Here is a 115,343-nt window from a genome sequence, read left to right as displayed (position 1 = left end):
ACATCCCGCGTCCACTGGATCCGAACAGCTGCACCGACGAGGAGTGGGGCGACTACATGTTCTTCCGCGATAACCCTCGCGGCCTGCACCATGAACTGTGGATTCACGCCGCCGGTTGCCGTCAGTACTTCAACGCCACCCGCGACACCGTGACCTACGAGATTCTCGAAACCTACAAGATCGGCACCAAGCCACAATTCACCGACAAGACCGATAGCCCGAAAGCGGCCAGCACGGCTCTGGGAGAGAAGGTATGAGCCAGACCAATCGCCTGTCCAGCGGCGGACGGATCGACCGCAACAAAGTCCTGACGTTCACCTTCAACGGCCAGAGCTACAAAGGCTACGAAGGCGACTCCCTGGCCGCTGCACTGCTGGCCAACGGCGTCGACATCATCGGTCGCAGCTTCAAATATTCTCGTCCGCGCGGCATCTTCGCCGCCGGTGCCGAAGAGCCGAACGCGGTGCTGCAGATCGGCGCCACCGAAGCCACGCAGATCCCGAACGTACGCGCCACCCAACAAGCGCTGTATCAGGGCCTGGTCGCCACCAGCACCAACGGCTGGCCAAGCGTGAACAACGACATGATGGGGATTCTCGGCAAGGTCGGCGGCAAGCTGATGCCACCGGGTTTCTACTACAAAACCTTCATGTACCCGCAATCGTTCTGGATGACTTACGAGAAGTACATTCGTAAGGCCGCCGGTCTTGGCCGCTCGCCGACCGAGAACGATCCGGACACCTACGACTATATGAACCAGCACTGCGACGTGCTGATCGTCGGCGCCGGCCCTGCGGGTCTGGCCGCTGCACTGGCGGCTGCACGCAGTGGCGCCCGGGTAATCCTCGCCGACGAGCAGGAAGAGTTCGGCGGCAGCCTGCTCGACTCCCGCGAAAGCCTCGACGGCAAGCCTGCCGTGGAATGGGTCGCCAGCGTCATCGCCGAGCTGAAGGACACCCCGGACGTGCTGCTGTTGCCACGCGCCACGGTCAACGGCTACCACGACCACAACTTCCTGACCATTCACGAGCGCCTCACCGATCACCTCGGCGACCGCGCCCCGATTGGCCAGGTGCGTCAGCGCATCCACCGCATTCGCGCCAAGCGTGTCGTGCTGGCCACCGGCGCTCACGAGCGTCCGCTGGTTTACGGCAACAACGACGTGCCGGGCAACATGTTGGCCGGTGCTGTCTCGACTTATGTGCGCCGTTACGGCGTGGCGCCGGGCAAAAAACTGGTGCTGTCGACCAACAACGACCACGCCTACCGCGTGGCCCTGGATTGGCTCGACGCCGGCCTGCAAGTCGTGGCCGTCGCCGATGCCCGCAGCAACCCGCGTGGGGCGCTGGTGGAAGAAGCACGCGCCAAAGGCATACGCATCCTCACCGGCAGCGCCGTGATCGAGGCCCGTGGCAGCAAGCACGTGACCGCTGCCCGCGTGGCCGCGATCGATGTCAAAGGACACAAGGTCACCAGCCCTGGCGAATGGCTCGAGTGCGACCTGGTCGCCAGTTCCGGCGGCTACAGCCCGGTGGTTCACCTGGCTTCGCACCTGGGCGGCAAGCCGATCTGGCGTGAAGACATCCTCGGTTTCGTGCCGGGTGAAGCACCGCAGAAACGCGTGTGCGTCGGTGGTATCAACGGCGTCTATTGCCTGGGTGATTCCCTGGCCGATGGTTTTGAAGGCGGCGTGCGCGCGGCCAGCGAAGCCGGTTTCGGTCCGGTCGAAGCGACGCTGCCCAAAGCCCTGACACGTCTGGAAGAGCCGACCCTGGCGCTGTTCCAGGTGCCCCATGAAAAGAACACCGCACGGGCGCCGAAGCAATTCGTCGACCTGCAAAACGACGTCACTGCGGCCGCCATCGAACTGGCGACCCGCGAAGGCTTCGAGTCGGTCGAGCACGTCAAGCGCTACACCGCGCTGGGCTTCGGCACCGATCAGGGCAAACTCGGTAACGTCAACGGCCTGGCGATTGCCGCCCGTTCGCTGAACGTGACCATCCCGCAGATGGGCACCACCATGTTCCGCCCGAACTACACGCCGGTGACCTTCGGCGCCGTGGCCGGTCGTCACTGTGGGCACATCTTCGAGCCGGTACGTTTCACCGCACTGCATCACTGGCACCTGAAAAATGGCGCCGAGTTCGAAGACGTTGGTCAGTGGAAGCGTCCTTGGTACTTCCCGAAATCCGGTGAAGACATGCACGCCGCGGTCAAGCGTGAATGCAAAGCCGTGCGCGACAGCGTCGGCCTGCTGGACGCTTCGACCCTCGGCAAGATCGACATCCAGGGCCCGGACGCGCGTGAGTTCCTCAACCGCATCTACACCAACGCCTGGACCAAGCTCGATGTGGGCAAGGCGCGCTATGGCCTGATGTGCAAAGAAGACGGCATGGTGTTCGACGACGGCGTGACTGCCTGCCTGGCCGACAACCATTTCGTCATGACCACCACCACGGGCGGCGCCGCTCGCGTGCTGCAGTGGCTGGAGATCTACCAACAGACCGAATGGCCAGACCTGAAGGTGTACTTCACGTCCGTGACCGACCACTGGGCGACCATGACCCTGTCCGGGCCGAACAGCCGCAAGCTGCTCAGCGAAGTCACCGACATCGACCTGAGCAACGAAGCCTTCCCGTTCATGACCTGGAAAGAAGGTCTGGTCGGCGGCGTGCCAGCGCGGGTGTTCCGGATTTCGTTTACCGGTGAGCTGTCGTACGAAGTCAACGTGCAGGCCGACTATGCGATGGGTGTGCTGGAAAAGATTGTCGATGCCGGCAAGAAGTACAACCTGACCCCGTACGGCACTGAAACCATGCACGTGCTGCGGGCCGAGAAGGGCTTCATCATCGTCGGTCAGGACACTGACGGCTCGATGACTCCGGACGACCTGAACATGGGCTGGTGCGTGGGTCGCACCAAACCGTTCTCGTGGATCGGCTGGCGTGGCATGAACCGCGAAGACTGCGTGCGTGATCAACGCAAGCAACTGGTCGGCCTCAAACCGATCGATCCGACCAAATGGCTGCCGGAAGGCGCGCAACTGGTGTTCAACACCAAGCAGGCGATCCCGATGACCATGGTCGGTCACGTGACCTCCAGCTACGCGCACAACTCCCTGGGCTATTCGTTTGCCATGGGCGTGGTCAAGGGCGGCCTGAACCGCATGGGTGAGCGTGTGTTCGCGCCACTGGCGGACGGTAGCGTGATCGAAGCGGAAATCGTTTCTTCGGTGTTCTTCGATCCGAAAGGCGAGCGCCAGAACGTTTAACGGCCTCGGGCCTTGTGGTGAGTGTGCCGCCGCTATCGCGAGCAGGCTAGCTCCCACAGGGGAACGCGGCCGAATGTGGGAACTAGCCCTGCTGGCGATGACGGCAGTGCAGCCACCACAAGAACCAACAGAATTCAGGAAAGGTGCTTTATGACCGCAGCCAATGTTTACCAACAACGCCCAACCTCCGGGGCCAAGGCCGAGTCGTCGCTGCATCACGCCGACCTCGCCAGCCTGGTGGGCAAGGGTCGCAAGAACGCCGGTGTGACCGTGCGCGAGAAAAAACTTCTGGGCCACCTGACCATCCGTGGCGATGGCCATGACGCAGCGTTCGCCGCCGGCGTGCACAAGGCCCTGGGCATCGAATTGCCGGCCGCGCTGACCGTCATCGTCAAAGGTGAAACCAGCCTGCAATGGATGGGGCCGGATGAATGGCTGCTGATCGTGCCGACCGGTGAAGAATTCGCCGCCGAGAAAAAACTGCGTGAAGCACTGGGCGACCTGCACATCCAGATCGTCAACGTCAGCGGCGGGCAGCAGATCCTCGAACTGAGCGGCCCGAACGTGCGCCAGGTGCTGATGAAATCCACCAGCTACGACGTGCACCCCAACAACTTCCCGGTGGGCAAGGCGGTTGGCACGGTGTTCGCCAAGTCGCAACTGGTGATCCGTCACACCGCTGAAGACACCTGGGAACTGCTGATTCGTCGCAGCTTCTCGGATTACTGGTGGTTGTGGTTGCAGGATGCGTCTGCCGAATACGGCCTCAGCGTCCAGGCCTGATCAGCACCTGACCCTGTAGGAGCGAGCCTGCTCGCGATGGACTTGAGAGCGACGCGATAAATCAGGAAATACGCGTCATCGTTGACGTCCATCGCGAGCAGGCTCGCTCCTACAGGTAGGGTGATTTGTTTGCCGATTTCTCAGGAGTCACCGCACTATGAGCCGCGCCCCAGACACATGGATTCTGACCGCCGACTGCCCCAGCGTCCTCGGCACGGTGGACGCGGTGACGCGCTTTCTGTTCGAGCAGGGCTGCTATGTCACCGAACACCATTCCTTCGATGACCGGCTTTCGGGCCGTTTCTTCATTCGCGTGGAATTCCGTCAGCCCGACGGTTTCGACGAACAGTCGTTTCGCGCGGGTTTGCAGGCGCGCGGTGAAGCCTTCGGCATGGCCTTCGAGCTGACCCCGCCGCACTACCGGCCGAAAGTGGTGATCATGGTGTCCAAGGCCGATCACTGCCTCAACGACTTGCTCTACCGCCAGCGCATCGGCCAGTTGTCGATGGACGTGGTTGCCGTGGTCTCGAACCACCCGGACCTCAAACCGTTGGCGGACTGGCACCAGATTCCGTACTACCACTTCCCGCTGGACCCGAACGACAAGCCGTCCCAGGAGCGTCAGGTCTGGCAGGTGATCGAAGAATCCGGCGCCGAACTGGTGATCCTTGCCCGCTACATGCAAGTACTGTCACCGGAGCTGTGCCGCAAACTCGACGGCAAGGCGATCAACATTCATCACTCGCTGCTGCCGGGTTTCAAGGGCGCCAAGCCGTACCACCAGGCCTACAACAAGGGCGTGAAACTGGTTGGCGCCACGGCGCACTACATCAACAACGACCTCGACGAAGGGCCGATCATCGCCCAGGGCGTCGAGGTGGTGGATCACAGTCATTACCCCGAAGACTTGATCGCCAAGGGACGGGATATCGAAGGCCTGACCCTGGCGCGGGCCGTGGGTTATCACATTGAGCGACGGGTGTTTTTGAACGCCAATCGCACCGTCGTTCTTTAGATTGCTATCGCTGGCAAGCCAGCTCCCACAGGGTTTTATGTCGTTCGCAGATTTGTGTACACCCCGTCCACTGTGGGAGCTGGCTTGCCAGCGATGAGGCCCTTACAAGCAACACAAGAAACAGCATCTGTACCCGAGCACTTAACGCGCTGCCTGCCTGGGCAACGCGGTTCCATAAAAACAACAGCGAGGTGAAAGCATGTCTGGCAATCGTGGTGTGGTGTATCTCGGCGCTGGCAAGGTCGAAGTACAGAAAATCGACTATCCGAAAATGCAGGACCCGCGCGGCAGGAAGATTAATCACGCCGTCATCCTGCGTGTGGTTTCCACCAACATTTGTGGTTCCGACCAGCACATGGTGCGCGGTCGCACCACGGCACAAACCGGCCTGGTGCTGGGCCACGAGATCACCGGTGAAGTGATCGAGAAGGGCAGCGACGTCGAGAACCTGCAAATCGGCGACTTGGTGTCCGTGCCGTTCAACGTGGCTTGCGGGCGCTGCCGTTCCTGTAAGGAAATGCACACCGGCGTGTGCCTGAGCGTCAATCCGGCGCGTCCGGGCGGTGCTTATGGCTACGTCGACATGGGCGACTGGACCGGTGGCCAGGCCGAGTACGCGATGGTGCCGTACGCCGACTTCAACCTGCTGAAACTGCCGGACCGCGACCGGGCCATGGAGAAAATCCGTGACCTGACCTGCCTCTCCGACATCCTGCCAACCGGTTACCACGGCGCCGTGACGGCGGGCGTTGGCCCGGGCAGCACGGTGTACATCGCCGGTGCCGGTCCGGTCGGGCTGGCGGCTGCCGCTTCGGCTCGCCTGCTGGGTGCGGCGGTGGTGATCATCGGTGACGTCAACACCGTGCGCCTGGCCCACGCCAAGGCCCAGGGTTTCGAAATCGCCGACCTGTCCCTGGACACCCCGCTGCACGAACAGATCGCCGCGCTGCTGGGCGAGCCGGAAGTGGATTGCGCCATCGACGCCGTCGGCTTCGAAGCCCGTGGCCACGGCCATGACGGCGTGAAACACGAAGCCCCGGCCACCGTACTCAACTCGCTGATGGGCGTGGTGCGTGTGGCTGGCAAGATCGGTATCCCTGGCCTTTACGTCACCGAAGATCCGGGTGCCGTCGACGCCGCCGCGAAAATGGGCAGCCTGAGCATTCGCTTCGGTCTGGGCTGGGCCAAATCCCACAGCTTCCACACTGGTCAGACCCCGGTGATGAAGTACAACCGCCAGCTGATGCAGGCGATCATGTGGGACCGCATCAACATCGCCGAAGTGGTGGGCGTGCAAGTGATCAGCCTGGATCAGGCGCCGCAGGGTTATGGCGAGTTCGACGCAGGCGTGCCGAAGAAGTTTGTGATTGATCCGCACAAGATGTTTAGTGCGGCGTAAAACCTCTGGAAAAAAACGGCGACCTTCGGGTCGCCTTTTTTGTTTGTTATGTGGAATCTCGTCTTATGTGACTTTGTCGTTTAGAGAAATTATCCAGCCACGTATTGTTGGCTAACGCCTGCTGATAAGAAGGTAGCTCGCTTCCCCCGTAGTTCGGAGGAGGTAAGGGGGCAGAGTAGGAAGGGGAAGGATCGAACGTGGATCCACTGCTGCTAATCGAGTTAATAGATTGATTGCTGCCATAGAGTGGTACTAATTCGCCAGATTGTCCCACTTCAAAGATATTTCCCATGCGCCGTGTACGGATCGGTGTTGGGGATACGTTAGGGGTGTCACCTGGAAATGTAGTTAAGGACTCTTGTGACACAGCAGAGCGGGGCGCACCCGGGTGGCGCGCTTCTGTACCTGCAAAAGCCAATCTGTCTTGGGTCGTCCACGCAGGGGTCTTCGTGTCCGAATAGGGATTGAGCGCATTTGCCAAGGGATTTCGAAAATGCCGTGACGTATTGGATGCAACGCTGGGGGAAGTGAGGCTGGTGCCTGCATTCTGGATACCCTGCATATTGCTTTTTATTAACCCACGAGATCGCAGAACGGCTTTAACAAAGTTCCAGGCATGCCCCATCGGATCCATGCGATTCACCGGATCCCCCACACAATACCCATACGCATTCAACCCACCCTCCCCAAACGGACTCCAACTGTCCGGACTGTTAAACCGCATCAACACCGGGTTAAACGCCCGATAACCATTGCCCAACAAATAAGACCCCGTCACCGGATCCCGCCGTTCGCCATTGAACCCGAGCAGGCTGAGCAAGCCGTTCTGCCGATGGCCGTAAGGCGTGTAGGCGAGTGGATGCCGCACACTGGCGTCGAGCAGGTTCAACACCGAGCGCTGTTGATCCGTGGCCAGGAGGTGGGTTTGCACGGCGGTGGTTTGGCGTTCTCGCTGCGCCAGCAGTTGATCTTCGTGCTGCATGATCGAACGCTGCACGGCGCCCTGGATCTCGGTGCTCAGGCGGTCTTTCAGATAGAAGCGCTGAACGCTTGCCTGCGCCGAGGGCGCGCTGGCGGTCAGTCGATTCAGTGCATCGTAGTGGTAGCTGCAGAGCACGGTAGCGCGATTGGACGGCATGGTCAGGGCCCCCTGAAATATCCGGTCATTCAGGATTTCACTGTGGCGCAATCGAACTGAACTGCCTACTAACAGAACTGATAGTGGCGCCGTATTTGCGCAGTGTTCACAGCCCCCTCGCCACAAGGGCAATTACAACGCCGCCAATGCCCCTTGATACAACGCCGGCCCGGTCGGTTGCCCGGTCGGCGAACCGCCCTTCGGTTCCAGGGTGACCGCCAGCGCAATCGGCTTGCCGATCAGTGCTTTCTGCGCGTCGCTCAGTACTACCTTGCCTTTGCCGCCCGCCGGGATTACCCCGAGGGAAACCGGTTTGCCGTCGGCCGGTATCGCCCACAGTTCCAGGCTTTGCTGCGGTGTGATCGCCGCCAATGCCAGCGGTTCGACTTGCAGGTAATCGGCGTGCGCCTGGACTCGCAATGCCGGCTGCGCATCGGCGCTGGCCAGTGTTGCGCTGTAGCGCACATCGTCGCGGGTGTAGATCACTCCGAGGGTCACGGCAATCAACAGGGAGGCAATCGCCGCCGTTGCCCGCAGCCAGTTCCAGAACGGACGCTTCTCAGGCACATGCAGCACTTGCGGCTCGATGCGCGCGGTAATGCCCTGCCACACGCGATCCGGCACGGGCTGTTCGGGCAGTGCCGCGGTCAGGCTGGCGAGGCTTTCTTGCCATTGCGCCAATTCCAAGCGCAATGCCGGGTCTTCCAGCAATAACTGTTCGAAACGTCGGCGCGCGGCGGCAGGCATCAGGCCAATGGCGTAGTCGGCGGCGAGGGCGCGGCGCAGGGACGGCGTTTGATAGTTCATGATTCAAGGCACCTGCGCAGGCGTTCCATGCCGCGGCGGATCCAGGATTTCACCGATCCCAGCGGCGCCGCCAGGTGTTCGGCCAGCTCGGCGCCGGACATTCCCTGAAAGTAAGCGATGGTGATCGATTGGCGCTGCATGCCCTCGAGGCTGTCCAGGCAGCGGTTCAGGGCGCTGGCCTCGCGGGCACTGTTCAGCTGTTCGTGGGCGGATGGGGTTTCGTCCACCAGTGATTGTTCTTCGAGATCGCTCAACGGCCGGTCGCGGTGTTTGCGCAACTGGTCGATCGCCTGGTTGCGGGTGATGTTGATCATCCAGGTCAGCGGTGCCGACAGATGCGGTTCGTAGCGCGAGGCGTTGTTCCAGATCCGCACGAAGCTTTCCTGCAGCACTTCTTCCGCCAGGTCGGGGCGCCCCATGAACCGCAGGGCCACACCATGCAAGCGCGGGCCGACGCTGCGGTAAAGCGTCTCGAACGCACGGCGGTCACCCAGTGAGCACTGGGCCAGCAAGTGCCTGAGCTGATCGGCGTCGGCGATGGAAATAGCGGTGCTCCAAATAGACGAGGTGCGCAGCGTAGGGTGTCGATTGCAGGCAGAGGTTAGTTCACGGCGCGCGGTTGTTCCATTCACGGGTGGACACCTCGGAAAAACCGCCAGCCCCACTGCGCAGGGCCGGCGACTGTGCTCAGCTTTTCGGCATCAGCACTTTGTCGATGACCTGAATCACGCCATTGGACTGGTACACGTCATAGGTGGTGATGTCGGCGACGTCGCCTTTTTCATCCTTGATCGTGATGTTGTGCGGGCCGTTCATCATTGCCCATAGCTTGCCGCCGGCGACTGTGGTGAGTTCGGTCTTGCCGCCGCCGGCCTTGATTTTCTCGGCCAGGGTCATCATGTCGAGTTTGCCGGCGACCACGTGGTAAGTGAGGATCTTGGTCAGGGTGGCTTTGTTTTCCGGTTTCAGCAGGGTGTCGACGGTGCCGGCGGGCAGGGCGGTAAACGCCGAATTGACCGGGGCGAAAACGGTGAACGGGCCTTTGCCCTTGAGGGTGTCGACCAGGCCTGCGGCCTTCACGGCGGCGACCAGGGTGGTGTGGTCGGAGGAGTTGACTGCGTTATCGACGATGTCTTTGCTCGGCAGCATGCTTTGGCCGCCGACCGTCACGCTGTCGTGGCTCATGGTAGCGGCTTGCACGGTGGTGTTCAGGGCGACGCCGCCGCCAAGGGCCAGGGTCAGCAGGCTGGCAATCAAGGGTGTTTTGATCGAGGTGCGTATCATGGTGATGATCCTTTTGGGGAGAATCGGCCAGGAATGTCTGTCCGTGCCTTGATATACGGGCGTGGGGCGGGACTGGATGCAGCACCGGGAAAATATTGTGATGAACCTGATCCCTGTAGGAGCGAGCCTGCTCGCGATGGACGCCAACGATAACGCGTGCTATCTGAATGACCGCGTTGTCCCTGCGTTTTTCGCGAGCAGGCTCGCTCCTACAGGGGCGGGAACAATGTCGGGGGAAACCAGTCCAACGCGCAGCGGTTCACCGCCCACTGTCGGGCGGTTTTTCATAGAGGATGTCTGGATGAAGATTTCACGCGGTATTGCACTGGCTTCGCTGATGACCCTGGCGGCCAGCCCGGTCTTCGCCCAGTTCAGCCTGGGCGATGCGGCCAACGCCATTTCGGGGATGCAGGGCGGTAACGCGGCCACCAATGCCGCCCCAACCCCGCAGACGGCAGATCTGCTGGGCGCACTCAGCCAATTGAACGTAACGCCGCAACAGGCCGTCGGTGGTGCCGGGGCAATGCTGGGGCTGGCGAAGAATCAATTGAGTTCGGCCGACTATTCGGAGCTGGCCAAAAACGTACCGGGCATCGACATACTTTCGGGTGGCGGCGAATTGGGCGCGCTCGCCGGTTTGCTCGGCTCATCCGGCAAAGCCGCAGGGCTGGACAACGCCCTGGGCAACGTCAAGGACACCAATGACCTGAACAACGCCTTCAGCGCCCTGGGCATGGACAGCGGCATGGTTGGCATGTTTGCCCCGGTGATCCTGCAATACCTCGGTCAACAGGGCGTTGCCGGTTCGCTGTTGCAAAGCCTGGGCGGCATCTGGGGCACCGGTATCGGCACCGGCAGTTGATCAGCCGCTTTCGCCGCGCAACGCGTCGATGCGCCGGTCCTTCTCGATCCAGAGCTGGTTGACCCAGTTCTGGATTTTCTCGCGAAACAGCGGATCGTTTTCGTAATCACCCTGCCACAGCGCCGGGTCGAGTTCCCGGGTCTTGATGTCGATGATGACCCTTGGCACGTTGCCGCTGATTAGATCCCAGAACCCCGGAATCCCCTGCTGCGGATACACCACCGTCACGTCGAGAATCGCATCCAGCTGTTCGCCCATTGCCGCCAGCACAAACGCCACGCCACCGGCCTTGGGTTTGAGCAGGTGAGTGAACGGAGATTGTTGCTGGGCGCTTTTGGCTGCGGTGTAGCGAGTGCCTTCCAGATAATTGACCACCGTCACCGGCTGGCGCTTGAACAATTCGCAGGCCTGCCGGGTGATCTCCAGATCCTTGCCGGCCAGTTCCGGGTGCCTGGCCAGAAACGCCTTGGAGTAGCGCTTCATGAACGGGTAATCCAGCGCCCACCACGCCAGGCCCAGGAACGGCACCCAGATCAGCTCTCTCTTGAGGAAGAATTTGAAGAACGGTGTGCGTCGGTTCAGCGTCTGGATCAACGCCGGGATATCGACCCAGGATTGGTGGTTACTGATGACCAGGTAGGAGGTGTCACGACGCAGGTCATCACCGCCGCGTATATCCCATTGGGTGGGGATGCACAGACGGAAGATCAGCTTGTCGATTTCCGACCAGGTCTCGGCGATCCACATCACCGACCAGGAGGCGTAATCGCGAAAGCGACCGGGCAGGACCAGTTTGAGCAGGGCAAACACCATCAAGGGCCCGATCAGGGTCAAGGTGTTGAGCAACAGCAGCAGGGTGACGAAACAGCCGGTGAGCAGGCGGCGCATAAGTAACTCTTGAAAGCCTTTGGGCGCGCCATGATAAGCAGCTTCGGTCGGCAGGCCAAATCGGCTGATGACGAATGTTTCACCATTGGATGGGTAGGCTGGGCAGGAAAATCAGGTCACATCATGATGTTGATTGCACCGGCCCCTTCGCGGGCGAGCCCGCTCCCACAGTGGATTGCGGTGTTTTTGAGTCAGACAAATCCCGGTGGGAGCGCGGCATGCCCGCGAAGGGATTTCAAGAACGAACGAATTGCCCGCTGACGGTCTAAAATTTCGCTGCCCATTTATCCAGGACGCCCATCACGTGAAATCCCTTCTCGCACTGCTGACCCTGTTAGCCCTGCCGGTGCTGGCCGCCGAGCCCACCCTGTACGGGCGTTACGAATACATCGCGCTGCCGGAAATCGGCGGTGAAGTGCTCAAGGCGAAAATGGACACCGGCGCCCTGACGGCATCGCTGTCGGCCAAGGACATCGAAACCTTTACCCGTGATGGCGAGAACTGGGTGCGTTTCCGCCTCGCCACCAAGGGGGCGAGCGACAAAGTCTACGAACACAAGGTCGCGCGGATCAGCAAGATCAAGACCCGCTCCGAAGAGGACGATGACGAAGAAACCGCCGCGCCTTCCAAGCGCCCGGTGGTCGATCTGGAATTGTGCCTGGGCAACGTCAAGCGCACGGTCGAGGTCAACCTGACCGACCGCAGCAGCTTTAACTATCCGCTGCTGATTGGCGCCAAGGCCTTGCGCGAGTTTGGCGCGGCGGTGAATCCGGCTCGACGGTTTACGGCGGACAAGCCGGATTGTTGAGTGGGTTCCAATCGTTGGGGCGCACGCCTGAGGTAACGAAAGTGCGTCCTATGATTGGCGAATTTTAATCTGTCCATAATAGGGGGGCGGGAGTGACTCTGTGGCAGGGATCGGATAACTCGGGGGCGGAGGGGGGAACATCGAGTATTTTGGTAGTACGCGTTGTTCTGTGATCTGTTGAACTTGATATTGGGCCTTGATATGCAGAGCGTTTATCGTCTCAAGGGTTTGTGGTGTCAGGAATTGTTTTCCTCCGTTGCCCAGGTCTTTGAGGGTGTCATTGAGCATACTGATGTTGAGTTTGATATTATCCAGATTTTGAGAGCGATAGGGTGGCGGCGAAGTGGCTTTTAAAATTGACTGGCTTGAAGAGAACTGATGGTTTAGTGATTTTTCAAGTTTTTGAAAGGCGTGTTCCAAGAGAATTTCTTCCGCTCTTAGTCCAGATTCCTTGACCAGTTTTCCGATACCGCTTTTTCCTCCAAGCTCTCTTTTTGAGGTCTTCAACAGGTTTTTGGTGAGCTTGCTAAGCGAGTTGGTCGGGGGGCTTGGCAAAGCCTTCAACTGAGTTGTCATTTGCTTGATGAGCGGTTTGATGAATGCATGCCCATTCGGATCCACCCTGTTGATCGGCTCGCCCCCACAATACCCATACGCATTCAACCCTCCCTCCCCAAACGGACTCCAACTGTCCGGACTGTTAAACCGCATCAACACTGGATTAAACGCCCGATAACCATTGCCCAACAAATAAGACCCCGTTAGCGCATCCAGTCGTTCGCCATTGAAACCGAGAAGGCTGAGCAAGCCGTTCTGCCGATGGCCGTAAGGCGTGTAGGCGAGTGGATGCCGCACACTGGCGTCGAGCAGGTTCAACACCGAGCGCTGTTGATCCGTGGCCAGGAGGTGGGTTTGCACGGCGGTGGTTTGGCGTTCTCGCTGCGCCAGAAGGTGGCCCTCATGCTGCATGATCGATCGCTGCGCTGCGCCCTGGATCTCGGTGGTCAGGCGGTCTTTCAGATAGAAGCGCTGAGTGATTGCCTGAGTCGAGGGTGCGCTGGCGACCAGTCGATTCAGCGCGTCGTAGTGGTAGTGGCACATTACGGTGGATTGATTGGATGGCATGGTGAGGGCTCCCGAAATACCCGGCAATTCAGGGTTTCACTGTCGCTCAATGCGCCAGGGCTGCCTACTAACGGAACTGATAGGATCACAAACGTTGCCAACGGCCCTAAAAATTGCCGCCCGTCGGCAGTCGGTGGCGAATTGGCGTTCTGTTGAAGCGTTGATCGCCAGCGCTATCGGGCTGCCAATCAGCGACTTCCGCGCCGGATCATTCGTATGTCGCCATTAGGGAGTTTCTCGCGGATCCATCCTTTATCCGGAGCTGGAGTTTTTGACTCTTTTCCCAAGGAAATAGAATGACGGTAAGTTACTGGTGTTCTCTCATGACGCGTAAAATAAATACCTTGACCTGTCACGGAGCTGGTTGAGTCATAAGAATAATCTGAAGCGGTATGTGTGTCGTATAGGTTTTTCGCCATTTTTACGCTGATTTGGTTGGTTGCTTCGGAGCTGCTGATGCCCTGAACTCTGCCCAAGCCAACTTCGATTATTTTGTCCAGGTTCGTCGCGGGCTTATTGGGATTAAAGATATGAGGTGAGTTGTTGTTTGAGTACGCTTTAAAGTTGTGTTTGGATACTGGGTCGAACATGGTTTTTGTTTTTTTTGAAGCAAGTCGCAAGTTGTTCATGTCCGAACTTGATAGATATTTTGATATTTTATGTGCGATGTCTTCGTTTAAATTTGTGAATTTTATAGGGGGGTTAGGGTTAGGTGTAAATAGATTTTTTATAGTGGCAAGTAGGGATGAAAACATGTGTCCAGTCGGATCCACTCGATTTATCGGATCCCCCTCACAATACCCATACGCATTCAACCCTCCCTCCCCAAACGGACTCCAGCTGTCCGGACTGTTAAACCGCATCAACACCGGGTTGAACTGCCGATACCCATTGCCCAAATGATAGTGCCCGGTCAACGGGTCAGGCTGTTCGCCATTGAAGCCGCGCAGGCTCAGCAGTCTATCGACCGCCGGATGATGGCCATAAGGGGAATAAGCGAGGGGATGAGGTCCCGTGGCGTCGAGGGTGTTGAGCACCGAACGTTGCTGATCGGTTGCCAGTAACGTGGCGGTCACGCTTGCTTCGAGATGATTTCGTTGCGCAAGCAACTGGTCGCCGTACTGGAGGATGCTCCAGCGCGTACCGCCCTGGATCTCAGTGGTCAATCGGCCGTCACAATGAAAACGCTGGATGGCCGGTTGTTGAGGTAGCGTGCAGCCACTTTGACGGTCCAGCGGATCGTAGTGGTAGCGGCACAGCAGGGTTTCATGGGGTTCATGGGTTTCATGGGGTGAATTGGGCATGGCTTGAGCTCCGTGCAAGGTCCGGTTGGCCGGACCTTTAGCATCGGAGTTTTTACAGCGGTTGCCTACTAGCAGATCTGATAGAGGGGGCGTCGCTCATCCAGTGGGAAGATGTGAGCTTCGAAGAAACCCAACGCGTTGTCACCGACCTGCTGAGCTGCGCCTCGGTCGGTTGCTGCCACCCTGCCTGATTACCTCGTCATGGGTTGGGAGAGTAGCCGCTTCATAAGAGGGTGGAGGTTGTTTGGCCAAGTCGTAGAGTGGTGATAGAGCTGCTCTCTCTCTTGCCATATCTTCCAGTCGCCTGAACAAGTTCGCGCTGTCGTGGCGATTAAGCGTGGGCAGTCCATAAAGTATATCGGCACTGACTCTTTCGTGAGTGGTTAGAAGCTCAAATCTGATTATTACGTTTTGTGCGTGCTCCGTGTCAACTATAAAGTTGATAGTCATGTCGATGTCTGAAGGGGGGAGGGGTTTAACTTCAGGCGTATTGTTGATTAGGTAGTGTTTCGGCTTTTTGTAGTTTTGGTATGCAATTTTTTTAAATTCTTTTTGTCCACCCAATAGTTCAATTGAATGTAAAAACGAATCGGTGGTCTCTTTTGAGATTTTTTTCGTCGGGTGGAGTGGGCTGCTGCTGATGTTTTTACTCAGTTTCTTGATGAAGCTCTTATACCAGTGCCCATTTGGATCAACTCTATTTGCCGGGTCTCCCCCGCAGTATGCATAAGCATTAATTCCTCCCTTGCCAAACGGACTCCAACTGTCCGGACTGTTAAACCGCATCAATACCGGATTGAACTGCCGATACCCATTGCCCAAATGATAGTGCCCGGTCAGCGGGTCCGGTTGTTCGCCATTGAAGCCGCGCAGGCTTGGCAGCCTGTTCAGTGCTGGGTGGTGGCCATACGGGGAATAAGCGAGGGGATGAGGTCCGGAGGCGTCGAGGGCGTTGAGCACCGAACGTTGCTGATCGGTTGCGAGTAACGTGGCGGTCACGCTTGCTTCGAGATGATTTCGTTGCGCCAGCAACTGGTCGCCGTGCTGAAGGATGCTCCAGCGCGTACCGCCCTGGATTTCAGTGGTCAATCGGCCGTCACAATGAAAACGCTGGATGACCGGTTGTTGAGGTACCGTGCAGCCACTCTGGCGGTCCAGCGGATCGTAGTGGTAGCGGCACAGCAGGGTTTCATGGGGTGAATCGGGCATGGGTTGAGCTCCGTGCAAGGTCCGGTTGGCCGGACCTTGAGCATCGGAGCTTTTTCAGGTTTTGCCCACTATCAGAACTGATAGGTTTTTTGGTAGGCATTTTTTAGGGGTGAATCAATTTGTGGTCCCCGTTGTTTGATCTGAAATTGGGTGGGTTCAGAAAAGTTGGCGGAATTTTTGACTATCAAAGTATCTCGCCATTTTATCCCCTTCGATGACGCTTCGGATTTCGTTAAGCTTGCGTTCAATGTCTTTATTGGGGAGACGACCAATTTCTCTGTTTACTTTAACAGTGTTCATATAATAGAAATGATTATTACGGTGGGCGTCATCAATCCTGACTTGGGTGATACGGCGCTTGCCATAGGTGAGCTCAGTGGTGTTTCTATTAAGGTATACACGTTGTGTTGTTTTCATATTAAACGGACTTTCACTTATGGTTCTTTCGAGGTGTATTTTTCTTCCGTCCATCCGGGCCTGCTGACTAGTCACCGTGAATTTACGTTCTATCCTTTGCACCTCGTCGTGGTACCAGGCAAATTTTTGCGAAGTGATCGTTCTTTCCTCTGGTAGTTGGGCACTGTTGAGACGGGCAACAGCTTTTGATTTTCGGCTTGACTTTATAGATCCGGGTTTTTTAACGAACTTAAATATAAATTTTAAAAATGCATGCCCATCTGGATCTACACGGTTCGTTGGATCCCCCTCACAATACCCATACGCATTCAACCCCCCCTCCCCAAACGGACTCCAACTGTCCGGGCTGTTAAACCGCATCAACACCGGGTTGAACTGCCGATACCCATTGCCCAAATGATAGTGCCCGGTCAAAGGGTCAGGCTGTTCGCCATTGAAGCCGCGCACGCTTAGCAACCTATGGATCGCAGGGTGGTGGCCATAGGGGGAATAAGCGAGGGGATGAGTTCCGGAGGCGTCGAGGGCGTTGAGCACCGAACGTTGCTGATCGGTTGCCAGTAACGTGGCGGTCACGCTTGCTTCGAGATGATTTCGTTGCGCCAGCAACTGGTCGCCGTGCTGAAGGATGCTCCAGCGCGTACCGCCCTGGACCTCAGTGGTCAATCGGCCGTCACAATGAAAACGCTGGATGACCGGTTGTTGAGGCACCGTGCAGCCACTCTGGCGGTCCAGCGGATCGTAGTGGTAGCGGCACAGCAGGGTTTCATGGGGTGAATCGGGCATGGGTTGAGCTCCGTGCAAGGTCCGGTTGGCCGAACCTTGAGCATCGGAGCTTTTGCAGTTTTTGCCCACTATCAGAACTGCTAGTGCGTTGGCGTCGCCAGGTCAGACCTTCGGCATGGTCGCAATCATCGAAGGCCGCTGGCTTACCTCGAAATACCAGGCCGCCAACTGCGGGTTCGAATCACGCCAGGCCAGGTCCGGATGGCGCAAGTCCAGGTAACCCAGCGCACAGGCCACGCTGATCGCCGCCACATCGAAATGGCTGGTCAGTTCGGCTATCGCATCCTTTTCCAGCAGCGCCAGGGCGCGGCGGATCTTGTCGCGCTGACCGTCGAGCCACTCATCCCAGTGTTTTTCCGGGGCACGCAGGGCCACTTCGTAACGGATCAGCACGGCGGCGTCCATGATGCCGTCCGCCATGGAGGCCAGGGTCAGGCGCCGCCAGCGTGCGGAGCCGTCGCGGGGAATCAGCGGGTTGCCGACGTGCTGGTGGTCGAGGTAGTCGAGGATCACCCGGCTGTCGTGGATGACGTTGCCGTCGGGCAGGCGCAAGGCGGGGATTTTGCTCAGTGGGTTGTCGTCGATCAGGACCTGGTCCGGGGCGACGGGTGTGAGCACGCAGTTTTGCAGGGCCACGCGGTCCTGTTGACCGGTTTCGTGCAGCAGCACCATGACTTTGCGGACGAAGGGCGAAAGAGGGTTGTGGTACAGGGTCATGCTCGGGGCGGACATGGCAGTGACTCGGTCGGTGGCGGTGTCACGCAGCATAACGTGTGGATGCGATAGCTCAAGATCACCGTCACCTGTAGGAGCGAGCCTGCTCGCGAAAAACCTGAGAGCGCCGCGCGGTGTCAGGTGCGCAGCGTCATCGTTAACGACCCTCGCGACGGTGCGACGATTCGACAGGCTCGCTCCTACAGGGTTTGCGTGTTAGCTGGCGGGTTGCAGCGTCTGCCCGGCTTCAGGGCCTGAAGCTGCCTGAGGCTTGAGTTCACGAGCAACGGTCCAGACGATGAACGCTGCCACGATGTCGAAAATCGCCAGCACCACGAACAGCGGGCTGTAGCCGATTTTGGTCACCATCACACCAAACACCAAGGTGAAGGCGGCCGCACCCAGGTAGCCGAACATGCCGCCCATGCCCGTGGCGGTGGCCACTTCGTTTTTGCCGAACGAGTCGGAGGTAATCGCATACAGCGCGCCGGACAAGGTCTGGTGGGCAAAGCCACCGATGCACAGCAACGCAATGGCGGTGTAGGGGCTGGCGACCAGGCCGATGCACGCCGGGCCGATCATGCAGGAAGCACCGAACAGCAGGACCATTTTGCGCGAAGTGAACAGCGACACGTTGCAGTACTTGTGGAAGAACGGGCTCAGGTAACCACCGAGCACGCAGCCCAGGTCCGCGGCGAGGAACGGCAGCCAGGCGAACATCGCGATTTCCTTGATGTTCATGTGTCGCTCGGTCATCAGGTACAGCGGGATCCACGCGTTGAAGGTCTGCCAGGCCGGCTCGGAGAGCATCCGGGCACTGGCGATGGCGTAGAAGTTGCGGCTGCCGATGATCTTTTTCCAACTGCCCTTTTTGTGGGTTGTGTCTTTGAAGTGATCTTCCTGACCGCTGAGGATGTAATCGCGTTCTTCATCGCTCAGGCGTTTTTGATCGCGCGGATGCTTGTAGAGAATCATCCACAGGAACGTCCAGGCGACGCCCAGGCCACCGACGATCAGGAACGCCAGCTCCCAACCGCTGTGCAGGATTGCCCAGACCACCAGAGGCGGCGCCAGCACGGCACCGATCGACGAGCCGATGTTGAACCAGCCGATGGCCACCGAGCGCTCTTTGGCCGGGAACCATTCGGTGGAGGTCTTGACCGCCGCCGGCAAACCGGCCGCTTCGGTCAGGCCGAGCAGGCCGCGGACAAACGCCAGCCCCTGCCAACCCGTCGCCAGTGCCGCCAGCGCACAGGCGATCGACCAGGCGAAAGCAAAAATGGCGAAGCCCATTTTGGTACCGATGGCATCGATGATGTAGCCGGCAACCGGTTGCATCAGCGCATAGCACACCTGCCAGGCGACAACGATGTGCGAGTACTGCTCGGTGGAGATGTTCATTTCGCTCATCAGGGTCGGAGCGGCCACTGAGAGGGTATTGCGAGCCAGGTAGTTGACCATCAGGCCGGCAGTCACCAGACCGACCATCCACCAACGGATGCCTTTGACTTTCATTACTTCACCATTCTTTATTTTTGGATTTTTTGGTGTTGCAGTTGTTGTAGGTTGTCGTACAACATGCGCCTTTATAGAAGCACACAGGTTAAAGTGTCAACAAATATGTCAGGGGATTTGCGGAAGAAGGCGACGGGCGGGGAAGGGTGGTTGTCGTATGACCTGTAGGAGCGAGCCTGTCGAATCGTGCACCGTCGCGATGGTCGTCAACGATGACGAGGGGAGCCTGATGCCCCGCGGCGGTCTCAGGTACATCGCGAGCAAGCTCGCTCCTACAGGGGCGGGAGGTAAGCCTGGACATTAGCGCCGTTGCAGCAGACCGCGCAGGGCGAAACCGGTAGGCGCGAGCCTGTCGAATCGTCGCACCGTCGCGATGGTCGTCAACGATGACGCGGTACGCCTGATGCCCCGCGGCGTATTCGAATGCATCGCGAGCAGGGCTCGCTCCTGCAGGGGATGTCGCGTCAATTGCGTTGCATCAATCCTCGCAGGCCAAGCACCGCGGGAATCCCCAAGCCCAGCCAGCTCAAGGCATCCCAAATGCCATCGCCCAGGAGTGCGGCAAACAACCCGGCGGCACTGAACAGGGCGATGACGGTGGGGGTGGCGAAGACCTTCCAGAAGTTCGACTGGCGGGGCCTCATGCCACGCTCTCCGCTTTTTCCAGCAGCGGTTTCGCGGTTTTTCGCCGTACCAGCCAAAGGTAAACCCCGCTGCCGAGCACGATGATCGTCAGCGCATCCAGGGTCGCCCAGAGGATTTTCATCGGCATGCCGCCGTAGTCACCGAAGTGCAGTGGCTGCGACATGCCCATGGCGTCCATGTACCACGGGCGTTCGGCCACGGCGGTGACCTGCAGGGTGCTGGCGTCGATCAGCACTGGCGTCAGCAGGTGCGAGGTCAGGTGCGTGCTGCCTTTCATGAACACCGCGTAATGGTGCTCGCTGGAGAAGCGGGTGCCGGGGAAGGCAATGAAGTCTGGCTGCATGTCCGGCGCGACTTCGTTGGCGATGTCCAGCAACCGGGTCGCGGGCGCCCGTTGTGTCAGCGGCGGGGCGTCGCGGTACGGCGCGATCATCGCGCTGAGGCTGTCGTTGCGCCAGGCGGCGATCAGCAAATCGGCGCAGGCACTGATGACCCCGGTCACGCCCACCACCAGGGCCCAGGTCAGGGTCACGACACCGATCAGGTTGTGTAGGTCGAGCCAGCGCAGGCGGGTGGATTTGTCCTGGCGCACGGTGGCGAATTTCAAGCGCCGCATGAACGGTAGATACAGCACGGTGCCGGAAATGATCGCCACCACGAACAGGATGCCCATGGATGCCAGCAGCAACTTGCCCGGCAGCCCGGCGAACAGGTCCACATGCAGGCGCAGCATGACCATCATCAAACCGCCATTGGCCGACGGCATCTCCAGCGCTTCGCCGGTGCGCGCGTCGAGCATGAAGGTGTGAGACGAGTTCGGTTCGGTTCCGGCGGTGGGTGCCATGATCGCGACCACGGCGTTGGGCTCATCGTCCTCGAAACCGAAATACTGCATGACGTCGCCGGGGCGATGCTGCTCGGCGGCCAGCACCAGCTGCTGCAAATTCAGGTGCGGGGTGTCCGCAGGCATTGGCTTCAGTTCGGCGGCATCGCCCAGCCAGTGGTCGATCTCGTGATGGAAAATCAGCGGCAGGCCGGTCAGGGCCAGCATCAGCAGGAACACCGTGCAGATCAGGCTGGACCAGGTGTGCACGGCGGACCAGCGGCGAATTGTTTTGCTTTTCATTTCTTGGCCTTCAGGAATACCCAGGCCGTCCATGGAGGACAGCCTGGTTGTGGGGCATGTCAGGTCACGCCCTTACCACTTGTAGTTAATGCTGGCCATGACGTTGCGACGGTCGCCGTAGTAGCAATAGAAACCGTCACAGGTAGAGATGTATTCCTTGTCGAATACGTTGTTTGCATTGACGGCCACACTGACGCCCTTGAGCGTATTGTTCAGACGGCCCAGGTCGTAATGAACAGCGGCGTCATAGACGGTGTATGAATCGGTATGGCCGTCTGATTTATCGCGCACGAAGTCCATGCTGCCGATGGCAATGTTGTCGGTCTCGCCGATGTAGCGCACGCCGAATCCAAGTCCAAAACCATCCAGCACACCCGTATGCCAGGTGTAGTCAGCCCAGGCAGAGACCTGGTTTTCCGGCGTCAGTGGCAGTGGGCGATTTTGGTCCAGGGGGCTGGTGACTTTGGTCATCTTGGTGTTGGCGTAGGTATAGGCTGCGGTCAATTTGAGGTTTTCGTTGACGTCACCGGTTGCTTCCAGCTCGAAGCCGCGCACCTTGGCTTCGCCCAGTGGGCGCGATACGCCAAGGGTGTCACTGAGCACGATGTCTTTTCGCGTCAGGTCATAGGCGGCTGCGGTGAACAGCATGTCGCTGCCTGGCGGTTGGTACTTGAGCCCCACTTCGTATTGCTTGCCGGTCCCCGGGCGAAACGCCTGGCCGTTGGCCCCGCCCGCTTCGGCCTGAAAGGATTCGGCGTAGGAGACGTAAGGTGTGAAGCCGGAATCGAACACATAGCTGAGGGCGGCATTGCCGGTAAAGGCGGTGTCGTTACGGGTGTCCCTGGCGTCGTTCAGGTTGTAGAAGGTCGAGTCGGTGTGCAGCCAGTCCTGCCGACCGCCCAGAGTCAGGCGCCAGTTATCGAGGGCCATCTGGTCCTGAACATAGACGCCTGTGTCATGGGTCTTCTGGTTGTAATCATTGAACGCGGTGTAGCTGACGTTGCTGAAGTCCTGGCCGTAAATCGGGTTGATGATGTTGCTGGTCGGTGCGCTGCCATACAGCCATTGGTAGTTGGTGTTGACACGCTGATGGTCAAGTCCCAGCAACACGGTGTGCTTGAGCGGGCCCGTTTCAAAATCGGCCTGGAAGTTGTTATCCATGGCGAACTGGCTGATGTCTTCATTGACGATGTTGGCGCCCCGGGCCACGGTGCCGTCGTCACTGACCGAACCATAAAACCCGCCTGCGGTGATGCCCTGGAAGGACAGGTCGCTCTTGGTATAGCGCAGGTTCTGACGGAACTGCCAAACGTCGTCCATCCGGTGCTCAAAGGCATAACCCAGAGCGTAGTAAGTCTTGTCGTAGAACTCCCATTGCGGATCGCCGAGGTTCTTGTGGAATTTCACCTCGCCGGCAGGCGATGAAAGCTTGGTGCCTTGCAACGGCAGGAACTGACTGGTGTTGCCGGTATCGTCACGGTTGAACTGGCTGAGGAGGGTCAGTCGGGTATCGGGATCAATGTTCCAGGTAAGGCTGGGAGCGATGTTGTAGCGTTTATCGTCGTCGTGCTCGATGGTGGTGTTGCTGTCCCGTACCACGCCGCTGACGCGGTAAAGCAAACGCCCTTCATCGTCGACGGGGCCGGTGCTGTCGAAGCTGATCTGCTTGCGCTGATAGCTGCCGATCTGCAGTTGCACTTCGTGACTGGCAAAGGCGTCGGGGCGGCGGCTGACCATATCGATCAACCCGCCGGGCGGCGTTTGGCCGTACACCGAGGAAGCCGGGCCGCGCAGCAGGGCCACGCGTTCAAGATCCCAGGTTTCCATTTTCGGCATGGTGTAGGCCCCCTTGGGGAGCGGCAAGCCATCGAGAAACTGGGTCGGTTCAAATCCGCGCACCTTCAGCCACTCGGCGCGGCTGTCGCTGCCGTAGCTGCTCGCGACGACGCCCGGCATGTAACGCACGGCGTCATCCAGATTCTGCACGGCGCGATCTTGCATCTGCTCGCGAGTGGCAACCGAAATCGAGCGCGGCACTTCGGCCAGAGCGGTGTCGGTCTTGGTCCCGGCGGCCGTGCGCTTGGCCAGGTAGCCTTGCACCGGTCCCCAGGCGCTTTCAGTGTCTTGTGTGCCGATCACGCTGGTCGCCGGCAGAGCCAAGGCGCCCTCGGGCACGGCCGCCAGGCTGTAGGTGCCGCTGCCGCTCTGCTCCAGTTGCAGGCCGCTGCCGCGCAAGGCTTCACGCAGGGCGCCAGCGGCGTCGAACGGGCCTTTGACCGGTGCCGAGGTCTTGCCCGCCGCCAGTGACGGATTGAGCGACAACGCCAGACCGGCCTGGCTGGCGATCTGGTTCAACGTGCTGGCCAGGGGGGCGGCCGGCAGGTTGTAGGCGCGAACGCTGGAGGCTTGTTCAGCGGCAATCAGTTGGCTACTGGCCAGGGGGGCGCAAAGCGCAATGGCAACCGCCAGCAAACGGGGGCGCAACAAGGTGTCTGGTGAACGGGACATACGGCGGCTCCTGAAAGGGAATACTTCTCAATTGCCTAGGTGCCGAGCGAAAAGTAAAAAGTGATAGGGCGGGATGAAAATAATTTCGATTCAGTTATTTCGAGGTCATCGCGGACCAGCAGGAGCCGGTTTGCCCAGCTATGCCCTTTAAGGCCCCGCGTTTATCCAATGAGCATGGCGTTATCGTTAACGACCATCGCTGGCAGGCCAGCTCCTACAGGGGATTGCGCTTGGCCTCAGTCTTCGCCGCCACCGTCACCCACCATGAGGTGTGCTGCTCAATCTGCACCGGCAGGGTCGGCAGCAGGGCGTCCAGCGCCAGATTGGTGTCCTTGAGCGGGAAGCTGCCGGTGATCCGCAGGTCGGCCACTGCCGGTGACACGCCCAAATGTCCGGGGCGATAACGGCCAAGCTCACGGACAAGGTCTTCCAGGCGAGCGTTGTCCACCACCAGCATGCCGCGCGTCCAGGCATCGGCGCCGAGGCCGAGCGCAGTCACCGGGCCCAGGCTGTCGTTGCGTATCAGCACTTGCTGGCCTTCGCGCAGGATCTGCTCTTGCGGGCTCGATTCAGGGTGTGCGGCCACTGCCGACTGCAGCACGCTCAGGCGCGTGCCTTGTGCTTCGCGCTTGACCAGAAAACGCGTGCCCAGGGCGCGCATGCTGCCTTCGCGGGTTTCGACGATAAACGGTCGGGCATCGCCATGGGCCGTTTCGATCAGGATCTCGCCTTCCTGAAGAATGACCCGGCGCTGCTCCTCGTCGAAGCGAACGTCGACGGCGCTGTGGGTGTTGAGGTTGATCAGCGTGCCGTCGGCCAGGCGCAGGGTGCGTTGTTCGCCAGTGGCGGTGCGCTGGTCCGCCAGCCAATAGTCGAGCGGCAGGTAACGATCTGCGGTGAACAGCGCCAGGCCCATCACGGCGACGACGCTGGCCATGCCGCTGCCAAGCTTGCGCATGCGTCGGCGAAGGCTTTCGCGCGATTGCAGCAGGGCGGTGCGGGCCGGGCCGCTGGCGACACTGAAACGCTGGTCGAGCATGCCCAACTGGCGCCAGGCGCGAGCGTGTTCTTCGTGGGCGGCATGCCATTTGGAGAACGCTTCGCGCTCTACCGGGTTGCCGGAGTCCAGCGACAGCTGCCAGGCAATCGCCGCGTCCAGCACCTGTGCCGACACCGGCCTGGAACTGATCGGGTTCATGTCGGCTCACCGTACAGCGCGATGTAGCACTGCCGAATGCCTTGGGCCAGGTACTGACGCACCCGTGGTACCGATACGCCCAGGCGTTCGGCGATTTGCGCGTGATTGAGGCCGTCGAGACGGTTGTAGAGAAACGCCGCCCGCGCCTTGCTCGACAGTTTGCCGAGCAGGCGATCGATGTTTTTCAGGTCTTCAAGGATCATTTGCTGTTCTTCCACCGACGGTTGCTCGGCTTCGGGTATCAGCATCAGATCGGTCAGGTAAGCCTGTTCCAGTGCGGCTCTACGGAAGTGGTCAAACAGCAGGCCTTTGGCAATTGCCACCAGAAAGGCCCGAGGCTCGCGCGGTTCCTTCAATTGCTCACGGCCGAGCAAACGCACGAACGTGTCCTGACTCAGGTCTTCGGCCCGTTGCGGGCAGGCAACGTTGCGCCGAAGCCAGGCCAACAGCCAACCGCGATGGTCGCGATATAACGCACCGACGAGCTCATTCTGGGGGCTTGGGACTGACGTCACGTTGCATTACCGATTGGGAAACGTTAACTAACGAGAATAGTTCGCGATTGTGTCAGAGGCGGGGGAGGTAAAGCAATTGGCGTTGGTCGGGAGACCGCGTCATCGTTTATCGCGGGCACGCCACAAGGTTATGCACAATTCCTGTGGGAGCGTGGCTTGCCCGCGATGAGGCCGGAACAGAGGTTGAAGATCAGAAGGACGGTGTGCGCTGCCGTCGCTTCCACTGATTCAAGCGCTGCTGCAAATTCAACGGGCTATGAATCTGCTGCTGCCGTGCCCGGCTGAACAGGATCAGCGCCAATTCGGCGGTCGCCAGGGCATCGGCGCTGGCGTTGTGGCGCTCGAAGACTTCGAGCTTGAACCAGTCGATCCACTCGTCCAGCCCGGCTTCGCGGATGTTGGCTTGCGGGCACAGCAGCGGGGCGATGTCCGCCACATCCAGAAAGGGATGCTGCAACTTGTAGCCCAGATGATCTTTCAAGGCGCGGCCGAGCATGTGTTGATCGAAAGGCGCATGGAAGGCCAGGATCGGGCTGTCACCGACGTACTCCATGAATTCGACCAATGCCAGCGCCGGGTCACTGCCGGCGGCAATCGCGCTGGGTCCGATGCCGTGGATCAAGACGCTGGGTCCGAGTTTGACTTCGGTGCACTGCAGGGTGCGTTCGAACTGTTGGCTGAAATCGATCGCGCCGTCCTCGATCACCACCGCGCCGATGGACAGCACGCGGTCCTTGTTCAGGTTCAGCCCGGTGGTCTCCAGGTCCAGTACGACCCAGCGCTGTTCGCGCAGGCTGCATTCACTCAGCCCAGTCGGTGTTGGCAAGCGTTGCAGGCGAAGTTGCAGCTCCCCGGACAGGATCGGGCCGGCCGGGCGCAGCCATGAAAACAGGCTCATAGCTGATACCGCAGGGTCAGGCTGCTTTGCAGGCGTTGGGCCTGGCGCAGCGATTCACGCAGGATGCGTCGGTCCAGATGATTGAGGCTGTCCGGGTCCACGCGGTTGGAGTAGGGCAGGTTTTCCCGGGTCTGGCGTTGATGTTGCTGCATGCGGGTTTGCTGAATGAAGTGATACGCCTCTTCATACGCTGCACCGTCCAGGGCGTCGATGACCTCCTTGTCGACCAACTGGCGAAACCGCTCCAGCGTATTGTTCGCTTCGACGCCGTTGGCCAGGGCCAGTAAACGTGCAGCATCGACGAACGGGGCCAGGCCCTGGACCTTCAGGTCGAGGGTCGCCTTCTCGCCATTTTTCCGGGCCAGCACAAACTCACGGAAACGGCCCACGGGTGGACGATTGCGCAAGGCGTTCTCGGCCATCATGCGCTGGAACAAGCGGTTGTCGCCGACTTGATCGAGAATTGCGCGGCGCAACTGTTCGCAGCCTTGCTCGCTGCCCCAGACCACGCGCAAATCGAAATAGATACTCGAACCGAGCAGGTTCTCCGGCGTTGCCTCGCGGATAAATGCTGCAAAACGCCGAGCCCATTCGGTTCGGGACAAACACAGCTCGGGGTTGCCGGCCATGATGTTGCCCTTGCACAGGGTGAAGCCGCACAGGGCCAGGCTCTGGTTGATCTGCTGGGCGATGGGCAGCAACTTGCCGCGAATTTCAGCGGCGTGGGCGGCGTCCCGCGCTTCAAAGATGATGCCGTTGTCCTGATCCGTGTGCAGGGTTTGCTCGCGGCGGCCTTCGCTGCCGAAACACAGCCAACTGAACGGCACGCCGGGGTCGCCTTTCTCGGCCAGGGTCAACTCGATCACCCGGCACACGGTATGGTCGTTGAGCAGCGTGATGATGTGGGTGATCTGGGTCGAAGACGCGCCGTGGGCCAGCATGCGTTCCACCAGTTGACCGATCTCGCCGCGCAGGGTGACCAGGTTTTCCACACGCTGGGCGCTGCGAATGGTGCGCGCCAGGTGCACCAGGTCGACCCGTTGCAGGGAAAACAGGTCACGTTCCGAGACCACACCGCACAGGCGCTGGTTCTTGACCAGGCAGACGTGGGCGATGTGGCGCTCGGTCATGGCAATGGCGGCGTCAAAGGCACTGTGATCCGGCGACAGGAAAAACGGCGCATGGGTCATGTGCCGTTCGATGGTTTCGTTGAAGTCATTCGTGCCGTTGGCCACGACCTGACGCAAGTCACGCAGGGTGAAAATCCCCAGCGGCGCCTTTTGCGCATCGACCACCACAATGCTGCCCACCTGCTGTTCATGCATCAGGGTCACGGCTTCGCGCAGCGGTGTCTCCGGGCTGCAGGTCACCGGATGGCGCATGGCCAATTCGCCGAGGCGGGTGTTGAGCGAGTATTGGGTGCCGAGGGTTTCCACGGCCTTTTGCTGGACCTGCTGGTTGACCTGATCCAACAGACTACTGACGCCGCGTAGGGCAAAGTCGCGGAAGGTGCTGGAAATGGCGAACAGTTTGATGAACGCGAGCTTGTTCAGCTGTAGGCAAAAAGTGTCTTCGGCGGCGAGATGCTCGGTGCGGGTCGCCCGCTCGCCCAGCAACGCGGCGAGGGGAAAACACTCGCCGGTGGTGATTTCGAAGGTCGTTTCAGTGCCGCCCTTGGCCGTGTGCGGACGTTCGCCCACGACCCGGCCCTGCTTGACGATGTAAAAGTGTTCAACCGGGCCATCGGCAGGCTTGATGATGCTTTCGCCGGGCGCATAAAAACGCAGCTGACACTGCTCAACCAGGTACGCCAGGTGCGCGTGTTCCATTTGATTGAAGGGCGGGAAGCGCTGAAGGAATTGCAAGGTGCCCTGGATGTTCTGCAACACCGCGGTTTTCCCTGCCTGTGTGAAGGCGTCCGCTTTACTCATAACCATAACCGCAGTCTTGTTGGATTTTTTGTCGTCGGATGACTCGGCCATGGTCGGCCCCTGCGGTCCGGGTGCCCATTGGACGTAAGTCTAGGTAGGTGATGTGTGTGAGGGAATGTCGGAAAAGCCTTACGCAATTGTGCGAAAAACCTCGCAGCCTCCCTATTGGAAAAATATCCGACGAAGTGCACATTGAAGGTCTGCTTAGCGATGTCTGACCACTGTGCTAGGGAATTGAACTGAACATGTAGAGAAAGCCATGTCCGACCACGATATTTTGAGTGACGCCGAGCGCGAGGCGCTCAGTGCCGTCATGCTGGAACCTGACTTGCCGCCGCAGCGCGTGCTGATCGTCGATGACGATAAAGACGCCCGGGAATTGTTGTCAGAGATTCTGGCGCTGGACGGGATTCGCTGCCTGACCGCCGCCAGTGGCGAGACCGCACTCAAAATGCTGGCAGAGAAACCGGCGATTGGCCTGGTGATCACCGATCTGCGAATGGGCCACATAGACGGCCTGGATCTGATCCGCCGGGTGCGTGAGTCGGAGCGGGCGGCGATGCCGATCATCATCGTCTCGGGGGATGCCGACGTGAAAGACGCCATTGCAGCGATGCATTTGAGTGTGGTGGATTTCCTGCTCAAGCCGATTGATAGCGGTCAGTTGCTGGCGCTGGTGAAGCATGAGTTGGGGATGGAGTCTTAGGCCAGACCTGTCAGCGCCGCTCGCTCCCACAGGGAATCGCATTTGCAAAAGAAAAAGCCCTGATCGTTCGATCAGGGCTTTTTCATGTCCGGCGCAAACGCTCAGTTACAGGCCATTGGCAGCCTTGAACTCGCGACGACGACGGTGCAGGACCGGCTCGGTGTAGCCGTTTGGCTGCTGGGTACCTTCGATCACCAGTTCGACGGCTGCCTGGAAGGCGATGTTGCTGTCGAAGTTCGGTGCCAGCGGACGATACAGCGCATCCCCGGCATTCTGACGGTCCACCACTGGCGCCATGCGCTTGAGGCTTTCCATCACTTGCTCTTGAGTGACGATACCGTGACGCAGCCAGTTGGCGATGTGCTGGCTGGAAATACGCAGCGTCGCACGGTCTTCCATCAGGCCGATGTCGTTGATGTCCGGCACTTTCGAACAGCCGACGCCCTGGTCGATCCAGCGCACCACGTAACCGAGAATGCCCTGGGCGTTGTTGTCCAGTTCGTTCTTGATCTGCTCGGCGGTCCACTGCGGATTGACCGCCAGCGGGATGGTCAGGATGTCGTCCACCGAGGCGTGAGCACGTTTGGCCAGTTCGGCCTGACGCGCGAACACGTCAACCTTGTGGTAGTGCAGCGCGTGCAAGGCAGCGGCGGTCGGCGAAGGGACCCAGGCGGTGTTGGCGCCGGCCAGTGGATGAGCGATTTTCTGTTCGAGCATCGCGGCCATCAGGTCCGGCATGGCCCACATGCCTTTACCGATTTGTGCGCGACCTTGCAGGCCGGTGCTCAAGCCGATATCGACGTTGGAGTTCTCGTAGGCGCCAATCCATTTTTCCGCCTTCATGTCGGCCTTGCGCACCATCGGGCCGGCTTCCATGGAGGTGTGGATTTCGTCGCCGGTACGGTCGAGGAAGCCGGTGTTGATGAACACCACGCGCTCGCTGGCAGCCTTGATGCAGGCCTTGAGGTTGATCGTGGTACGACGCTCCTCGTCCATGATCCCGACTTTGAGGGTGTTGCGTGGCAGGGCCAGCACGTCTTCGATGCGACCGAACAGCTCGTTGGTGAACGCCGCTTCTTCCGGGCCGTGCATTTTCGGTTTGACGATGTAGATCGAACCGGTGCGGGTGTTTTTGCGCGACGTGTTGCCGTTCAGGTTGTGCAGTGCGGCCAGGCAAGTGACCAGGCCATCGAGGATACCTTCCGGCACTTCGTTGCCGTCTTTATCGAGGATCGCGTCGATGGTCATCAGGTGACCGACGTTGCGCACGAACAGCAACGAACGGCCATGCAGGCTCAGTTCACTGCCATCGACGGCGGTGTAGGTGCGGTCGGCGTTCATGGTGCGGGTAAACGTCTGACCACCCTTGGCGACTTCTTCCGATAGATCGCCCTTCATCAGGCCGAGCCAGTTGCGGTAGATCACCACTTTGTCATCGGCATCGACTGCAGCGACCGAGTCTTCGCAATCCATGATGGTGGTCAGCGCCGCTTCCATCAGGATGTCTTTGACACCGGCGGCATCGGTCTGGCCGACCGGGGTGCTGGCATCGACCTGGATTTCGAAATGCAGGCCGTTGTTTTTCAGCAGGATCGCGGTGGGTGCCGAGGCAGCGCCCTGGAAGCCGATCAGTTGGGCATCGTTGCGCAGGCCGGTGTTGCTGCCGCCTTTGAGGGCGACCACCAGTTTGCCGTCAACAATGGTGTAGCGGGTAGAGTCGACGTGGGAGCCGGCCGCCAATGGCGCCGCTTCGTCGAGGAAGGCGCGGGCGAAGGCGATGACCTTGTCGCCGCGAACCTTGTTGTAGCCTTTGCCTTTTTCCGCGCCGTCAGCTTCGCTGATCGCGTCGGTGCCGTAGAGCGCGTCATACAGCGAACCCCAGCGGGCGTTCGAAGCATTGAGTGCGAAACGGGCGTTCATGACCGGCACCACGAGTTGCGGGCCGGCCATACGGGCGATTTCATCATCGACGTTTTGCGTCGTTGCCTGGAAATCGGCCGCTTCTGGCAGCAGATAACCGATGTCTTGCAGGAAGGCTTTATAGGCCACGGCATCGTGTGGTTGACCGGCACGGGATTGGTGCCAGCCATCGATACGAGCCTGGAAATCATCGCGTTTGGCGAGTAGGGCTTTGTTCTTCGGCGCCAGGTCATGAATGACCTTGTCGGCACCGGCCCAGAACGTGTCGGCGGTGAGGCCGGAACCGGGAATGGCTTCGTTGTTCACGAAGTCGAACAGGACTTTGGCGACCTGCAGGCCACCGACTTGAACGTGTTCAGTCATTGCTTGCCTCACTCTGCTCAGCTATTTCGCTTTTCAGCTCTTCAAATTAACAATGAAGCCTTTGGCATTTAAACCACAAACCCTGGGACCAGTACATGCCATTTCTGACGGCTGGGTGGGGGACCCATCAACGGCGTGGAGGCCTTGTCGACGGGACTTTCAGGGATGCGACTGCGCCTGAGGCAGACATCGATCCAACGTTATGTAGTGCGCGCTGCGGCATACTACATGATGAATTGCGGTTGTGAAAATTAGACTAATTACGTCGTTCTGCGACCCCATGACGCATTGCAGTCACGTCGAGGATCGGGATGTTCTCAAAAAAGCATGAGATTGTTCCAGTTAAATATAAAAAGTTGTACACATAATCTTTGCTGGCCCCGCGATGGGGCTTTGTTTTTTGTGGCGAGGGAGCAAGCTCTCTCGCCACAGAACAGCAGTGCCAAGCCGATTCCGGCGCCTTGCCTATACTTGGTTTTCTATAATAAAAGTCATGACCAGAGGGCTGCGCCATGGACCACCTCGTACTCACTGTTTTCGCTCCAGACAAGCCTGGGCAGGTCGAGCGCATCGCCCAATGCATTGCCGAGCACGGCGGCAACTGGCTGGAAAGCCGTATGTCGCGCATGGCCGGGCAATTTGCCGGGATCCTTCGGGTCGGCGTACCGGCAGAGGCCTACGATGAACTGGTCGATGCCCTGCAAGGTTTGTCCACCCAAGGCATTCGCGTCTTGATCGCCGAAAGCGGCATTGAGCAATCGTGCACCTGGAAACCCATCGCCATGGAGTTGGTCGGCAATGACCGGCCGGGAATCGTGCGTGATATCACTCGACTGTTGAGTGAGCAGGGCGTGAACCTGGAACGGCTGGTGACTGAAGTGCGGCCGGCGCCGATGAGCAGTGAGCCGCTGTTCCACGCCGAAGCGATTCTCGCGGTCCCCTTGACCTTGTCCCTGGATGTACTGCAATCGCGCCTGGAAACCCTGGCCGACGATCTGATGGTGGAATTGGTGCTGCGCAGCGAGTCTTGATCCGGTTATCCAAGTTAAACGTGCACCTGCCTGTGGATAACCTGTAGAGACAGCCCGCCAGACCATGCTGGCCGGGGCTCTTCAGGAATTGATCAAAAAACCAGCAGTTTCAGCGACTTGCGCACATTCGCCGGGGATCAGGTTGTGGATAACCTTGGGAAGAAACGATGCAGGCCACGGTAGACGTGGTCTGCAGAGATTTGTGCGTTTTTTGATCAGCTTCGGCGGCGCAGGCTGACCCAGGCATCGACGCTGTAAACGGCCAGGCCGGCCCAGATAAAGATGAATGCCAGTAAGGTGCTCGACGACAGGTGTTCGCCAAACAGCAGCACGGCTTGCAACAACACCAATGTCGGCGCCAGGTACTGGAGGAATCCCAACGTGGTGTAGGGCAAATGCCTTGCAGCGGCGTTGAAGCAGACCAGCGGCACCAGCGTCACCGGGCCGGCAGCGACCAGCCACCAGGCTTCGGACGTCGTCCAGAACTCAGGTTGAGCACTCACAGCCGTCGGATTGAACAGCAACCAGGCGACGGCAATCGGCACCAGCATCCAGGTTTCCACCACCAGCCCCGGCAAGGCCTTGACCGGTGCCTGTTTGCGGATCAACCCGTAGCAACCGAAGGTCAGGGCCAGCACCAGCGACACCCACGGCAGGCTCCCGACCTGCCACACCTGCTGCGCCACGCCGACCGCCGCCAGACCCACGGCGATCCACTGCATGCGCCGCAATCGTTCGCCGAGGATCAGCATGCCCAGCAGCACGTTCACCAGTGGGTTGATGTAGTAACCCAGGCTGGCTTCAAGCATGCGTCCGTTGTTCACCGACCAGACGTAGGTCAGCCAGTTGGCGGCGATCAGCGTGCCGCTCAGGGCCAGGATCGCCAGTCGTTTCGGGTTCTCCCGCAGCTCGCGCCACCAGCCCGGATGTTTCCAGACCATCAGCAGCAAAGTGCCGAACAGCGCCGACCACAACACGCGGTGGATGATGATCTCCGCGGCTGGCACGTTGGCGATGGCTTTGAAATAGAGCGGGAAAATTCCCCAAATGATGTAGGCGCTCAGGCCCAGGATGTACCCCCGACGGAGGTTGGCAGCTTGCATGCAGAGTCCTTGCTTAGGCAGCTAACAAAAAGGGGATTGTAAGGAGATTTTTCCTGATGTGCTGATCCTTGTAGGCGCGAGCCTGCTCGCGATGAACTCAAAGGCGCCGCGGGGTATCAGGTTCCCCGCGTTATCGTTCACGACCATCGCGAGCAGGCTCGCTCCTGCAGGAGGCGCTGCTGTTTAGAAGAGTTTCAGCGGCTCTTCGTTGAGGGCCGCCAATTGTTCACGCAACGCCAACACCTGATCGCCCCAATACCTTTCCGTCCCGAACCACGGAAAGCTGCGCGGGAAGGCCGGGTCGTCCCAGCGGCGGGCGAGCCAGGCGCTGTAGTGCATCAGGCGCAAGGCGCGCAGCGGTTCGATCAAGGCCAGTTCGCGCGGGTTGAAATCGTGGAACTCGTTGTAACCGTCCATCAATTCCGACAACTGCCCCAGGCAATCCTGGCGATCACCCGCCAGCATCATCCAGATGTCCTGCACCGCAGGGCCCATGCGGCAGTCATCGAGGTCGACGATGTGGAACATCTCGTCGCGGCACATCATGTTGCCGGGGTGGCAGTCGCCGTGCATACGGATGTTCTGGTGCGGGGTGGCGTCGTAGACCTCTTCCACGCGCTTGAGCAGATCGCGGGCCACTGACTCGTAAGCGGGCAACAGGCTGCGGGGGACGAAGTTGCCTTCGAGCAAGGTTGTCAGCGAGTCGTAACCGAAGTTCTTCACACCCAGGGCTTCACGGTGCTGGAACGGTTTGGTCGCGCCCACCGCGTGCAGGCGCCCGAGCAATTGCCCCAGGCGATACAACTGATCGAGGTTGCCCGGCTCCGGCGCACGGCCACCCCGGCGGGGGAACAGGGTGAAACGAAAGCCTTTGTGTTCGTGCAGGGTTTCACCGTTGTGGATCAACGGCGCGACGACCGGCACCTCGACGTCAGCGAGTTCGAAAGTGAACTGGTGTTCTTCGAGAATCGCTTCGTTGGTCCAGCGCTGCGGACGGTAGAACTTGGCGATCAGCGGCTCGGAGTCTTCGATGCCGACTTGATAGACGCGGTTCTCATAGCTGTTGAGCGCCAGAATGCGCGCGTCGCTGAGAAAGCCGATGCTTTCGACGGCATCGAGCACGAGGTCTGGGGTGAGGGTTTCAAACGGATGGGCCATGCTGACTCCTGCGCGCAGCAGGCTGCCGCGTCCGGCCAAGCATGGTAGCGCAGACGGGGCATCTTTAGTGACTGGGCTTGAGATGTGTGTGGTTTGGGCTGACGTCACCGCGAGCAAGTTCTCTCCCAGAGGTTCGGTGTTGACCATGTGGGAGCGAGCCTGCTCGCGATGACGCCGGATCAGGCGCCGACGATTCCGCCATCCTCGCGGGTAATCGCCATCACCGAAGAGCGCGGCTTGCCGTTCGGCAAATGCTCGGGGAAGGTCGATCCACCGTTTTCGCCAGGATGCTGAATCCCGACGAACAGCGTCTTCTGATCCGGCGAGAAGCTGATCCCTGTTACCTCGCACCCAATCGGTCCGACCATGAAGCGGCGAATCTCACCCGTCTTCGGGTCGGCGCAAAGCATCTGGTTGTTGCCCATGCCGGCAAAGTCGCCGGCATTGCTCATGTCGCCGTCGGTCAGAATCCACAAGCGCCCGGCCTTGTCGAAACCCAATCCGTCCGGGCTGTTGAACATGTTCTGGGCGGTGATGTTCGACGATCCGCCTTTTGGCGTCCCGGCGTGCACCTGCGGGTTGCCCGCGACCACGAACAAGTCCCAGGCGAACGTGTTCGCGCCATGGTCGTCGTGGTCGGTGCGCCAGCGCAGGATTTGCCCGTAGACGTTCTTCTCCCGCGGGTTCGGACCGCCGACCGGCTGGCCGTCTTCACCGCGTTTGGCGTTGTTGGTCAACGTGCAGTAAACCTGGCCGTCCATGGGGCTGACGACGATCCATTCCGGGCGATCCATGCGCGTGGCTTTGACCACGCTGGCGGCCAGGCGCGCATGAATCAACACCTCAGCCTGATCGGCAAAACCGCTGCTGGCGTCGATGCCGTTCTTGCCGTGGGTCAGTTCGATCCATTCACCCTGGCCCTTGGGGTGATCAGCATGACTGTCGCCGGCGTCGAAACGCGCCACGTACAAGGTGCCGTGGTCCAGCAGATCGCGGTTGGCCTTGGGGTTCTTGTGGTTGATTTTGTCGCGGCTGACGAATTTGTAGATGAACTCGCCGCGTTCATCGTCGCCCATGTACACCACGGCGCGACCGTCGCCGGTTTCCGCCAGGGCCGCGTTTTCATGTTTGAAACGGCCCAGCGCGGTGCGTTTGACCGGGGTCGATTTCGGGTCGAACGGGTCGATCTCCACCACCCAGCCGTGACGGTTGAGTTCGTTGGAGTTCTTGGCCAGGTCGAAGCGCTCGTTGTGCGGGTGCCAGTTGATTTCTTTACTGGTCGCCACCGCGCCGTAGCGTTTCTGTGCAGCATCGAATTTCTGTTCGGCATTGCTGCTGCCGAAGCAGTCGGTGAAGTTCTCTTCGCAGGTCAGATACGTGCCCCACGGCGTCTTGCCGTTGGCGCAGTTCTGGAATGTCCCGAGGACGTTTTTGCCGTGTGGATCGGCGCTGGTTTTCAACAGGTCGTGGCCAGCGGCCGGGCCGCTCAGGCTGATCGGCGAATTGCCGTGGATGCGTCGGTTGTAGTGCGAGCCCTGGACGAACTGCCAGTGACCGTTCTTGCGCTGCACCTCGATCACCGACACGCCTTCGCAGGCCAGCGCCTTGCGCACGTCTTGCGCCGACTGCGGCATGCCGCCGTGGGGATAGAGGTAGCGGTAGTTGGTGTATTCGTTGTTGATCGCCATCAGCGCCCGGTCTTTTTCACCGGGGAATTCGAACAGGCTCATGCCGTCGTTGTTGTCGCCGAACTGCACTTCCTGATGTTCGGCCGTGCCATTGCCGCTCGGGTCGAAGGCCGGGCCGTTTTTCTGCAGCGGTTGGCCCCAGCTGATCAGTACCGATGATTTGTAGCCTGGCGGCAGGGTGATCGCGTCGCTGGTGGCGGCGGGGATGCTGTCGAAACCCAGTAACTGGCTGGTGCCGGCGCTGACGCTGGCGGCCAGTACGCTGCGGCTCAGCAGGTTGCCACCCAGAAACATCGCAGCACCGCACAGGGCGCCTGCGCTGATGAAACCGCGACGGCTGAGGCCGACCATTTGTTCGAGGTCGGTGGGTTGGTTGTCTTTTAATAGGCTCACATCAGGCTCCCTGCGAATTTTGCAGTCACCTTAATGATGGGCGATGAAGCTTTTGTTGCAGTTGTCCTTATAGCGGTGTGCCGAGCAGGACGTTGGACGGCGAGAACTGCACGCGTACCGGTTTTCCGGTGCTCAGCTGGCGTGATTGCAAATGCCGGGACCCGGCCAGTGCGCAGAGTGTCAGGCCGTTGGGCAGGCCGATGCGCACTTCGCAAGGGCCGTCCTCGGCGTCGAGAATTTCTTCGATAACCCCTTCCAGGCAATTGTTTCCGGCTGTTGCCTCTTCGTCGCCGCCCAGCACCTCGAGCCAACCGGCCTTGATCAGGGCCACGACTTCGGTACCGGTTTGCAGGTCCAGGCGCAGGGTGCTGTCGTGGGTGATTTGCGCATCGAGGCTCAAGCCAGCGGCCAATTCGAGGCGAATCCGGTCGTTGTAGCCCTGGGTTTCAATGGCCGCGACCTTACCGTGCAACTGATTGCGTGCGCTGGTCCGGAGCATCAGCCGGCCAAGCAGGTCGAGGTCGCTGGCGTCCTCGGCGGCCTCCAGTACCTGGGCCTGCAGCGCCTGCAGCTTCTGATAGAGGCGCAACACGCGCTCGCCTTCGGCGGACAGTTTGGCGCCGCCACCCCCCTTGCCGCCGACACTGCGTTCCACCAACGGTTTCTGCGCGAGGTTGTTCAGCTCGTCGATGGCATCCCAAGCGGCTTTGTAGCTCAGCCCCGCGCTCTTCGCCGCGCGAGTGATCGAACCTTGCTCGGCGATGTGTTGCAGCAAGGCGATGCGTTGCGGGCGGCGGACAATGTGCTGGGACAACAACGTAGGCAAGGACATGGCAAGACGCTTTGGGCTGTGACGAGGGTGAGGACGTTGGCGGCTCGGGGCCCGGGAGTCAAGTCACGGCGACTCGCCAGGCTTGGGCGTGCGCGCCAGGCAATAAACGTCGACGCGGGTGGCCCCGGCATCCATCAGCAGGCGGGCCAGTGCGTGCGCCGTGGCGCCGGTGGTCAGTACGTCATCCACCAGCGCCAGATGGCGTCCCTTCGGTGACGCATCGGGTGCCAGGGCAAAGGCGTGGCGCAGGTTCTTCTTGCGCGCCTGGGCATTCAAGTCTTGTTGGGCGCTGGTGTCTTGAGTCCTCAACAGCAACTGCTCATCGGAAGGTATATCGAGATGGGCAGCGAGCCAGCGCGCCAGCATGGCGGCCTGATTGAACCCCCGTTGGCGCAGGCGCCGGACGGCCAGGGGCACCGCTACCAGCGTGTCGGGTCGCGGCAGGTCATTGTCGAAGCGATGTTGCAGCGATTGGGCAAGAAGTTCGCCGAGCAGGTGGCCAAATGGCCATTTGGCGCTGTGCTTGAAGCGGGTAATCAGGCTGTCGATCGGGAAGCTGTAAGTCCAGGGCGCGATCACCTGTTCGAAGGCCGGCGGCTGGTTCAGGCATTGGCCGCACGTCAGGCCGGCAGCGGGCAAGGGCAGGGCGCAGGTCTGGCAATGATCGCCGAGCCAGGGCAGCTCGGTTTCGCAGGCCATGCAGATCGGCGTGACGCCATCAGTCCGCTCATCACACAGCAAACAGGATTGTTTGTTTTTTAACCAGTTGTAAACCGGTCCTTTGTATCGTGGTTGACAGCGCATCGCTCTTCCTTAAATATGCCGAAACATCTGTGATGCGCCTGCGGGGTTCCGTTCCCGGCGCTTGCCAAGCATAAAACAAAGGAAACACCCATGAGCGCCAGCACCTCTGCAACCCTGCGTCATGACTGGTCTTTGGCCGAAGTCAAAGCACTCTTCGTTCAGCCATTCAATGACCTGTTGTTCCAGGCTCAGACGGTGCACCGTGCGCATTTCGACGCCAACCGCGTGCAGGTATCGACCCTGCTGTCGATCAAGACTGGCGCCTGCCCGGAAGATTGCAAATATTGTCCGCAGTCCGGTCACTACAACACCGGCCTGGAAAAAGAAAAACTGATGGAAGTGCAGAAGGTCCTCGAAGAGGCCGCTCGCGCCAAGGCCATCGGTTCGACCCGTTTCTGCATGGGCGCGGCGTGGAAACATCCGTCGGCCAAAGACATGCCTTACGTGCTGAAGATGGTCGAAGGCGTAAAAGCCCTGGGCCTGGAAACCTGCATGACCCTCGGTCGCCTGGATCAGGAACAGACCGAAGCCCTGGCCAAGGCTGGCCTCGACTATTACAACCACAACCTCGATACGTCGCCTGAGTTCTACGGCAGCATCATCACCACCCGCACCTATAGCGAGCGCCTGCAAACCCTGGCGTACGTACGTGATTCGGGGATGAAAATCTGCTCCGGCGGCATTCTCGGCATGGGCGAGTCCCTTGATGACCGCGCCAACCTGCTGATCCAGCTGGCCAACCTGCCGGAGCATCCGGAGTCGGTGCCGATCAACATGCTGGTGAAAGTCGCCGGAACGCCGCTGGAAAATGCCGACGACGTCGACCCGTTCGACTTCATCCGCATGCTCGCCGTTGCGCGGATCCTGATGCCGAAATCCCACGTGCGCCTGTCCGCCGGCCGCGAAGCCATGAACGAGCAGATGCAGGCCCTGGCGTTCTTTGCCGGCGCCAACTCGATTTTCTACGGCGAGAAATTGCTGACCACCGCCAACCCGCAGGCCGACAAGGACATGCAGTTGTTCTCGCGTCTGGGCATCCTGCCCGAAGCCCGCGAAGAGCACTCGGACGAAGTTCATCAGGCCGCCATCGAGCAGGCGCTGGTGGAGCAGAAGAGCAGCGAGCAGTTCTATAACGCGGCGGTTTGATGACTGCACCTGTTCCATTGTTGGAATGCAAAACACTGTGGGAGCGAGCCTGTCGAATCGTCGCACCGTCGCGATGGTCGTCAACGATGACGCGGAAAATCTGATACCCCGCGGCGTCCTCAAGCCCATCGCGAGCAAGCTCGCTCCCACACGGAACCGCGATTGCTTCTGAAACCTGACCATCGAGGCCTGCATGTCTTTCGATCTCGCCGCACGCCTTGCTGCCCGTCGTGCCGAAAATCTCTATCGTCAGCGCCCGCTGCTTGAAAGCCCGCAAGGCCCGCAAGTGGTGGTCGATGGTCAGCCATTGCTGGCGTTCTGTAACAACGATTACCTGGGCCTGGCCAATCACCCGCAAGTGATCGAGGCCTGGCGCGCTGGCGCGTCGAAGTGGGGCGTCGGCGGCGGGGCCTCGCATCTGGTGATCGGTCACAGCGGCCCCCATCACGCGCTGGAAGAAGCGCTGGCCGACCTGACCGGTCGTCCACGCGCCTTGCTGTTCACCACCGGCTACATGGCCAACCTCGGCGCAGTGACGGCGTTGGTGGGGCAGGGCGATACAGTGCTCGAAGACCGGCTCAATCACGCGTCGTTGCTGGATGCCGGGCTGTTGTCCGGCGCGCGCTTCAACCGCTATTTGCATAACGATGCGGTGAGCCTGGCCAAGCGCCTTGAGAAGGCGACCGGCAATACGCTGGTGGTCACCGACGGCGTGTTCAGCATGGACGGCGACATCGCCGACTTGCCGGCGCTGGCCCGGGAAGCCAAGGCCAAAGGCGCCTGGCTGATGGTCGATGACGCCCATGGTTTCGGTCCGCTGGGGGCCAACGGCGGCGGCATCGTCGAGCATTTCGGCCTGAGCCAGGACGAGGTGCCGGTGCTGGTCGGCACCCTTGGCAAGGCGTTTGGCACCGCAGGCGCCTTTGTCGCTGGCAGTGAGGAACTGATCGAAAGCCTGATCCAGTTCGCCCGCCCCTACATCTACACCACCAGCCAGCCTCCGGCCCTGGCCTGCGCCACCCTGAAAAGCCTGGAGCTGCTGCGCAGCGAGCACTGGCGGCGTGAGCATCTGAAAACGCTGATCAGCCAATTCCGCCGAGGTGCCGAGCAGATTGGCCTGGAGTTGATGGACAGCTTCACGCCGATCCAGCCGATCATGGTTGGCGACGCCGGGCGCGCGGTGCGCCTGTCGCAGATGTTGCGCGAGCGCGGCCTGATGGTGACCGCGATCCGCCCACCGACCGTGCCCGCCGGCAGCGCCCGGTTGCGCGTGACCCTGACCGCCGCCCATAGCGAGGCGCAGGTGCAGCTATTGCTAGAGGGACTGGCCGATTGTTTTCAGCAACTGGGACCGGAGCCAAGCCATGCGTGATCGACTGATTCTGCTACCCGGCTGGGGGCTCGGCGTTTCACCGCTGGAACCCTTGGCAGCGGCGTTGCAGGGCCTGGACGAGCGCCTGCGTGTGGAGATCGAGCCGCTGCCGGAGCTGGAGTCGAGCGATCTTGAAGAATGGCTCGACGAACTCGACTCGACGCTGCCGCAGGACGCCTGGCTCGGCGGTTGGTCCCTGGGTGGCATGCTCGCTTGCGAATTGGCGGCGCGTCGCGGTGATCGTTGCTGCGGCTTGCTGACCCTGGCGAGCAACCCGTCCTTTGTCGCCCATGAACAGTGGCCGAGTGCGATGCCCGGCGAAACCTTTGATGCGTTTCTGGCAGGCTGTTCCGCCGACCCACGGATGACGTTGAAACGCTTTTCACTGCTCTGCGCGCAAGGTGCCGAAGACCCGCGCGGCTTGTCGCGTTTGTTGCTCGGTGGCGCGCCCCATACGTCGGTGCCGGTGTTGATGAGTGGCCTGGAGTTGCTCGCACAACTGGACACCCGGCCAGCGTTGCAGGCGTTTCGCGGCCCGCAGTTGCATCTGTTCGCCGGGCTCGACGGGTTGGTGCCGGCCGAAGCGGCGGGCGACTTGCTGGCGTTGCTGCCGGATATCGAAATCGGTCTGATTGAACAGGCCAGCCACGCGTTTCTTCTGGAAGACCCCCACGGTGTGGCGGGGGCGATCCAGGCCTTTTTGCATGAGTCCGGTGATGACTGATTTATCCCTACCCGTTCCACCCGGCGGTTTGCCCGACAAGCGCCAGGTCGCGGCGTCCTTTTCCCGTGCGGCGGCGAGCTACGACAGTGTGGCCGAGTTGCAGCGTGACGTTGGCAGCCAGTTGCTGCGTCGTTTGCCGGATGATTTCGTTCCGGGGCGTTGGCTGGATCTCGGGTGTGGCACCGGGCATTTCAGTCGTGCGCTGGGCGAGCGGTTTCCCACCAGTCACGGCGTGGCGCTGGATATCGCCGAAGGCATGCTCAAGCATGCCCGGCCGCTGGGCGGCGCCACGCATTTCATCGCGGGCGATGCCGAGCGTTTGCCGCTACAGGATTCGACCTGCGATCTGATCTACTCCAGCCTGGCAGTGCAGTGGTGCGAGGACTTCGCGTCGGTGCTCGGCGAGGCCAGGCGCGTGCTGAAGCCGGGCGGTGTTTTCGCATTTGCTAGTCTGTGCGTGGGCACGTTGTTTGAACTGCGTGACAGCTGGCGGCAGGTGGACGGCATGGTTCACGTCAACCGCTTCCGCGAGTTCGCGGTTTATCAACGCTTGTGCGAGGCCAGTGGTCTGCAGGCGATCAGCCTGGAAACCCGGCCCCATGTGCTGCATTACCCCGATGTGCGCAGCCTGACCCATGAGCTCAAGGCGCTGGGGGCGCATAATCTGAATCCTGGTCGGCCGGGCGGTTTGACCGGCCGGGCGCGGATCCTGGGTTTGATTGAGGCTTATGAGCAGTTTCGTCAGGCCCAGGGACTGCCGGCGACTTATCAAGTGGTGTATGCCGTTTTGGAGAAACCCTTATGAGTGCAGCCTATTTCATCACCGGCACCGACACCGATGTCGGCAAGACCACGGTGGCCGCCGGGTTGCTGCATGCGGCGCGTTCGGCGGGCCTGAGCACCGCCGCGGGCAAGCCGGTCGCTTCCGGTTGCGAGGTCACCCCCAAGGGCTTGCGCAATGCCGATGCATTGGCGCTGCTGGCGGAGTGTTCATTGCCGTTGACTTATGCACAGGTCAACCCGGTGGCGTTCGAACCGGCCATCGCCCCGCACCTGGCCGCGCGTGAGGCGGGCGTGGCGTTGACGGTACAGTCCCTGTTGGCACCGATGCGGCAGATTCTCGACAGGCAGGCCGATTTCACCCTGATCGAAGGGGCCGGTGGCTGGCGCGTGCCGTTGGCGGATCAGGCCAATCTGTCCGACCTGGCGATAGCGCTGGACCTGCCGGTGATTCTGGTGGTTGGCGTGCGCCTGGGCTGCATCAGCCATGCGTTGCTGACGGCCGAGGCGATTGCCCGGGACGGTTTGCAACTGGCAGGCTGGGTGGCCAACATCATCGATCCGAAAACCTCGCGGCTGGAAGAAAACCTGGCGACCCTCGCCGAACGAATCCCGGCGCCGTGCCTGGGACGTGTGCCGAAACTCAAGGTGGTGACGGCTGAAGCGGTGGCGGAGCATCTTCAACTGGATCTGCTTGACTAGGCTTTGCCTATGACAAGGCACTGTGCCATTAGTGTTTTTGTCGGGTGTTTTGCCGCCGGCTCTGGTTCAATGCGCACTATTGATCCTTTGCAAAGACGGGTTCTCCCATGGAAATCTCAGGAAGCACCGCTTTTTATGCCGGTCTGAGCACTATTCAGACAGGGCAGAACCGTGTCGACCAGGCCGCCAGTCAAATCGCCAACTCGACGATCGAGCGCTCGGTGACCAGCCAATCTTCAGAAGCTCAAGTTGATCGGTTGCGTTCGGTCGATCGTAGTCAGCAATCGGACCTGGCCAGCAACGTGGTCGAGCTGTCCCAAGGCAAATTTCAGGTTGAGCTGGGGGCCAGGGTGGCCAAGGCATCCGATGAAATGCTCGGTACGCTGATCGATACGTTCGCCTGATTCCTCGCTGAATCTGCACCTGCGACGCCGCGAACATTCGCGGCGTTTTGCTGTGTAAGTCCTTCTTGCCAAAAATAATCTTTCCGATACGACGTGTTGCTCGGTCAACGGCGTTGCGCATCGGTGCGTCCGCCATTCCCGAACAGTGATGACGAACGGCAAAAGATCGGCGCTTGACAAGATTTGGGCGTAAACGTATGTTTCAAACAACTGTTTGACCGTCACAACAAATCGACACGGTCGCTCATTCCCGGTTACATCAGCAGAGGTTTATCGCTATGCCTGACTACAAGGCCCCCTTGCGTGATATTCGCTTCGTTCGTGACGAACTGCTCGGCTACGAAGCGCACTATCAGAGCCTTCCGGCTTGCGCAGACGCAACTCCGGACATGGTTGACGCCATTCTCGAAGAAGGCGCCAAGTTTTGTGAGCAGGTGCTGGCTCCGCTGAACCGCGTGGGTGACCTCGAAGGCTGCACCTGGAGCGAGTCCGGCGTTAAAACCCCGACCGGTTTCAAAGAAGCCTACAAGCAATTCGTCGAAGGCGGCTGGCCAAGCCTGGCCCACGACGTGGAACACGGCGGCCAGGGCCTGCCGGAGTCCCTGGGTCTGGCGGTGAGCGAAATGGTCGGCGAAGCCAACTGGTCGTGGGGCATGTACCCAGGCCTGTCCCATGGCGCGATGAACACCATCTCCGAGCACGGCACCCCAGAGCAACAACACGCCTACCTGACCAAACTCGTGTCCGGCGAATGGACGGGCACCATGTGCCTGACCGAACCGCACTGCGGCACCGACCTGGGCATGCTGCGCACCAAGGCCGAGCCTCAGGCCGACGGTACCTACAAAGTGTCCGGCACCAAGATCTTCATCTCGGCCGGTGAACACGACATGGCCGACAACATCGTCCACATCGTGCTGGCCCGCCTGCCGGATGCACCGGCTGGCACCAAAGGCATCTCGCTGTTCATCGTGCCGAAATTCCTGCCGAACGAAGACGGTTCGATCGGCGCGCGTAACGCGGTGTCCTGTGGTTCCCTGGAACACAAAATGGGCATCCACGGCAACGCCACGTGCGTGATGAACTTCGACGCGGCCACCGGTTTCCTGATCGGCCCGGCGAACAAAGGCCTGAACTGCATGTTCACCTTCATGAACACCGCACGCCTGGGCACCGCGCTGCAAGGTCTGGCCCACGCCGAAATCGGTTTCCAGGGCGGCCTGAAATACGCTCGCGATCGCCTGCAAATGCGCTCGCTGACTGGCCCGAAAGCGCCGGACAAAGCCGCTGACCCGATCATCGTGCACCCGGATGTACGTCGCATGCTGTTGACCATGAAGGCCTTCGCCGAAGGCAACCGTGCGATGGTGTACTTCACCGCCAAACAGGTCGACATCGTCAAGTACGGTGTGGACGAAGAAGAGAAGAAGAAAGCCGACGCTCTGCTGGCCTTCATGACGCCAATCGCCAAAGCCTTCATGACCGAAGTCGGTTTCGAATCGGCCAACCACGGCGTGCAAATCTACGGCGGCCACGGCTTCATCGCCGAGTGGGGCATGGAGCAGAACGTTCGCGACAGCCGCATTTCGATGTTGTACGAAGGCACCACCGGTATCCAGGCACTCGACCTGCTGGGCCGTAAAGTGCTGATGACTCAAGGCGAGGCTCTGAAAGGCTTCACCAAGATCGTCCACAAGTTCTGCCAGAACAACGAGGGCAACGAAGCGGTCAAGGAATTCGTCGCACCGCTGGCTGCACTGAACAAGGAATGGGGCGAGCTGACCATGAAGGTCGGTATGGCCGCCATGAAGGATCGCGAAGAAGTCGGCGCAGCCTCCGTGGACTACCTGATGTACTCCGGTTACGCCTGCCTGGCCTACTTCTGGGCCGACATGGCGCGTCTGGCTGCGGAAAAACTGGCTGCCGGCACCACCGAACAGGCGTTCTACACCGCCAAGTTGCAGACTGCGCGTTTCTACTTCCAGCGCATCCTGCCGCGTACCCGCACTCACGTGGCAACCATGCTGTCGGGCGCCAACAACCTGATGGACATGAAAGAAGAAGACTTCGCGCTGGGCTACTAAGTCTTAACGCTGTCGTGCAAAGAGCCGCCATTCCTTCGGGACTGGCGGTTTTTTTTCGGCAATGCTCAAGCGACAGCGGGTCTCGTCCAGCGTGTCGGGGCTTACCTTGCGTCACTGGCAGACCGTTCGTCGCCAGTGATGCTCTTTTTTACAAAAATACCTCAGTAATTCACTCAGCAATCCGGAGATTTTGCCGTTAAAGTGGTGGGCACATTGCCATCTTTTTTGATTTGACGGTCGGAGCTTTACCCTTGCCGCGTTCTTCCGCTGTACGTTTCAGTCATTTCCTGCCGTCATTACTGCTGTTGTTCGCGGGACTTGCGGCTGCTTACGTCAAGGATCTGAACGTCTTCTTCACTTCGCTGTTCAACGTGCTGCCAACCCTGGTGCTGTTGCTCGGCGGTTCTTACTGCGCGGTTTACCGACGTCAGCGTGAACTGTTTCTGATGGTCACGGTGTACATCGCCTACTACCTGCTCGACACCCAGACCGACTACTACCGCGATAACGGCAAGGTGCGCGATGACGCTGCTGTGGTCTTCCACTTGTGTTGCTTGCTATTGCCGTTGTTATTTGGCGTATTCGCCGCCTGGCAGGAGCGTACTCATCTGTTCCAGGACATGGTGGCGCGCTTCGCCGTGTTGCTGGCCGTGGGCAGCGTGGCGTTGGGGCTGGAGCAAAGTTACCCGCATGCGCTGTTGATCTGGCTTTCGGAGATCCGCTGGCCGGCGTTGCACGGTGCCTGGATGAGCCTGATCCAGTTGTCCTACCCGGTGTTCATCGGTTCGTTCCTGCTGCTGGTGTATCAGTACTGGCGCAATCCGCGACCGCTGCACGCCGCGCAACTCGTGGGCTTGCTCGGACTGTTCTGGATGTTGCCGAAAACCTTCATCCTGCCATTCACCCTGAACATCATGTGCAGCCAGGTGATGCTGATGATCGCCGCCGCCGTTGCGCACGAGGCCTATCAAATGGCGTTCCGCGATGAACTCACCGGTCTGCCGGGGCGTCGTGCCTTGAACGAGCGCATGCAGCGACTGGGGCGCAACTACGTGCTGGCCATGAGCGATGTCGACCACTTCAAGAAATTCAACGATACCCACGGCCATGATGTCGGTGACCAGGTGCTGCGACTGGTCGCCAGCAAACTGTCGAAAATCGGAGGGGGCGGCAAGGCGTATCGCTATGGCGGTGAGGAGTTTGCCCTGGTGTTCGCCGGCAAGACCCTCGAAGAGTGCATGCCGCACCTGGAGGTCATCCGCGAATCCATCGCCACCTATAACATTCATCTGCGTAACCAGGACAGCCGTCCGCAGGACGATAGTCAGGGACGCCAGCGCCGTTCGGGCTCCAATGTTTCGAGCGTGTCGGTCACGGTGAGCATCGGCGTCGCCGAGCGCATTGAACAACGCACCCCTGAAGAAGTGCTCAAATCCGCCGATCAGGCGCTCTACAGCGCCAAGGGCGCCGGCCGTAACTGTGTCATGGCATTCGGTCAGACTCGTCGTGGCGCGGTGCGCATGGACGCCGCTGCGGTTGAGTGATGATGGCGCATTCAGCGTCTGGACTGTGATTGTGAGGCGTGGTCGGCAGCAGTAGGTTTGAGTCATCTGCTGCCGGAGAAATGACCATGCCCGAGTACAAAGCTCCCCTGCGCGACATGCGCTTTCTGATCGACCACGTCTTCGACTTTCCCAGCAACTACGCCGCACTGGGGGCCACTGAGGCCAGTGCGGACATGGTCAGTGCGATTCTTGAAGAGGGCGCGAAGTTCTGCGAGAACGTGCTGTCGCCACTCAACCGCAGCGGCGACGAAGAGGGCTGCCATTTCGACAATGGCGTGGTCACGACGCCCGCAGGCTTCAAGCAGGCTTTCGCACAGTATGTGCAAGGCGGCTGGCATGGCCTGGCGGCTGACCCGGTCTACGGTGGCCAGGGTCTGCCGAGCTCTCTGGGGCTGGTCATCAGCGAAATGGTGGCGTCGAGCAACACGTCCTGGGGCATGTACCCCGGCTTGACTCACGGCGCCATGTCAGCGATCCACGCCCATGGCACCGACGAACAGAAACAGACCTACCTGCGCAAACTCACCGCTGGCCAATGGACCGGCACCATGTGCCTGACCGAAGCCCATTGCGGCACGGACCTGGGCATCATCAAGACCCGCGCCGTGCCCCAGGCCGATGGCAGTTACGCGATCTCCGGCAGCAAGATCTTCATCTCCGCCGGTGAACACGACATGAGCGACAACATCGTTCACCTGGTGCTGGCGAAGCTGCCGGACGCACCGGCCGGCACCAAGGGCATTTCGCTGTTCATCGTGCCCAAATTCCTGCCCGATGCCGCCGGTGAGGCTGGCGAGCGCAACGGTGTTTCCTGCGGCTCCATCGAACACAAAATGGGCATCAAGGCGTCGGCCACCTGTGTGCTGAACTTCGACGGCGCCAAAGGTTTCCTGATCGGCGAGCCGAACAAGGGTCTTAACTGCATGTTCACCATGATGAACCATGCGCGCCTGGGCACCGGGATGCAGGGCTTGTGCCTGGGGGAGGCGAGTTTCCAGGGCGCGATCAAGTACGCCAACGAGCGTTTGCAGATGCGCGCGCTCACCGGCCCCAAAGCACCGGACAAAGCGGCCGACCCGATCATCGTCCATCCGGACGTGCGCCGGATGCTGCTGACCATGAAGGCCTTCAACGAAGGCAATCGCGCACTGACGTACTTCACGGCGCAATTGCTGGATGTTGCACACCTGAGCGCAGACCAAACCGCACGCCAGGACGCTGAAGACTTGCTGGCGTTCCTGACGCCGATCTGCAAGGCCTTCATGACCGACACCGGCCTGGAGGTGACCAACCTCGGCATGCAGGTGTTCGGTGGTCATGGCTTCATTCGTGAATGGGGCATGGAGCAACTGGTGCGCGATTGCCGCATCGCGCCGATCTACGAGGGCACCAATGGCATTCAGGCACTGGACCTGCTTGGGCGCAAGGTCCTGGGCAGCCAGGGCAAGTTGTTGCGCGGCTTCACCAAAATCGTTCACCGGTTTTGCGCGGCGAACGCCGAACATCCGCAGTTGGCCAGCTATGTGGCGCAACTCAATGGCCTGAACCAGCAGTGGGGCGAATTGACGACCAGGGTCGGCATGGCGGCGATGAAGAATCCGGATGAAGTGGGTGCCGCTTCGGTGGATTACCTGATGTACAGCGGCTACATCATCCTTGGCTATTTGTGGTTGCGCATGGCACTGGTGGCCCAGGCACGGCTGGAGGCGGGCGGTGGCGATGCGGATTTCTGCAAGGCCAAACTGGCGACCAGCGAGTTTTACTTCAAGCGCCTGCTGCCCCGTACAGCCGCTCATCGGTCGGCGATCGAGGCGGGCAGCGACTGCCTGATGCAGCTGCCGGCGGAGTTGTTTGCGCTTTAATCTTTAAAACCAGTGACAAAGGAGCCCGCGTAATTGCGGGTTTTTTTATGACTGCGCGGTCTATGACCAAACATTACAAAATGGTCACCGCCTGACCCTATGTGTCACAAAAGTTGTTGGGTTACACTCGGACACAACGAAAATACTCCCCCTACGATTCACCCGTTTAGATCTTGCGAGGTTTGCCATGGCTGACTACAAAGCGCCCCTGCGCGATATGCGTTTCGTCCTCAATGAAGTTTTCGAGGTCGCCAAACTCTGGGCCGAGCTGCCTGCGTTGGCCGAAACCGTCGACGCGGAAACGGTCGAGGCCATCCTGGAAGAAGCCGGCAAGGTCACCAGCAAAAGCATCGCGCCCCTGAGCCGTGCCGCGGATGAAGAAGGTTGCCACTGGGCGGACGGTGCCGTTACCACGCCGGCCGGTTTCCCGCAGGCTTATCAGACTTACGCCGAGGGCGGCTGGGTCGGCGTGGGCGGTGATCCGGCCTACGGCGGCATGGGCATGCCCAAGGCCGTTTCGGCCCAGGTCGAAGAAATGGTCAACTCTGCCAGCCTGGCATTCGGTTTGTACCCGATGCTGACGGCCGGTGCCTGTCTGTCGATCAACGCCCACGCCAGCGAAGAACTGAAAGCCGCCTACTTGCCGAACATGTACGCCGGTGTCTGGGCCGGTTCCATGTGCCTGACCGAGCCGCATGCCGGTACCGATCTGGGGATCATCCGCACCAAGGCCGAACCTCAGGCCGACGGTTCCTACAAGGTCAGCGGCACCAAGATCTTCATCACCGGGGGCGAACACGACCTGACCGAGAACATCATTCACCTGGTGCTGGCCAAACTGCCGGATGCCCCGGCAGGGCCGAAAGGCATCTCGCTGTTCCTGGTACCGAAGTTCATGGTCAATGCCGATGGCAGCCTGGGCGCGCGCAACCCGGCCAACTGCGGTTCGATCGAACACAAGATGGGCATCCAGGCGTCCGCGACCTGTGTGATGAACTTCGACGAAGCCGTGGGTTATCTGGTTGGCGAGCCGAACAAAGGCCTGGCAGCCATGTTCACCATGATGAACTACGAGCGTCTGGGTGTCGGCATTCAAGGCCTGGCGACGGGCGAGCGTTCCTACCAGAACGCCATCGAATACGCCCGTGACCGCCTGCAAAGCCGTTCGCCGACCGGCGCGCAGAATAAGGACAAAGTGGCCGACCCGATCATCGTCCACCCGGACGTGCGTCGCATGCTGTTGACCATGAAAGCATCGAACGAAGGCGGCCGCGCTTTCTCGACTTACGTGGCCATGCAACTGGACACTGCCAAGTTCAGTGTAGACGGCACGACCCGCAAGCGTGCGGAGGACCTGGTGGCGTTGCTGACGCCGGTGGCCAAGGCATTCCTGACCGATCTGGGTCTGGAAACCACCGTACATGGTCAGCAGATTTTCGGCGGCCACGGCTACATCCGCGAATGGGGCCAGGAGCAGCTGGTGCGCGACGTGCGTATCACCCAGATCTACGAAGGCACCAACGGCATTCAGGCGCTGGACCTGGTCGGGCGCAAGATCGTCGGCAGCGGCGGGGCGTTCTACAAACTGTTCGCTGACGAGATTCGTCATTTCACCGCCACGGCCAGCGCCGACCTGGCGGAGTTCACCAAGCCGCTGAACGACGCCGTGACGACCCTCGATGAGCTGACGGCGTGGTTGCTGGATCGGGCAAAAAACAACCCGAATGAAATCGGCGCCGCGTCGGTCGAATACCTGCAAGTGTTTGGCTACACCGCCTATGCCTACATGTGGGCACTGATGGCCAAGGCTGCTTTCGGCAAAGAAGCGCAGGACGATTTCTACGCCAGCAAGCTGGGCACGGCACGTTTCTACTTCGCCCGGCTGCTGCCGCGAATTCATTCGTTGAGTGCGTCGGTGAGGGCTGGCAGCGAGTCGCTGTTCCTGCTGGATGCAGCGCAATTCTGAAGGTGTGACGTCATGTAAGCATTCTCTTACACGACGTGCTGCACTTCTCCCATAGAAGCAGATTGGATCCACAGCTAATCTACTTCACATGGACGTAGCGCAGGAAGCGCAAAGCTACAACACGGACACGTAGGATTCTGCCAGGACGGCGGAGTGAAATGGATGTCAGGGAAACAGTCTGCAAAGCCCCGCTTCGGCGGGGTTTTCTTATGCCCGCAAAAAAGTACTCAGCTCAGTCCATCCAGTGCCGATGGGGTGTTCAAGCGCTCATCCGGTCGATTTATCACCTCCTCCAGCAATGTTCGCAACAATGCCATCGAGGCCTGTTGCCGTTGCACATCCCGACACACCAGTCCTATTTTCAGCGGTACCCGGGGTTCACTCAGGGGTTTCCACAATAGGTCCTTGCTGCCGTGGGCTTTTTGCGAGCGCCCAGGCAATACCGTCGCCAATCGCGTGTGCGGCAGGCTGTCGAGAATCCCCGCCATGTTGTTCAGCTCGGCTTGTACCTGCGGGCGTCTCCCCATGCTGGCCAGTTGCGTTTGCCAGATCTGCCGCACTTGAAACTCCTCGCCCAGCAGCAACATGGGCAGCTCGGCGGCCTGGCTCATGGATACTTTCTTGAATTCCCGCAGCGGATGGTCCGCCGGGATGACCAGCGTCAGCTCATCTTCGTACAGCATCACGCCGTGCAAGCCAGGCTGCCGGGGCGGCAGGTAGCTGATGCCGATGTCCAGCGAGCCATTGAGCAGGCGTCGCTCGACTTCCAGGCCGGTCAACTCATAGATCTGCACCACCAGATGCGGTTGCGCCTTGCGCACCCGTTCGAGCATCTGCGGCACCAGGCTGGTATGCACGGTCTGCAAAACGCCAATCGCCAGTGTGCGCAGCGCTTGCCCCTTGAAATTGCCCAGCGCCTCGCGCGCCCGTTGCAAGCCATCAAGCAGGGGCAAGGCGTGGTTGTACAGGGTATGTGCCGCCAGCGTCGGCAACAGTCGTTTGCTGCTGCGTTCGAACAGGGTCACGTCCAGCGATTGTTCGAGTTGCCGGATCTGCTGGGACAGCGCCGGTTGAGAGATGGACAGCCGCTCGGCAGCACGGCCCACATGGCCCTCTTCGTAGACCGCGACGAAATAACGCAGTTGTTTAAAATCCATAAGTAATACTTATCGAAAATGATGAGAAATCGAAATGGCCAAAGGCCTTGCCTGAGCCTAGTCTAACCGTATTCACAAGGCTTACAGGGCCACAAAGCGCGATGATTACCGTTTGCTTCGATGGTGTTGACATAGGTAAGGCAAAAAATCCAAAACGGAGATTGAACGGATGAATTTGTTCAATCTGCGTCGTCACTCACCAAGCCTTGATGATCTAGTGGCGCACGCTTCCTTTCAGTCCAGGGGCGACAACCTTTCCAGTGAGTGCCTGATGCCCAGTGTCGAGCGACCGAAACAGGTTTTTGTCCGCGGCCAGGGTTCTTGGTTGTGGGACAACGATGACCGGGCTTATCTGGATTTCTCCCAAGGTGGTGGCGCCAACAGCCTTGGACACAGCCCCAAGGCGCTGGTCAATGCCATCGCGACGCAGGCACAAACACTGATTAACCCCGGTTTCGGTTTGCATAACCGCGGCATGCTGAACCTCGCCGAGCGACTGTGTGTCAGCACCGGCAGCGACCAGGCCTACCTGCTCAACAGTGGCAGCGAAGCCTGTGAGGCGGCGATCAAGCTGGCGCGCAAATGGGGCCAACAGCATCGCGGCGGTGCTTCGCGGATCATCGTCGCCAATAACGGCTGTCATGGTCGCAGTCTGGCGACGATCTCCGCGTCAGACAGTTCGACGCAGGTCAACCGGTTCGAGCCGCAGCTGCCGGGCTTCAGCCACGTTCCGTTCAACGATCTTCCAGCGCTGCATGCGGCCGTGGATGAGCGCACCGTCGCCATCATGCTCGAGCCGATCCAGAGCGAAGCCGGCGTGATACCGGCGACCGCGCATTACCTCAAAGGCGTCGAGCGCCTGTGTCGTGAACTCGGCATCCTGTTGATCCTCGACGAAGTGCAAACCGGCATCGGGCGCTGCGGCACCTTGCTTGCCGAACAGTCCTACAGCGTGCGGGCGGATATCGTTGTGCTCGGCAAAGGGCTGGGCGGTGGCGTGCCCGTGGCGGCGTTGCTGGCGCGGGGCAAGGCCTGTTGTTTTGCAACCGGTGAAATCACCGGCACTCATCACGGCAATGCCTTGATGACAGCGGCGGGGCTCTCCGTGCTCGACAGCGTGCACGACAAGGGATTTCTCGAGCATGTCGGGCAAAGTGCCCAGCATCTGCGTGAAGGGCTGCAGCGTCTGGCGCGCCGTTATGGCCACGGCGAGTTACGCGGACAAGGCCTGCTCTGGGGTCTGACCCTGTCCGATGATTCCGCCGACGCCGTGGTCAAGGCTGCGCTTTACGAAGGCCTGTTGCTCAACGCCCCGCAACCCGATTGCCTGCGCTTCACACCGGCGCTGAATGTCAGCAAAGCCAACATCGACGAAATGCTCCTGCGACTGGCCCGTGCCTTCTCCCGTGTACGCACCGCCCAGTTGCAGTGCCGCAAAGGAATCGCCGTCTGATCAGACACACCCTGCACGAATCCCCGAACCGTCTCGCGGTATAACGCACGCCCCACGCTGGATTTTTTTGGCGTGGGGCGTTTTTTTGTCGGCGTCATTCTCTATGGCGCTTTGATGCTCAAGCCTATCGACAGTGAACCCTGACCAGCGGCGCAGGTCGATTGTGTGTGAGGCTCGCATGAGCCGACTTCAATCAGGAGCTGACCCCATGGATTTCATTCGTATCATCATCGCCATTCTGTTGCCGCCGCTGGGCGTGTTTCTGCAAGTCGGGTTTGGCGGGGCGTTCTGGCTGAACATTCTGCTGACGTTGTGCGGTTACATTCCAGGCATCGTGCATGCGGTGTACATCATCGCCAAGCGTTGAGTTTCGCGGCGTATTAGCCATCGCGATCAGCGACTGGAGCACCGCCGATTTCAGCCGGCGTGCTCCATCACCCGTCGATAAAACAACCATTCCTGTTCCAGTGCATGGGCCTGATTGCCCGCCTTGCGAAAGCCATGGCGTTCGTCAGCGTAGTAATGGGCTTCGACGGCAATGCCGTTGTTCTGCAGCGCGGTGACCATCTCCCTTGTTTGCTCCGGCACCACCACCGCATCCAGTTCGCCCTGAAAGAAGATCACGGGCACGCTGATGTTGCTCGCATGCAGTAATGGCGTACGTGCGGTATAGCGCTCGGCGTCTTGCACCGGATCACCGATCAGCCAGTCCAGATAATCCCCCTCGAACTTGTGGGTCGCCCGGCCCAGGGCGACAGGATCGCTGACCCCATAGAGGCTGGCGCCGGCGCGGAAGACCTTGTGGAACGCCAGTGCGCACAGCGTGGTGTAACCGCCGGCACTGCCGCCACGAATGAACGCTCTGTCGCCGTCGATCAATCCGCGTTCGGCGAGGTGACTGGCCACTGCACAAGCGTCTTCGACATCGACGTCGCCCCAGCTCAAATGCAGGGCCTGGCGATAGGCTCGCCCATAGCCGCTGCTGCCGCGGTAGTTGAGATCGGCCACGGCGAAACCCCGTTGCGCCCAGTACTGAATGCGCGGATCGAGCATCGGATAGCACGCCGATGTCGGGCCGCCGTGGATGAACACCACCAGCGGCGGTTTGGCCTCGCCCGTCATCGCCGGGTAGAAGAAGCCGTGAGCTTCGCCCGAACCACTCGGGTAACGCAGGGTTTGTGGAAGGCTGATCTGCTCGGCAGGTAGTGGTGTGATGCCGCCGGCGAGTGTGTTCACCTCACGGGTCTGGCGGTCGATGGCGATCACCGCTGACGAACTGATCGGCGATGCCGCGATGCAGTAGATGAACTGGTTATCCACAGCGAGATGACGGAAGCGGCTGTATTCGCCCGTGAAGTCCTCGTTGTTGTCGCCACACACCGCCAATCGGCCAAAACCACCTTCCGTCCAAGTGGCCAGATAGCCGGCCCCGCCCAGCGGCAGCCAGGTGCAGCCACCGAGTTGCCAGGGCGCGGGACCATGATCGGCAGCGGCACTGGGTAATGGGCTCAATCCCTCGCTGGATTCCACCCAGGGTTGCCAGAAACCGCCGCGATCGGTTAGGCAATACAAGCGCCCGCTGTCGTCAAATCGTGGTTGTTGCAGGGACTCTTGAGCGTCGTCACCGGCGACGCAACGGGGCGGTGAAAACCCGCCATCGCGCTGGCGTTCGGCGACCATCAAGCGCGTCGCCGTCCAGGGCTGATGCGGGCGATTCCACTCGACCCAGGCCAGCCGACGGGCATCCGGGCTCAGCGTGGGTGCCGCGTAAAAATCCGCCCCCTCGGCCAGCAAATGCCGTCCGCCGTCCGTCAGATCAATCGCCACCAGGCGATGTCGGTCGCGGTTCTCTTCTACCGCCAGCACTTGACCATGGGCGAACTGAAGATCGCCATAACGGCACGCCCCTGATGTCAGCGCTTCGGGTTCGCCCTGCAACGATTGCCGATACAGTTGCTGGTCGGCCTCGTTGACGAAAACGACGCCGTCGTCAGTCAGACAAAACGCGCCACCGCCATATTCGTACACCCGACTTCGAACACTGAACCCTGGTGGCGTCAGACATTTCGCCGTGCCATTGCGCCAGTGCCAGATTCGGCAGGCACCATCTTGCGGGCGGTATTCGTTCCAGAACAGGCCGTTGGCGCCGGCCTGCAACTCGGCAAAGTCGACACCGGCGGCGACGGCGTTGGCCGCGCTGAAGGGTTCAGCTTTTGGCGATGAGGCGTGAGTTTCGTTCATTGCGAAAGGCCAGTTGGTCGATGGTCTGAGTGGCGTGCTCGGCTTCTTCGCGGGCCTGGAGGATCACGCCGTGATGGGGCGATTTGCTGCACACCGGGTCGGCGTTGCTCGCATCACCGGTGAGCATGAACGCCTGGCAGCGACAGCCGCCGAAGTCCTTTTCTTTCTCGTCGCAGGAGCGGCAGGGCTCAGGCATCCAGTCGTAGCCGCGAAAGCGATTGAAGCCGAACGAGTCGTACCAGATGTGTTGCATGCTGTGGTCGCGCACGTTGGGAAACTGAACCGGCAGTTGTCGGGCGCCGTGACAGGGCAGTGCGGTTCCGTCCGGGGTGACCGTCAGAAAAATACTGCCCCAGCCGTTCATGCAGGCTTTCGGGCGTTCTTCGTAATAGTCCGGGGTGACGAAAATCAGCTTGCACGGATGACCTTCGGCTTCGAGTTTTGCCCGGTATTCGTTGGTGATGCGTTCGGCGCGCACCAGTTGCTCTTTGGTCGGCAACAGGCCGACGCGGTTGAGCTGCGCCCAGCCGTAGAACTGGCAAGTGGCGAGTTCGACGAAGTCCGCTTCCAGCGCAATGCACAGCTCGATGATGCGGTCGATCTGGTCGATGTTGTGCCGATGGGTCACGAAGTTGAGCACCATCGGATAGCCGTGGGCCTTCACCGCGCGGGCCATTTCGAGCTTCTGCGCGAAGGCCTTTTTCGACCCGGCCAGCAGGTTGTTCACCTGCTCGTCGCTGGCCTGGAAGCTGATCTGGATGTGATCGAGGCCGGCCTTTTTGAAGTCGCTGATTTTCTGCTCGGTCAGACCGATGCCGGAGGTGATCAGGTTGGTGTAGAAGCCCAGCTTGCGCGCCTCGGCAATCAGCTCGGCGAGGTCCTGGCGCACCAGCGGTTCGCCGCCGGAGAAACCCAGTTGTGCCGCGCCCATCTCCCGGGCCTCGCGAAACACCTTGATCCACTGCTCGGTGCTCAGCTCCTCGCCCTGCTTAGCGAAATCCAGAGGATTGGAACAGTACGGGCATTGCAGCGGGCAGCGGTAGGTCAGCTCGGCGAGCAGCCACAGTGGCAGACCAACCTCAGGCTTGGGCGGCAGATCAGTCAAGGGTGATCCAGTGCTGCGCACGGGCAACCTCCATGAATTGCTCGATGTCGTCACCGAGCTCGGGCACGCCGGGGAACTGGTTGTCGAGCTCATTGATGATCGCCGCGACATCGCGCTGGCCATCGATCAAGCCACCGATCAGCGCGGCGCTTTCATTGAGTTTGATCATGCCTTCGGGGTACAGCAGCACGTGGCCTTTCTGCGCCGGTTCGTACTGGAAGCGGTAGCCGGGCCGCCAGGTCGGGGTCTTGCTGCGATCGAAACTCATAAGGTGATTCCTTTATGCCAGACCCGTTGTTCGGTCACGCTGTGATACGGCGGGCGCTTGAGTTCGTAAGCCATGCTCATGGCATCGAGCATGCTCCAAAGAATGTCCAGTTTGAACTGGAGAATTTCCAGCATGCGCTCCTGGCCTTCGCGCGTCCTGTAGTGCTGCAGGGTGATGGCCAAGCCGTGCTCGACATCGCGTCGCGCCTGACCCAGGCGCGTGCGGAAATATTCGTAGCCGGCCGGGTCGATCCATGGGTAATGCTGCGGCCAGCTGTCCAGGCGCGACTGGTGGATCTGCGGCGCGAACAGTTCGGTCAGCGAGCTGCTGGCGGCTTCCTGCCAACGGGCGCGGCGGGCGAAGTTGACGTAGGCGTCCACGGCGAAACGCACGCCGGGCAGCACCAGTTCCTGGGAGCGCAGTTGATCCGGGTCGAGGCCGACGGCCTGACCGAGGCGCAGCCAGGCTTCGATGCCGCCGTCCTCGCCGGGTGCACCGTCATGGTCGAGCAGGCGTTGAATCCACTCGCGACGGATTTCGCGGTCCGGGCAGTTGGCCAGAATGGCGGCGTCCTTGAGCGGGATGTTCACCTGATAGTAAAAGCGATTGGCGACCCAGCCCTGAATCTGCTCGCGGGTCGCCCGGCCTTCATACATCGCCACGTGATACGGGTGATGGATGTGGTAATAGGCACCCTTGGCGCGCAGGGCGGCTTCGAATTCGGCGGGGGACATCGGGGTGTCGGTCATTGCGGTTCTCCGGGGGCAACCGATGGATTCTGTGGTGTCTGCACCGGCCTCATCGCCAGCAGGCTGGCTCCCACAGTGATCGCGTTCCCTCTGTGGGAGCCAGCCTGCTGGCGATGGACCGCGCAGCGGTCTCGGCTACTTACAAAACAATACTCATGCCGTCATACGCCACTTCAACCTGGCGCCGATCCAGTTCCGCGCGTTGCGGCGAATCCTCATCGAGAATCGGGTTGGTGTTGTTGATGTGGATAAGGACTTTGCGCTGCGTGGGCAGTTGCTCCAGAACTTCGAGCATGCCGCCGGGGCCATTCTGCGCCAGGTGACCCATCTCCCGCCCGGTGCGGGTGCCGACGCCACGGCGCTGCATTTCGTCGTCGTCCCACAGCGTGCCGTCCACCAGCAGGCAATCGCTGCCGGCCATGATCTCCAGCAACGGCGCATCGACCTTGCCCAGGCCCGGTGCGTAGAACAGTTTGCCACCCGTGTTGATGTCTTCAACGATCAGGCCGATGTTGTCCCCAGGGTGCGGGTCGAAGCGATGGGGTGAGTAGGGCGGCGCGGCGCTACGCAGCGGCAGCGGGGTGAAGCGCAGGTTGGGGCAGGCGGGGACGCTGAAGCTCTGATCGAGTTCGATGCGGTTCCAGGTCAGGCCGCCATTCCAGTGGGTCAGCATGTTGAACAGCGGGAAACCGCTGCTCAGGTCTTCGTGGACCATGTCCGTGCACCAGACCTGATGCGGACACCCTTCACGCAGCATGAGCAGGCCGGTGGTGTGGTCGATCTGGCTGTCCATCAGAATGATCGCGCCGATCCCGGTATCACGCAGGGCGCGGCCGGGTTGCATCGGGGCGAAGCTCTGGAGCTGGGCGCGGATGTCCGGCGAGGTGTTGCACAGCACCCAATTGACCCCGTCATCGGAAATCGCGATCGACGATTGAGTGCGCGCCCTGGCATTCAGGCTACCGTCGCGAAAACCTGCGCAGTTCGCGCAGTTGCAGTTCCATTGGGGGAAACCGCCGCCAGCGGCGGATCCCAGGATCTGGACAAACATGGAGGCTCCCATCATTCAACAGCTGAAAATAAAAACGCCTCGGCAAACCGAGGCGTTGGACCGCATGTTCTGCCTGGCGGCAGGACTCAACGGCTGGCGAAGTACATGGTGACTTCAAAGCCGATACGCAGGTCGGTGTAAGCAGGTTTGGACCAGGACATGGGAGCGCTCCTTCAGGTGATGGGACAGTTGAGATCTATACATATAGTCCACCTCCAGCAGGAGATGTTCAGATAGTTAGGCAGCTATGTTACTTAAAATTTCACAATAATTGGCCGCAAATGTTCGAAAAAGTTAATTGCGGCCTCAGTAACGATCATTTTGTCACTTGCCAGGGCGAACCGGGGCAACTCCCGTTGGACAGGCAGCGCCAGCCGCCTTCGGCCTGTTTCAGGCGTTGGGCAGCGGCGATGAGTGTCGGTCGATCAACCAGCAGAATTGCCTGGGGCAGTTGACTCAGATAATCCGACGAGCGGCCCGCCAGTTTGCCCTGCCACAGCAGTTCGGCCGCTTGGGCGTCGGGCAACACGGTACTGGCGAATTGGTCGGCCAGGGTCTGGCGCAGGGCGATGAAACTCTCGTCATCGATGTCCCGGATCATCGGCGGTAACCCGTCCAGGAACTGCTCGATGTGTTGCAGCAGGTCGACCGGCTCGACACTTGGCGATTGCACACCGAATAGCAGTCCAGTCTGCCCGTGCATCTGGCGCAAGGCACTGAACACCGCATAGCCGAGTTGCAACTCCACCCGCAGGCGCTGGTAGAACGGCGTCTGGCAGACGTGTGCCAGCAGGCGCCACGCGGCTTCGTCAGCGATCGCGTTCGCGGATGGGCAGAACAGCAGCAACGCGTGTTCGCTGGTGCCGGTATCGATGGTGCTCCACAGAGGTTGCGGCTGGCTCGATGGCGGCGGTGTCAGCTGACTGTCCGGCGTGCCGGGGATGCGGCTCAATGCCACGCCCATGGCCGCTTGGGTCTGTACCGACAGGCCTATCGCCAGGCCATCCCAGCGGGCGCTTGACCAGAGTTGTTGCAGATCATCCGAGAGTGCGCAGGGCTCGAGGCAGCAACCGGGCAGCGCCTTGAGCAGCTGCCGAATGGGCATCAAGGCTGATTCATCCTGCGAACCGTCGATTTCAGGTTTCGCCAGCGCTTTCAGCACATGCTCCAGTACAACGGGCATCGGCTCCTGCAGTCCGGTCATCTTAAGCAACCATTCATTGCCCGAGGCGTTGAACGAGACATCCACACCCGCTTGCCGCGCCTCCTCGCGCAATGGCTGCAGATAATTGTCCAGACCCGATTGCAGGAGAGTGCCCGGTGCCGCATCAAGACGCCAACGCAGATACACGGCCCCTTGTGCACCGCTGTCCGACAACGCCTGGCTGAACTGCATGGGCGAGCGTTCGCGACGAGTGCGCGAGCGATCCTGGGCAAAGGTGCGCAGGCCACGGTGGGCGCTGGTCTGGCCACGAATCAAGCCGGCGTTGGGGGCAGGCGCATCGGAGCGCAGGAAGGGATTGGGAGTCGGCAGTTGCCATTGGCCGCTGAAGTTATCCACAGCGCCGATTTGATTCAGCACGTGCCTGAGGGCCGTCGCACCCTGTTCGGATAACCCGGCTTCGAGTTGTTCGCTGTCCAGTCGGGCCAGTTGCAGGGCTGTGGCGACGTGCTGCTGGCATTGCAGCAGGGCGGCGTATTCGGTGCTCAACGCGCTCCAGTCTTGCCGGGCGAAAAAGCCCAGCCAATCCAGCAACTGCTCGCGAATCGCCGTTGAAGGTGCACTGGCACTCAGCGTGAATTCAATATGCAACAAGGCTTGCCCGGCAAATTGATACAGCGGCGCCGCTTTCAGGTGGGTGGCCCAGCCCCGGTCGCGTAAACCGGCCAGCAGCCCGCCGGGCTTGGCGCTGTTCAGCCAGTGGCACAGGAACGCCAACGCGTCAGCCGATGAGTCGGGCAGTGCTTCGAGGGCGAACAACTGATGCAGGCGATGGGCGTCCACCTGTTGATAACGGTTGTCGGCAGTGCCCATCAGCGGCGCAGGCGCTTGTTGGGTGATCGTTTCGCCTGCGGGTATGGCATCAGCGAAAGCCTGGGCCAGCGCTTTCAACTCTTCCAGACTTTGCGGACCCGCCAGGCTCAGCGTCATCTGTCCGGCTTGATAGAAGCGCTGATAAAAATCCTGCAAGGCGTGCTGAAACTCCGGCTGCGATACCGGAAGGCTGTCGCGGTTGCCGGCGTGAAAGCCGCGCAATGGATGCGTTTCACTCAGCCCGTTGAACAGCGCCAGTTGCTGTTGGGCCGTGGCGTCCTTGGACCAGGCGATAAACTCGGCCTGCAGCACTTCTCTTTCGCGCTGCTGATCGTCCGGATTCATGCGCGGGTGAGCGAGCATGTCTGACAGACGCTCCAGCCCACCGGCCAATGCCTGCGTTGGCAATTCGAAGAAGTAGTCGGTGGTGCGCTCATTGGTGCGCGCGTTGACCTGCCCACCATGACCCTGGACGTAGGCCATCAACCCCTGGTCCGCAGGAAACCGATCGGTGTGCAGAAACAGCAGATGCTCGAGAAAGTGCGCCAGGCCGGGCCAGGCCAGCGGCACATCGTGGCTGCCCGCGGCGACTCGCAACGCCGCTGCGCAGCGCTTCAAATCCGGCGCATGACGCAGCGTCACCCGCAGACCGTTGGCCAGGGTTTCAGAAGGGGGGCGAGGGTGATTCAGCGCAGGCATGGGCACTTCCAGAACAGTGAAGTGCCAATGCTAGCGGATTAGTGCTTGTTCAGCGCGCCGTAAAGCTCGGGGCGGCGATCGAGGAGGTAGCGATTGGCGGCGCGGGAATCGACCATCAACTGACGATCCAGCTCACCGACGATCAATGTCTCATCAAGGCCGGCCTGAGCGATGCGGCTGCCGTCCGGTGCGGCGATGCTGCTCTGGCCGCAGTAGTGGATGTCGCCTTCGTGCCCGCAGTAGTTGGCGTAGGCCACGTAACACTGGTTTTCAAAGGCGCGGGCGCGGACGGTGACATCCGCGATGAAATCGAAGGGGATCATGTTCGCCGTCGGCACCAGGATCAGCTCGGCGCCTTCGAGGGCCAGGCGTCGGGCATTTTCCGGAAACTCCAGGTCGTAGCAGATCAGGAAGCCGATCTTCCAGCCGTTCAGTTCAACGACCGGAAAATCGTTGGTGCCGGGGCTGAACATCGAGCGGTCGAGGTCGCCGAACAGGTGCGTCTTGCGGTAGTTGCACAGGCGTTCGCCATTGGCGTCGATCAACTGCACGGCGTTGTAGATCTGCCCGTCCTCGGTGCGTTCGGGATAGCCATACAAGATGGCGATCCCGGCCGCCTTGGCGATGCGCGCGACCTGTTGCGCCGACTCACCGTTGTACACCTCCGCCAGCACGCTGACGGCATCGACGCCAATGTTGTAGCCAGTCAGGAACATCTCCGGCAGCACCAGCAAATCGGCGCCTTTAGCCTCCAGCGCAAGCTGGTGCAAGCGTTGCAGGTTGCCGGCAACCTCCAGGGGCAACGGTGGACATTGGTAAAGGGCTACGCGCATTTCGGATTCCTCTTACTCGGGCAGGGCGATCGGTCCGATCTCGTTGAACACATCACCTGGACCCGGATTCTCGGCGTGAGTTGCACCGCCGAAGTGTTTCATGATCCCCCATACCGCGTTGAGCGACGTCTGCACCGCGCCTTCGACCCAGGCAGGCGTCCACGAAACATCGTCACCGGCAATGAAGATCCCGCGCTGTTCTGCTGGCATGTCTTCCTGCATGAAGTGCGCGTACATGCGCTGGTTGTAGCGGTAGTGGCCGGGCAGGGCGCCTTTGAAGGCACCGAGGAAATGCGGGTCGGCTTCCCAGGACACGGTGATTGGATCGCCGATGATGCGCGCGGCGATGTCGACTTTCGGGTAGATCTTTTTCAGTGCATCCAGCGCCAGCTTCACGCGTTTTTCCACCGGGTGCGGGAGCATTTTCAGCGCATCGCTCATCCACGAGTACGACAGGCAAATCACCCCCGGCTTGTCGTCGCCGTTGTCGAACAGGTAGGTGCCACGGGTCAGGCGATCGGTGAGGGTCATGCTCATCAGGTCGCGGCCGGTTTCCGGGTCCTTGTCCTTCCAGAACGGACGGTCGACCATCACGAAGGTTTTCGACGATTGCATGTAGCGGGTACGGTCCAGGGCCATCCACATCTTTTGCGAGAACAGGGTTTCGTCGCATTCGATCTGGGTGGTCAGCAGCCAGCTCTGGCAGGTGGTCAGCACCGCGGCATATTCGCGGGTGTCGCCGTTGTTGTCGGTCACCGCAAAACGGCCACCGGGGGCGTGGGCGATTTTTTTCACGCCGGAGCGCGGGGCGCCCCGGTGCAACGATTTAAGGCTGGTGCCTTCAGGCCAGTGCACGCAACGTTCCGGCACATGACGCCAGATCCCTTGCGGTACTTGCTCGACACCACCGACCACCAGGTGCTGGTGGTCGTCGCAGTTGGTCATGACCACGCGGAAGATTTCCAGCATCGAGTTCGGGAAGTCGGAGTCCCAGCCGCCGGTGCCGAAACCGACCTGGCCGAACACTTCACGGTGATGGAACGACAACTTGGCGAATGCCTTGGACGTGGCGACGAAGTCGTAGAACGTGCGGTCGTCCCACAGCGGCACCAGGGTATTCCACAGTTCTTTGAGGCGTGGCACATCGCGGTCGCGAATGGCCTGCTGGATTTCGCCGAAGCGCGAGCCGTCTTCCAAGGCATCGGCCCAGGCGTCAGCGACTTCCTGGAACAGTGCAGGAAGATCCGCCAGTTTCTGTGCGTAATGGGTTTGGCCTTCCAGGTCGATCACGGTGCTGCCCGAGGCGGGCGTCAACGGGTTGGGGAAGGGTTTGGTCTCAAGACCGAGCTTGTCGACATAGTGGTAGAACGCGGTGGACGACACCGGGAAACGCATACCGCCCAGTTCGGCGACGATGCCATCGGTCCCGTTGAAGGTCTGTGAGCGCAGGCGGCCGCCCATCTTCGACGCTTCGTAAACCACCGGCTTGAGACCGAGTTTCATCAGTTCGTAAGCCGCCACCAGCCCGGCGATGCCGGCGCCAACGATTGCCACTTCGGCACCATGGTTATGCTCGGGAATGCTGCCCAGCCCGGCCGGGTGTTCGATCCAGTCGTCGAAGGCGAAAGGAAAATCCGGGCCGAAAATGGTGACTGGTTTCTTACCGTCTGCAGGGTGGCGATTGTTCTTGTTCATGGCTGACCTTACTGGCGACCGGACGCAGGGTGCGCGTCTGAGTATAGGAAAAGATGCCGGCCATTCTAGAGAGCGTAGAACACGTTAATAAGACGCAAAGTGTCGTCGTTTTGCCATATTAATGATCAATATGACGAAAGTGCTGTGCACATTGTCCACTGTGGGAGCGGGCTTGCCCGCGAAGAGGCCCGATCAGACAACGACTATCTACGGGCGGAGCCTCAAACCGGCTGCCCCCGATCGATCTTGCTACTCAAGATGATCGAGGTCGTGGTCTTCTCCACCCCATCGACACTGCCGATCTGATCCAGCAACTGATCCAGTTGCTCCGGTGAATCAGTGCGCAACCACGCCACATAATCAAATTCGCCACTTACGGCACACAACTGCTGCACCTGTGCCATGGCGCTCAGGCGTCGCAGCACTTCCTTGCCTGAGCGCGGCTGCACGGTAATCCCCACGTATGCCTGCAATCCGCCGTCGACCACACGCTGACCCAGGCGAACGCCATAACCGGTAATCACTTTGGCTTTTTCCAGGCGCGCCAATCGCGAAGTGACGGTGGTGCGCGCGATGCCCAGTTGTCGGGCAAGCATGGCCACACTTTCGCGGGCGTTGATCTGCAGGGCCGCGATCAGCTGGCGGTCGATTTCATCAAGAGCGGGCGGGCGAGTGTCAGGCAAAGCATCATCTCCAGCGGCACGGATCAATGGGCACGTATGTTACCGCCACATCTCATCGAGCGGATGTTTGATCTAGGCTCACTACCGCTCATGCCATTTTCATCTGCGACAATTTGCCATAAGTAACTAGGTAGTACATTATTCCGCGCTTGTCACAAATGGGGATAATTCCGACATGAATAATTCTGGGGCTGCCGCCGGCAGCCAATGGTTGCTGGCGGGGCTGGGTGTTCTGATTGCACTGATCGGGCTCGGCCTGGCGGGTGGTGGTGGCTACCTGATTTCACTCGGTGGCAGCGGGTATTTCCTGCTGATGGGCCTGGCGATGCTGGTCTCCGGCCTGATGATTGCCCGCCGTAAACCGGCTGGCGCCTGGCTGTATGGTCTGGCGCTGATCCTGACCGCGATCTGGGCCGTGTGGGATGCCGGCCTCGAGTATTGGCCGCTGGTCTCGCGCGTGCTGACCTTTGCCGTGATCGGCCTGGTCGTGGCGCTGATCTATCCGACGCTGGTACGGGCCTCGGGCGCGTCCGCAGGGCGTGGCGCCTATGGGCTGGCCGGTATTCTGGCTGTCGGTGTCGTTGCCACCCTGGCCTACATGTTTGTGCCGACCCACGTGGTCAAGGCCACCACCGAACCTGCCGTCACGCCGGTCGCGCCGGGCAGCGAGCAGAAAGACTGGGCACACTGGGGCAACACCACCGCCGGCAACCGCTTTGCCGCGCTGGACCAGATCAACAAGGGCAACATCGACAAATTGCAGGTGGCCTGGACCTTCCGTACCGGCGACATCCCGCAAAGCACCGGCGCCGGTGCCGAAGACCAGAACACACCGCTGCAAATCGGTGACACGGTCTACACCTGCACCGCCTATGGCAAAGTCTTCGCCCTGGATGCCGACACCGGCGCTGAGCGCTGGAAGTTCGACCCGCAAGGCTCTGCGCCGAACTGGCAGCGTTGCCGTGGCCTGGGCTATTCCGAAGCCCCGGCACCTGCAGGTGCTCAGCCAACGGCCTGTACGAAACGTCTGTTCCTGCCGACCGGCGATGCGCGTTTGATCGCCATCAATGCCGAAACCGGCAAGCCTTGCGAAGCGTTCGGCAACCAAGGCACGGTCGACCTGAAAACCGACATGGGTGAAGTGAAGCCCGGTTACTACCAGCAGACTTCAACGCCATTGGTCGCCGGAGACGTGGTGATCGTCGGTGGTCGCGTGGCCGACAACTATTCCACCGGCGAACCGCCAGGCGTGGTTCGTGCCTACGACGTGCGCAGTGGCGAACTGGTGTGGGCGTGGGATCCGGGCAATCCGAACACCACCAAACGTCCGCCAGCGGGTGAGACGTATACCCGTGGCACGCCGAACGTGTGGTCGGCCATGTCCTACGACGCCAAGCTCGGTCTGGTCTACTTGCCAACCGGCAACGCCACCCCGGACTTCTTCGGCGGCCAGCGTACCGAGTTCGACGACAAGTGGAACTCCTCCATCGTCGCCGTCGACGTGAAGACCGGTCAGGTGCGCTGGCACTTCCAGACCACTCACCACGATCTGTGGGACTTCGACCTGCCGGCACAACCCCTGCTGTACGACGTGCCGGACGATAAGGGCGTTATGCAGCCGGCGCTGGCCCAAGTCACCAAACAGGGCGAGATCTTCCTGCTCAACCGCGCAACCGGCGTGCCGATCGCGCGCGTTGAAGAACGCCCGGTACCCCAGGGCCATGTGCCTGGCGAACGCTACTCGCCGACCCAGCCGTTCTCGGTGGACATGCCTTCGATCGGCAACAAGACCCTGACCGAATCCGACATGTGGGGTGCCACGCCGTTCGACCAGTTGATGTGCCGCATCCAGTTCAAGGGCATGCGTCACGAAGGCGTCTACACCCCGCCGGGTATGGACCGCGCACTGCAATTCCCGGGCTCGTTGGGTGGCATGAACTGGGGCAGCGTCTCGGTGGATCCGCACACGAACTACATGTTCGTCAACGACATGCGCCTGGGCCTGGCCAACTACATGATCCCGCGCGACAAGATCGGCGCCGGGGCCAGCGGCATCGAAATGGGTGTGGTGCCGCAAGAAGGCACGCCATTCGGTGCCATGCGCGAACGCTTCCTCTCGGCGGTCGGCATTCCGTGCCAGAAACCACCATTCGGCACGATGTCCGCCATCGACCTCAAGACCCACAAACTGATGTGGCAAGTCCCGGTCGGCACCGTGCAAGACACCGGCCCGCTGGGCATTCGCATGCACCTGCCGATCCCGATCGGCATGCCGACCCTCGGCGCTTCGCTCGCGACCCAGTCCGGCCTGCTGTTCTTCGCCGGCACCCAGGACTTCTACCTGCGTGCTTTCGATACCGGCAACGGCAATGAGATCTGGAAGTCGCGCCTGCCAGTGGGCAGTCAGTCCGGGCCGATGACCTACGTTTCGCCGAAGACGGGTAAGCAGTACATCCTGCTCACCGTAGGCGGTGCACGTCAGTCGACGGACCGTGGGGACTATGTGATTGCGTATGCGTTGCCGAAGTAACGTGAGGTAGGAGCGAGCCCGCTCGCGAAGGTCGTGAACGATAACGCGTGCCGTCTGAATGGACGCGATGCTTTCAAGTTCATCGCGAGCAGGCTCGCTCCCACACTGCGCGGGGCGCTAGAGTTACTCGTAGTCGAATGCTGGAACCAAGGTTCAGATGCAATGGAAATGACGAGGAAGCTGCCTCCCGCAGTACGCAACCGCGCCTTGCAAATCGCCCATCACGAAATGGGCCACTACGTCGTGGCCCGTGCGTTGGGCTTTGAAACAGGTGGCGTCACCCTGACTGTGACCATGGACTTGCGGCACAAAGGAGGCGCAACCATCAATCTGGTGCGGCCCATCTCGTCGATGGACGCCATGAGGGCCTATCTGGAAGCCCGGATCATCATGCTTTTCGCGGGCGCGATGGCCCAGACGTTACCTTCAGCACCTGTCGGCGCAAAACGCGTCGACCTGTCGGACGCTGCAGCCATCCTCAACGGGGCGCTCGGTGCTGAGCGGGACGACGCAAAAATCAGGGAGCTGCGGCACCTGCTACGCAACATCAGCTATCCCGACACAGGCCTCACATCACCTGACCGCATCGCGACCGAACTGAAAGCGATCAATGATCGCCTGTGGCTGCGGGCTCAAGAAATGGTTGAGGCCTGGGCAGAGACCATCACAGGGCTGGGCGCTGCGCTGGTGGATCGCATGGTTTTAGTGGAGCAATGGGGCAGGCCGGCGGATACGTATGAAGTGGTGTTGACGGGTGTGAGTCTTGAGCAGATCTGGCCGGTGTGCTGAAACGCGCCGAATCCATGGTAGGAGCAAGCTTGCTCGCGAGAGTCATGAACGATTACGCGAAAGCCCCGCCAGTGAACGAAACTAAAAACGGTAGGCGGTAAAGCTCGAGACCCTTGTCAGTTGAGCGATAAAACGCCCAGACACGAAAAAGCCGCGCAATGCGCGGCTTTCTTGTTTGGTGGGCCCACACGGACTTGAACCGTGGACCAAAGGATTATGAGTCCTCTGCTCTAACCAACTGAGCTATAGGCCCTCAGTAGGCCGCGGATTATAGCGACGGTTTCGCGGCTGTGCTATCCGAAAAGTCTGAAACGGTTGAACGAAGAAACGTCGCGGCAAATTCGTCGGGGGGCAGGGGCAGGCTGACGATGTAGCCCTGGATCTGCTCGCAGCCTTCGTCGGCCAGGAATTGCTGCTGCGCGTGAGTCTCCACGCCTTCGGCAATCACGGTGAACTGCATGCTGCGGCCGAGGGCGATGATGGCGCGCACGATGGCGGCGTCGTGCGGGTCATCGGGCAGGCCGCGAACGAAGGATTGGTCGATTTTGAGTATGTCCAGAGGCAGGCGCTTGAGGTAGCTCAGTGACGAGTAGCCTGTTCCGAAGTCGTCGATCGCCAGTTGCACGCCCAGATGCTTGAGTTGGTGCAGCACCGCCAGCGCTTCCTCGGCCTGGCTCATGATGAAGTTTTCGGTGATTTCCAGCTGCAGGAAACCCGGTTTGAGGTGGTTGTCCTTGAGCAGTTGTTCGATGCGGCCGAGCAGGTTGGGTTGGCGCAACTGAGCGCCCGCCAGGTTGACGGACAGCGGGCCGAGGCCGTCGTAGGTCAGGTTCCATTCGTGCATTTGCCGGCAGGCGGTTTCGAGCACCCAATCGCCGATCTGCAGGATCATGCCGTTCTCTTCGGCCAGGGAGATGAAGTGCTCCGGCGGTACGTCGCCGAAGGTCGGATGGCGCCAGCGAATCAGCGCTTCGGCGCCCACCAGGCGATAGTCGTCGAGGCTGATTTTCGGTTGGTAGTAGAGCTGCAGCTCGTTGCGCTCGATGGCGCGACGCAGTTCATGTTCCAGTGCCACTCGCTCACTGGCCTGCGCGGTGAGGTCGCGGGTGTAGCTTTCGACCCGGTTGCGGCCCTTGGCTTTGGAGCGGTACATCGCCGCGTCGGCGTTCTTGATCAGCGTGGCGACGTCGCCGCCGTCCTGTGGATAAAGGCTGGTGCCGATACTGGAGCTGATGAAAAACTCATGCTCGCCGGCCTGAAACGGAGCGGTGAAGCAGTTAAGCAGTTTGGTCGCGATGTTGTCGGCGTCGCTGGCTTGCTGCAGGCCGGGTAACAGGATGATGAACTCGTCGCCGCCCAGGCGCGCCACGGTGTCGATGTCGCGCAGCTGCTCTTTGAGTCGTACGGCAATGCCTTTGAGCAGCAGGTCGCCGACCGGGTGACCGAGGCTGTCGTTGATGTGTTTGAAACGGTCCAGATCCAGGAACAGCACCGCGCCCTGGCCGCCGTTCTCCTTCTGGGTATTGAGGGCAGTCAGCAGGCGGCTTTCGAATAGCGTGCGGTTGGGCAGGCCGGTGAGCGGGTCGTGGTGGGCCTGGTAATCGAGTCTGGCCTGGGCGTGTTTGAGGCTGGAAATGTCAGCGAACACGGCCACGAAGTGGGTGATGAACCTGTCCCGGTTGCGCACGGCGCTGATGGTCAGCCAGCTCGGGTAGAGCTCGCCGTTTTTGCGCCGGTTGGAAATCTCGCCTTGCCAGTGACCTTCGGCAGTCAATTGATGCCACATGGCGGCGTAGAACGCGCTGTCATGCAGGCCGGAAGCGAGCAGGCGCGGGGTATGGCCCAAGGCTTCGCTTTCGCTGTAACCGGTGATTTCGGTAAACGCGCGGTTGACGGCGCTGATGTGCTGCTGGGTATCGGTGATCAGTACGCCTTCGGCAGTGCTCTCGAATACCGTCGCCGCTTGTTGCAGTTTTTCCTGCATCAGGTGGCGCTCGGTAATGTCCCGAGCGATGGTCAGCATGCAGTCTTCGTCACCAATCGGTAGGGGGCGGCTGGACACTTCGCAGAGGCGGATCTGGCCGTCGCTGCGGCGAATATGGCAACTGAAGTCGCGGACAAAGCCGTCGCGGTGCAGCAGGTCGAGCATCTGCTTGCGCTCGTTGAGGTTGACCCAGATCCCCAGATCCAGCGCCGAACGGTCCACCGACATCGCGCTGTTGAACCCGGTAATGCGGCTGAACCCCTCGTTGACCTCGATCAGCAGGCCGTCGCTTTGCCGGGACAGCAACAAGCCGTCCGGCGAGGCGTGGAACGCCTTGGCGAATTTCTCTTCGGAGGTTTGCAGTTGTTGCTGGGTTTCCTTGAGCTGGGTGATATCGCGCACGACCACCACCAGCGCCGGGGTCGTATCGAGGTCAAAGGGCTCGGCGGAGATCAGGCCGGTAAACACCTGGCCATTGCTGCGACGAAAGGGCATCTCCAGGTTGCGGATGCTGCCGGCCTGCAAGCGCTGCAACAATCCCGGCCCGACGCCGGGTATGCCCCAGATATTGAGGTTGGTGGCGGTCTGGCCGATGACGTCCTCGGCCCGCAGGCCGATCTGTTCTTCGAACGCTTCGTTGACCTCCAGCAGGCAGCCGTCGGAAAGGCGTGCGATCACCAGGATGTCCGGGCATTGCTGGAACACCGAGGCAAACTTCTGCTCCGACAGGCGCAGGGCTTCTTCGGTGCGCTTGGCTTCGCTGATGTCGATCATCAATCCGCGCATCACCGGTTCGTGGCCATGTTCAATCAGGCTGACGATATCGCGCACCCACAGGCAGCGCCCATCGGCGGTGATGACCCGGTAATCGAGGCTGTGGTCGCGTCCGGCCAGCACTTCGTGATCACAGAAGTTCTGCGCGCGGGTCAGGTCGGCGGGGTGAATGATGTTGCGCCAGAAGCCCGGAATCAGCCAATGCGACAGCGGATAGCCGAGTAAGGCCTCCGCGTGGGGCGACACATAGCTGTAGGTGAAGTCGCTCATCCGCGCTTCCCAGGCAATAGCCGACAGGCTCTCCACCAGACCGCGGTAGTGGTATTCACTGCTGCGCAGTTCCTGTTCCAGATCGACGCGGCGGGCGATTTCCGAGCTCAGTCGGCGGTTGATCCGGATCACTACGGCCAGCACGATCATCAACAGCAGCAAACCCGGCAGGCCATAGACCAGCAGATCCGACCAGAAAGTCCGATGATCGAGGACGTTGCCTACCCAATGTTCCTGAATGGAACTGATTTCGGCCGGGCTCATGTCTGCCAGAACTTTATCCAGGATGCCGACCAGCATTTTGTTGTTGCGGGGCACGCCCATGGCCAATTGATAGCGATAGGGGGTTTCGCCGCTGACGTAGAGGCCGTCCAGCTTGAGCTGGCGCAGGCTCCAGACGCTGGAGGCAAGGTCGCCGACCACGGCGTCCACTTCGTCGGTGGCCAGCGCCTGCAAGGCCGAGCTGACGTTGGGCATCGCCACCAGATTCAAATCGGGGTTGTGGGTGCGTAACAATTCGTGGGGCGCGTAGTTTTCCACCACGGCAATTTTCAGCCCGTACAAGTCCTCGATTTTACGTGGCTGGGGCCCTCCGACATGGGCCAGGATGACAATCGGGAAATCCAGGTAGGGGCGGGTGAATGACAGGTAACTCTGGCGTTCCGGGGTCGACATGATGCCTGGCAAGAGATCCAGCTTGCCTTGTTTGGCTTGCTCCAGCACGACTGTCCAGCTGACCGGCTCGATAGGCGTCAGTTCAACCGCCAGTCGCCGGCGGATCAGGTCGATGTAGTCTGCCGCAAGGCCCTGATAGCGGCCCTGTTCGTCGCGAAACTCAAAGGGCGGCCATGATGCATCGACACCCAGGCGCAGGTCCGGGTGGGCCGCAAGCCAGCTACGTTCTTCGTCGGTCAGAGTCAGCGCGCCAGCCGTTGCGGTCCAGGTCATCAGCGACAGCAAAAAAAACACGGTCGGCAGTCTGGGCATAACGGTCTCGTTATGGCTCGGGGGAATGCTTCGAGTGTAGACGGGCAAATCGGCGGTAGGGGTAGCGCGGGGGATTTAATCTGTAGAAAGCAAAACCCCCGGCCTGGGCCGGGGGTTCTGTGATCACTCGTCGAGGAAGGAGCGCAGATGCTCGCTTCTCGTCGGGTGGCGCAGCTTGCGCAACGCCTTGGCTTCGATCTGACGAATCCGTTCACGGGTCACGTCGAACTGTTTACCAACCTCCTCGAGGGTGTGGTCGGTATTCATATCGATACCGAAGCGCATGCGCAGAACCTTGGCTTCACGTGCAGTGAGGCCGGAGAGTACTTCGCGAGTCGCTTCTTTAAGGCTCTCAACGGTGGCAACATCGATTGGCGACTGCATGGTCGAGTCTTCGATGAAGTCACCCAGATGGGAGTCTTCGTCATCACCGATCGGGGTTTCCATGGAGATCGGCTCTTTAGCGATCTTCAATACCTTGCGGATCTTGTCCTCAGGCATCTCCATGCGTTCGCCCAGCTCTTCCGGGGTCGGTTCACGACCCATTTCCTGCAGCATCTGACGGGAAATGCGGTTGAGCTTGTTGATCGTCTCGATCATGTGCACCGGAATACGGATGGTGCGGGCCTGGTCGGCGATCGAGCGAGTGATCGCCTGACGGATCCACCAGGTGGCATAAGTCGAGAATTTGTAGCCGCGGCGGTATTCAAACTTGTCTACCGCTTTCATCAAGCCGATGTTGCCTTCCTGGATCAGGTCGAGGAATTGCAGGCCACGGTTGGTGTACTTCTTGGCGATGGAGATCACCAGACGCAAGTTCGCTTCAACCATCTCTTTCTTCGCGCGGCGGGCCTTGGCCTCACCGATCGACATGCGACGGTTGATGTCCTTGATCTCGGCGATCGTCAAACCGGTTTCGGTTTCCAGCGCGGTCAGCTTTTGCTGGCAGCGAATGATGTCCGGCTGCAGGCGACCGATGGCTTCAGCGTATTTGCTTTTGCCTTTGGCCAGCGCGTCGGACCAGCTTTCGTCGACTTCATTGCCCGGGAACTGGCGCAGGAAATCAGCACGCGGCATGCGCGCATCACGAACGCAGAGCTGCATGATTGCACGCTCTTGCTGACGCAGACGATCCAGAGCACTGCGAACACGCTCGACCAGGCCTTCGAATTGCTTCGGCACCAGTTTGATCGGCATGAACAGGTCGGCCAGGGCCAACAGTTCGGCGATCGCCGCCTTGTTGTGGCGACCGTGCTTTTTCAGGGCCTTGCGGGTGATTTCCATCTGATCGGCCACAGCGCCAAAGCGCTGTGCAGCGATGATCGGATCCGGACCGCTTTCGGCTTCTTCCTCGTCGTCCGAAGCTTCGGCATCATCATCGTCGGAATCGTCGTCCGCTTTCACGGCTTTCGGATCGATCGGTGGTGGCACTTCGGCTGCAGGCGGCGCAATGCCGTCGTCCGGGTCGATATAACCGCTCAGGACGTCGGACAGGCGACCACCTTCGGAGGTGACGCGGGTGTACTCGGAGAGAATATGATCAACCGTGCCAGGGAAGTGCGCGATTGCGCCCATCACTTCACGGATGCCCTCTTCAATACGTTTGGCGATTTCGATTTCGCCTTCACGTGTGAGGAGCTCTACAGTACCCATTTCGCGCATGTACATGCGCACCGGGTCGGTAGTGCGACCAATGTCGGTCTCGACCGCTGCCAGCGCTGCTGCTGCCTCTTCGGCCGCGGCTTCGTCGGTATCGGCGTCGGCCAGCATAAGGGAATCCTTATCTGGCGCAACCTCGAATACGTTGATCCCCATGTCGTTGATCATGCGGATGATGTCTTCCACCTGTTCCGGATCTGAAATATCCTCCGGCAGGTGGTCGTTGACCTCCGCGTAAGTCAGGTAGCCCTGCTCACGACCAAGTGTGATCAACTCTTTGATACGAGACTGCTGTTGCGCTTTTCCGGACATAACACCCTATCCACTGAAGGTCTTGGCGGGCAAAAAACAAGCCGAGGATTATACCTGAGCTATGACCTCACGCGCCAGTTGAGGTCGGGTTTGGTACAGCCATATTGCGTTTTAATAGGTCGCGCATCTGATTTGCGATCTGATTTGCTTCCTCGGCAGTCAATCCTGGCTGCTTCGCTTTTCTGATGAGTTCTTCCAGGCTATCGGTGTGTTGACCCGCTGATAACCTAGTAATGGTGTCTAAAAACTGTTGTTCAAGGTTGTCGCCGTCAATCAGCCATTCCTTTTCGGCCAGGGCCTTCAGCAAGCGTCCCTGTTCAGTGCCGTGCCAGCGAGCCATTAACTGAATAGAGTTTAGCTTAGGGTTTTTTTGCACAGCCTCGATGAGGGCTACCAGCAATTGCCCATAAGTGCTGCTTTCATTGGCGAAGTGGTTGGCGGTTTCGACTTTGCCAGCCAGTTGCGGATGATGAATGAGCGTGCGCAACGCAATGAGTGTAGGTGCTTCGACGGCAATGGGTTTGCGCGGGGCACTCTGTTGATCGCGATCGCCGCCACGCTTGCCGTTCTTGTCCCAGGGTTTTTTGTCCCATTTCTTGCCGCCGGCACCGGGCTTCTTCGGTGTCCATTCCTGTTGCGGCACATACATTTCTTGCGATTGCGGCTGATGATAGTCGCTGTAATCAGGCATCGCGTCGTAATCGATGCCAGGGTCATAGGCGGGCGGCGCCTCGTGTGGCGCGCTTTGCGCCAGTTGGCTGACCGTTTCGCTGCTCAGGCCGGTAATTTCGGTCAGGCGCTGGCGCATCAGAATGCGCAGGTTGGCTCCCGGCACTTTGTCGATCAGCGGCGCTGCGAGGGTGGCCATGTGGGCCTTGCCTTCGAGGGAGCGCGGGTCCGATTCTTCCGTCAGTTGTTGAAAGAAATAATCTGCCAACGGCTGGGCGTGCTGGTTGATCCGTGCGCGGAAGGCATCGGTGCCTTCGGAGCGCACCAGGGTATCCGGGTCTTCGCCTTCGGGCAGGAACAGGAAGCGGGCCCGTCGCCCATCCTGCAGGCTTGGCAGGGTGGCTTCCAGTGCGCGCCACGCGGCGTTGCGACCCGCTTGGTCGCCGTCGAAGCAAAACAGCACGCTGGGCACGACACGGAACAGTCGCTTGAGGTGTTCTTCGCTGGTCGCGGTACCCAGGGTGGCGACAGCATTGCGCAGGCCTTGCTGGGCGAGGGCGATGACGTCCATGTAGCCTTCGACGACGATGATTTCGTCGAGGTTCCGGTTGTTCTTGCGGGCTTCATACAGGCCGTAGAGTTCCTGGCCTTTATGGAATACCGGGGTTTCCGGCGAGTTCAGGTATTTCGGTTTGTCGTCGCCCAGTACCCGGCCGCCGAAGGCAATGACACGCCCGCGACTGTCGCGGATCGGGAACATCACGCGGTCGCGGAAGCGATCATAGCGTTTGCCGGTTTCGGCGTTCTCGATCAATAGACCGGCATCGATCATGGCTTTCTGCTGCAGGGTATCGCTGCTCAAGTGCTTGAACAGGTTGTCCCAGCCAGGCGGTGCGAAGCCGAGGCCGAAGTCGCGGGCGATTTCGCCGGTCAGGCCGCGGCCTTTCAGGTAGTCCACTGCAGCTTTGCGCGATGGATGGCTTTTCAGGGCCTGACGGTAAAAGTCGGCCGCGGCGGTGAGCAGTGGATACAGCGGCGAATCGGTCGGCTGGCGCGGTTTGTGCGCGCGGCCGCTTTCTTCCCGTGGAACTTCCATGCCGGCCGCCTTGGCCAGGTCTTCGACAGCCTGGACGAAATCCAGGTTGTCGTGGTCCATGATGAAGCCCAGGGCATTGCCGCCGGCGCCGCAGCCGAAGCAGTAATAGAACTGCTTGTCGGGGCTGACGCTGAATGACGGAGTTTTTTCTTTGTGGAACGGGCAGCAGGCGGTGTAGTTCTTGCCGGCTTTTTTCATTTGCAGGCGCGAGCTGACCACATCGACGATGTCGGTGCGGTTCAGAAGGTCGTCAATGAAGCTCTGGGGAATTAGCCCGGCCATGGCGTTCTCGTCATCTGCGCTGATTGGGTCCGAAGCGAAGGGTAGTCGAACGAAGGTCATTGTTTGAGGCGCGCAAGATGGGCGGCTCGACCGGTGTCGTCTGCGTAATCGCTATCGGGAAATGTATCTGCCGAAAATCCCCTGACGTTAATGCCAATCAGTATTCGACTTTTTGAAAGTGTTGCGCTGAATCCGGCTGCGGCCAGTCATGGGCCTCGGATAGCTCATCATTTGCACGCGTGAGGTGCCTTGGGCTGATCGTCGTGAGAGGAATCAGTGGGTGTGCTCGTCAGTAGCCTTGAAAGGCTCGTCAGAAAAGACGTGCACCGCTGGCAAAAGAGCCAGGTCTGACGCGATGAAGCAGATTTGTCTCAGTCGCGTCTGCGGCTTCGACGGTGAAGCATCAAGCGTTTTACGCAAATGCCATTAGCCCGGCGGAGAGCCGGGCTTGGCAGAAGCTTGCTACGATCGTCTGTGTATTAGTACAGACGAACGGCGCGGCGCTGTTCGCGCTGAACTTTCTTGGCGTGACGCTTAACAGCGGCTGCTGCTTTGCGCTTACGCTCAGAAGTTGGCTTCTCGTAAAATTCGCGGCTACGAACTTCAGCCAGTACACCGGCTTTTTCGCAGGAGCGCTTGAAACGACGCAGAGCTACGTCGAAGGGTTCGTTCTCTTTTACTTTGACGGCTGGCATCCAGAGCTACCTTCATTCATTACCGGGGTCAACATCCTCGCGGCAAAAGAGCACTTGAAGACGTCGGTTTTTAAGGGTTGCGGATGTTAACCCCTCATCGCACGGAATGCAAAGCCTCTGATCGAAAACCGCTGGTCGGGGCATCACGCGACGACTATTATGCGCGCCTTCGAATTCAGCCTAAACAAGGCGCAAACCCATGCTAGTACTGGGATTAGAAACCTCCTGCGACGAAACCGGTGTCGCATTGTATGACAGTGAGCGTGGCCTGCTGGCCGATGCGCTGTTCAGCCAGATCGACCTGCATCGTGCCTATGGTGGCGTGGTGCCGGAGCTGGCCTCGCGTGACCACGTCAAACGCATGCTGCCCTTGATTCGTCAGGTGTTGGCCGAAGCCGACTGCGTGCCGACCGAGATCGATGCGATCGCCTACACCGCCGGTCCTGGCCTGGTAGGTGCGCTGCTGGTCGGCGCTTCCTGCGCTCAGGCACTGGCCTTCGCCTGGGGCATTCCGGCCCTTGGTGTACATCACATGGAAGGTCATTTGCTGGCGCCGATGCTGGAGTCGCAACCGCCGGAATTTCCGTTCGTCGCTTTGTTGGTTTCAGGTGGTCATACGCAACTGGTTCAAGTCGACGGGATCGGTCAATACACGCTTTTGGGCGAAACCCTGGATGACGCCGCCGGCGAAGCGTTCGACAAGACCGCGAAGATGATGGGCCTCAACTATCCAGGCGGCCCGGAAATCGCTCGACTGGCGGAGCAGGGGCTTGCAGGACGTTTCGTCTTCCCGCGTCCTATGTGTGACCGACCTGGCCTCGATTTCAGCTTCAGTGGCCTGAAAACCTTTGCCCTGAACACCTGGCAGCAGTGTGTGAGCGCCGGGGACGACAGCGAGCAAGCCCGTTGCGACATCTCGCTGGCGTTCCAGCAGGCCGTGGTGGAGACTTTGACCATCAAGTGCAAGCGTGCCCTGAAGGCGGCAGGCATGAAGCGTCTGGTGATCGCTGGCGGAGTCAGCGCCAACAAGGCGTTGCGCACGTCCCTGGAAAAAATGCTCGGCGACATGAAGGGCGATGTTTTTTATGCCCGTCCACAGTTCTGTACCGATAACGGTGCGATGATCGCTTTTGCCGGTTGTCAGCGTTTGCAGGCCGGTCAGCAGGAAAGCCTGGCGATCAGTGTCCAGGCGCGTTGGCCGATGGAGCAGTTGTCAGCGCTGTGATGAGTGGCGCTGCCGGGCGGCATTTAAAAATGCCGTTCGCGCCCGGCAAACAGGTCGCGTAGATTGCCGCGATGACGCCAGACGATCATCCCCGTGAGCGCGCTCATGGGCAGCAGCGCCGCCGGCTCTTGCCAGGCCAGCAATGGCAGGGTCAGTGGGGTGGCGATCAAGGCGGCCAACGAGCTGGTGCGGGTCAGGTAGAACGTCAGCAGCCAGGCACAGACCGCCAGTAAGGCCGCAGGCGGGTACAGGCCCAGCAACATGCCGGCAGCGGTGGCGACACCCTTGCCACCGCGAAAGCGAAAGTACAGCGGGAACAGGTGGCCGATGACGGCACAAACGCCGATCCAGGCCTGATCATGCAGGGAAAGTCCGGCAAAACCGGCGATCAGCACAGGCAGCAGGCCTTTGCAGAGGTCGCCGAGCAACGTCAGGACGGCGAGTTTTTTGCCGGCCAGGCGCAACATGTTGGTGGCGCCGGCATTGCCCGAGCCACTCATTCGCGGATCGGGGTTTCCGGTCAGGCGGCTGAGCAAAATGGCGAAGGACAGAGAGCCGAGCAGGTAGGCGAGGATCGCCAATAACCAAAACATGCTAACTATTCCGGGCGAGGACGCCCTGATTCTAACGGCGCATTGCGCCCTTGTCGTGTAGCGGAGAAAAGTGCTTGGACAGAGTGTTTATCGAGGGCCTGGAAGTCGACACCGTAATCGGTGCCTACGACTGGGAGCGAGGCATCCGACAGTGCTTGCGTCTTGATCTTAGTTTCGCCTGGGATAATCGTCCGGCAGCCGCTGGTGATGACCTGACCCTCGCGCTCGATTATGCGAGCGTTTCGTCGCGCATCCAGGCCTTTGCCGAGCAGGCGCAATTCCAGTTGGTGGAAACTTTCGCCGAGCGTCTGGTTGAAGTGCTGATGAGCGAATTCAAGATCACCTGGATGCGTCTGAAACTGACCAAGCCTGGTGCAGTCCCTGCCGCTACCGGTGGTGTGGGTGTGGAGATCGAGCGCGGATGTCGCTGACTCAGGTGTATCTCGGACTCGGTAGCAATATCGAGCGTGAAGCCCATTTGCAGGCCGGCCTGGAAGCGTTGGCGGGTTTTCTGGTGGATATTCGTTGCTCGGCGGTTTTCGAAAGCCAGCCGGTGGGGATCAAGAGCGGGCCGTTTTTCAATTTTGTGGTGTCGGCCTTTACCGATCTGCCACTGATTGAACTGGATCGTCGGCTTAAATTCATTGAGGCGGACAATGGTCGTTACGCGCCGGACCGCAAGGGTTTGCCGCTGGACATCGATGTGTTGCTGTTCGGTGATCTGGTGGGCAACTTCGATGGTTTGGTGTTGCCGCGAGCAGAGATTCTGAAAAACGCCTTCGTGCTGTGGCCGTTGTCGTTGATTGCGCCGGATCGAGTTCACCCGGGCGTAGGCAAGAGTTTCGCCACGTTGTGGGCTGAATCGCAGATTGATCAGGTGCTGGCTCCCGTGGCTTTTGAGTGGCGCGGCATTCAACTGACGCCTTCAGATTTGTTGTGACATTCATGACGCCATCGCGGGCAAGCCCGCTCCCACAGGTACGATGCAATCCCTGTGGGAGCGGGCTTGCCCGCGATGGCGGCAGTCAGGACGACGCAGTCTCTTTGTAGGCCTTCAACGCCTTGAGCCTTTCACGCTTGATCGCCTCGCCCAGTTCTGGCCCTTTGAACCCTTTCTCCAGCAATGGCTGCACCGCCACGCTACGGGCGGCGGTTGCCGCGCCGCGAAGGTAATCCGCCTGTGGGTAACTTCGCTCTTCCAGTCCTTTGCGCCCGCGTGCATCCATCTCACATGCCGCGATGAACTCCTCGAACCGCTGTGGTCGACGGTAAACGTCGAAGCTTTGCAGCAACTCCAACAGCGTCGATGGCTTCAGCTCCAGGGCACGATGGCCGTGGGTGTGATATTCGCCCACCAGCAACGCCAATTCCTGGCAGTCCCTCGGTGCCTTGAAGCGTTCGTTGACCGCTTTGATCAGCTTCAGTCCCTTGAACTCGTGTGCAATGTGTCGAGGCCATTCTTCCTTCGGCGTCAGGCCTTTGCCCAAGTCATGCAGCAGGCACGCCCAGCGCACGGTGAGTGGTTGCTTGTGGCGCGCGGCTTGTTCCAGCACGCTCAGGGTATGCGCGCCCGTATCGATTTCTGGATGATGGGCTTGCGGTTGAGGTACGCCAAACAATGCGTCAACCTCAGGCATCAACACGTTGAGCGCACCGCAGGCCCGCAGTACTTCAATGAACACCTGTGGCTGATCTTCCATCAGGGCGCGGGAGATTTCTTTCCAGATGCGTTCCGCTGTCAGCGCTTGCAGTTCACCTGATTCGCTGAGTTGACGCATCAGATCCAGCGTCTCCGGAGCGACGGTGAAGCCAAGCGCGGCATAACGGGCTGCGAAGCGCGCAACGCGCAAAACCCTGAGCGGATCTTCGGCAAACGCGGGGGAAACGTGACGAAGCAGGCGCGCTTCCAGGTCGCGTTGGCCATGGTATGGATCGGTCAGGTTTTGTTGATCGTCTTCGGCCATGGCGTTGATGGTCAGGTCGCGACGGATCAGGTCTTCTTCGAGGGTCACTTCGGGGCTGGCGTGAAAGGTGAAGCCGCCATAGCCGCGTCCGCTTTTGCGTTCGGTGCGGGCGAGGGCGTATTCCTCTCCGCTTTTGGGGTGTAGAAACACCGGGAAATCCGCACCTACCGGACGAAAGCCCTTGGCGAGCATGTCTTCGGTGGTGGCGCCCACCACGACCCAGTCGATATCGGTGACGGGTCTGCCCAGCAGGCGATCACGAACGGCACCGCCGACTTTATAAATACGCATAAAAAACCTCCGTTAGCTCGACAGGATAACCTTTGCGTCGGGCTTTCGGAGGTCGAAACTGGATCAAAGATGAACGACGGCCAAGTCCAGTCGGCCGTAATCACCCTCCCCATGTTCGTTTCTGGGTGGAACGTGATGGGTTTTCATCACCTGATCGCCTTGCAAGGTTTCGAGGTGAATGTCGAAGCCCCAGAGGCGGTGCAAGTGCTTGAGCACTTCCTCAGTGGAATCTCCCAGCGGTTTGCGATCGTGTTGCTGGTGGCGCAGGGTCAGCGAGCGGTCGCCGCGCCGGTCGATGCTGTAGATCTGTACGTTGGGTTCGCGGTTGCCCAGGTTGTATTGGGCGGCCAGGGTTTCACGGATGATTCGATAGCCACCTTCATCATGGATGGCCGGGACCAGCAGGTCGTCCTTCTGGTCGTCGTCGAGAATGCTGAACAGTTTCAGGTCGCGGATTACCTTGGGTGACAGGTACTGCAGGATGAAACTCTCGTCCTTGAAGCTGCTCATGGCGAACTTGATGGCTGCCAGCCAGTCAGTGCCGGCAATGTCCGGGAACCAGCGGTAATCCTCTTCCGTGGGTTCTTCGCACATGCGCCGGATATCGCGGTACATGGCGAATCCCAGGGTATAGGGGTTGATCCCGCTGTAATACGGGCTATCGAAGCCCGGTTGATAGATTACGCTGGTATGGGACGTCAGGAACTCCATCATGAAACCATCAGTGACCAAGCCTTCGTCGTACAGGTCGTTCATCAAGGTGTAGTGCCAGAACGTGGCCCAGCCCTCGTTCATCACCTGAGTCTGACGCTGTGGGTAGAAGTATTGGGCGATTTTTCGCACGATCCGTACGATTTCCCGCTGCCACGGCTCCAGCAGTGGTGCGTGTTTTTCGATGAAGTACAGGATGTTTTCCTGAGGTTCGGCGGGGAAGCGTGCGTTGTCCTTGTCGCTGTATTTGTCCGCGCCTTTGGGAATGGTACGCCACAGATCATTGATCTGTTTCTGCATATGTTCTTCCCGGTCCTTTTGCCGGCGACGCTCTTCTTCGGCGGAGATCGGATAAGGCCGTTTGTAGCGGTCGACGCCATAGTTCATCAGGGCGTGGCAGGAATCGAGCAGGTCCTCGACCGCGTCGATGCCGTGGCGCTCTTCGCATTGCATGATGTATTGCTTGGCGAACACCAGGTAATCGATGATCGAACTGGCGTCTGTCCAGGTGCGAAACAGGTAATTGCCCTTGAAAAAGCTGTTGTGCCCATAACAGGCATGCGCAACGACCAGTGCCTGCATGCAGATGGTGTTTTCTTCCATCAGGTAGGCGATGCACGGGTCCGAGTTGATCACGATCTCGTAGGCCAGTCCCATCTGGCCGCGGCTGTAGGATTTTTCAGTGCTGAGGAAGTGTTTGCCGTAGGACCAGTGGTGATAGCCCAGGGGCATGCCGACGGAGGCGTAGGCATCCATCATCTGTTCTGCGGTGATCACTTCGATTTGGTTGGGGTAAGTGTCGAGGGCATAGCGAGCCGCAAGACGACTGATTTCTTTGTCGTAGGCCTGGATCAGCTCGAACGTCCATTCCGAGCCGGTGGAAATGGGTTGGCGCTTTTGCTCTTTGGCGGTCATGTCACTAACCTGCGCTGGAAGAGTTCACGGAAGACCGGATAGATATCCCCGGCCGAGACCAGTTGTTGCTGGGCAAAAGTGTCGGAGAACGCTTCGGCGATGCGCTCATACTCGAACCACAGGGCCTGATGTTCGCGTGGGGTGATCTCAACGTAAGTGTAGTACTGCACGAACGGCATGATCTGGTTGATCAGGATGTCGCGGCAAATCGGCGAGTCGTCGTTCCAGTTGTCACCGTCGGAGGCTTGGGCGGCGTAGATGTTCCACTCGTTGCTCGGATAGCGCTCGGCCATGATCTCCTGCATCAGTTTCAAGGCGCTGGACACGATGGTCCCGCCGGTTTCGCGGGAGTAGAAAAACTCTTCTTCGTCCACTTCGCGGGCGCTGGTGTGGTGACGGATGAATACGACGTCAATCTTGTCGTAATTACGCTTGAGGAACAGGTACAGCAGGATGAAGAAGCGCTTGGCGATGTCCTTGGTCGCCTGAGTCATGGACCCAGACACGTCCATCAGGCAAAACATCACGGCTTTCGAACTGGGATTGGGCTGCTTGATCAGCAGGTTGTATTTGAGGTCGAAGGTGTCGAGAAAGGGAACGCGATGGATGCGCGCGCTGAGTTTTTCAATTTCTGCTTCGATTTTCTGAATATCGCCGAAATTGTCTGGTTCTTCTTGCTTGAGTCGCAGAAGTTCCTCTTTCGCTTCGCGCAGTTTCGCCCGGCTGCTGCCGGACAGCGCAATTCGTCGCGCATGAGCCGAGCGCAGGGTGCGGATGATGTTGATCCGCGATGGGTTGCCCTCGTTACTGATGCCCGCGCGAACGGTTTTGAACGTGTCGGTGCCGGTCAGGTTGCGCTTGACCAGGTTCGGTAGCTCAAGATCCTCGAACATGAATTCGAGGAATTCCTCCTGGGTGATCTGGAAGACGAACTCGTCCATCCCTTCACCCGAGTTGCCGGCCTTGCCGGGGCCTCGACCGCCGCCACCTCCCGGTGGGCGCGCAATGTGTTCGCCGCTGGTGAATTCCTTGTTGCCGGGGTGCACGACCGTCTGTTTGCCACCTCGACCATGGTGAAGCACCGGCTCATCGATGTCGCGGCCGGGGATGCTGATTTGCTCGCCGTGTTCCATATCGGTAATGGAGCGCCGGCTGACCGCCTCTTCGACAGCCTTCTTGATGTGGTCACGGTAACGCCGCAGAAACCGCTGACGGTTCACCGTGCTCTTGTTCTTGCCATTGAGACGTCGGTCGATCACATAGCTCATAGGGAGCCCTCCGGGCAGCTACAAGTTACCAGCTTCAAGCGGCAAGCTTGAAGCTTTCAAGGCAAACAGAGCCACCAACAGCCTCAAGCGCCCTGTTCGGTGTGCTTGAGGCTTGTAGCTTGCCGCTTGCGGCTGCCTTACTGCGATTTTCTGACCCGCAGATACCACTCGGACAGCAGTCGTACCTGTTTGTCGGTGTAGCCCCGCTCGACCATCCGTGTGACGAAGTCGTTGTGCTTCTGCTGGTCCTCTTTGCTGGCCTTGGCATTGAAGCTGATGACCGGCAGCAGGTCCTCGGTGTTGGAGAACATTTTCTTCTCGATGACCACCCGCAGTTTTTCGTAGCTGAGCCAGGTTGGGTTCTTGCCGTTATTGTTGGCTCGGGCACGCAGTACGAAGTTGACGATTTCGTTGCGGAAATCCTTCGGATTGCTGATGCCGGCCGGTTTTTCGATTTTTTCCAGCTCCTCGTTGAGTGCCACGCGGTTGAGGATTTCGCCGGTTTCCGGATCGCGGTATTCCTGATCCTGAATCCAGAAGTCGGCGTACAGCACGTAGCGGTCGAAGATGTTCTGGCCATACTCGCTGTAAGACTCGAGGTAAGCGGTCTGGATCTCCTTGCCGATGAATTCGATGTAGCGCGGCGCCAGGTACTCCTTGAGGAAGCGCAGATAGCGTTCGCGGGTTTCCGCCTGGAATTGTTCCTGTTCGATCTGTTGTTCCAGTACGTAGAGTAAGTGCACCGGGTTGGCGGCGATTTCGTGCGGGTCGAAGTTGAAGACCTTCGACAGGATCTTGAACGCGAAACGGGTCGACAGGCCGTTCATGCCTTCATCGACGCCGGCGTTGTCGCGGTATTCCTGGATCGACTTGGCCTTCGGATCGGTGTCCTTGAGGTTTTCGCCGTCGTACACGCGCATTTTGGAGTAGATGTTAGAGTTCTCCGGCTCCTTGAGCCGAGAAAGCACAGTGAACTGGGCGAGCATCTTCAAGGTATCGGGTGCGCAATGGGCCTTGGCCAGCGAGCTGTTGAACAGCAGTTTGTCGTAGATCTTCACTTCGTCGCTGACCCGCAGGCAGTACGGCACTTTGACGATGTAGATCCGGTCGATGAACGCTTCGTTGTTCTTGTTGTTGCGGAAGGTGTGCCATTCCGATTCGTTGGAGTGGGCCAGCAGGATCCCGGTAAACGGAATCGCGCCAAGACCTTCGGTACTGTTGTAGTTACCTTCCTGAGTCGCCGTCAGCAATGGGTGCAGCACCTTGATCGGTGCCTTGAACATTTCGACGAACTCCATCAGGCCCTGGTTGGCCCGGCACAGCGCGCCGGAGTAGCTGTAGGCGTCGGCGTCGTTTTGCGGGAACTCTTCCAGTTTGCGGATATCGACCTTGCCCACCAGTGCCGAGATGTCCTGGTTGTTCTCATCTCCCGGCTCGGTTTTGGCCACGGCGATCTGGTTGAGGATCGACGGGTAGAGTTTCACCACGCGGAACTGGCTGATATCGCCGCCGAATTCGGCCAGGCGTTTGGTGGCCCACGGCGACATGATGGTATTGAGGTAGCGCCGTGGAATGCCGAAGTCTTCCTCGAGGATCGCGCCATCTTCAGTGGCGTTGAACAGACCCAGGGGTGATTCGAAAACCGGCGAGCCCTTGATGGCGTAGAAGGGCACTTTCTCGATCAGTTGTTTCAGCTTCTCGGCCAGGGATGATTTACCGCCACCAACAGGGCCGAGCAGATAGAGGATTTGCTTCTTCTCTTCCAGGCCCTGAGCGGCATGGCGGAAATACGACACGATCTGGTCGATGCATTCTTCCATCCCGTGGAAGTCTTCAAAGGCCGGATAGCGACGGATCACCTTGTTGGAGAAGATTCGCGACAGCCTCGAATTGGTCGAAGTGTCGAGCAGTTCCGGTTCACCGATGGCCAGAAGCAGACGCTCGGCGGCGGAAGCGTAGGCGCTGCGGTCCTTTTTGCACAGCTCAAGATACTCTTGCAGCGTGAGTTCTTCCTGGCGTGTGGACTCGAAACGTTGTTGGAAGTGGCTAAAGATACTCATGACGTCACCTCGCTCGATACGTGGAGCCGACGCCGGATCACTCAGTCGATGCTGGCAGCAACCGCACAGGCAGTCGCTGTTTACCCCCCAGAACTCTCTCGAAGCTGACGACTCCGAAAGCTACTCCCGATGACCCGCGCGCCGGTGTACCGGCTCTCCCCTGTTTTGGATGGCCTGCGCTTAAGGATAGTTGGGAATTCGGGAGGTAAAGGCGAGATACGTAATTAGTTGTGGCAGACCGTTCGTCTGCCACCGCGCTAGCCCGCGGGAGCCGGGGCTTGCGTGTTACAAAAAAATTATTCGGAGGTGCCTTGCGCCGTTTCTGAAGGATACGTCGTACGCCACAGCTCAAAACCGCCATCCATGCTGTAGACGTCGGAGAAGCCCTGGCTGATCAGGTAGGCGGCTGCGCCTTGGCTGGAATTGCCGTGGTAGCAAACCACCACGGTGGGGGCATCAAGGTCGGCGCCCTGGATGAAAGCGTGCAAGGAGTGGTTGTCCAGATGCTTCGAGCCGGCGATGTGCAGCGCCGCGAAAGTTGCAGGATCACGGACGTCGACCACCACTGCGCCTTGTTCGCGCAGGGCTTGGGCCTGTTCAGGGGGGATACGTTTGAATTCGCTCATGTCGGGCTCCTGTGGCTCGGCTGAATAGGCAGTCTAGCGCGGGGCGCTGGCTGGCGATGTGTCGGGAATGGGTGAGGCGACTGGCGGCAGGGCGGCATGGCCATGCTCGTCGCACTTGCAGGACAGGCGTTCGCCTGTGTCGACATTCATCAGGGTCAGGGCGCCGCCCCAGACGCAACCGGTGTCGAGGGCCGAGATGCCCCGCTCCTGGACCTTGCCTTCCAGCGCGGCCCAGTGACCGAAGATAATCTTCAGGTCCTTGGTCTTGCGGTCCTTGTGCTGGAACCAGGGTTTGTAGCCCGGTGGTGCGGTGTCCAGGCCTTCTTTGCTCTTGAGGTCAAGCTTGCCGTCGGCGGTGCAGAAGCGCATGCGCGTGAAATAGTTGGTGATCACCCGCAGGCGAGTCACGCCTTTGAGGTCGCTGTCCCATTTCGCCGGATCGTTGCCGTACATGCCATCGAGATAGGGCGCGAACAGGTTGTCGTCGCGCAGGGCCGTTTCGACCTCGGCAGCGCATTTGAGGGCCTTGCGCAGCGACCATTGCGGCGGAATGCCGGCATGCACCAGCGCTACGTTGCGTTGCTCATCGTAGTGCATGAGTTTTTGTTGGCGCAGCCAGTCCAGCAAATCGGCGCTATCGGGCGCTTCAATGATTTCGCGCAGGGTGTCGGCTTTCTTCAGGCGTTCGATGTTCTGGCCGGCGGCCAGCAAATGAAGGTCGTGGTTGCCGAGAACGCATACCAGCGATTCGCGGATGCTATAGAGGAAGCGCAACGTTTCCAGTGATTGCGGGCCGCGATTGACCAGATCGCCCACCAGCCACAGGCGATCCTTTTCCGGGTCGAAGGCGACTTTTTTGAGCAGGCATTGCAACGCCTCAAGGCAGCCTTGCAAATCACCGACAGCATATGTCGCCATCAGTGCAACGCTCCAGGGACCGCTAGACGGAACGGGGCGATGATGGCGTCGAATTGCTGACCGTCGTCGGCAATCATCTGATAGCTGCCTTGCATGGTCCCGACTTTAGTCGTCATGACCGTGCCGCTGCTGTAGGTGTGGCTTTTGCCTGCCGCGATCAACGGTTGCTGACCAACCACACCGGCACCGCGAACCTCTTCGACGTGCCCGTCGCCGTCGGTGATCACCCAATGCCGTGACAACAGTTTGGCAGGTAACTCGCCATTGTTTTGCACGGTAATGGTGTAGGCGAAGGCAAAGCGGTTTTGTTCGGGTTGCGATTGTTCTGCCAGATAGCGGGTGACGACGCTGACGTCGACCTGATAACGAGGATCGGACATGCAAGAGGCCTTAAAAACGAAGCGGAACGCGGGGCGTAGCTGATGGAGTTCAGTCTAGGCCAAGTATCGGATAGTAAACCAGACATGGGCGCTGGTGTCCTATCCGATAACGCGTCAGGTCTGTCAGATATCGGCAGGCTTCTGTAGGGCTTGTTCGCTGAGCTTGTCGGCCAGGCGCACGAAGGCGGCCAGATCGAGCTGCTCGGGACGCAGGCTGCCATCGACGCCAGCGGCTTCGATCTCGGCATTGCTCAGCAGTAGCTTGAGGGTATTGCGCAAGGTTTTGCGGCGCTGGTTGAAGGCTTCGCGTACGACGCGTTCGAGCAGCCGGTGGTCTTTGGCGGGGTGGGGCAGAACGGCGTGGGGCACCAGTCGCACGATGGCCGAATCGACCTTCGGCGGGGGATTGAACGCGCCAGGGCCAACGTTGAACAGGTGTTCAACACGGCAGTGATACTGAACCATGATCGACAGCCGGCCCCAATCACCACCGCCAGGCCCTGCCGCCAGACGCTCGACCACTTCTTTCTGCAGCATGAAGTGCATGTCGCGAATCAAGTGAGAGTTGTTTAGCAGGTGGAAAATCAGCGGGGTGGAGATGTTATACGGCAGGTTGCCAACCACTCGCAGGCTGCCCGGCGCGGCGTTCAGGCTGTTGAAGTCGAACTTCAGCGCATCACCCTGGTGCAGGTTGAAGTTGCTCTTGCCGGCGAATTGCTGGTTGAGGATCGGGATCAGATCCTTGTCCAGCTCTACCACGTCAAGTTGTGCGCCGCTGTTGAGCAGGCCTTCGGTCAACGCGCCCTGGCCAGGGCCGATTTCCAGCATGCGGTCATCGGGTTTGGCGTGGATGGAGCGCAGGATGCGGTCGATAACGCCGGCATCGTGCAGAAAGTTCTGGCCGAAGCGCTTGCGCGCCCGGTGTTGGTATTGCTCGGTCATAAACGGGTCTCGGCCATCTGATAGGCGGTTTCCAGGGCGACTTGCAGGCTGCCGGTATCGATTTTGCCGCTACCGGCCAGATCCAGCGCAGTGCCGTGATCGACTGATGTGCGGATGATCGGCAAGCCCAGGGTCACGTTGACTGCAGCGCCAAAGCCTTTGTATTTCAGCACAGGCAGGCCCTGGTCGTGGTACATCGCCAGCACTGCGTCGCAGTGCTCCAGATATTTGGGGGTAAACAGAGTGTCGGCGGGCAGCGGACCTCGCAGGTCCATGCCTTCGCCGCGCAGGCGCTCTAATGTGGGTTCGATAATGTCGATTTCTTCATGGCCCAGGTGTCCACCTTCACCGGCGTGGGGGTTTAACCCGCATACCAGGATCCGTGGTTGGGCAATGCCGAACTTGTGTTGCAGATCGGCATGCAGAATGCGCGTGACCCGCTCCAGACGCTCCGGTGTGATTGCATCGGCAATCTCGCGAAGGGGCAGGTGGGTGGTGACCAGGGCCACGCGCAATCCGCGAGTGGCGAGCATCATGACCACTTGCGCGGTATGGGTCAGGTCGGCGAGGAATTCGGTGTGTCCGGAAAAGGCGATCCCGGATTCGTTGATCACGCCCTTGTGCACGGGGGCCGTGATCATTCCGGCAAAGTGCCCGTCCAGGCAGCCTTGGCCTGCGCGGGTCAGGGTCTCCAGGACGAAAGCGGCATTGGCCTTGTCCAGTTGCCCGGCGACGACCTTGGCGTTGAGTGGGGTATCCCAGACATACAGGCTGTTGGCGGGTGCGGGCGCATCTGGCCAGGCGTCTGGAGTGACCGGCAGCAAGTCGACAGCCACGCCCAGTTGCGCGGCCCGCTCGAGGAGCAGGTCGCGGCTGGTAATGGCAATCAGGGGGTGCGGCTGGGCTTGCGAGGCGAGCAGCAGGCACAGGTCGGGACCTATGCCGGCTGGTTCACCGGGTGTCAGCGCAAAACGTTTGGGTTTCACTGCGCTGCCTGGTTCGCGCCAGGGAGTTTGATTTCAACATACGCTTCGTCACGGATCTGACGCAGCCAGGTTTGCAGCTCTTCGTCGTATTTGCGGTTACGCAGTACGGTCATCGCTTGTTGCTCGCGAGCCTGGGTGGTGTTGTCGGTGGCGCGGCGGCCAAGGACTTCCAGGACGTGCCAGCCGTATTGAGTTTTGAAAGGCTTGGACAGTTGACCTTGCGGGGTCTTGGACATCACTTCGCGGAATTCCGGGACCAGAACGCTCGGGTCGATCCAGTTCAGGTCGCCACCGTTGAGGGCGGAACCCGGGTCTTCCGAGTAGCTTTTCGCCAGTTCGCCGAAGTCTTCGCCCGCCTCGATGCGGGTATAGAGCGACTGAACCAGGGCTTTGGTTTTTTCTTCGTCGCGAATCGGGCTTGGTTTGACCAGGATGTGGCGCACATGCACTTCGTCACGTACCTGGGTCTCGCCGCCACGCTTGTCGGTGATCTTCAGGATGATGAAACCGCCCGGCGTACGCATCGGCTGGGTCACATCGCCGACCGCCATGGTGCTCAGCAGGCGATCGAACGGCGGTGGCAGTTGAGCGGCTTTACGCCAGCCCATGTCGCCGCCTTCCAGTGCGGTTTCGCTGGCGGATTTGGCGATGGCCAATTGACCGAAGTCGGCGCCTTGCTTGAGTTGTTGATAAATCGCATCAGCCTGTTTGGCAGCATTCTGAATCGCGTCAGAGTTGGCGCTTTCTGGCGTAGGAATCAGGATGTTGGCCAGGCGGAACTCTTCGGACAGCTGCATTTTGCCGAGGTCCGACGCCAGGAAGTTCTTCACTTCCTGCTCGGAGACCTGGATGCGCTCAGCCACACGACGCTGACGCACGCGGCTGATCACCATCTCGCGACGAATCTGTTCACGTGCATCGTCATATGACACGCCGTCGCGAGTCAGCGCGGCGCGGAATTGATCGACCGACATGTTGTTTCGCTGGGCAATGGTGCCGACAGCCTGGTTCAGTTCTTCATCGGTGATGCGGATGCCGGAACGTTCGCCGATCTGCAGTTGCAGGTTTTCGACGATCAGGCGCTCGAGCACCTGTTGCTCCAGCACGCTGGCCGGTGGCACGGCGGTGCCGCGCTTGGCGATGGTTTGCTGAACTTCATGGACCCGCTGGTCCAGTTGGCTCTGCATGACCACATCGTTATCGACAATGGCCACCACTTTATCGATGGACTGTACCGCGGCGTTGGCCGCGGTACCCAGGAACAGCGCGCCCAGCAGCAGCGGGCGCAGACAATCAGAAAGCTTGGTCTTCACGTTCACGATAACCTTGGATGCCTTTGTCGAGGAAGCTCTCTACTTTGGCGCCGGTGAGGCCGCCGAGTCCCTTCAGAACGATTTGTAGGAATACGCCGTGGTCGCCTTTTTCGTTTTGCGGTGCTTCCTGACTGAATTCGTCGTAGGAAACCCAGTAACGGTTGATCAGGCGCAGTTTCCAGCAGCAGTTGTCGTACTCGAAACCACCGAAGGCTTCCAGGGTACGGTTACGGTTGTAGTCATACTGCCAGCGGCTGATGGCGTTCCATTGCGGCACGACTGGCCAGATTACCGAGAAGTCGTGCTGTTCGATTTTGTAGTAATCCTTCACGTAGCCAGGCTGACCCGGGGTGCCATAGTCACCGCCGCCCACCTGCCATTTACCGGTGTTCTGGTCATAACGGACCTGGTCATTACGATAGCGATAGCCGGCGTTGATGACCTTGTTCGGGTTGTCTTCAGGCTGGTAGTGGAACATCGCGCTGCCCGAGCGAGGGCTACGGCTGTCCGGGTCCCAGTTGTAATCGGCCGTCGTGCGCCAATCGCGGTTCCAGCGATATTCGTAATCCAGTGCGTAAGGCGAAACGTTCGAATGCGCATCCTGACGGGTTTTCGCATCGATGCCCGGCAACTGGACTTCGCGATCCTTGAAGTACAGGGCCTGACCGACGCTGACGCGTTGACGCTCGAAGCCGTTGTCTTCAATCCAGCGGCTGGTCACGCCCAGGGACAGCTTGTTCTCGTCACCGACGCGGTCGGAACCCGAGAAGCGGTTGTCACGGAACAGCGACGCATAGTTGAAGGTGTATTCGCTGGTGTCGAACACCGGAATGTTTTCCTGGTCCTTTTCCGGCACGTACAAGTAGAACAAGCGCGGCTCAAGGGTCTGACGATAGTTCTTGCCGAACCATTGGGTGTTGCGATCGAAGTACAGGCCGCTGTCGATGCTGGCAATCGGCACGCCACGATTCTGGTTGCTGCCGAAGGTGCCATTGAGCTGGTCCTGTTCCGGTGTCTGCGCAGCAATCTGGCTTTTGCCGATGCTGTCCAGGTCCAGTTGATACTGGGTGTATTGGTACTTGAGCGTTGGCTTCAGGAAACCATAAGTCCAGTCGAGCGGCAGGCTTACGGCCGGTGCAAGATTGAGGCGATCGCCGTTGGCGCGTGCCAGACCTTGAACGTTGGTGTCCAGTCGCGGCGACACATTGCCGTTTTCATCGGTGAACGTGCCATTTTTCAGGTCGCGATCGAACCGTACGACTTCAGTGTTATAGGTGAAATTCAGGCCGTTTGGATGATACGGCAGTGCACCGTCGAAGGTGATCTGCGGCAGACGGTCATACGGCGTGATGTTCGAAACGGTTGCAAGCTCGTAAGCCTGGGCGTTCACGCGGGCGGTGTAGCTGTCGCCACGATAGGTGACGGAGCCTTGTTGGTTCACATAGTCTGCGCTTTTCACACCAATCTGGTCGGTCTGCAGATCCTGGAAGTAATAAGGATCGCTGATCTTGGTGTAATCGACTTGCGTGAAGACTCGCGAATCGAGGCCGCCCTTGTGTTGCCAGTTGTACATGTAGCGGTTTTTCTCGTAATCGGTCTGCTTGCTGCGCTCGGTGTCCTCGTCGTTGAGGTACGCAGCACCGAACTGGCCTTCGCTGGACTTGGTGAGGTAGCGGAACTCGCCTTCCATCAACAAGCCATGCTTTTCCATGTAGCGCGGGTACAACGTGGCGTCGTAGTTCGGTGCCAGGTTGAAGTAGTACGGTGTCACCAGCATGAAGCCGGTATCGCTGCCGGTGCCGATGGTCGGCGGCAGGAAGCCGGACTGGCGGCGGTCGTCGATCGGGAAGTAGATGTACGGCGTGTACAGGACTGGAATGTCCTTGACCCGCAGTGTCACGTTGGTCGCAGTACCGAAGCCGGTGGCCGGGTTCAGGGTGATGTTGTTGCCCTTGAGCTGCCAGGCGTTGCTGTTCGGTTCGCACGTGGTGTACGTACCATCCTTGAGGCGGATGATCGCGTTCTCGGCACGTTTGGCGTACAGCGCGTTACCGCGAATACGGGACTTGTGCATTACGTATTCGGCGTTATCGACCTTGGCTTCACCGGTGTCGAGCTGCACATCGGCGTGATCGCCTACGATCAGTGCGCCGTTGTCGCGGATACGGACATTGCCGCTGAGTTCGCCACGGCTCTCGGCCTGGTACAGGTTGGCCTCGTCGGCTTCGACCTGCATGCTGCCCTGGCGCATGACCACGTCACCGGCCAGGGTGGCGACTTGTTCATCTTGCTTGTAGCGAGAGGCTTTCGCGCCGATAAAGGTTGGCGCGTCGCTTTTATTCGTCTTGTCATTCATGCCAGGACGAATCGGTTCGATATAGGAACCAGAGCAATAAGGACCGGTTTCTGCCAATTGCGCCGCTGTGAGCTGATCGCGTGGAACCCAGTCGAGGTGGCTATAGTCTTCGCTACGCGACTTCAGGCCACGGCCCTTGGACTCGGTCACGAGCACAGGCTTGGCGCCGGTGTCTTCACTGGTGCCTTCCTGTGACGGGGTCTCGCCAGTGGCGCTGACTGCGCTGCCTTCATGCACGGGACGCGGTGGCAAGGCTGCCGCCGGCGCCTTTGGCGCACATGCCCAGGCACCCGAAGCAGAGACTGAGCAGTCATACTGTTCCGCAGCGACCACGAAGGAAGTGGCTAGAGGTTGCAAGGCCAGCATACTGCCGGTTACCAACAACGGAAATTTTTTACGAAACGCGGGGGATTTCAATGCCATCTTATTAGTCCGGGCTTCCTGCGTGCCATCTGCCCGCGGTGTGGGCCGCACGCCTCTCGATGGTCTGAAAAAGATGCTGGATAATAAAGCATGACCCGCTTGACGGCTAGCGCCGTCGGAGACCCTTGCAATGCCTGACCAAGATGTACGTTTGCAACACCTGAAAGTTTGGCTCGATGAGCAATTGGCAAACCTTTATACAGAGCAGGGTTGGGGTGCCGTACCCCCGGCCACGTTGACTGCGGCCAGTAGCGACGCGAGTTTCCGGCGTTATTTTCGTTGGGAAGGTGCGGGTAAAAGTTTCATCGTGATGGATGCCCCGCCGCCTCAGGAAAACTGCAAACCCTTCGTGGATATCGCTTTTTTACTGGCGAAATCCGGAATAAATGTGCCGAAAATTTATGCCGAGGACCTCGAGCGTGGTTTTCTTTTGCTCAATGACTTGGGCAACAAGACGTATCTGGATGTCATCGACAGCGAAAACGCCGACGATTTGTTCACCGATGCGCTGCAAGCACTGCTGGCGTTTCAGCAGTTGCCGATGGTTGCGCCACTACCGAGTTATGACGTGGCGCTGCTGCGTCGCGAACTGGAACTGTTCCCGGAGTGGTACGTGAAGCGCGAGCTGGGCATCGAGTTCGACGCCGCGCAGCAAGTGCTTTGGCAGCAGGTCAGCGATCTGTTGATCGACAGCGCACTGGCCCAGCCGAAAGTCCTCGTACATCGTGACTATATGCCACGCAATCTGATGCTCAGCGAACCGAATCCCGGCGTGCTGGACTTCCAGGATGCTGTTTATGGTCCGGTGACTTATGACGTGACTTGCCTGTTCAAGGATGCCTTTCTCAGTTGGCCCGAGGAGCGTGTGCATGGTTGGCTGGAAAGTTACTGGCAGCAGGCCCGGGCGTTGGATATTCCGGTTCAGCCCGATTTCGAAGATTTCCTGCGCGCCAGTGATTTGATGGGCGTGCAACGACATCTGAAAGTGATCGGCATCTTCGCCCGCATCTGTCACCGCGACGGCAAGCCGCGTTACCTGTCTGATGTGCCGCGATTCTTTGCTTATATAGACGCCGTGATCGCGCGTCGTCCGGAGTTGGCTGAGCTGGACGTTTTGCTGGCCAGTCTGCGTGCTGGAGTCAAGGCATGAAGGCAATGATTCTGGCAGCGGGCAAGGGCGAGCGCATGCGCCCCCTGACGCTGACCACGCCAAAGCCGCTGGTTCGTGCAGGCGGGGTGCCCCTGATCGAGTATCACCTGCGGGCCCTGGCGGCGGCAGGGTTTGACGATATCGTGATCAATCATGCCTGGCTGGGCCAGCAGATCGAAGACTATTTGGGCGATGGCTCGCGATACGGTGTGCACATCCAGTACTCGCCGGAAGGAGAACCGCTGGAAACAGGAGGCGGGATTTTCCGCGCTTTACCGTTGTTGGGTGATGAGGCTTTTGTGGTGGTCAATGGGGATATCTGGACCGATTACGACTTCAGCGTGTTGCATCAGCCAATTGTCGGTCTGGCTCACCTGGTACTGGCGAACAACCCGGCCCATCATCCGGCCGGGGATTTTCAATTGATCGACGGGCAGGTGCGCGACAGTCAAGCGGATGCGCCCACGCTGACCTACAGCGGTATCGCGGTGCTGCATCCGCAGTTGTTCGAAGGCTGCTCTGCCGGGGCGTTCAAACTGGCACCGTTACTGCGCTCGGCTATGGCGAGCGGGCAAGTGTCCGGCGAACGGCTGAACGGGCAGTGGGTCGATGTCGGCACTCACGAGCGATTGGCGCAAGTCGAAACCCTGATTGAAGCGAGACGCTGACATGCTGTGGCCAGGGACTCTGATTGGAGCCGGAGCGGGTTTTGCCATCGCCAGCATTCCTGGGGCCATGCTGGGTGCGTTGTTGGGGCAGGCGCTGGACCGGCGCCTGCACTTGCAGAGCTGGGGGCACTTGCTTGAAAAGCTTGGTGGCCGCCCGGCGCTGCGCAACGATGAACTGTTGTTTGTTTTGTTGGGGCGATTGGCCAAGAGCGACGGGCAGGTTGTGGATGGCCATATTCAGCAGGCGCGGCAGGAAATGCGGGCGCTGGAGATGAACGAATCGGCTCAGCGTCGGGCGATAGCAGCGTTCAATCGCGGCAAGTCGGGCAATGATCGGTTGCGGGGTTATCTGCGCCGCTTGAGTGCGCAACCCCATGCGGCAGAAGGGGTACTGCGCGCCTGTTGGCGGATGATCTGGGCGGACGGCCGGGCCGGCACCCGTGAGCGGGAGTTGATTGCTCAATGGGGGCGGTGGCTGGGCTGGCGGTCGCATCAGGTGCAGGCGTTGGCGGCGGACTATGAGCCGCAAAAGCGATCAGTGGCGAACAAAGCAGCCACCTATCAAGACGCCATGCGGCTGTTGGGCGTGTCAGCCACCACTGAGCCGGCGCAGATCAAGCGTGCCTATCGCCGCCTGCTCAGTCGTCATCATCCGGACAAAGTCGCCGGAAGGGGGGCGACGGAACTTCAGGTCCGCGAAGCGACCGAGAAAACTCGTGAATTGCAGGGTGCTTATATGCTGATTCGTCAGCGGCGGGATTTTTGATAGCGGCAACGGTGTGTATGGCTCGTGATGCCTGTATCGCTGGCAAGCCCGCGATACAGGCGACCCGGTCACTCAGTCTGCTGCGGTTTGTGGACTTAACCAACCCCGAACCCGGCGCACCAATTGTTCCTGCTCCGCCTTGGCATTGCCCGGTAATGCCTTGAGCGACACCTGGCTAAACGCCGAAGACTTCAAGCGTTTGCTGGCCTGTAAACGGGCGAGCGCCGCGTCGCGGTCCAGGGGTTTGTCCTTATAGTAAATGTCGGCGGTAGGCAGTTTCAGGGTTGGCGTGAGTTCGTCCAGTTCGGGTTTCGCTTGAACCGGCGTCTGCGCGGCAACCATGACGAACCGCTCGACCTGCGATGTCTGTTTTTCGCTCAGGTAGCGCGCCGCCCAGTAAGCGCCAGTGCCGTGTCCCAATACGACGATGCTGCGCGCGCTTTGCTGTTCAGCGAACGCAATCGCGGCGTCGATACGGGCGAAGATCCGCTCGGCATCGGCCTTAGCCTGCTCTTCCGTGGTTTCGGCGATAGCCTTGTCGGCCACGTCCGCTTCGCCACCAGCCGCCTGTTCGATAGGGGACGCGGTTGTCGAATCCTTGCTGCCGGTGTCCGCCGCCTTGGGGGCTGGCGCCACTTCAACGATGCGCGGCGCAATGGCATCGCTTTGCAGGTCCGGCAAGGTGATACTCAGGCTGCTCCACGCGGCGTTCGGCAAGTTGCGCCGTAAAGGGCCGATCGCTTGAGGCCAGTCAACGGTTTCGCCCGCGCCCGGGATGATAATCACCGCACCTTTGGGTTCGGCCGTATTGGCCGGTTTCCACAAGGCCAGGAAGGTATCGCCGCCCGCTTGCAGTTGCTGCTGTTCCTGAGCCGGGATTTTTCGCTCGAGTGCTGTCGCTTCTTCCTGACTACGCTCAGGCAAGGGCTGGCGTTCGACCGGTTTTTCTTCGGCGGGCTTTTGCGCGGCGTCGGGTGCCGGGTCGGCAGCTTCGACCGAAAAAGCGCAAGGCAGGATCAGCGACAGGCACAATGCTGGCAGTGCCAGGCGGTAGACAGGGGGCATCGGATATTCCAGGCCAGAAGTAATTCCGGCAGCCTAATGGGTTGGTCAGTATTTGTCAGTGTGTGAGAGTTCGATGATGCGTTTTCGCTGCCTGTGGGTTATCGGCTGTTTGTGGTTTCCCTTGATGGGCTGGGCGGCAGTCATGCCCCCGGCGCACGTTGCAATCTTGTCGCCCAAGCAGCAACAGTGGCTGGCCCGGCAAGGAGAATTGCGGGTCGGGCTGGTGTTGCAAGCGCCCTATGCGCAATACGATCGCCGCTTGCAGCGGCTGTCCGGGGTTAACGTCGAGCTGATGAAATGGCTGGCCAAGTCGCTCAAGGTCGAACTGACCTGGCGTAACTTTCCCGACCTTGAGCAGTTGGAAGCCGCTGCGCGCCAGGGCGAAATCGACATCGCGCCCGGGTTGACCCAGACGCCTGGTGGTCTGCGCCTCTGGCAGTTTTCCGACCCATACATGCGCGTGCCTCAATTGGTGGTCAGCGACCAGAAAAGCACCGGCGCGGTCGAGCTGGAAAAACTCGACAGCCAGAGCCGCGTCGCTTTACGCATGCCCAGCGTCACTGCCGATTACCTGCGCAGCAACTACCCGCATTTAAACCTGCAGGGCGTTCCGGTCGAGCGTCAGGCGCTGCAATTGTTGTTGAGTCAGCAAGCGGCCTACGCCGTCGTCGATGAGGCGCAATTGGGGCGTCTGTCTGTCGAACCGGAGTTCGCCGGGCTGGTCGTCGTGGGCGACATCGGCTTGCCCCAACTGCTGCGAATCGCGACGCGGCGCGACCTGCCGGAGTTGGCAGGCATCGTCGAAAGCGCATTACGGGCAATCCCGGCCAAGGATCTGGAGACCCTGCACAACCAATGGCTGCAGCCCAAGTACCCGCGGCTCACCGAAACACCGGGCTTTTGGCAAAACCTTTGCCTGCTGTTGCTGGTGTTGGCATTGAGCAGCATGGCCATCGTGTTTTGGCAGCGCCGTCAGCAGCTCAGCCTGGAGCAACGACTGGCGGCGGCGCAGCAAGACATTGCCTTGCGTGCCGCCAGTGAAGAAGCCTTGCGGCTGACGCAGTTTTCCATCGATCAGAGCACCGTCGGCATCCTCTGGGTCAATTGGGACAGTCATGTGCGCTACGCCAACCGAGCGGCCGAAAGCATGTTGGGCTATTCATCGGGGGGAATCATTGATCGCCCCCTGATCGACTTCGAACCCGGTCTGAACATGGATCGCTGGTTGAACCTGTGGAAACTCGCCAGGGCCAGCGACGACGCCCCGCAAAGTTTCGAAACCAATTGCCTGCGGGCCGACGGCAGCATCCTGCCGGCCGACGTCTCGCTGAGTTTCCTGCGTTTTCGCGATGGCGAATACCTGGTGGTTTACCTCACCGATGTCACCGAGCGCCGCCGTGCCCTGGCCGCGCTGCAGGAAAGCGAAGCGCGGCTGCAAGGGATCGCGGCGAATGTGCCTGGACTGGTCTTTCGCCTCGAGCGGGCGCCGGTGACCGGGCAGATCGACTTTGCCTATATCAGTGAAGGCAGCGAGAGTCTGGTGGGGTACTCGCCGGCCACCCTGGCCCATCGCGACAAAGGCCTGCGCAGCCTGGTGCACCCGGACGACAAGGCCAGCTATCACCAGACCCAGGACCACGCCCTGGACACCGACAGCGACTGGTCATGGCAAGGGCGAATCCTGACCCGTCAGGGCGAGCAACGCTGGGCGGAAATCAAGGCGATTACCCGGCGACTCGAGGACGGCGCGTACGTATGGGATGGCATCGTCTGGGACATCAGCGAGAGCAAGCGCATCGAGCTGGAGCTGGCCAGTTCCCGGGAGCAACTGCGGGAACTGTCCGCGCACTTGGAGAGCGTGCGTGAAGAGGAAAAGGCCCACATCGCGCGGGAAGTCCACGACGAGCTGGGGCAGATGTTGACCGTGCTCAAGCTGGAAACGTCCATGTGCGAACTGGCCTACGCCCAGCTCGACCCCGGCCTGAACGAACGCCTGAACAGCATGAAGCGCCTGATCGCGCAGTTGTTCCAGCTGGTGCGTGATGTGGCGACAGCGTTGCGGCCACCGATTCTTGATGCCGGGATTGCCTCGGCCATTGAATGGCAGGCCCGTCGCTTCGAGGCGCGCACGCAGATTCCTTGTCTGGTGCAGGTGCCGGACAATTTGCCGGTGCTCAGTGATGCCAAGGCGATTGGCCTGTTCCGTATCCTTCAGGAAGCACTGACCAATGTCATGCGCCATGCCCAGGCGCATACTGTAGAACTGACACTGGCCCTTGATGGCAATGAGTTGTGTCTGACCATCAGCGATGATGGCGTAGGATTTGTTGCAGCCGCGGGCAGGCCGACCTCCTTTGGGGTGGTCGGCATGCGCGAGCGTGTGTTGATCATGGGCGGCCAATTGTCGCTTGAGAGTGAGCCGGGCGAGGGCACGACCCTGATCGTGCGAGTGCCGTTGGATGAGGAGAAGTAAGTGATCCGTGTACTGGTAGCCGAAGACCACACCATCGTCCGCGAAGGCATCAAGCAATTGATTGGCCTGGCCAAGGATCTGCTGGTGGTGGGGGAGGCGAGTAATGGCGAACAGTTGCTCGAGACCTTGAGACATGTGCCCTGTGAAGTGGTGCTGCTGGACATCTCCATGCCGGGCGTCAACGGCCTCGAAGCGATTCCACGGATACGTGCGCTGAACAATCCGCCGGTGATTCTGGTGCTGTCCATGCACGACGAAGCGCAAATGGCGGCGCGGGCATTGAAGGTCGGCGCCGCAGGTTATGCCACCAAGGACAGCGACCCGGCCCTGCTGTTGACCGCCATCCGCCGGGTTGCGGCGGGTGGGCGTTATATCGATCCGGACCTGGCCGACCGCATGGTCTTCGAAGTCGGCCTGACCGATTCGCGCCCCTTGCACTCGCTGCTGTCGGAACGTGAGTTTTCAGTGTTCGAACGCCTGGCCCAGGGGGCGAACGTCAACGACATCGCCCAGCAATTGGCGTTGAGTAGCAAGACCATCAGCACCCACAAGGCGCGGTTGATGCAGAAACTCAACATCACTTCGCTGGCGGAACTGGTGAAGTACGCGATGGAACACAAACTCCTCTAAAGCTGTGGGAGCGAGCAAGTTCGCTCCCACAGGTTTAGTGTTCACATACCCATTTGCGACACATGGTTTCAGCGCTTTTGCCTTTGCTTGCTGCTTCTGGCTGACAGCTTGCCGCTGCGTATGCCAAAACGCGCCATTCTTGTAGGGCAATCCCTACCCCCAACCTTCCATCCGTCTGAGGCGATTCTCTCCTGCACCCCGATTTGCGTGGTCCTCAGCGTCCACTAGGCTTAGTCCACAGCAGTCATCAACAACAAAGGTGTGGGTATGAGCCAGGTCGATTCAAGTGCAGGGGCCAATGATGTTCTGGTCAGCTTTCGTGGAGTGCAGAAGAGCTACGACGGCGAGAACCTGATCGTCAAAGACCTCAACCTGGATATTCGCAAAGGCGAATTCCTCACCTTGCTCGGGCCATCCGGTTCCGGCAAGACCACCAGCCTGATGATGCTTGCCGGTTTCGAAACACCGACCGCCGGCGAGATCCTCTTGGCTGGTCGCGCCATCAATAACGTGCCGCCGCACAAACGCGACATTGGCATGGTGTTCCAGAACTACGCGTTGTTCCCGCACATGACGGTCGCCGAGAACCTGGCGTTCCCGCTCACGGTGCGTGGCATGAACAAGAGCGATGTGGGCGACAAGGTCAAGCGTGTACTGAGCATGGTGCAACTCGATGCCTTCGCTCAGCGTTATCCGGCACAACTTTCCGGTGGTCAGCAGCAACGTGTGGCATTGGCCCGCGCACTGGTGTTCGAGCCGCAACTGGTGCTGATGGACGAACCCCTCGGCGCGCTCGACAAGCAGTTGCGTGAACACATGCAGATGGAAATCAAACACCTGCACCAGCGTCTGGGCGTGACCGTGGTCTACGTGACCCACGACCAGGGCGAAGCCCTGACCATGTCTGACCGCGTGGCGGTGTTCCATCAGGGTGAAATCCAGCAGATCGCGCCACCGCGCACGCTCTACGAAGAGCCGAAAAACACCTTCGTCGCCAACTTCATCGGCGAGAACAACCGTCTCAATGGCCGTTTGCACAGCCAGACCGGCGACCGCTGCGTGGTGGAACTGGGACGTGGTGAAAAAGTTGAAGCGCTGGCGGTGAATGTCGGCAGGACCGGCGAACCCGTCACCCTGTCGATTCGTCCGGAGCGCGTGAGCCTCAACGGCTCCAGCGAGTCCTGCACCAACCGCTTCTCGGGACGGGTGGCGGAATTCATCTATCTGGGCGACCACGTCCGGGTTCGCCTTGAAGTCTGTGGCAAGACCGACTTCTTCGTGAAACAACCGATTGCCGAGCTCGATCCCGGGCTGGCGGTCGGCGATGTGGTACCGCTTGGCTGGCAGGTCGAACACGTTCGCGCGCTCGATCCCCTTCTAGAGGCGAACTGATCGCCCCGGCAATACCAACACCAACCCTGCACGTGGAGAGAACAATAAATGTTGAGATCCCTGAAATTCACCGCTCTGGCACTGGGCATGATGGGGGCAGCGAGCGCAATGGCCGCTGGCCCTGACCTGACCGTGGTGTCCTTCGGCGGCGCGAACAAGGCAGCGCAGGTCAAAGCTTTCTATGCACCGTGGGAAGCGGCAGGCAACGGCAAGATCGTGGCAGGCGAGTACAACGGTGAAATGGCCAAGGTCAAGGCCATGGTCGACACCAAGAGCGTGTCCTGGGATCTGGTGGAAGTAGAGTCGCCAGAACTGTCCCGTGGTTGTGACGAAGACATGTTCGAGCCGCTTGATCCGAAGTTGTTCGGCAAGACCGAAGACTACGTCAAAGGCGCGATCCAGCCGTGCGGCGTGGGTTTCTTCGTTTGGTCGACCGTGCTGGCCTACAACGCCGACAAGCTGAAAACCGCACCGACCAGCTGGAAGGACTTCTGGGACACCAAGCAATTCCCGGGCAAGCGTGGCCTGCGTAAAGGCGCCAAGTACACCCTGGAATTTGCTCTGATGGCCGACGGCGTTGCGCCGAAAGACGTCTACAAAGTGCTGGCCAGCAAAGACGGCCAGGACCGTGCGTTCAAGAAACTCGATGAGCTCAAGCCAAGCATTCAATGGTGGGAAGCCGGCGCTCAACCGCCGCAATACCTCGCTTCCGGCGACGTGGTCATGAGCTCGGCCTACAACGGTCGTATCGCTGCCGTGCAGAAAGAAAGCAACCTGAAAGTCGTGTGGAACGGCGGTATCTACGACTTTGACGCATGGGCCATTCCAAAAGGTCTGGACAAGGCGCGGGCGGAAGCGGCGAAGAAATTCATCGCCTTCTCCGTACAGCCACAGCAGCAGAAGACCTACTCGGAAAACATCGCCTACGGCCCGGCCAACACCCAAGCCGTACCGTTGCTGGCCAAGGATGTCCTGAAAGACATGCCGACCACCCCGGAAAACATCGCCAACCAGGTGCAGATCGACGTCAGCTTCTGGGCTGACAACGGCGAGCAACTGGAACAGCGCTTCAATTCCTGGGCCGCGAAGTAAGCAAACCCTGTGGTTTGAACGCCGCAATCCTTGTGGGAGCGAGCTTGCTCGCGATAGCAGTGGGTCAGTCAACATTGATGTTGAATGTTATGCCCCCATCGCGAGCAAGCTCGCTCCCACAGGTTGTTTGTATGCCTCTGTAACGATCAAAGATTTCCGGAGTACGCCATGGCTATCGCCGTTCCCCTGAACGCGGGCACTGATCCCACCTTGAAGCAACGGCTCAAGCACGCCGAGCGGGTCAACCGCTGGAAGGCCCAGGCCTTGATCGCGCCGCTGGTGCTGTTTCTGTTGCTGGTGTTCCTGGTGCCAATCGTGGCGCTGCTCTACAAAAGTGTCGGTAACCCGGAAGTGGTCGGCGGCATGCCGCGCACCGTGACGGCTATCGCCAGTTGGGACGGCCGTGGCCTGCCCGCTGAGCCGGTCTACAAGGCCGCCAGCGAAGACCTCGCCGAAGCCCGCAAGAATCAGACCTTGGGCGACCTGTCCAAGCGCTTGAACATGGAATTGGCCGGCTATCGCAGCCTGTTGACCAAAACCGCACGTGCCTTGCCGTTCGCCACCGAGCCGACCTCTTATAAAGAAGCGCTGGAAGGTCTCGACGAGCGTTGGGGTGACCCGGCCTATTGGCAAGCCGTACGCCGTAACACCAGCAGCATTACGCCTTACTACTTGCTGGCTGCCGTCGATCACCGTATCGATGACCTCGGCGAACTGGCCCCGGCCACTCCGGATCAGGCCATCTACCTCGACATCTTCGCCCGGACTTTCTGGATGGGCCTGGTCATCACCGTGATCTGTCTGGTACTGGCCTATCCATTGGCCTACCTGCTGGCGAACCTGCCATCGCGTCAAAGCAACCTGCTGATGATTCTGGTGCTGCTGCCGTTCTGGACCTCGATCCTGGTGCGGGTCGCGGCGTGGATCGTGCTGCTGCAGTCGGGGGGGCTGATCAACAGCGGCCTGATGGCCCTGGGCATCATCGATAAGCCGCTGGAGCTGGTATTCAACCGCACCGGTGTCTACATCTCGATGGTGCACATCCTGCTGCCGTTCATGATTCTGCCGATCTACAGCGTGATGAAAGGCATCTCGCCGACCTACATGCGTGCGGCGATTTCCCTCGGTTGCCATCCGTTCGCAAGCTTCTGGCGGGTGTACTTCCCGCAGACCTATGCCGGTGTCGGCGCCGGTTGCCTGTTGGTGTTCATCCTCGCCATCGGCTACTACATCACCCCGGCGTTGCTGGGCAGCCCGAACGATCAGATGGTCAGCTACTTCGTCGCCTTCTACACCAACACCAGCATCAACTGGGGCATGGCGACCGCACTGGGCGGGCTGCTTCTGCTGGCAACGGTCGTGCTTTATCTGATTTACAGCTGGCTGGTAGGCGCCAGTCGCCTGCGCCTGAGCTAAGGGGAGAACGAAATGCTGAGTCCTTATATGTCGCCCATTGAGCGGGTGTGGTTCTACAGTTTGCGGATTCTCTGCGGCCTGATTCTGTTGTTCCTGATCCTGCCGGTACTGGTGATCATTCCGCTGTCGTTCAACTCCGGCAGTTTCCTGGTCTACCCGCTGCAGGGCTTCTCGCTGCAGTGGTACCACGATTTCTTCGCTTCGGCGGAGTGGATGCGTGCGCTGAAAAACAGCATCATCGTCGCCCCGGCGGCCACGGTGCTGGCGATGGTCTTCGGTACACTGGCGGCCATTGGCCTGACCCGTGGCGACTTCCCCGGCAAGGCGCTGGTCATGGCGCTGGTGATTTCGCCGATGGTGGTGCCGGTGGTGATCATCGGTGTGGCCAGCTACCTGTTCTTTGCGCCGCTGGGCCTGGGTAACAGCTTCTTCTCGTTGATCGTGGTGCACGCGGTACTGGGCGTGCCGTTCGTGATCATCACCGTGTCGGCGACGTTGCAGGGGTTTAACCAAAACCTGGTGCGCGCCGCTGCCAGCCTCGGTGCTTCGCCGCTGACGGCGTTTCGGCGGGTAACCTTGCCGCTAATCGCTCCCGGTGTGATTTCCGGTGCATTGTTCGCCTTCGCCACCTCGTTCGACGAAGTCGTGGTGACGCTGTTCCTCGCCGGTCCAGAGCAAGCGACCTTGCCACGGCAGATGTTCAGCGGGATCCGCGAAAACCTCAGCCCGACGATTGCCGCTGCGGCGACCTTGCTGATCGCTTTCTCGGTGATCCTGCTGCTGACCCTGGAATGGTTGCGTGGGCGTAGCGAGAAACTGCGTACTGCGCAGGTCTGACGCCACTCGACCCACTGTAGGAGCGAGCCTGCTCGCGATGAACTCAACGATAACGCGGGAAACCTGACATCCCGCGGCGCTCTCAGGTTCATCGCGAGCAGGCTCGCTCCTACAGGTGTTATTGGTGGTTCTCCGGCTCGTCGGTCATTCACGACCTGAATACCAGACAACCCCAAATCCCCAGCTACTCTTGTGCCCAGCTCCCCTATCTATAAGAGGCTGCGCACATGAGTCTTTCCTCTTTCAAAATCGCTCACAAACTGATCACCGGCGCCGGAGCCATCGAGCAACTGGCGGCTGAGTTGACGCGTCTGGACATCGACAACCCGCTGATCGTCACCGACGCCGCCCTGATCAAATCCGGCACGGTGGAACTGGCGCTGGCGCAGTTGGGGGAGCGTACTTACGAAATCTTCGACCGGGTTCTGCCGGACCCGGAAATCGCCATCGTTGAAGACTGCATGCGGGTCTACCGCGATGGCGGGCATGACGGCTTGATCGGTCTGGGCGGCGGCAGCGCCATCGACATCGCCAAGAGCGTAGCGGCGTATGCCGGTTATCACGGCGCGCTGGAGGATTTGTTCGGCATCGACCAGGTGCCGCGCAAAGGCCCGCCGCTGATCGCCATCCCGACCACCGCCGGTACCGGCTCGGAAGTCACCAACGTGGCGATCCTCTCCGACAAGGTCGCGCAGTTGAAGAAAGGCATCGTCAGTGACTACCTGTTGCCGGATGTTGCGCTGGTCAGCCCGCAGATGACCCTGACGTGTCCCCGCAGTGTCACAGCGGCCAGTGGTGTCGATGCACTGGTGCATGCCATCGAGTCTTATTTGTCACTGAATGCGTCGGCGATAACCGATTCCCTGGCCATCGGGGCCATCAAACTGATCGTCAGGGCGCTGCCCAAGGCCTATGCCAATCCTTCCAATCTGCAGGCCCGCGAAGACATGGCTACCGCCAGCCTGATGGCCGGCATGGCCTTTGGTAATGCCGGTGTCGGTGCGGTCCATGCGCTGGCGTATCCGCTGGGCGCGCGTTACAACATTGCCCACGGCGTCAGCAACGCCTTGCTGCTGCCCCATGTCATGCACTGGAACAAGATGGCCTGCTTCGAGCGCATGCAGGACATTGCCGAGGCCATGGGGGTGAAGACCGCTCATCTGAGCGTCACGCAAGCGGCCGATAAAGCCGTGGAAGTCATGACCGAGCTGTGCGCGGCGGTGGAAATCCCCTCAGGCCTGCGCAGCTTCGGGGTTCCCGAGGAGGCCATTGCGACCATGGCCTTGGAAGCGGCGGGGATTGAGCGCCTGATGCGCAATAATCCGCGCAAACTGAGTGCGGTCGATATCGAGAAGATCTACCGCGCGGCTTACTAGGGACAACCCAATCATCGCGGTCACGGTGCGCGCGTCAAAGCATGAGGTATACAATGCGCGCCATCGTGATTCTGCTCAGAAAAGGTGCGTCATGCAGCCCTTCGTAATTGCTCCGTCGATTCTCTCCGCCGACTTCGCCCGCCTGGGTGAAGAAGTAGACAACGTCCTGGCCGCTGGCGCCGACTTCGTGCACTTCGATGTCATGGACAACCATTACGTGCCCAACCTGACCATCGGCCCGATGGTGTGCTCGGCACTGCGCAAGTACGGCGTCACCGCGCCGATCGACGCGCATCTGATGGTCAGTCCGGTGGACCGCATCGTCGGTGACTTCATCGAAGCGGGCGCAACCTACATCACCTTCCACCCGGAAGCCACGCAGCACATCGACCGTTCCTTGCAACTGATCCGCGAAGGCGGTTGCAAATCGGGCCTGGTGTTCAACCCGGCGACCCCGCTGGACGTGCTCAAGTACGTGTTGGACAAAGTCGACATGATCCTGCTGATGAGCGTCAACCCGGGTTTCGGCGGGCAGAAGTTCATCCCCGGCACCCTCGACAAGCTGCGCGAAGCGCGGGCGCTGATCGATGCTTCCGGTCGCGACATCCGCCTGGAAATCGACGGCGGCGTGAACGTGAACAACATTCGTGAAATCGCTGCGGCCGGCGCCGACACTTTCGTCGCCGGTTCGGCCATTTTCAACGCGCCGAACTATCAGGAAGTGATCGAGAAGATGCGTTCCGAACTGGCGCTGGCTCGTCCATGAGCGGTTTTGAGCAGCTGTTCCCGGGAAGCCTGCCAAGGTTGGTGATGTTCGATCTGGACGGCACGCTGATCGATTCGGTCCCTGACCTCGCAGCGGCTGTGGATAACATGCTGCTCAAGCTCGGCCGTCAACCCGCGGGTATCGAATCGGTGCGCGAGTGGGTGGGTAACGGTGTCCAGATGCTGGTGCGCCGGGCCCTGGCCAACAACATCGACGCCGAAGGTGTCGATGAGGCCGAAGCCGAACATGCCCTGGAGCTGTTCAACGGCTTCTATGAAGATGGTCACGAGCTGACCATGGTTTACCCCGGCGTACGCGATACCCTGAAGTGGCTGCACAAACAGGGTGTCGAGATGGCGCTGATCACCAACAAGCCGGAACGCTTCGTCGCGCCGCTGCTTGATCGGATGAAGATTGGTCGGTATTTCCGCCTGATCATCGGCGGCGACACCCTGCCGCAGAAAAAGCCGGACCCGGCCGCCCTGTTTTTCGTGATGAAAATGACCAATATCCCGGCTTCGCAGTCCTTGTTCGTCGGCGATTCGCGCAGTGATGTGCTGGCGGCGAAAGCGGCGGGGGTCAAGTGTGTCGCCCTGAGCTACGGCTATAACCATGGTCGTCCGATCGCCGAGGAATCGCCGGCACTGGTGATCGACGATCTGCGCAAGCTAATTCCCGGTTGCCTGGATCCAGCGGCTGAGATAACGTTGCCCGACGCTGTTCAATCCCCTCCTGGAAATTCCATCGTGGTGGTCACTCGCAAACTCTGGATGAAAGTCATCAAGGCCCTGGCCCGCTGGCGTTGGCGCGCCTGACTTGTTCCTGGCCGGTTATCCGGCGCGTTTGCATACCTGACTGTTAGACCCTCAAGCCACGAGGCACCTCATGATCCGCGAAGAATTCCTGCGTTTGGCCGCTACCGGCTACAACCGCATCCCGCTTGCCTGCGAAACCCTGGCCGACTTCGACACGCCGCTGTCGATCTACCTGAAACTGGCCGATGAGCCCAATTCCTACCTGCTGGAGTCGGTACAGGGCGGGGAAAAGTGGGGCCGTTACTCGATCATCGGCCTGCCATGCCGCACCGTGCTGCGGGTTCACGACCATCACGTCAGTGTGACCGTCGATGGCGTCGAGACTGAAAGTCACGACGTGGAAGACCCGCTGGCCTTCGTCGAAACCTTCAAGGCCCGCTATAACGTACCGATCATCGCCGGTCTGCCGCGCTTCAACGGCGGCCTGGTGGGTTACTTCGGCTACGACTGCGTGCGTTATGTGGAGAAGCGTCTGGGCAAATGCCCGAACCCGGATCCGCTGGGCGTGCCGGACATCCTGCTGATGGTTTCCGACGCGGTGGTGGTGTTCGACAACCTCGCCGGCAAGATGCACGCTATCGTCCTGGCCGACCCGGCACAGGAAGACGCCTTCGAACAAGGTCGTGCACGCCTGGAAGAACTGCTGGAAAAACTGCGTCAGCCGATCACCCCGCGCCGTGGTCTGGACTTCAGCAAGCAGCAATCGGCCGATCCGGTGTTCCGCTCCAGTTTTACCCAGGATGATTACGAAAAAGCCGTCGACACCATCAAGGAATACATCCTGGCTGGCGACTGCATGCAGGTTGTACCGTCCCAGCGCATGTCGATTGACTTCAAGGCTGCACCCATCGACCTGTACCGCGCGCTGCGTTGCTTCAACCCGACGCCTTACATGTACTTCTTCAATTTCGGCGACTTCCACGTCGTAGGCAGTTCGCCGGAAGTGCTGGTGCGGGTCGAAGACAACCTGATCACGGTGCGCCCGATTGCCGGTACCCGCCCGCGCGGGGCCACCGAAGAAGCCGATCTGGCGCTGGAAAAAGACCTGCTGTCCGACGACAAGGAAATCGCCGAGCACTTGATGTTGATCGACCTGGGCCGTAACGACACCGGTCGGGTCTCGGAAATCGGTTCGGTGAAACTCACCGAGAAGATGGTCATCGAGCGTTATTCCAACGTGATGCACATCGTGTCCAACGTCACCGGGCAATTGAAGGCCGGGCTGACGGCGATGGACGCCCTGCGGGCAATCCTGCCGGCGGGCACTTTGTCGGGCGCACCGAAGATTCGCGCGATGGAAATCATCGACGAGCTGGAACCGGTCAAGCGTGGTGTCTACGGCGGTGCCGTCGGCTACTTCGCCTGGAACGGCAACATGGACACCGCCATTGCAATCCGCACGGCGGTGATCAAGAACGGCGAGCTGCATGTGCAGGCCGGTGGCGGCATCGTCGCCGACTCGGTGCCGGCGCTGGAATGGGAAGAAACCCTGAACAAGCGCCGCGCGATGTTCCGCGCCGTTGCCCTGGCTGAACAAACTCCAGAAAGCTGACCCATGGACTGACCCGTATGCCGGCCGCCTCGACCGATCGAGCGCAGGCCGCAGCGGGTGGTTCATCCGAAGGCTGCATTAGAAGTCAGTGAATTCAAGAGGTTCTTAACGCCATGTTGCTGATGATCGATAACTACGACTCTTTTACCTACAACGTTGTGCAATACCTGGGTGAGCTGGGCGCCGAGGTCAAAGTCGTGCGCAACGATGAACTCACCATTGCTGAAATCGAAGCCCTCAACCCTGAGCGCATCGTGGTGTCTCCCGGTCCTTGCACCCCGACCGAAGCCGGTATTTCGATTGAGGCGATCAAGCACTTCGCCGGCAAACTGCCGATCCTCGGCGTGTGCCTGGGCCATCAGTCCATCGGCCAGGCCTTTGGCGGCGATGTGGTCCGTGCCCGCCAGGTCATGCACGGCAAGACCAGCGCGGTATTTCACGAAGACAAAGGCGTGTTCGAGGGGCTGAATCATCCGCTGACGGTCACCCGCTATCATTCCTTGATCGTTAAGCGTGAAACGCTGCCCGATTGCCTGGAGCTCACCGCCTGGACTCAGCTCGAAGACGGTTCGGTGGACGAGATCATGGGCCTGCGCCACAAGACCCTGAACATTGAGGGTGTGCAGTTTCACCCGGAGTCTATCCTCACCGAACAGGGTCACGAACTGTTCGCGAATTTCCTCAAACAAACCGGCGGCACGCGCTAAGGACTTTTCATGAATATCAAGACTGCCCTGAGCCGTATCGTCGAGCAACTCGACCTCAGCACCGATGAGATGCGCGATGTGATGCGCGAAATCATGACCGGACAATGCACGGACGCGCAGATCGGCGCGTTCATGATGGCCATGCGCATGAAGAGTGAAAGCATCGATGAAATCGTTGGTGCCGTGTCGGTCATGCGTGAACTGGCGGACAAGGTCGAGCTCAAGACACTCGACGGTGTCGTCGATGTGGTCGGTACCGGCGGCGACGGCGCCAATATCTTCAACGTGTCGACCGCCGCCGCCTTCGTGGTTTCGGCGGCCGGCTGCACCGTGGCCAAGCACGGTAACCGTGCGGTTTCGGGCAAGAGCGGCAGTGCCGATTTGCTGGAAGCCGCCGGTATCTACCTGAACCTGACGCCGGTCCAGGTGGCGCGTTGTATCGACAACGTTGGTATTGGTTTCATGTTTGCCCAGACTCATCACTCTGCGATGAAATACGCCGCGAGTCCGCGTCGTGACCTGGGCCTGCGTACGCTGTTCAATATGCTCGGCCCGCTTACGAATCCGGCCGGTGTGAAGCATCAAGTGGTCGGCGTATTCACTCAGGCGTTGTGCCGGCCTTTGGCTGAAGTGTTGCAGCGTCTGGGCAGCAAGCATGTTCTGGTGGTGCATTCGAAGGACGGTCTGGACGAGTTCAGCCTGGCTGCGCCAACCTTTGTTGCCGAACTCAAGAATGACCAGATCACCGAATATTGGGTCGAACCGGAAGATTTGGGCATGAAGAGCCAGAGCCTGCATGGCCTGGCGGTGGACAGCCCGGCGGCGTCCCTTGAGCTGATCCGCGATGCGCTGGGCAAGCGCAAGACCGAAAACGGTCAGAAAGCGGCTGAGATGATCATGCTCAATGCCGGTGCCGCCTTGTACGCCGCCGACCATGCCAGCAGTTTGAAAGAGGGGGTTGCCCTGGCGCACGATGCGCTGCACACCGGTCTCGCTCGGGAAAAACTCGAGGAGCTGGGTGCATTTACCGCGGTATTCAAAGTGGAGAATGAGGGATGAGTGTACCGACGGTTCTGGAAAACATTCTGGCGCGCAAAGTCGAGGAAGTTGCCGAGCGCAGTGCTCGCGTGAGCCTCGCCGAGCTGGAAAGCCTGGCCAAGGCGGCCGATGCACCCCGTGGTTTTGCCAAGGCTTTGCTGGCTCAGGCCAAGCTGAAACAGCCGGCGGTCATTGCTGAAATCAAAAAAGCATCGCCGAGCAAAGGCGTGATTCGGGAGAACTTCGTTCCCGCCGCTATCGCCAGGAGCTACGAGAAAGGCGGCGCCACCTGCCTGTCAGTGCTCACCGATATCGACTATTTCCAGGGCGATGATGAGTACCTGCAGCAGGCACGTGCCGCGTGCAAACTGCCGGTGATTCGCAAGGACTTCATGATCGATCCCTACCAGATCGTCGAGGCTCGTGCGCTGGGCGCGGACTGCGTGCTGTTGATCGTCTCCGCTTTGGACGATGTGAAAATGGCCGAGCTGGCGTCGGTGGCGAAAAGCGTCGGCCTTGATGTTCTGGTGGAAGTTCACGATGGCGACGAGCTGGAGCGGGCCTTGAAAACCCTCGACACGCCGCTGGTTGGCGTGAACAACCGCAACCTGCACACTTTTGATGTCAGTCTGGAAACCACCCTCGACCTGTTGCCGCGGATCCCGCGCGATCGTCTGGTGATCACCGAGAGCGGCATCCTCAACCGTGCCGACGTCGAATTGATGGAAATCAGCGACGTTTACGCGTTCCTGGTCGGCGAAGCATTCATGCGTGCCGAAAGCCCGGGTACCGAACTGCAGCGCCTGTTCTTTCCGGAGCGTGGCATTCCTGTCAGTGGTTCTACACTCGACTGATAAACCGCAGATCGAGTCGACCCTATCGCGAGCAGGCTCGCTCCCACAAAGATTCTGCCAACACCAGGGATTCAATGTGGGAGCGAGCCTGCTCGCGATGGCGGCATAAGAAACACCACAGACGATAAGTCCTACGGAATACCTTATGACCTCACTTGTTTCCCTGACCATCGAAGCCGGCCTGCAAGCCGAACAGGATTTGTTGGCGTCGGTCTGCGCCGGCGCCTCGGAGTTCGGCCTGCTGTTCTGGCAACCGAGTGATCGCGCATTGGTCATGCCGCGCCGCTTGAATCGTCTGCCCGGTTTCCTGCACGCCTGCGAAGTTTCTGCCGCCGCCGGCTGGCCAGTGCTGTTGCGCGAAACCGGCGGTGAACCTGTGCCGCAATCGGCATCGACGATCAACATCGCACTGGTCTACGCACCGCCACGCAGCGAGGGGGATCTGAACCGCATCGAGTCCGGTTACCGTCGGCTGTGCGACCCGATCTGTCAGTTGCTGGATGAACAGGGCGGTACGTCGTCGCTTGGGGAAATCGAAGGCGCATTCTGCGACGGCCGTTTCAACGTCAACCTCGACGGCCGCAAGATGGTCGGCACGGCCCAGCGGTGGCGCCAGAGCCAGGGTGGCCAGCGCCCGGTGGGGCTGGTGCACGGAGCCATGCTGCTGGATAACGAGCGTGAATCGATGGTTGCCGCAGTCAACCGCTTCAACGAGGCCTGCGGTCTGGAGCAGCGAGTACGCGCCGAAAGCCATATCGCTTTGCATGAAAAGTTTACGGCACCAGACGCGCTGAAGCGTCTCGATGAACTCTATCAACAAATGCTGACGAAGATGTTCAGCGCTTAGCGTGTACCGAAGACCACCATGGTCTTGCCTTTGACGTCCACGAGATTGCGTTCTTCCAGGTCCTTGAGCACGCGGCCGACCATCTCACGGGAACACCCGACAATCCTTCCGATTTCCTGACGGGTGACTTTGATCTGCATGCCGTCGGGGTGGGTCATCGCATCGGGCTGTTTGCACAACTCCAGCAGGCAGCGGGCGACACGCCCGGTGACGTCGAAGAACGCCAGGTCGCCGACCTTTCGAGTCGTGTTACGCAAGCGTTGTGCGATTTGTCCGCTTAACACGTAAAGAATGTCTGGATCTTGCTGGGACAATTCGCGGAATTTCGCGTAGCTGATTTCCGCGACTTCGCATTCGACCTTGGCGCGTACCCAGGCGCTGCGCTGCTGTTCCAGGCCTGCTTGTTCAAACAGACCCAGCTCACCGAAAAAGTCCCCGCCGTTCAGGTAGGCGATGATCATTTCCCGGCCGTCGTCATCCTCGATCAGGATGGTGACCGAGCCTTTAATAATGAAAAACAGGGTTTCCGAGCGGTCACCGGCACAAATGATATTGCTCTTGGCCTGATAGCGACGACGCTGGCAATGCATCAACAATTTGTCGAGGTTTTTGATCTTGGGGGGTAGGGCAATCGCAACCATGGTTGTATTCCGAAAAAACTGCACGGTGTAGTTGGTTTTTTATGCATCGCGAAGCCGCGGCAACCTGGCTGTGCGCCAGCGAATTGGCGCCAGCTTAACAGACGCTTCCTGCAATATTCGAGAATTTACCTACAGCTCAGGAGGTTATGTCCTAGGAAGGCGAGCGCTGTCAATCACGGGGCCTGTGCTAAGCTGGCGACCCTTTTTTATACAGTGGAGTCTTGGCGATGAAGGCACGCATCCAATGGGCTGGCGAAGCCATGTTTCTCGGCGAATCCGGTAGTGGTCATGTCGTGGTCATGGACGGTCCGCCCGATGCTGGCGGTCGTAACCTGGGTGTTCGGCCGATGGAGATGCTCCTGCTCGGCGTTGGCGGTTGCAGCAATTTCGACGTGGTCAGTATCCTCAAGAAGTCCCGTCAGGCCGTCGAGAGTTGCGAAGCCTTCCTCGAAGCTGAGCGTGCGACCGAAGATCCAAAGGTCTTCACCAAGATCCACATGCACTTTGTGGTCAAGGGCCGCGGCCTGAAAGAAGCCCAGGTCAAGCGTGCCATCGAGCTGTCTGCCGAGAAGTATTGCTCGGCCTCGATCATGCTCGGTGCGGCCGGTGTCGAGATTACCCACGACTACGAAATCATCGAACTCGGTTGAATCGACATTCAACTATCATAAAAGCAGTGCAGACTCTGGCGATCCCAAGCCGACGTCTGCATAATGCGCCACTTTTTTCAGGGTAGTGGCCAGTCCTCCGACAGGCCGCGCACCCGAACAGACAACCAAAATCGCCATCGCGAAGAGGTGTTAACCGTCCTACGCAGGTGCGTCCTTCGCATCTGACGGGCATGCTTGATCACGCGGCCGGGCCGCAATACATAGAGAGTTTTTAACGGTGAAAAGCAAACTCAAGCTCCACGGGTTCAATAACCTGACAAAGACCTTGAGCTTCAACATCTATGACATCTGCTACGCGGAAACTCCGCAAGACCAACAGGCTTACGTTGAGTACATCAATAAAGAGTACAACGCCAAGCGCCTGACGCAGATCCTCACAGAGGTTGTCGATATCATTGGTGCCAACATCCTGAACATCGCCAGTCAGGACTATGAGCCGCAGGGCGCCAGCGTCACGATTCTGATCTCTGAAGAACCGGTGACCCCGACTGACAGCCAGATCGAAGAATCTCCGGGCCCGTTGCCCGAAATTATTCTGGCCCACCTCGACAAGAGCCACATCACGGTGCACACCTACCCGGAAATCCATCCGGTCGACGGCATTGCAACCTTCCGTGTGGATATCGATGTATCGACATGCGGGGTCATTTCACCGCTTAAAGCGCTCAACTTCCTGATTCATCAGTTCGATTCGGACATCGTGACAGTGGATTACCGTGTGCGTGGTTTCACCCGCGACGTTGAAGGCAAAAAGCACTTCATCGACCACGAGATCAATTCGATTCAGAACTATCTTTCCGACGACACCCGCGACGCGTACCAGATGACCGACGTGAACGTGTATCAGGAAAACC

General features: G+C 59.9%; 98 protein-coding genes and 1 tRNA gene (2 of these 99 only partly in view). 45 read left to right on the top strand and 54 right to left on the bottom strand.

Translation table 11 applies throughout. The annotated features are described in order from the left end of the window. From GQ39_RS22700 to fdhA, 5 genes are all read left to right on the top strand, one after another. Positions 1 to 257: the 3' portion of a sarcosine oxidase subunit delta gene (locus tag GQ39_RS22700; RefSeq protein WP_047534309.1), read on the top strand. It extends 73 nt beyond the left edge of the window; only the last 257 of its 330 coding nucleotides appear in the window; the start codon falls outside the window, past its left edge; the stop codon is at positions 255 to 257. Beyond that, positions 254 to 3,271 carry a sarcosine oxidase subunit alpha gene (locus GQ39_RS22695; protein WP_047534308.1) on the top strand — a complete coding sequence of 1,006 codons (3,018 nt, stop codon included), beginning with the start codon at positions 254 to 256 and terminating at the stop codon, positions 3,269 to 3,271. The genes GQ39_RS22700 and GQ39_RS22695 overlap by 4 nt, the downstream gene beginning before the upstream one ends. 150 nt (positions 3,272 to 3,421) lie before the next feature. Beyond that, complete coding sequence (locus GQ39_RS22690) at positions 3,422 to 4,054, top strand: sarcosine oxidase subunit gamma (RefSeq protein WP_047534306.1); 633 nt, start codon at positions 3,422 to 3,424, stop codon at positions 4,052 to 4,054. A gap of 157 nt (positions 4,055 to 4,211) precedes the next feature. Beyond that, positions 4,212 to 5,069, top strand: a complete 858-nt coding sequence (purU, locus tag GQ39_RS22685) for a formyltetrahydrofolate deformylase (RefSeq protein WP_047534304.1) — start codon at positions 4,212 to 4,214, stop codon at positions 5,067 to 5,069. A 199-nt stretch (positions 5,070 to 5,268) separates the two neighbouring features. Beyond that, complete coding sequence (gene fdhA / locus GQ39_RS22680; protein WP_047534302.1) at positions 5,269 to 6,468, top strand: formaldehyde dehydrogenase, glutathione-independent; 1,200 nt, start codon at positions 5,269 to 5,271, stop codon at positions 6,466 to 6,468. A gap of 46 nt (positions 6,469 to 6,514) precedes the next feature. Here fdhA and GQ39_RS31760 read toward each other — a convergent pair whose 3' ends face one another. The 4 genes from GQ39_RS31760 to GQ39_RS22660 all read right to left on the bottom strand — a co-directional run bounded on the left by GQ39_RS31760 (position 6,515) and on the right by GQ39_RS22660 (position 9,697). Next, positions 6,515 to 7,606 (bottom strand): RHS repeat-associated core domain-containing protein, encoded by a 1,092-nt coding sequence (locus GQ39_RS31760; protein WP_081998021.1) that lies wholly within the window; start codon positions 7,604 to 7,606, stop codon positions 6,515 to 6,517. 132 nt (positions 7,607 to 7,738) lie between these two features. Further along, a complete protein-coding gene (locus GQ39_RS22670) occupies positions 7,739 to 8,413 on the bottom strand; it encodes an anti-sigma factor (protein ID WP_047534298.1) in 675 nt (224 codons plus the stop codon). Continuing rightward, positions 8,410 to 9,045, bottom strand: coding sequence for an RNA polymerase sigma factor (locus tag GQ39_RS22665; RefSeq protein WP_090466707.1), 636 nt, complete (start codon positions 9,043 to 9,045; stop codon positions 8,410 to 8,412). Before GQ39_RS22665 ends, GQ39_RS22670 begins: the two co-directional genes overlap by 4 nt. Positions 9,046 to 9,100: 55 nt before the next feature. Next, complete coding sequence (locus tag GQ39_RS22660; protein ID WP_047534294.1) at positions 9,101 to 9,697, bottom strand: fasciclin domain-containing protein; 597 nt, start codon at positions 9,695 to 9,697, stop codon at positions 9,101 to 9,103. 301 nt (positions 9,698 to 9,998) lie between these two features. Between GQ39_RS22660 and GQ39_RS22655 the strand changes: the two genes are divergently transcribed. Continuing rightward, positions 9,999 to 10,559, top strand: a complete 561-nt coding sequence (locus GQ39_RS22655; RefSeq protein ID WP_047534291.1) for a DUF2780 domain-containing protein — start codon at positions 9,999 to 10,001, stop codon at positions 10,557 to 10,559. Here GQ39_RS22655 and GQ39_RS22650 read toward each other — a convergent pair whose 3' ends face one another. After that, positions 10,560 to 11,447 (bottom strand): acyltransferase, encoded by an 888-nt coding sequence (locus tag GQ39_RS22650; protein ID WP_047534288.1) that lies wholly within the window; start codon positions 11,445 to 11,447, stop codon positions 10,560 to 10,562. It lies immediately after the preceding gene. A gap of 304 nt (positions 11,448 to 11,751) precedes the next feature. Here GQ39_RS22650 and rloA2 point away from each other — a divergent pair, with 304 nt between their 5' ends. Further along, entirely contained in the window at positions 11,752 to 12,255 is a 504-nt protein-coding gene (gene rloA2 / locus GQ39_RS22645) for a retropepsin-like aspartic peptidase RloA2 (protein WP_047534285.1), read from the top strand. A 48-nt stretch (positions 12,256 to 12,303) separates the two neighbouring features. Here the strand turns inward: rloA2 and GQ39_RS31015 are convergent, their stop codons facing one another. The 13 genes from GQ39_RS31015 to GQ39_RS22585 all read right to left on the bottom strand — a co-directional run bounded on the left by GQ39_RS31015 (position 12,304) and on the right by GQ39_RS22585 (position 28,149). After that, positions 12,304 to 13,380 carry an RHS repeat-associated core domain-containing protein gene (locus tag GQ39_RS31015; protein WP_052193628.1) on the bottom strand — a complete coding sequence of 359 codons (1,077 nt, stop codon included), beginning with the start codon at positions 13,378 to 13,380 and terminating at the stop codon, positions 12,304 to 12,306. A gap of 188 nt (positions 13,381 to 13,568) precedes the next feature. Continuing rightward, complete coding sequence (locus tag GQ39_RS31755) at positions 13,569 to 14,684, bottom strand: RHS repeat-associated core domain-containing protein (RefSeq protein WP_081997953.1); 1,116 nt, start codon at positions 14,682 to 14,684, stop codon at positions 13,569 to 13,571. Positions 14,685 to 14,825: 141 nt separating this feature from the next. Further along, positions 14,826 to 15,893, bottom strand: a complete 1,068-nt coding sequence (locus GQ39_RS31750; RefSeq protein WP_081997952.1) for an RHS repeat-associated core domain-containing protein — start codon at positions 15,891 to 15,893, stop codon at positions 14,826 to 14,828. A 156-nt stretch (positions 15,894 to 16,049) separates the two neighbouring features. Beyond that, positions 16,050 to 17,093: an RHS repeat-associated core domain-containing protein gene (locus GQ39_RS22630; protein WP_081997951.1), complete on the bottom strand. Its 1,044-nt coding sequence runs from the start codon at positions 17,091 to 17,093 to the stop codon at positions 16,050 to 16,052. A gap of 102 nt (positions 17,094 to 17,195) precedes the next feature. After that, positions 17,196 to 17,825 carry a glutathione S-transferase gene (locus GQ39_RS22625; protein ID WP_047539108.1) on the bottom strand — a complete coding sequence of 210 codons (630 nt, stop codon included), beginning with the start codon at positions 17,823 to 17,825 and terminating at the stop codon, positions 17,196 to 17,198. A 198-nt stretch (positions 17,826 to 18,023) separates the two neighbouring features. After that, a complete protein-coding gene (locus GQ39_RS22620; protein WP_047534278.1) occupies positions 18,024 to 19,322 on the bottom strand; it encodes an MFS transporter in 1,299 nt (432 codons plus the stop codon). A gap of 464 nt (positions 19,323 to 19,786) precedes the next feature. Beyond that, positions 19,787 to 19,966 (bottom strand): hypothetical protein, encoded by a 180-nt coding sequence (locus GQ39_RS22615; protein WP_047534276.1) that lies wholly within the window; start codon positions 19,964 to 19,966, stop codon positions 19,787 to 19,789. Beyond that, positions 19,963 to 21,093, bottom strand: coding sequence for a PepSY-associated TM helix domain-containing protein (locus GQ39_RS22610; RefSeq protein ID WP_047539105.1), 1,131 nt, complete (start codon positions 21,091 to 21,093; stop codon positions 19,963 to 19,965). Before GQ39_RS22610 ends, GQ39_RS22615 begins: the two co-directional genes overlap by 4 nt. 72 nt (positions 21,094 to 21,165) lie before the next feature. After that, a complete protein-coding gene (locus tag GQ39_RS22605) occupies positions 21,166 to 23,601 on the bottom strand; it encodes a TonB-dependent siderophore receptor (RefSeq protein ID WP_047534274.1) in 2,436 nt (811 codons plus the stop codon). 214 nt (positions 23,602 to 23,815) lie between these two features. Further along, positions 23,816 to 24,799 carry a FecR domain-containing protein gene (locus GQ39_RS22600; RefSeq protein ID WP_047534273.1) on the bottom strand — a complete coding sequence of 328 codons (984 nt, stop codon included), beginning with the start codon at positions 24,797 to 24,799 and terminating at the stop codon, positions 23,816 to 23,818. Then, on the bottom strand, positions 24,796 to 25,314 hold the full coding sequence (locus GQ39_RS22595; protein WP_047534270.1) for an RNA polymerase sigma factor: 519 nt from the start codon (positions 25,312 to 25,314) through the stop codon (positions 24,796 to 24,798). The genes GQ39_RS22600 and GQ39_RS22595 overlap by 4 nt, the downstream gene beginning before the upstream one ends. Positions 25,315 to 25,504: 190 nt before the next feature. Further along, complete coding sequence (locus GQ39_RS22590) at positions 25,505 to 26,212, bottom strand: 3'-5' exonuclease (protein WP_047534268.1); 708 nt, start codon at positions 26,210 to 26,212, stop codon at positions 25,505 to 25,507. Continuing rightward, entirely contained in the window at positions 26,209 to 28,149 is a 1,941-nt protein-coding gene (locus tag GQ39_RS22585; RefSeq protein ID WP_047539101.1) for a putative nucleotidyltransferase substrate binding domain-containing protein, read from the bottom strand. The genes GQ39_RS22590 and GQ39_RS22585 overlap by 4 nt, the downstream gene beginning before the upstream one ends. Positions 28,150 to 28,402: 253 nt before the next feature. On the opposite strand from GQ39_RS22585, the gene GQ39_RS22580 reads away from it, so the two are divergent. Continuing rightward, on the top strand, positions 28,403 to 28,849 hold the full coding sequence (locus tag GQ39_RS22580; protein ID WP_047534265.1) for a response regulator: 447 nt from the start codon (positions 28,403 to 28,405) through the stop codon (positions 28,847 to 28,849). 105 nt (positions 28,850 to 28,954) lie between these two features. Here GQ39_RS22580 and GQ39_RS22575 read toward each other — a convergent pair whose 3' ends face one another. Then, positions 28,955 to 31,132, bottom strand: a complete 2,178-nt coding sequence (locus tag GQ39_RS22575; protein WP_047534262.1) for a malate synthase G — start codon at positions 31,130 to 31,132, stop codon at positions 28,955 to 28,957. A 512-nt stretch (positions 31,133 to 31,644) separates the two neighbouring features. Here GQ39_RS22575 and GQ39_RS22570 point away from each other — a divergent pair. Beyond that, positions 31,645 to 32,163, top strand: coding sequence for a glycine cleavage system protein R (locus tag GQ39_RS22570; RefSeq protein WP_047534260.1), 519 nt, complete (start codon positions 31,645 to 31,647; stop codon positions 32,161 to 32,163). Positions 32,164 to 32,378: 215 nt separating this feature from the next. On the opposite strand, the gene rarD is transcribed toward GQ39_RS22570, so the two are convergent. From rarD to GQ39_RS22545, 5 genes are all read right to left on the bottom strand, one after another. Then, complete coding sequence (rarD, locus tag GQ39_RS22565; protein ID WP_047534258.1) at positions 32,379 to 33,266, bottom strand: EamA family transporter RarD; 888 nt, start codon at positions 33,264 to 33,266, stop codon at positions 32,379 to 32,381. 183 nt (positions 33,267 to 33,449) lie between these two features. Next, on the bottom strand, positions 33,450 to 34,424 hold the full coding sequence (locus tag GQ39_RS22560) for a serine/threonine protein kinase (protein ID WP_047534256.1): 975 nt from the start codon (positions 34,422 to 34,424) through the stop codon (positions 33,450 to 33,452). A gap of 179 nt (positions 34,425 to 34,603) precedes the next feature. Then, on the bottom strand, positions 34,604 to 36,505 hold the full coding sequence (locus GQ39_RS22555) for a PhoX family protein (protein ID WP_047534253.1): 1,902 nt from the start codon (positions 36,503 to 36,505) through the stop codon (positions 34,604 to 34,606). Positions 36,506 to 36,572: 67 nt separating this feature from the next. After that, a complete protein-coding gene (locus GQ39_RS22550) occupies positions 36,573 to 37,337 on the bottom strand; it encodes a TOBE domain-containing protein (protein WP_047534251.1) in 765 nt (254 codons plus the stop codon). Between the two features lie 63 nt (positions 37,338 to 37,400). Next, on the bottom strand, positions 37,401 to 38,141 hold the full coding sequence (locus tag GQ39_RS22545; RefSeq protein WP_047534249.1) for a ComF family protein: 741 nt from the start codon (positions 38,139 to 38,141) through the stop codon (positions 37,401 to 37,403). A gap of 90 nt (positions 38,142 to 38,231) precedes the next feature. On the opposite strand from GQ39_RS22545, the gene bioB reads away from it, so the two are divergent. The 10 genes from bioB (at position 38,232) to GQ39_RS22495 (ending at position 50,746) form a co-directional block, all read left to right on the top strand. Next, positions 38,232 to 39,287 (top strand): biotin synthase BioB, encoded by a 1,056-nt coding sequence (gene bioB / locus GQ39_RS22540; RefSeq protein ID WP_047534246.1) that lies wholly within the window; start codon positions 38,232 to 38,234, stop codon positions 39,285 to 39,287. A 193-nt stretch (positions 39,288 to 39,480) separates the two neighbouring features. Further along, the gene (bioF, locus tag GQ39_RS22535; protein WP_047534244.1) at positions 39,481 to 40,659 is read left to right on the top strand and encodes an 8-amino-7-oxononanoate synthase; all 1,179 of its coding nucleotides are present in this window, start codon (positions 39,481 to 39,483) and stop codon (positions 40,657 to 40,659) included. Further along, a complete protein-coding gene (locus tag GQ39_RS22530; RefSeq protein WP_047534243.1) occupies positions 40,652 to 41,383 on the top strand; it encodes an alpha/beta fold hydrolase in 732 nt (243 codons plus the stop codon). The genes bioF and GQ39_RS22530 overlap by 8 nt, the downstream gene beginning before the upstream one ends. Continuing rightward, positions 41,376 to 42,188 (top strand): malonyl-ACP O-methyltransferase BioC, encoded by an 813-nt coding sequence (gene bioC / locus GQ39_RS22525; RefSeq protein WP_047534240.1) that lies wholly within the window; start codon positions 41,376 to 41,378, stop codon positions 42,186 to 42,188. Before GQ39_RS22530 ends, bioC begins: the two co-directional genes overlap by 8 nt. Further along, complete coding sequence (bioD, locus tag GQ39_RS22520) at positions 42,185 to 42,865, top strand: dethiobiotin synthase (protein ID WP_047534235.1); 681 nt, start codon at positions 42,185 to 42,187, stop codon at positions 42,863 to 42,865. Before bioC ends, bioD begins: the two co-directional genes overlap by 4 nt. Before the next feature lie 107 nt (positions 42,866 to 42,972). Then, on the top strand, positions 42,973 to 43,269 hold the full coding sequence (locus GQ39_RS22515) for a hypothetical protein (RefSeq protein WP_047534232.1): 297 nt from the start codon (positions 42,973 to 42,975) through the stop codon (positions 43,267 to 43,269). Positions 43,270 to 43,547: 278 nt separating this feature from the next. Further along, entirely contained in the window at positions 43,548 to 45,353 is a 1,806-nt protein-coding gene (locus tag GQ39_RS22510) for a phenylacyl-CoA dehydrogenase (RefSeq protein WP_047534229.1), read from the top strand. Positions 45,354 to 45,604: 251 nt separating this feature from the next. Then, complete coding sequence (locus GQ39_RS22505; RefSeq protein ID WP_047534227.1) at positions 45,605 to 46,897, top strand: GGDEF domain-containing protein; 1,293 nt, start codon at positions 45,605 to 45,607, stop codon at positions 46,895 to 46,897. Between the two features lie 86 nt (positions 46,898 to 46,983). Continuing rightward, positions 46,984 to 48,780 carry an acyl-CoA dehydrogenase C-terminal domain-containing protein gene (locus GQ39_RS22500; protein WP_047534221.1) on the top strand — a complete coding sequence of 599 codons (1,797 nt, stop codon included), beginning with the start codon at positions 46,984 to 46,986 and terminating at the stop codon, positions 48,778 to 48,780. Between the two features lie 187 nt (positions 48,781 to 48,967). Next, positions 48,968 to 50,746, top strand: a complete 1,779-nt coding sequence (locus GQ39_RS22495) for an acyl-CoA dehydrogenase C-terminal domain-containing protein (protein ID WP_047534219.1) — start codon at positions 48,968 to 48,970, stop codon at positions 50,744 to 50,746. Positions 50,747 to 50,973: 227 nt separating this feature from the next. Here the strand turns inward: GQ39_RS22495 and GQ39_RS22490 are convergent, their stop codons facing one another. Beyond that, complete coding sequence (locus GQ39_RS22490) at positions 50,974 to 51,903, bottom strand: LysR family transcriptional regulator (RefSeq protein WP_047534216.1); 930 nt, start codon at positions 51,901 to 51,903, stop codon at positions 50,974 to 50,976. 169 nt (positions 51,904 to 52,072) lie between these two features. On the opposite strand from GQ39_RS22490, the gene GQ39_RS22485 reads away from it, so the two are divergent. Together GQ39_RS22485 and GQ39_RS31745 are read left to right on the top strand one after the other, a co-directional pair. Beyond that, positions 52,073 to 53,356, top strand: a complete 1,284-nt coding sequence (locus GQ39_RS22485; protein WP_047534213.1) for an aspartate aminotransferase family protein — start codon at positions 52,073 to 52,075, stop codon at positions 53,354 to 53,356. A gap of 208 nt (positions 53,357 to 53,564) precedes the next feature. After that, positions 53,565 to 53,723: a YqaE/Pmp3 family membrane protein gene (locus tag GQ39_RS31745; RefSeq protein WP_003228885.1), complete on the top strand. Its 159-nt coding sequence runs from the start codon at positions 53,565 to 53,567 to the stop codon at positions 53,721 to 53,723. Positions 53,724 to 53,773: 50 nt separating this feature from the next. Here GQ39_RS31745 and GQ39_RS22475 read toward each other — a convergent pair whose 3' ends face one another. From GQ39_RS22475 to GQ39_RS22435, 10 genes are all read right to left on the bottom strand, one after another. Further along, positions 53,774 to 55,597: a S9 family peptidase gene (locus GQ39_RS22475; protein WP_047534202.1), complete on the bottom strand. Its 1,824-nt coding sequence runs from the start codon at positions 55,595 to 55,597 to the stop codon at positions 53,774 to 53,776. Further along, entirely contained in the window at positions 55,563 to 56,702 is a 1,140-nt protein-coding gene (gene pqqE, locus GQ39_RS22470) for a pyrroloquinoline quinone biosynthesis protein PqqE (protein ID WP_442961706.1), read from the bottom strand. Before pqqE ends, GQ39_RS22475 begins: the two co-directional genes overlap by 35 nt. Next, entirely contained in the window at positions 56,695 to 56,970 is a 276-nt protein-coding gene (pqqD, locus tag GQ39_RS22465) for a pyrroloquinoline quinone biosynthesis peptide chaperone PqqD (RefSeq protein ID WP_047534197.1), read from the bottom strand. Before pqqD ends, pqqE begins: the two co-directional genes overlap by 8 nt. Then, the gene (gene pqqC / locus GQ39_RS22460; RefSeq protein ID WP_047534195.1) at positions 56,967 to 57,719 is read right to left on the bottom strand and encodes a pyrroloquinoline-quinone synthase PqqC; all 753 of its coding nucleotides are present in this window, start codon (positions 57,717 to 57,719) and stop codon (positions 56,967 to 56,969) included. The genes pqqD and pqqC overlap by 4 nt, the downstream gene beginning before the upstream one ends. A gap of 139 nt (positions 57,720 to 57,858) precedes the next feature. After that, positions 57,859 to 58,770 (bottom strand): pyrroloquinoline quinone biosynthesis protein PqqB, encoded by a 912-nt coding sequence (pqqB, locus tag GQ39_RS22455; RefSeq protein ID WP_047534191.1) that lies wholly within the window; start codon positions 58,768 to 58,770, stop codon positions 57,859 to 57,861. 86 nt (positions 58,771 to 58,856) lie between these two features. Further along, entirely contained in the window at positions 58,857 to 58,931 is a 75-nt protein-coding gene (pqqA, locus tag GQ39_RS31740; RefSeq protein WP_009045898.1) for a pyrroloquinoline quinone precursor peptide PqqA, read from the bottom strand. A gap of 155 nt (positions 58,932 to 59,086) precedes the next feature. After that, on the bottom strand, positions 59,087 to 61,504 hold the full coding sequence (pqqF, locus tag GQ39_RS22450; protein WP_047534189.1) for a pyrroloquinoline quinone biosynthesis protein PqqF: 2,418 nt from the start codon (positions 61,502 to 61,504) through the stop codon (positions 59,087 to 59,089). Between the two features lie 38 nt (positions 61,505 to 61,542). Next, on the bottom strand, positions 61,543 to 62,337 hold the full coding sequence (locus tag GQ39_RS22445) for a carbon-nitrogen hydrolase family protein (protein ID WP_047534186.1): 795 nt from the start codon (positions 62,335 to 62,337) through the stop codon (positions 61,543 to 61,545). A gap of 12 nt (positions 62,338 to 62,349) precedes the next feature. After that, positions 62,350 to 64,032: a flavin monoamine oxidase family protein gene (locus tag GQ39_RS22440; RefSeq protein ID WP_047534184.1), complete on the bottom strand. Its 1,683-nt coding sequence runs from the start codon at positions 64,030 to 64,032 to the stop codon at positions 62,350 to 62,352. A 221-nt stretch (positions 64,033 to 64,253) separates the two neighbouring features. After that, positions 64,254 to 64,715 carry an Lrp/AsnC family transcriptional regulator gene (locus GQ39_RS22435; protein WP_007904219.1) on the bottom strand — a complete coding sequence of 154 codons (462 nt, stop codon included), beginning with the start codon at positions 64,713 to 64,715 and terminating at the stop codon, positions 64,254 to 64,256. A 175-nt stretch (positions 64,716 to 64,890) separates the two neighbouring features. On the opposite strand from GQ39_RS22435, the gene GQ39_RS22430 reads away from it, so the two are divergent. Continuing rightward, a complete protein-coding gene (locus tag GQ39_RS22430) occupies positions 64,891 to 67,245 on the top strand; it encodes a glucose/quinate/shikimate family membrane-bound PQQ-dependent dehydrogenase (RefSeq protein ID WP_047534181.1) in 2,355 nt (784 codons plus the stop codon). Between the two features lie 168 nt (positions 67,246 to 67,413). Further along, complete coding sequence (locus GQ39_RS22425; protein ID WP_047539098.1) at positions 67,414 to 68,034, top strand: peptidase M41; 621 nt, start codon at positions 67,414 to 67,416, stop codon at positions 68,032 to 68,034. A gap of 176 nt (positions 68,035 to 68,210) precedes the next feature. Here the strand turns inward: GQ39_RS22425 and GQ39_RS22420 are convergent. The 5 genes from GQ39_RS22420 to rpsU form a co-directional block, all read right to left on the bottom strand. After that, positions 68,211 to 68,287: transfer RNA gene (locus tag GQ39_RS22420), tRNA-Ile, on the bottom strand. A 15-nt stretch (positions 68,288 to 68,302) separates the two neighbouring features. Continuing rightward, the gene (locus GQ39_RS22415; protein WP_047534178.1) at positions 68,303 to 72,049 is read right to left on the bottom strand and encodes a bifunctional diguanylate cyclase/phosphodiesterase; all 3,747 of its coding nucleotides are present in this window, start codon (positions 72,047 to 72,049) and stop codon (positions 68,303 to 68,305) included. A gap of 123 nt (positions 72,050 to 72,172) precedes the next feature. Then, positions 72,173 to 74,020 (bottom strand): RNA polymerase sigma factor RpoD, encoded by a 1,848-nt coding sequence (gene rpoD, locus GQ39_RS22410; protein WP_047534175.1) that lies wholly within the window; start codon positions 74,018 to 74,020, stop codon positions 72,173 to 72,175. Between the two features lie 67 nt (positions 74,021 to 74,087). Then, complete coding sequence (gene dnaG / locus GQ39_RS22405; RefSeq protein ID WP_047534172.1) at positions 74,088 to 76,067, bottom strand: DNA primase; 1,980 nt, start codon at positions 76,065 to 76,067, stop codon at positions 74,088 to 74,090. Between the two features lie 479 nt (positions 76,068 to 76,546). Beyond that, positions 76,547 to 76,762: a 30S ribosomal protein S21 gene (gene rpsU / locus GQ39_RS31735; protein ID WP_002551877.1), complete on the bottom strand. Its 216-nt coding sequence runs from the start codon at positions 76,760 to 76,762 to the stop codon at positions 76,547 to 76,549. Positions 76,763 to 76,961: 199 nt separating this feature from the next. On the opposite strand from rpsU, the gene tsaD reads away from it, so the two are divergent. Continuing rightward, a complete protein-coding gene (tsaD, locus tag GQ39_RS22395) occupies positions 76,962 to 77,987 on the top strand; it encodes a tRNA (adenosine(37)-N6)-threonylcarbamoyltransferase complex transferase subunit TsaD (RefSeq protein WP_047534165.1) in 1,026 nt (341 codons plus the stop codon). Positions 77,988 to 78,010: 23 nt separating this feature from the next. Here the strand turns inward: tsaD and plsY are convergent, their stop codons facing one another. Beyond that, complete coding sequence (gene plsY, locus GQ39_RS22390) at positions 78,011 to 78,580, bottom strand: glycerol-3-phosphate 1-O-acyltransferase PlsY (protein WP_047534163.1); 570 nt, start codon at positions 78,578 to 78,580, stop codon at positions 78,011 to 78,013. 74 nt (positions 78,581 to 78,654) lie between these two features. Here plsY and folB point away from each other — a divergent pair, with 74 nt between their 5' ends. Together folB and folK are read left to right on the top strand one after the other, a co-directional pair. Continuing rightward, positions 78,655 to 79,011: a dihydroneopterin aldolase gene (gene folB, locus GQ39_RS22385; RefSeq protein ID WP_008051601.1), complete on the top strand. Its 357-nt coding sequence runs from the start codon at positions 78,655 to 78,657 to the stop codon at positions 79,009 to 79,011. Next, positions 79,002 to 79,520 carry a 2-amino-4-hydroxy-6-hydroxymethyldihydropteridine diphosphokinase gene (gene folK, locus GQ39_RS22380; RefSeq protein WP_047534158.1) on the top strand — a complete coding sequence of 173 codons (519 nt, stop codon included), beginning with the start codon at positions 79,002 to 79,004 and terminating at the stop codon, positions 79,518 to 79,520. The genes folB and folK overlap by 10 nt, the downstream gene beginning before the upstream one ends. A gap of 85 nt (positions 79,521 to 79,605) precedes the next feature. Here the strand turns inward: folK and GQ39_RS22375 are convergent, their stop codons facing one another. The 11 genes from GQ39_RS22375 to GQ39_RS22325 all read right to left on the bottom strand — a co-directional run bounded on the left by GQ39_RS22375 (position 79,606) and on the right by GQ39_RS22325 (position 93,733). After that, on the bottom strand, positions 79,606 to 80,835 hold the full coding sequence (locus GQ39_RS22375) for a multifunctional CCA addition/repair protein (RefSeq protein WP_047534156.1): 1,230 nt from the start codon (positions 80,833 to 80,835) through the stop codon (positions 79,606 to 79,608). Positions 80,836 to 80,898: 63 nt separating this feature from the next. Further along, complete coding sequence (locus tag GQ39_RS22370; protein ID WP_047534154.1) at positions 80,899 to 82,461, bottom strand: SpoVR family protein; 1,563 nt, start codon at positions 82,459 to 82,461, stop codon at positions 80,899 to 80,901. Beyond that, positions 82,458 to 83,729 carry a YeaH/YhbH family protein gene (locus GQ39_RS22365; protein WP_007947798.1) on the bottom strand — a complete coding sequence of 424 codons (1,272 nt, stop codon included), beginning with the start codon at positions 83,727 to 83,729 and terminating at the stop codon, positions 82,458 to 82,460. Before GQ39_RS22365 ends, GQ39_RS22370 begins: the two co-directional genes overlap by 4 nt. Before the next feature lie 137 nt (positions 83,730 to 83,866). Continuing rightward, a complete protein-coding gene (locus GQ39_RS22360) occupies positions 83,867 to 85,789 on the bottom strand; it encodes a PrkA family serine protein kinase (RefSeq protein ID WP_047534149.1) in 1,923 nt (640 codons plus the stop codon). A gap of 296 nt (positions 85,790 to 86,085) precedes the next feature. Next, positions 86,086 to 86,415: a thiosulfate sulfurtransferase GlpE gene (glpE, locus tag GQ39_RS22355; protein WP_030130002.1), complete on the bottom strand. Its 330-nt coding sequence runs from the start codon at positions 86,413 to 86,415 to the stop codon at positions 86,086 to 86,088. Between the two features lie 33 nt (positions 86,416 to 86,448). After that, positions 86,449 to 87,333 (bottom strand): symmetrical bis(5'-nucleosyl)-tetraphosphatase, encoded by an 885-nt coding sequence (locus GQ39_RS22350; RefSeq protein WP_047534143.1) that lies wholly within the window; start codon positions 87,331 to 87,333, stop codon positions 86,449 to 86,451. Next, the gene (gene apaG, locus GQ39_RS22345; protein WP_047534140.1) at positions 87,333 to 87,713 is read right to left on the bottom strand and encodes a Co2+/Mg2+ efflux protein ApaG; all 381 of its coding nucleotides are present in this window, start codon (positions 87,711 to 87,713) and stop codon (positions 87,333 to 87,335) included. Before apaG ends, GQ39_RS22350 begins: the two co-directional genes overlap by 1 nt. 123 nt (positions 87,714 to 87,836) lie before the next feature. Next, a complete protein-coding gene (gene rsmA / locus GQ39_RS22340) occupies positions 87,837 to 88,655 on the bottom strand; it encodes a 16S rRNA (adenine(1518)-N(6)/adenine(1519)-N(6))-dimethyltransferase RsmA (protein WP_047534137.1) in 819 nt (272 codons plus the stop codon). Beyond that, the gene (gene pdxA, locus GQ39_RS22335; protein WP_047534133.1) at positions 88,652 to 89,641 is read right to left on the bottom strand and encodes a 4-hydroxythreonine-4-phosphate dehydrogenase PdxA; all 990 of its coding nucleotides are present in this window, start codon (positions 89,639 to 89,641) and stop codon (positions 88,652 to 88,654) included. The genes rsmA and pdxA overlap by 4 nt, the downstream gene beginning before the upstream one ends. Beyond that, entirely contained in the window at positions 89,638 to 90,960 is a 1,323-nt protein-coding gene (gene surA, locus GQ39_RS22330) for a peptidylprolyl isomerase SurA (RefSeq protein WP_177329335.1), read from the bottom strand. The genes pdxA and surA overlap by 4 nt, the downstream gene beginning before the upstream one ends. Then, the gene (locus GQ39_RS22325; protein ID WP_047534131.1) at positions 90,935 to 93,733 is read right to left on the bottom strand and encodes an LPS-assembly protein LptD; all 2,799 of its coding nucleotides are present in this window, start codon (positions 93,731 to 93,733) and stop codon (positions 90,935 to 90,937) included. Before GQ39_RS22325 ends, surA begins: the two co-directional genes overlap by 26 nt. A gap of 130 nt (positions 93,734 to 93,863) precedes the next feature. On the opposite strand from GQ39_RS22325, the gene GQ39_RS22320 reads away from it, so the two are divergent. From GQ39_RS22320 to GQ39_RS22310, 3 genes are read left to right on the top strand one after another with little or no spacing between them, the layout of a single operon-like run. Then, complete coding sequence (locus GQ39_RS22320) at positions 93,864 to 94,883, top strand: aminoglycoside phosphotransferase family protein (protein WP_047534130.1); 1,020 nt, start codon at positions 93,864 to 93,866, stop codon at positions 94,881 to 94,883. After that, entirely contained in the window at positions 94,880 to 95,551 is a 672-nt protein-coding gene (murU, locus tag GQ39_RS22315; RefSeq protein ID WP_047534128.1) for an N-acetylmuramate alpha-1-phosphate uridylyltransferase MurU, read from the top strand. Before GQ39_RS22320 ends, murU begins: the two co-directional genes overlap by 4 nt. Before the next feature lies 1 nt (position 95,552). Then, the gene (locus GQ39_RS22310; protein ID WP_047534126.1) at positions 95,553 to 96,317 is read left to right on the top strand and encodes a TerB family tellurite resistance protein; all 765 of its coding nucleotides are present in this window, start codon (positions 95,553 to 95,555) and stop codon (positions 96,315 to 96,317) included. Positions 96,318 to 96,389: 72 nt separating this feature from the next. On the opposite strand, the gene GQ39_RS22305 is transcribed toward GQ39_RS22310, so the two are convergent. Beyond that, entirely contained in the window at positions 96,390 to 97,382 is a 993-nt protein-coding gene (locus tag GQ39_RS22305; RefSeq protein WP_047534124.1) for an alpha/beta hydrolase family protein, read from the bottom strand. 73 nt (positions 97,383 to 97,455) lie between these two features. On the opposite strand from GQ39_RS22305, the gene GQ39_RS22300 reads away from it, so the two are divergent. The 14 genes from GQ39_RS22300 to GQ39_RS22235 all read left to right on the top strand — a co-directional run bounded on the left by GQ39_RS22300 (position 97,456) and on the right by GQ39_RS22235 (position 113,177). Then, positions 97,456 to 99,855: a PAS domain-containing sensor histidine kinase gene (locus tag GQ39_RS22300; protein WP_047534122.1), complete on the top strand. Its 2,400-nt coding sequence runs from the start codon at positions 97,456 to 97,458 to the stop codon at positions 99,853 to 99,855. Next, entirely contained in the window at positions 99,856 to 100,485 is a 630-nt protein-coding gene (locus tag GQ39_RS22295; protein ID WP_020798801.1) for a response regulator, read from the top strand. Between the two features lie 267 nt (positions 100,486 to 100,752). Continuing rightward, complete coding sequence (locus tag GQ39_RS22290) at positions 100,753 to 101,877, top strand: ABC transporter ATP-binding protein (RefSeq protein ID WP_047534120.1); 1,125 nt, start codon at positions 100,753 to 100,755, stop codon at positions 101,875 to 101,877. A gap of 48 nt (positions 101,878 to 101,925) precedes the next feature. Beyond that, the gene (locus GQ39_RS22285) at positions 101,926 to 102,969 is read left to right on the top strand and encodes an ABC transporter substrate-binding protein (protein WP_047534118.1); all 1,044 of its coding nucleotides are present in this window, start codon (positions 101,926 to 101,928) and stop codon (positions 102,967 to 102,969) included. Positions 102,970 to 103,137: 168 nt separating this feature from the next. Next, positions 103,138 to 104,385 carry an ABC transporter permease gene (locus GQ39_RS22280; protein WP_047534116.1) on the top strand — a complete coding sequence of 416 codons (1,248 nt, stop codon included), beginning with the start codon at positions 103,138 to 103,140 and terminating at the stop codon, positions 104,383 to 104,385. Positions 104,386 to 104,397: 12 nt separating this feature from the next. After that, positions 104,398 to 105,222 carry an ABC transporter permease gene (locus tag GQ39_RS22275; RefSeq protein ID WP_047534114.1) on the top strand — a complete coding sequence of 275 codons (825 nt, stop codon included), beginning with the start codon at positions 104,398 to 104,400 and terminating at the stop codon, positions 105,220 to 105,222. Positions 105,223 to 105,449: 227 nt separating this feature from the next. Next, positions 105,450 to 106,598: an iron-containing alcohol dehydrogenase gene (locus GQ39_RS22270; protein WP_047534113.1), complete on the top strand. Its 1,149-nt coding sequence runs from the start codon at positions 105,450 to 105,452 to the stop codon at positions 106,596 to 106,598. A 91-nt stretch (positions 106,599 to 106,689) separates the two neighbouring features. Next, on the top strand, positions 106,690 to 107,364 hold the full coding sequence (rpe, locus tag GQ39_RS22265) for a ribulose-phosphate 3-epimerase (protein WP_047534111.1): 675 nt from the start codon (positions 106,690 to 106,692) through the stop codon (positions 107,362 to 107,364). Next, positions 107,361 to 108,179: a phosphoglycolate phosphatase gene (locus tag GQ39_RS22260; protein WP_047534109.1), complete on the top strand. Its 819-nt coding sequence runs from the start codon at positions 107,361 to 107,363 to the stop codon at positions 108,177 to 108,179. The genes rpe and GQ39_RS22260 overlap by 4 nt, the downstream gene beginning before the upstream one ends. Before the next feature lie 70 nt (positions 108,180 to 108,249). Then, a complete protein-coding gene (gene trpE, locus GQ39_RS22255; RefSeq protein ID WP_047534107.1) occupies positions 108,250 to 109,731 on the top strand; it encodes an anthranilate synthase component I in 1,482 nt (493 codons plus the stop codon). Between the two features lie 113 nt (positions 109,732 to 109,844). Next, the gene (locus GQ39_RS22250; protein WP_047534105.1) at positions 109,845 to 110,438 is read left to right on the top strand and encodes an aminodeoxychorismate/anthranilate synthase component II; all 594 of its coding nucleotides are present in this window, start codon (positions 109,845 to 109,847) and stop codon (positions 110,436 to 110,438) included. A gap of 9 nt (positions 110,439 to 110,447) precedes the next feature. Then, the gene (gene trpD, locus GQ39_RS22245) at positions 110,448 to 111,497 is read left to right on the top strand and encodes an anthranilate phosphoribosyltransferase (protein WP_047534102.1); all 1,050 of its coding nucleotides are present in this window, start codon (positions 110,448 to 110,450) and stop codon (positions 111,495 to 111,497) included. Beyond that, positions 111,494 to 112,330 carry an indole-3-glycerol phosphate synthase TrpC gene (gene trpC, locus GQ39_RS22240; RefSeq protein ID WP_047534100.1) on the top strand — a complete coding sequence of 279 codons (837 nt, stop codon included), beginning with the start codon at positions 111,494 to 111,496 and terminating at the stop codon, positions 112,328 to 112,330. Before trpD ends, trpC begins: the two co-directional genes overlap by 4 nt. Positions 112,331 to 112,475: 145 nt before the next feature. After that, positions 112,476 to 113,177: a lipoate--protein ligase family protein gene (locus GQ39_RS22235; protein ID WP_047534098.1), complete on the top strand. Its 702-nt coding sequence runs from the start codon at positions 112,476 to 112,478 to the stop codon at positions 113,175 to 113,177. Here the strand turns inward: GQ39_RS22235 and crp are convergent. Beyond that, positions 113,174 to 113,818 carry a cAMP-activated global transcriptional regulator CRP gene (crp, locus tag GQ39_RS22230; protein WP_047534096.1) on the bottom strand — a complete coding sequence of 215 codons (645 nt, stop codon included), beginning with the start codon at positions 113,816 to 113,818 and terminating at the stop codon, positions 113,174 to 113,176. The two genes, GQ39_RS22235 and crp, sit on opposite strands and share 4 nt — an antisense overlap. Before the next feature lie 227 nt (positions 113,819 to 114,045). On the opposite strand from crp, the gene GQ39_RS22225 reads away from it, so the two are divergent. Both GQ39_RS22225 and speD read left to right on the top strand, forming a co-directional pair. Beyond that, positions 114,046 to 114,468 (top strand): OsmC family protein, encoded by a 423-nt coding sequence (locus tag GQ39_RS22225; protein ID WP_008061600.1) that lies wholly within the window; start codon positions 114,046 to 114,048, stop codon positions 114,466 to 114,468. Positions 114,469 to 114,706: 238 nt separating this feature from the next. Further along, on the top strand, positions 114,707 to 115,343 hold the 5' portion of the coding sequence (speD, locus tag GQ39_RS22220; RefSeq protein ID WP_047534092.1) for an adenosylmethionine decarboxylase. It continues 158 nt past the right edge of the window; 637 of the gene's 795 nt are visible here — the first part of the coding sequence; the start codon lies at positions 114,707 to 114,709; the stop codon falls past the right edge of the window.

This window comes from Pseudomonas sp. 11/12A, from assembly GCF_000800055.1.
GTDB classification, from domain to species: domain Bacteria; phylum Pseudomonadota; class Gammaproteobacteria; order Pseudomonadales; family Pseudomonadaceae; genus Aquipseudomonas; species Aquipseudomonas mohnii.
This window is presented reverse-complemented; position numbering and strand designations above follow the sequence as displayed.

Excerpts from the sequence above, each read along its gene's own strand:
- glpE (WP_030130002.1), bottom strand. The coding sequence starts at position 86,415 with ATGAGCGAATTCAAACGTATCCCCCCTGAACAGGCCCAAGCCCTGCGC.
- GQ39_RS22550 (WP_047534251.1), bottom strand. The coding sequence starts at position 37,337 with ATGTCCTTGCCTACGTTGTTGTCCCAGCACATTGTCCGCCGCCCGCAA.
- bioC (WP_047534240.1), top strand. The coding sequence starts at position 41,376 with ATGACTGATTTATCCCTACCCGTTCCACCCGGCGGTTTGCCCGACAAG.
- GQ39_RS31745 (WP_003228885.1), top strand. The coding sequence starts at position 53,565 with ATGGATTTCATTCGTATCATCATCGCCATTCTGTTGCCGCCGCTGGGC.
- GQ39_RS22275 (WP_047534114.1), top strand. The coding sequence starts at position 104,398 with ATGCTGAGTCCTTATATGTCGCCCATTGAGCGGGTGTGGTTCTACAGT.
- GQ39_RS22610 (WP_047539105.1), bottom strand. The coding sequence starts at position 21,093 with ATGAAAAGCAAAACAATTCGCCGCTGGTCCGCCGTGCACACCTGGTCC.
- GQ39_RS22485 (WP_047534213.1), top strand. The coding sequence starts at position 52,073 with ATGAATTTGTTCAATCTGCGTCGTCACTCACCAAGCCTTGATGATCTA.
- GQ39_RS22510 (WP_047534229.1), top strand. The coding sequence starts at position 43,548 with ATGCCTGACTACAAGGCCCCCTTGCGTGATATTCGCTTCGTTCGTGAC.
- rsmA (WP_047534137.1), bottom strand. The coding sequence starts at position 88,655 with ATGACCGAGCAATACCAACACCGGGCGCGCAAGCGCTTCGGCCAGAAC.
- GQ39_RS22490 (WP_047534216.1), bottom strand. The coding sequence starts at position 51,903 with ATGGATTTTAAACAACTGCGTTATTTCGTCGCGGTCTACGAAGAGGGC.
- GQ39_RS22285 (WP_047534118.1), top strand. The coding sequence starts at position 101,926 with ATGTTGAGATCCCTGAAATTCACCGCTCTGGCACTGGGCATGATGGGG.
- rpe (WP_047534111.1), top strand. The coding sequence starts at position 106,690 with ATGCAGCCCTTCGTAATTGCTCCGTCGATTCTCTCCGCCGACTTCGCC.
- pqqF (WP_047534189.1), bottom strand. The coding sequence starts at position 61,504 with ATGCCTGCGCTGAATCACCCTCGCCCCCCTTCTGAAACCCTGGCCAAC.
- trpD (WP_047534102.1), top strand. The coding sequence starts at position 110,448 with ATGAATATCAAGACTGCCCTGAGCCGTATCGTCGAGCAACTCGACCTC.
- GQ39_RS22300 (WP_047534122.1), top strand. The coding sequence starts at position 97,456 with ATGATGCGTTTTCGCTGCCTGTGGGTTATCGGCTGTTTGTGGTTTCCC.
- GQ39_RS22500 (WP_047534221.1), top strand. The coding sequence starts at position 46,984 with ATGCCCGAGTACAAAGCTCCCCTGCGCGACATGCGCTTTCTGATCGAC.
- trpC (WP_047534100.1), top strand. The coding sequence starts at position 111,494 with ATGAGTGTACCGACGGTTCTGGAAAACATTCTGGCGCGCAAAGTCGAG.
- crp (WP_047534096.1), bottom strand. The coding sequence starts at position 113,818 with ATGGTTGCGATTGCCCTACCCCCCAAGATCAAAAACCTCGACAAATTG.
- GQ39_RS22585 (WP_047539101.1), bottom strand. The coding sequence starts at position 28,149 with ATGGTTATGAGTAAAGCGGACGCCTTCACACAGGCAGGGAAAACCGCG.
- GQ39_RS22260 (WP_047534109.1), top strand. The coding sequence starts at position 107,361 with ATGAGCGGTTTTGAGCAGCTGTTCCCGGGAAGCCTGCCAAGGTTGGTG.
- GQ39_RS22370 (WP_047534154.1), bottom strand. The coding sequence starts at position 82,461 with ATGACCGCCAAAGAGCAAAAGCGCCAACCCATTTCCACCGGCTCGGAA.
- rpsU (WP_002551877.1), bottom strand. The coding sequence starts at position 76,762 with ATGCCAGCCGTCAAAGTAAAAGAGAACGAACCCTTCGACGTAGCTCTG.
- bioD (WP_047534235.1), top strand. The coding sequence starts at position 42,185 with ATGAGTGCAGCCTATTTCATCACCGGCACCGACACCGATGTCGGCAAG.
- GQ39_RS31760 (WP_081998021.1), bottom strand. The coding sequence starts at position 7,606 with ATGCCGTCCAATCGCGCTACCGTGCTCTGCAGCTACCACTACGATGCA.
- GQ39_RS22695 (WP_047534308.1), top strand. The coding sequence starts at position 254 with ATGAGCCAGACCAATCGCCTGTCCAGCGGCGGACGGATCGACCGCAAC.
- purU (WP_047534304.1), top strand. The coding sequence starts at position 4,212 with ATGAGCCGCGCCCCAGACACATGGATTCTGACCGCCGACTGCCCCAGC.
- GQ39_RS22270 (WP_047534113.1), top strand. The coding sequence starts at position 105,450 with ATGAGTCTTTCCTCTTTCAAAATCGCTCACAAACTGATCACCGGCGCC.
- GQ39_RS22660 (WP_047534294.1), bottom strand. The coding sequence starts at position 9,697 with ATGATACGCACCTCGATCAAAACACCCTTGATTGCCAGCCTGCTGACC.
- GQ39_RS22440 (WP_047534184.1), bottom strand. The coding sequence starts at position 64,032 with ATGAACAAGAACAATCGCCACCCTGCAGACGGTAAGAAACCAGTCACC.
- GQ39_RS22530 (WP_047534243.1), top strand. The coding sequence starts at position 40,652 with ATGCGTGATCGACTGATTCTGCTACCCGGCTGGGGGCTCGGCGTTTCA.
- GQ39_RS22495 (WP_047534219.1), top strand. The coding sequence starts at position 48,968 with ATGGCTGACTACAAAGCGCCCCTGCGCGATATGCGTTTCGTCCTCAAT.
- GQ39_RS22290 (WP_047534120.1), top strand. The coding sequence starts at position 100,753 with ATGAGCCAGGTCGATTCAAGTGCAGGGGCCAATGATGTTCTGGTCAGC.
- GQ39_RS22325 (WP_047534131.1), bottom strand. The coding sequence starts at position 93,733 with ATGGCATTGAAATCCCCCGCGTTTCGTAAAAAATTTCCGTTGTTGGTA.
- GQ39_RS22320 (WP_047534130.1), top strand. The coding sequence starts at position 93,864 with ATGCCTGACCAAGATGTACGTTTGCAACACCTGAAAGTTTGGCTCGAT.
- GQ39_RS22600 (WP_047534273.1), bottom strand. The coding sequence starts at position 24,799 with ATGAACCCGATCAGTTCCAGGCCGGTGTCGGCACAGGTGCTGGACGCG.
- GQ39_RS22310 (WP_047534126.1), top strand. The coding sequence starts at position 95,553 with ATGCTGTGGCCAGGGACTCTGATTGGAGCCGGAGCGGGTTTTGCCATC.
- GQ39_RS22475 (WP_047534202.1), bottom strand. The coding sequence starts at position 55,597 with ATGAACGAAACTCACGCCTCATCGCCAAAAGCTGAACCCTTCAGCGCG.
- GQ39_RS22670 (WP_047534298.1), bottom strand. The coding sequence starts at position 8,413 with ATGAACTATCAAACGCCGTCCCTGCGCCGCGCCCTCGCCGCCGACTAC.
- GQ39_RS22630 (WP_081997951.1), bottom strand. The coding sequence starts at position 17,093 with ATGCCCGATTCACCCCATGAAACCCTGCTGTGCCGCTACCACTACGAT.
- trpE (WP_047534107.1), top strand. The coding sequence starts at position 108,250 with ATGATCCGCGAAGAATTCCTGCGTTTGGCCGCTACCGGCTACAACCGC.
- pqqB (WP_047534191.1), bottom strand. The coding sequence starts at position 58,770 with ATGTTTGTCCAGATCCTGGGATCCGCCGCTGGCGGCGGTTTCCCCCAA.
- GQ39_RS22580 (WP_047534265.1), top strand. The coding sequence starts at position 28,403 with ATGTCCGACCACGATATTTTGAGTGACGCCGAGCGCGAGGCGCTCAGT.
- rarD (WP_047534258.1), bottom strand. The coding sequence starts at position 33,266 with ATGCAAGCTGCCAACCTCCGTCGGGGGTACATCCTGGGCCTGAGCGCC.
- GQ39_RS22415 (WP_047534178.1), bottom strand. The coding sequence starts at position 72,049 with ATGCCCAGACTGCCGACCGTGTTTTTTTTGCTGTCGCTGATGACCTGG.
- GQ39_RS22375 (WP_047534156.1), bottom strand. The coding sequence starts at position 80,835 with ATGCGTATTTATAAAGTCGGCGGTGCCGTTCGTGATCGCCTGCTGGGC.
- GQ39_RS22655 (WP_047534291.1), top strand. The coding sequence starts at position 9,999 with ATGAAGATTTCACGCGGTATTGCACTGGCTTCGCTGATGACCCTGGCG.
- dnaG (WP_047534172.1), bottom strand. The coding sequence starts at position 76,067 with ATGGCCGGGCTAATTCCCCAGAGCTTCATTGACGACCTTCTGAACCGC.
- GQ39_RS22360 (WP_047534149.1), bottom strand. The coding sequence starts at position 85,789 with ATGAGTATCTTTAGCCACTTCCAACAACGTTTCGAGTCCACACGCCAG.
- plsY (WP_047534163.1), bottom strand. The coding sequence starts at position 78,580 with ATGTTTTGGTTATTGGCGATCCTCGCCTACCTGCTCGGCTCTCTGTCC.
- GQ39_RS22515 (WP_047534232.1), top strand. The coding sequence starts at position 42,973 with ATGGAAATCTCAGGAAGCACCGCTTTTTATGCCGGTCTGAGCACTATT.
- GQ39_RS22445 (WP_047534186.1), bottom strand. The coding sequence starts at position 62,337 with ATGCGCGTAGCCCTTTACCAATGTCCACCGTTGCCCCTGGAGGTTGCC.
- GQ39_RS22690 (WP_047534306.1), top strand. The coding sequence starts at position 3,422 with ATGACCGCAGCCAATGTTTACCAACAACGCCCAACCTCCGGGGCCAAG.
- GQ39_RS22605 (WP_047534274.1), bottom strand. The coding sequence starts at position 23,601 with ATGTCCCGTTCACCAGACACCTTGTTGCGCCCCCGTTTGCTGGCGGTT.
- GQ39_RS22235 (WP_047534098.1), top strand. The coding sequence starts at position 112,476 with ATGACCTCACTTGTTTCCCTGACCATCGAAGCCGGCCTGCAAGCCGAA.
- GQ39_RS22280 (WP_047534116.1), top strand. The coding sequence starts at position 103,138 with ATGGCTATCGCCGTTCCCCTGAACGCGGGCACTGATCCCACCTTGAAG.
- GQ39_RS22365 (WP_007947798.1), bottom strand. The coding sequence starts at position 83,729 with ATGAGCTATGTGATCGACCGACGTCTCAATGGCAAGAACAAGAGCACG.
- bioB (WP_047534246.1), top strand. The coding sequence starts at position 38,232 with ATGAGCGCCAGCACCTCTGCAACCCTGCGTCATGACTGGTCTTTGGCC.
- GQ39_RS22425 (WP_047539098.1), top strand. The coding sequence starts at position 67,414 with ATGACGAGGAAGCTGCCTCCCGCAGTACGCAACCGCGCCTTGCAAATC.
- GQ39_RS22575 (WP_047534262.1), bottom strand. The coding sequence starts at position 31,132 with ATGACTGAACACGTTCAAGTCGGTGGCCTGCAGGTCGCCAAAGTCCTG.
- folK (WP_047534158.1), top strand. The coding sequence starts at position 79,002 with ATGTCGCTGACTCAGGTGTATCTCGGACTCGGTAGCAATATCGAGCGT.
- GQ39_RS22620 (WP_047534278.1), bottom strand. The coding sequence starts at position 19,322 with ATGAAAGTCAAAGGCATCCGTTGGTGGATGGTCGGTCTGGTGACTGCC.
- bioF (WP_047534244.1), top strand. The coding sequence starts at position 39,481 with ATGTCTTTCGATCTCGCCGCACGCCTTGCTGCCCGTCGTGCCGAAAAT.
- pqqC (WP_047534195.1), bottom strand. The coding sequence starts at position 57,719 with ATGACCGACACCCCGATGTCCCCCGCCGAATTCGAAGCCGCCCTGCGC.
- GQ39_RS22650 (WP_047534288.1), bottom strand. The coding sequence starts at position 11,447 with ATGCGCCGCCTGCTCACCGGCTGTTTCGTCACCCTGCTGCTGTTGCTC.
- GQ39_RS22560 (WP_047534256.1), bottom strand. The coding sequence starts at position 34,424 with ATGGCCCATCCGTTTGAAACCCTCACCCCAGACCTCGTGCTCGATGCC.
- GQ39_RS22225 (WP_008061600.1), top strand. The coding sequence starts at position 114,046 with ATGAAGGCACGCATCCAATGGGCTGGCGAAGCCATGTTTCTCGGCGAA.
- GQ39_RS22570 (WP_047534260.1), top strand. The coding sequence starts at position 31,645 with ATGGACCACCTCGTACTCACTGTTTTCGCTCCAGACAAGCCTGGGCAG.
- pqqD (WP_047534197.1), bottom strand. The coding sequence starts at position 56,970 with ATGAGTTTCGATCGCAGCAAGACCCCGACCTGGCGGCCCGGCTACCGC.
- GQ39_RS22625 (WP_047539108.1), bottom strand. The coding sequence starts at position 17,825 with ATGTCCGCCCCGAGCATGACCCTGTACCACAACCCTCTTTCGCCCTTC.
- apaG (WP_047534140.1), bottom strand. The coding sequence starts at position 87,713 with ATGTCCGATCCTCGTTATCAGGTCGACGTCAGCGTCGTCACCCGCTAT.
- GQ39_RS22350 (WP_047534143.1), bottom strand. The coding sequence starts at position 87,333 with ATGGCGACATATGCTGTCGGTGATTTGCAAGGCTGCCTTGAGGCGTTG.
- GQ39_RS22590 (WP_047534268.1), bottom strand. The coding sequence starts at position 26,212 with ATGAGCCTGTTTTCATGGCTGCGCCCGGCCGGCCCGATCCTGTCCGGG.
- GQ39_RS22430 (WP_047534181.1), top strand. The coding sequence starts at position 64,891 with ATGAATAATTCTGGGGCTGCCGCCGGCAGCCAATGGTTGCTGGCGGGG.
- GQ39_RS22305 (WP_047534124.1), bottom strand. The coding sequence starts at position 97,382 with ATGCCCCCTGTCTACCGCCTGGCACTGCCAGCATTGTGCCTGTCGCTG.
- GQ39_RS31750 (WP_081997952.1), bottom strand. The coding sequence starts at position 15,893 with ATGCCCGATTCACCCCATGAAACCCTGCTGTGCCGCTACCACTACGAT.
- GQ39_RS22250 (WP_047534105.1), top strand. The coding sequence starts at position 109,845 with ATGTTGCTGATGATCGATAACTACGACTCTTTTACCTACAACGTTGTG.
- GQ39_RS22615 (WP_047534276.1), bottom strand. The coding sequence starts at position 19,966 with ATGAGGCCCCGCCAGTCGAACTTCTGGAAGGTCTTCGCCACCCCCACC.
- murU (WP_047534128.1), top strand. The coding sequence starts at position 94,880 with ATGAAGGCAATGATTCTGGCAGCGGGCAAGGGCGAGCGCATGCGCCCC.
- fdhA (WP_047534302.1), top strand. The coding sequence starts at position 5,269 with ATGTCTGGCAATCGTGGTGTGGTGTATCTCGGCGCTGGCAAGGTCGAA.
- tsaD (WP_047534165.1), top strand. The coding sequence starts at position 76,962 with ATGCTAGTACTGGGATTAGAAACCTCCTGCGACGAAACCGGTGTCGCA.
- rpoD (WP_047534175.1), bottom strand. The coding sequence starts at position 74,020 with ATGTCCGGAAAAGCGCAACAGCAGTCTCGTATCAAAGAGTTGATCACA.
- GQ39_RS31755 (WP_081997953.1), bottom strand. The coding sequence starts at position 14,684 with ATGCCCAATTCACCCCATGAAACCCATGAACCCCATGAAACCCTGCTG.
- GQ39_RS31015 (WP_052193628.1), bottom strand. The coding sequence starts at position 13,380 with ATGCCATCCAATCAATCCACCGTAATGTGCCACTACCACTACGACGCG.
- GQ39_RS22545 (WP_047534249.1), bottom strand. The coding sequence starts at position 38,141 with ATGCGCTGTCAACCACGATACAAAGGACCGGTTTACAACTGGTTAAAA.